A 115,343-nucleotide genomic window follows, 5' to 3' on the forward strand; every position below is an offset into this window, starting at 1 on the left:
AGCCACCCACTTGTTGGAAATAGGTAAATTGGGTTACTTCCATACCGTTTAGCCACACTTCCCAGCCTAAACCCCAAGCACCTAAGGTTGGGTTTTCCCAGTTATCTTCCACGAAACGAATATCGTTTTGTGTTGGATCAAAACCGAGCATTTCAAGAGAACCTAAATAGAGTTCTTGAATATTATCTGGGGACGGTTTAATCACCACTTGGAATTGGTAGTAATGTTGTAAACGGTTTGGGTTTTCGCCATAACGACCATCGGTTGGACGACGTGAAGGTTGCACATAAGCAAATGCCATTGGCTCTGGGCCTAATGCGCGTAATGCAGTCATTGGGTGAGAAGTACCTGCGCCCACTTCCATATCAAAAGGTTGAACAACGGTACAGCCTTGATTTGCCCAATATTCTTGCAAGGCCAAAATCATACCTTGGAATGTTTTTACGTTGAATTTTGTACTCATAATTTTTTTAATAACAATGTGATGAAAAATACAGGCATTATACTTGAAACTATAAGGCGGATAAAGGCGAAAAAGTGCGGTCAGAAAAATCCTTAAATTTTTTATTTCTCTTAAATTTCATTCATTTTGATGATGAGTTATTTTCATCATGATAGGTTTGCTTGCCAAGCCTCAAATGTGTAAACTGCTGGCGCTTTTATACAGACTTTTATCCTAGGGATTTTAAAATGAAAAAAAATGTGATTACTTCAGCGATTTTATTAGCGATTCCGGCATTAGCGGCGGCTGAGGAAAAAGAAATTCAACTTGAACCCATTCATGTTTATTCAGCTTACGCCACCCCAGTAAACCAAGATCAAACCGCTTCATCTGTTACTGTTTTAACTGAGAAAGATTTTTCAGAACGTAATGCGACTTATGTGAGTGATGTATTAAAAACCGTACCTGGCGTAGCAATGGGAGTTAGCGGAGGGCGAGGTGCAGCAACAAGCCTTTTCTTACGTGGTGCAGATTCCAATCAAACAGCTGTTATTATTGATGGCATAAAAGTTAATCCAGTTAATGGATATGGTTTTGATTTTGGAGGTTTATCATTAAGTAACATTGAACGCATTGAAGTTTTACGAGGTGAACAATCAGCACTTTGGGGAAGTGATGCGATGGGAGGAGTGGTTTATATCACCACTAAAAGTGGTTTATACAAAGATAAGCTATTTAACGTAGATTTTGATTTAGGAACTGGTTCTCACGGTACAGTGGACGGTAGTGCTACTGTCTCAGGTTACAACAATGGTTTCTACTATTCTGTTCATGGAGATAGCCACCATACTCGTGGAATTTCAGCTTATAGTGATCGCAAATTCACTTACACAGGTGAAAATGCTGCAATTTATAATCCAACCTCAATTGCGTCTGAAAGGGATAAATTCCATAGAGATGGTGTATCTGCCAGACTGGGCTATGATGATAGCCAAAAAGGTATAGAGTTCTTGAGTTCTCATTCAACACAAACTGTTCACTATGATAGCAGCTCCAACGATCAGCTCTCCGATGATAGAATCAGAACACGAGAAACTCTATATAAACTAAGTAGTTACGTAGGAAATGAGCAAAGCCTGTTTAAACATAAATTTAATTTCAGCCATCTGAAAACAGATCGTGATGTATTTTCTTCTTATGGAAGCGCTTACGATGCTAAAAAATCTGATGTTAATTATCAATTAGATATTAATTTTGATCGAGAAGGAAGTGTTACTCAAGCTGTCAGTCTTTTGGCTGATTATAATAAAGCCAACTATCGAGGCAGCGAATATTCCTATGATAAATTAAAAATTAGTGATAAAAGCGTTGCAATGGAATATCGCTTATTAAGTAAAGATGACCATAGTTTCGCACTGAGTGGACGATATATTGATAACTCACAATATGGGAATGCATTTAACACTCGTATTTCTGGAGCATATCGCTTGTCACCCAATTTTCGTACTCATGCAAGTTTAGGGACTGCCACACAAACACCAACAGTGGTTGAATATTTTGGCTATACTGGCTACTCACTTCCAAACTTCAATCTTAAACCAGAGAAAAGCCGTGGTGGTGAAATAGGACTATTAATTGAGTCAAATGATAAAAATCATAGCTTAGATGTAACTTATTTTGCACGTAATGTAAAAGATCTTATTTCAGAGCAAGCACTTCCTGGAACTTGCTTTACAACTAGCTGGGGAACATCTTGCACCTATAAATCTATGAACATGCATGGTACGAGTAAAATTCGTGGAATTGAATTAGTTTATAACGGAAAATTAAGTGACAAATTAACTTCTTATGCAAATTACACTTATACAGGAACAAAAGATAGTCAAGATAAGCAACTTATCCGACGCCCGAAACATACAGCAAACGCTGGTTTAAATTATCAAATTACAGAACAACTAGGATCAAGTGTAAATGTTTCATACGTGGGAAAACGTATTGATAATAATAGAGATCGTTATCGTATGCCATCTTATACCTTAGTAAATCTAGGTGTAAATTATCAATTAACTCAAAATCTAAATATTTATGCTAATTTAAACAACGTATTCAATAAAAAATACGAAAACATTGTAGGCTACGGCCAAGACGGACGTAATGTTTACGTTGGGTTGAAAGGCTCGTTCTAATTATTACCCACTAATAAGGGCGTGCTTAGCACGCCTTTTTACATTCTTGATGGCGTAGCGTATCATTATCTATATGCAAAAAACTCGCTTAATTTTAACCGCACTTTTCCTTCCGTTTACCGCTCAGGCTTCGGAACAATTTGTCTCGCTCACGCTTTGCAGTGACAGGCTGCTTATCGAACTGGCTGAGCCTTCACAAATTGCTGCACAGTCGCCTTATTCGAAAAATCCGTTGATGATGTTGGATAAAATCAATACCGATAAACCTGTATTGGAACCGCAATTAACGGAATTATTGCCCTATTTGGATAAAACCATTCTGATTAACGAAACCTTTTATCCCCAATTAGTCACAGAGCTGAAAAAACTCGGTGTGAAAATTATCCCTATTAACGACAGCCCACAAACGCCTGATGAATTATTTGCGCTGATTCTAGAATTAGGAAAACAATTAGGTAACGAGCAAAAGGCGGCTGATTTAGTAACAAAACTCAAATCGCAAAACTTTCACTTAAATCGACCGCTTACCGACACGCTGATTTTATCGGAAACAGGTGTGGTAGAGAGTTATTATCCGCAATATCCCGTACTGTTAAATTTACTCGGATTAACACCATTAAAAACACCACTTACCGCACAAAATTTCTCATTAGAAAAAGTGATTTTAAGCCAACCGAATATGCTGATTTCACTGACTGATAAACAAGGTTACAATGCACAAGCTGAATTACTGCACCACCCTATGTTGCAAGATTTTTTCAAAAACCAACCGCTTGTCAGCATCCCGATGAAATATACCTATTGTTTCGATCATGGCGTGTGGCAAGGGGCGGAGAAGATTTATCAACAGTTAAAATAACCTATGACCAAAACACTAAAATTAAATACCGCACTTTTCTTCGCGTTGCTGTTGATTAGCGGCTTTGCGATTTATCATCAGCTCGGCGATTTCGCCCATCTCAAAAATGCGGATGGCGTGCTCACTGATATGCGTTCGATGGTGCTGTGGGATATTCGTTTTCCGCGCATTGGTTTAGCTTTATTGACTGGCGCTAGCCTAGCCATAGCGGGCAATGCGATGCAAGGTATTTTCCAAAATCCATTAGCGAGTCCAGGCTTACTTGGTAGTAGTTCTGGAGCAACAGCGGCTAGTGTATTTATCCTCTATTATTTTGCCGTGCCATTTTCACTGCTCTTAGCCGGTGGTGTGATTGGTGCGCTTTTAAGTTTTTTAATCGTGTATTTGATCGCTAAAAACTATGGCACCACGATGATGATTCTGAGCGGCTTAGCGGTCAATATGTTGCTTGGGTCAGCAATCGCATTACTGCTTTCCAACGCGGAAAGCCCATGGGCATTAGCCGAACTTTATCGTTGGTTACAAGGCTCATTAATGTGGGCGAAATTAGATACCTTGCTTATTTCACTCCCGATTGTTCTGGCGGGAATTTTCTGTTTATACCATACTCGCCGATACTTAGATTTACTCACCTTTGGTGAAGAGACAGCGAGCACCATGGGTGTGGATCCCAAACGTAGCTTTTTCATCAGCACCTTTGGTGTGGCTTTATTAGTTGGGGCGACCATTCCTCAAACCGGTACCATTGGTTTTATCGGTTTAATCGCACCACACTTCGCCCGTATTTTATTAAAAGCTCGACCGTCAAAACTTTACCTTACCAGTGCGTTAATCGGAGCATTATTGCTGTTACTGGCCGATTTAGCGATTTTATATATTCCACTGTTTTCACATATTTACATCGGAACATTGACTGCGCTTATCGGTGCCCCTTGTTTGATTTGGATGTTATTAACGCAACAGAGAAAAATCTATGATTAGAATTGAAAAACTCACCCAAGCCTATTGCTTAAATGACATCAACTGTGCGCTTCAATCAGGTAAATTGATCGGCATTATGGGTGCCAATGGTGCGGGAAAATCCACTTTATTGAAAACCATTGCAGGTATCTTACCCCTCAAACAAGGGGAAATTTGGTTTGATGATCAGCCATTAAGTAAAATGAATGCAACTGAAAAAAGCCAACACATTGCTTACCTTGCACAAAATACGCAAATTCATTGGGATTTATCCGTTTATGATGTGATTGCGTTAGGCTTGGCAGCTCCGTTGCCAAAAGAAAAAGAGCGGTTAAAAATTCAAGCGTTTTCAGAAAAATTTGCGGTAACTCATTTGCTCGGTAAGCCATTCCAACAACTTTCAGGCGGTGAGAAAGCACGTGTACAACTCGCACGTTGCTGTATTAAAGAATCCCCTGTTTTATTGGTAGATGAGCCGATTGCGCCACTCGACCCTTATTATCAAATTGATATGATGGAACAGCTTAAATCACTCACACCGCAACATACGTGTGTCGTCGCCATTCATCACCTGTCGTTGGCTTATCAATTTTGTGATGAAATTGTTCTATTAGATAGAGGAAAATTGCTAGCTGTCGGTGAAACGAAAGCTGTATTAAATGCGGAGAATTTGGCGAAAGCCTTTCATATTCGTGCTGAGATTGATCCTCTGGAAAAAACTATCTCAAAAATTGAAAAGCAATAAAATAAAAGCACTTAGCGATTCACTAAGTGCTTTTTTATAGAAATGAATTACGGCTGGATTTCTGAATCTACAAAGAAATAAGCAATTTCTCGTTTTGCGCTGTCAACGCTATCAGAACCATGAACAGAATTTTCACGCTGACTTAACGCGAAGTCTTTACGGATAGTTCCTTCTGCCGCCTCAGCTGGATTCGTTGAACCAATCAAAGTACGGTAATCTTTTACGGCATTTTCTTTTTCCAATACAGAAACCACTATCGGACCAGAGAGCATATACTCCACCAACGGCTCAAAAAACGGTTTGCCTTGGTGTTCCGCATAGAAACCTTCCGCTTGTTCCTTGGTTAATTTCACCATTTTAAGTGCAACAACACGAAATCCTTGTGATTCAAAACGCCCTAAAATAGCACCAATTAAATGACGCTTTACTGCATCGGGTTTGATAATCGAAAAAGTACGTTCTACCATAAAATCCTACTTAACTTGCTTTCGTTACTAATAAATTTGCTAAAGTTTTCACACCAATTCCGGTTGCACCTACCGCCCATAAATCACTACCTGATTTACGATAAGTAGCCGAACAGTCAATATGCAACCAACGTTGTTGATAGTTCTTCACAAAATACGATAAAAATGCCGTTGCAGTACTTGCCCCTGCCACAACTGGTGCTGTACCCGTATTTGCAATATCCGCAAAAGAAGAAGTGATTTGGCTACGATGGAACGCTTCAAAAGGTAAACGCCAGAACGGTTCATTTTCTTCTTTCGCGGCTTGGAATAAGCTATTTACCAACGAATCATCCATAGAAAGCACGCTGTGGTAATCATTACCCACTGCCACTTTCGCCGCACCAGTTAAGGTTGCACAATCGACAATAAATTGTGGATTTTGGCTATCGGCCTCAATTAAACCGTCTGCTAACACTAAACGCCCTTCCGCATCAGTATTTAAAATCTCAGCAGTTACACCATTTTTATAGGTAATGATATCACCCAATTTAAACGCATTACCGCTCACCAAGTTTTCTGCACAGCATAGATAGAGTTTTACACGTTGATTTAAACCGTGCGCAATTGCAAACCCTAACGCTCCTGTTAATAACGCAGCACCACCCATATCGGTACGCATGGTGCTCATGCCATCACTTGGTTTGATGCTATAACCGCCACTATCAAAAGTAATACCTTTACCGACCAAACACGCTAATACCGGCGCATTAGGATCATTGGTCGGGTTAAAATCTAATTGCAACATAGCTGGTGGATTAATAGAACCACGACCCACCGTAAAGATCCCGTGATAACCTTGCTCTTTTAATGCTTCACCAGAAATGATTTGAAAACTGACCGCACTTTTATCGGCATAACTTTCGGCTTGTTTAGAAATAAACTCAGCCGCGCGTTCAGCTAATTTAACCGGCGTAAGGGTTTGTGCCGGCTCATTAATAATTCCACGCACAAAATCACCGCACTCGATACGAGCTAATAATTCATCTTGTGGCTCATCCTCTAAATGAGGAAACTCAATCGAATAATCTTGCTTCGCCGTGTAAAAACCTTGATAAAATGCCCAGCAATTTTCTAATTCCCATGCATCACCCATAAGTTCAACGTCTTTAATGCCTTGTCCACGTAACTTGCGTGCGGCTTTTTGCACTAAAACAAGGTTCGATTTTTCATCATCTTTAAGGTGAATAATAGCTTGATCTTGCTTAAAACTTAAAATGGCATTTTTGCCCCAACTCTCCGAAGCGGGAGCCGTTGATAATGTAATTTGCATGTGGTTCTTCTCCTTTATTTATCTATTATTCTCTAAGTACCATTTTACCGTCTGACGAAGTCCTTGTTCAAAGGTTATTTGCGGTTGCCAACCTAATTCTGCATGAATTTTAGAACAATCCAATGAATATCGTACATCGTGACCAGGTCGGTCTTTTACAAAAGTAATTAAATCTTCGTAATACTTAATGTGAATAGGCTTATTTGGTGCAAGTTCTTCGAGTAATTGGCAAATTGTTTTAACCACTTCAAGGTTTGTTTTTTCACAATTTCCACCGATATTATAGCTTTCCCCGACTCGACCTTTTGTTAAAACTAAATATAAGGCTTGAACATGATCTTCCACAAATAACCAATCACGAATCTGCTGCCCATCACCATAAATTGGCAAAGGCTTTCCCATCACAGCATTTGAAATCATTAAAGGGATAAGCTTTTCAGCGTGTTGATAAGCCCCATAGTTATTGGAACTGTTTGTGATAATCACCGGCAAACCATACGTGCGATGCCAAGCACGCACCAAATGATCACTCGCCGCTTTTGAGGCTGAATAAGGACTACTCGGATGATAAGGGGAATGTTCGGTAAAGGCTGATTCGGAAAGGGATAAATCCCCATACACTTCATCTGTAGAAATATGGTGGAATCGAAAGGCAGATTTTTTAGCTTCGTCTAAGGTGTGCCAATAATTCTTAGCAACCTCTAACAATGTATAAGTACCCACAATATTGGTTTGAATAAAATCAGCCGCTCCTGTAATAGAACGATCAACATGACTTTCTGCCGCCAAATGCATCACCGCATCCGGCTGATATTTCTCGAAAACGCTTTCTATCTCTTTAAGATCACAGATATCAACTTTTTCAAAAGCATAACGAGGATTATTTTCCACCTCTTTCAAAGCTGATTGATTTGCAGCATAGGTCAGCTTATCAACATTGATAACAGAATCTTGAGTCTGATTAATGATATATCGAATAAGGGCGGAACCGATGAAGCCGGAACCGCCGGTGATGAGGATGCGTTTCACTAATAAGCTCCAGTTTTCTTCCAAACAACTTTCACTGTTTTAAGTAAAATCACAATATCATTCCATAAAGACCAGTTTTTAGCATACCAGGTATCAAAATAAACTCGTGTATCATAGCTCACGTTATTTCGCCCACTCACTTGCCACAAGCCTGTCATCCCTGGTTTAGCCATAAGGTAATAATCTACATCTTCTTGATAGTAAGGTAATTCCTCTTTTACAATTGGACGGGGGCCAACTAAACTCATCTCACCTTTTAGTACATTCCAAAGTTGCGGTAGTTCATCTAGGCTTCTCGCTCTTAACCATCTGCCTATTGGTGTAATGCGTGGATCATCTTTAAGTTTGAAATCTTTTTCCCATTCCAATCTTGCACTTTCATCCGTGGCTAAAATCTTTTCTAACACCTCATCTGAATTATTTACCATTGTTCTAAACTTCAAGCATTTGAATTCCTTTTTATACTGCCCAATTCTTGGATGTCCATAAATAAAACTTCCACCATCTCTTTTAATTATAAAATAGAGAGGAATGCAGAATGGTAAGAGCAAAAGCAGAAGAAAAGATGCTGCGAATATATCAAAGAGCCGCTTCATTATTTTAGATGAGCGTTTGGCTAAATTATTATTCACCCTAAAAAGTACCATTTCTTGGCTGAATAAAAAGGACATATCTGTACCATAGAGCGGAATACCGCGAAAGTCAGGAATGACAGAGATCGATCGACAACCTTTACGAATTAAATAACGCAGCCAAAAATCTTGCTTAACCTTATTTTCTTCATCAATCGCTAAAATAAACTGAGTAAATTCTGGTGAGACTAATTTCATGAGTAATTCAGGGTTGTGTCGCATAACGGGAATACCTTCGATGAACTCTGAATCATAATCCTCTGTTGTCACAAATAATTTAATATCAAACCCTAAATAAGACTCATTATTTAATGCATCAAAAACTTCTTTTGCATTACGCCCATTACCAATAATAATAGTTTCTTTCAGATACATACCTGTTTTGATTAATAGCTTCTTCACCATAACTCGAGCAAATGGCAGCAAGATAAAAATACAACACCAAGTAACAGACCAGAAATATCGAGAAACATAAAGGCGAGAAAATGCCACGATAGCAAGCTCAATAATAAACAGAATAACTAATGTTCTAAAAATCTCTTTTAACTCAAACCAAAATGGTTTTCGATATGTGTAATGACGCAACCGTATCCAAAACCATAACACGCCAACGATGGATATGCAGGCATGAATCAACACATAAATATCAAATTCTTCTAACGGGAAATAAAAATGACCGTTTCGTGCAATATCTAACACGTCATAAGCAATAAATAACGAGCTAAATAACACTAACAAATCCGTCATTAAAAGGATAAATTTACACCATGTAATTCTATTCATGATTACCCCTTACCTTAAAAATTTCCGTTTTAACAGATTAAGCCCTTTTTTAATCAAATTCTCACCATCTAAATTTACAACAGGAAGATATTTCACATTTAGTTGATTATACAGAATCCAAACATTAAACAAACGTTCTGCAATAAACCCAAAGACTCTTTTTTGATAATTATCATACTGAGTAATATCTATGCGCTGCTCTAATTCAAACAATATAGAGAAAAGCCAGTGACAGTATTCTGATGCTTTTTCTGATGACATCACAAACATATTATAGAGATGTAGTTTACGGCCTTGCATCACGGCATCAAAACTCTCTAAATATTCAGGTTGCAATTCAGTGATGACGTCTCTTGTGAGATCAAGATCTTTGATATGATGTGCATGTTGGTAATGAGAGTAAATTGATTCGATAAAATAATTCCGTTTTCGCGGTAAAATCACATCGTATTTATCTAAAATGGTTAACAGTTCTGACTCTGAAGCAATTCTTTTTTTCTTCAAATGTAATCCTTTACCCGCGAAATAACGACGATAATGTACTAAGCCAATATATTGATTATTTTCAAACACACTGTTTTTCCAAGCCCAATAAAGCCCAGTTAACTCACAAAAACTACTGTTTTTCTCAGCGATACTTACACCTGAATTATCTTGGTAAAAGTCCTTAGTTTTTAGACCATTTGTAATCTTGCCCCCTACAAACAGCGGACGATAACATGCTGAATGAGGGAATTCATAGTCTTTATGCGTAATCACTAATACAGTAAGTTTTTGCATGTTATTTTAAGTAATCCTTGTGATGTGAGAAGTCCCCCATTATGCCATGAAAGATTCCTCTGATAGCAATGCTTAATTTGGAAAAACTCGGTTTGGTCAATGAATAAAACCATAAGGTTTTAAATATAAATGCAAAAACATGTAAATAACCACTGTACTTTTTGTGATTAGAAATAGCATTTCTACACATGCAATAAAGCTTCAACTTTGATGGAGTATCATTAAAATGTAATTTATTGAAAAACATTGGCATACCTAATGATTCATCCTTAGGATGATAGAAGTAAGCATCCACGATAGACGCAATTTCTACCCCATACTTTTTCATTCTTGCCGTGTATTCCATGTCATCCCCCCAAATAAAATACTCTTTTAAAGGGAAGCCAACTTTTTCAACCACTTTCGATGAAAGCAGAATACCGTTAAATGGAATAACAATACCGTCTATTTTTTCTTTGATTTCTAAAGCTTTCAGATCAGCTAACGTATCTAATCTTTTCAAGGTTGAAGGTAATCGCATTGGAAAACAAAATTTATTTGGTTGTTTAATATCAAGGACCAATGGGCCTAAATAATTATTTTCTGTCGCGAATGGGAATAAACTCGCTAAACAATCATTCGCAGGCATCCCATCATCATCCATCAACCAAATATAATCAAAACCTTGTTCAAACGCATACTTGATCCCTTCATGAAATCCACCTGCACCGCCCATATTTTCGGGCAAAGTGATCAAAGTAAAAGTATCATTATTTGTCCAACCATGTTCACCTAAAAAATCAGCAGTGCCATCAGTACTGGCATTATCAATCACTACAATATGAGATAACGAATGTGTTTGGGCTTTTAGTGCATTTAAACAATTTAATAATAATGCTTTGCGGTTAAACGTCACAACCACTGCACAAATTGATTTTTCAGTATGCATAATTGACTCAATTTTATTTAAACAAAAGCCATACACGAAATCGTATATGGCTTGATGATAGACTCGCTATACTTAATCCATATTCACATAGAATGGTTTAAGTGCGGTCTGTTTTTCTAACGATTCTTTCACAACATCAGCTGTTTCTAAGGCCTCTTTAATCGTCACATCCATATCTAAATAACGATAAGTACCTAAACGACCAACGAAAGTCACTTGTGTCTCTTTATTTGCCTTTTCTACATATTGTTGTAAAAGTGCTTTATCTTTCACTAAACGAATCGGGTAATACGGAATATCATTTTCACCACACAGACGACTAAATTCACGATAACAAATTGTTTTCTCGTGTTGTTCCCATGGTGCAAAGTGTTTATGTTCTGAAATACGAGTATATGGTACCTCTTCATCACCATAGTTCATTACCGCATTACCTTGGAAATCGCCTTCATCACGGAATGCCTCGAAATCTAAGGTGCGATAACCTAGGCGACCTAATTCAAATCCGAAGTACGCATCTAAAGGACCAGACCAGAAAATGTGATCAAATTCTGCTTTCATTGATTCAGCAAATGGCGTATTTAAACGCACTTCAATATTTTCATGATCTAAAATCGCTTCTACAATTTGTGTATAACCGTTTTTCGGCATACCTTGGAATTTATGTGCGAAGTAGTTATCGTCATAGTTAAAACGCACAGGTAAGCGTTTTAAAATGCTTGCCGGTAACTCTTTTGGCTCAACACCCCATTGTTTTTTAGTGTAACCATAGAAGAAAGCTTTATACAAATCCTTACCTACAAAACGCATTGCTTGCTCTTCAAAGGTTTGTGGATCAGTAATAGACAAATCTGCTTGTGCTTCAATTAACGCTTTTGCTTCTTTCGGTGAACACGTTTTGCCAAAGAATTGGTTAATCGTATGCAAATTAATTGGGAGAGAATAAACCGCACCTTGGCTAATCGTTTTTACGCGATTAACAAATGGCATAAACTCACCAAAGTTGTTCACATAATTCCATACTCGCTCATTATCAGTATGGAAAATATGTGGGCCATAAACATGCACCATTACATTTGTTTCAGCATCACGTTCAGAGTGACAGTTACCTGCCACATGGCTACGAGAATCGATAACAACCGTTTTATAACCTTTCTCTGCTAATTCGCGAGCGATAACGGCGTTGGAGAAACCTGCGCCTACTAGTAAGAATTTTTTCATAAATACCAATCCTATATTATTCTTTAAAATATTTAGTTCTTAGACTCATAAAAGGTTTTTCGATAGAGTAAAATGATAAGGCCGCCATCACAATAATAAATGGTAATCTAATTAAATTATTCCCTATACTTTCCGCTAAGTTAGTTGGTTCTGACAAACCTAACAGATCCGATATAATCATAGCTACAGGAAGGTGCAAAAGATAAATAGAAAAGCTCAAACCACCTAACCAAGCAAAAAACTTACTTACTCCTGCCCCTAATTTATTTGAAGGAATCTCAATCATTAAATAGGAAACAATTATAATTCCGTAAAAAACAGCCTCCAGAGGAAAATCAATAACTGAAGATAAAAATTTATTCTGCTCTGCAGGAATATTATACTTTAGAATAAATGTCAAACTTACTATAGATAAAATAATTAGAGAAAGAAGAATTAGTCTATTTTTGGTAAATACTTTCTCTATATATAACACACCAAACAATATACCAATAATAAATTGGTCAATCCTCCCTACTATTGAATGATACAAATTATAATAAATCCATCTATCATTAAGAAAAACAATCATTCCTCTAAACATCATCATCATTAAAATAAGTAAAAAGAGATATTTCTTACCATATTTGGTATAAAAAGAAATTAAAAATGGAAATAACAAGTAAAATTGAAATTCAACAGCTATAGTCCAAATAGGGCCTGAAGGAAAATATTCCTGCCCCCACCCTGTATCAGGATTCCCTGTATTCAACTGAAGAGTAAATACTCTTAAAATATCTAAAGGGGATGAGTTAGCTCTATTTACAGTTATCACAGCAAAAATAACCAAAGTAAGTAAAGGAAAAATCCTTAACACTCTATTATAAATAAATTTCCAATAAACTATTTGCTTCTCTCCTGCTGCACAAATTAAGGTAAATAGAAAAGCACTTAAAACTAGAAAAAGACTAACACCTGTATGCCCATGTTCAACCCAAACTCTAGCAAACTTCTCAAATATATTTGAAGAAGTAAAGCTAGAGAAGTTAATTCCTTTGAAATGAAAAAAAACAACCAATATGGCTGCAAAAAATCTTAGATGATCCAATCTTGATAGGTATATAAAATTCTTAGATTTCATATTAATCTCACATCAATAAAAATCTTTTAATAAAACCATATTTATTTGATAACAATTTGGCGTAATAACTAAGCTTAATTCCACTCAACTTATATTTTTTCCATAGCATGATCACTAACTTATCAACTTTAGAGAAACAAACATCTTTATTACAATCATATACTTCATCAATAAAGGATGAGTTAAGGATTTCATTTAGAATATTGTCCCTTAGTTTAATATTTTTTTCATGCCATAGATAATAAAATAGACAACCTCTTATTTTAATATAAAGCCAATGAGATAAAAAAGCCTGCTCAAACTCGTTAAGTGGATAGGTAGAAAACATTTTCAATTGAGTTGATATAACAGACTTTTCATAATCCCAATATTTTTCATCATATTTATTAGTTGCTGAAGATGCATGAGGAATATAATGATACAATCTTTGTCTAATTGTTCTTATCCATCTACAATGCTTTAAGTAATCAGAAATAAATAAAGCATCCTCCCCTAGTTTTAAGGTTGTATCAAATTTAATATTATTATCAATTAAAATTTCTCTTTTAAAGAGTTTATTTACAGAAAAATTAGTATATTGAACATAATTATACATACTTGGCTTAGATAAAAAGGATCTAATATCCATGTAACCATCTGATACTGGGAACCACTGTTCATCAATGCTACAAACAACAAGATCAGAGTTTCTTATATTTTTTATCAAAGAATAGAGAAAATTATTTTCAACAAAGTCATCAGCATCGTGAAAAACAATATATTTTCCACAAGCAATCTCAATTCCTTTATTTCTAGCTGCTGACACCCCAAGATTTTCCTGGGTGAAGAACTTTATTCTTTTATCTTGAGAGTATTCTTTTTCTAAATGAGAATAATCTTTTTTACTTCCATCATTAATAAGCAGCACTTCAAAATTTATAAAGCTTTGCTCTAGAATAGAATCTAGAGCCTTTCTTAGCATAAGATGAGGTGTATTGTAAAACGGTATTATAATAGATACATCAACTAACATATAATTACACTCCCTCAAAAATATTAATTTTTCTCTTTTTATCTCTAAGCGTTTGGATTTTACCCACTATGCCATACCCAAAGAAACTAACTTTTCTTAAAAACTTAACTGCCCCATTTTCTATACTATTATAATAATCAGGATAATTCTCTTTTAATTCTCTATCAAAGGCAATTAGCGCATCTTTATGCTCTTTAGTACCATTTAAGGCAAAAAAGAATATATATTGCCACTCACATACCCAATGTAATCTTTCTTTAAAAATCTTTTTAGTTCTCTCTGAAGTTATATTTTTCTTTTCATAATCTAACATTACCGATAACATTTTGAGATGATCTCGCCAATTTTTTCGAACGCCCTCTATGCTCATACTTTGACCATTTCTAGCTAATCGATAGTAGTAAATAGGTAATTCGTAATAGGAGAAGGTCTTGCAAAACCCCATCACTTTCAACACAAATTCAACATCAGTATAGAAACATTTCTCCGTGATAGTAACATGATTATTTTTTAAAATATCTAATTTCACAGTTACAGTATGCATCGCAGGACAAAATAAAGGTATTTCAGAGATTAAAATATCTTTTCTCCAAGGGATATCCCACCCTGAGGATAGTGTTCTTAAAATAGCCCCATTCTTATCGGAAAAAGTTGTGAAAGGAGAATGAATCAGATCTGCATTTGTATTTTTGAGATAGAGAATAAAATCATCTAAATTTTCATGAGAGAAATAATCATCACCATCTAATTGTTTAAAATACTTACCCGTGCCAATCTCAATTCCTTTATTTAATGTTGATCCCCAACCACCATTTTCCTTTTTAACTAATTTAAAAGTATTAGGGTATCTTTCTTCATATTGTTTAGCTATCTCAGCAGTATCATCTTTAGAACCATCATCAACTATTAAGACTTCAAGCTCATCCTTATACATAGAATTAGTAAATGGTTCTAATGCCTCATCTAAATATTTAGAAACGTTATATGCAGCAATAGATACAGTTAAAATTTTTTGGTTCATTACGTCCTCACTTTAAATAGTTTTCAATATACCTATACGAAACTTTAAAAAATAGCCATTATTATAATACTCAATATATTAATTGCCTTAAACTTAGCTAACTAATATTAGCTATTCTGAATATAACGGAATAACATCTTCTGCCTTCCCCATTGCCTTTACGATACCTCTATCAATCCAAATAACATTCTGACAAAGCTCTTTTACCTGTTCAATAGAATGCGAAACAAATAAAAGTGTTGTTCCATCTGAAAGCATTTTCTCCATACGAAGCTTACATTTTTCTTGGAATGCAGCATCACCTACAGCCAATACTTCATCCACAATTAAGATTTCAGGCTTCACTATCGTTGCAACAGCAAAACCTAATCGAGCCGCCATCCCTGATGAAAAGTTTTTAAGCGGCACATCCACAAAATCTTGCAATTCAGCGAACTCAATAATTTCATCAAAATGTTGCTCCATAAAAGCTTTCTTATGTCCTAGCAATGCACCATTTAGATAAATATTTTCTCTTGCAGTGAGCTCACCATCAAACCCGGCTCCTAGCTCAATCAATGGTGCAATATTACCATGCACTTCTACTGTACCTTTATAGGGTTTTAGAATGCCGCAGATCAATTTTAAAAGGGTCGACTTGCCAGAACCATTGGTACCAATTAAACCCCAAGACTCACCTCTCTTCACTTCAAGATTAACGTCTTTTAATGCTAAAAACTCTTGGAACATAAGTTCCCCCTTTAGCATCTTAATCACATACTCTTTTAAGCCATTATATTGTTCGGTTGCTTTATTAAAACGCACCGTAGCATTAGTGACTTTAATTACTGTTTCTTTATTCATTAGATATATAAAATAAATTCGTCTTGTTTTTTATTAAAATACCAAGCCCCAAGGACAAGAACCAAAATAGCCGTACCAAAACCGATTAGAATCGAATCAGTCTGTGGAAATTTTGCATGTAAGACAATATCTCTGAATTGCTCAATATAGCCATACATTGGATTTGCATTTTTGTATAAGTCTTGGTATTCCTCCGGAATGATCGATACGGGGTAGAATAATGGAGTGAGGTACATCCACATTGAAATAAATACGCCCCATAAATATTGAATATCACGGAAAAAAACTGTAATTGCAGAAAGCCATAAACCAAGTCCTAAACTAAAAATAAATACTTCCAGAATAATGACAGGGAAAAATAAAAGATTCCAAGAAAACTCCGCATCTGTAAAAATCATTACTAACAGCAATGCACCAAGAGAAAAGAGTAAGTTAACTAGAGAGCTTCCTACCTTAGAAACTGTAAAAATATACTTTGGTACATATGTCTTCTTTATTAATGCTGAATTTCCGGTAATGGAACCAACAGACATATTGGTTGCTTCAGTCATAAAGCTAAAAAGAAATTGCCCCGAGATCATATAAAGCGGGAAATTAGGAATATCAAAGCGGAAAAGATTAGAAAAAATAACAACAAGAACCATCATTAACATTAAGGGGTTCAAAATACTCCACAGATACCCTAAATAACTACGACGATACTTAAGTTTTACGTCTCTTATAATTAGCTGTTTTAAAAGCTCATCAAAAGCAAAAAATCGACGAAACTTTCCTACAAATTTACTTAGCATAATCTAGCCCTATCTATAATCGGATTTCGATTATACACGAATTAAATACAATATACACATACAAAAAGTGCGGTCAAAAATGACCGCACTTTTCTTGTTCAACAACTTGAATTCTGTTGTTTATCATTATGCATAATACATCTCAAACTCAACCGGATGTGGTGTCATATTTAAACGTTCTACCTCTTTACGTTTAATATTAATAAATGCTTCGATAAAGTCTTTAGCAAACACACCACCCTGCGTTAAGAACTCATAGTCTTTTTCTAATGAATTCAATGCTTCTTCTAGTGAGCTCGCTACCGCTGGAATATCTTTTAATTCTTCAGGTGGAAGATCGTAAAGATTTTTATCCATTGCATCGCCTGGGTGGATTTTGTTCACTACGCCATCAAGACCTGCCATTAATAATGCCGCGAATGCAAGATATGGGTTTGCCAGTGGATCTGGGAAGCGCGCTTCAATACGGATCGCTTTCGGACTAGTTACTGCCGGAATACGAATTGACGCAGAACGGTTACTTGCAGAGTAAGCCAATAATACAGGTGCTTCAAAACCAGGCACTAAACGTTTGTATGAGTTAGTACTTGGGTTGGTGAAAGCATTTAATGCTTTAGCATGCTTAATGATACCGCCGATGTAATAAAGTGCGGTTTCAGAAAGACCGGCATATTTATCACCTTGGAAAATGTTTTTACCATCTTTGCTTAATGACATATTGCAGTGCATACCTGAACCATTATCACCTGTGATTGGTTTTGGCATAAAGCAAGCGGTTTTACCGTGTTCTAATGCAACGTTTTGTACCACGTATTTATAGATTTGCGTTTCATCTGCTTTTAAAGTTAAGCTATTGAATTTCGTTGCAATTTCGTTTTGGCCCGCGGTTGCCACTTCATGGTGGTGAGCTTCGATGACTAAGCCCATTTCTTCTAAAATCAAACACATTTCAGAACGAATATCGTGTGCCGTATCAATTGGTGCCACCGCACAATAACCACCTTTTTTCAATGGACGATAAGCATTGTTACCACCTTCATATTTTTTGTTGGTGTTCCAAGCAGCTTCAATATCATCAATGGCGAAAGAACCGCGGTTCATTGATACATCAAAACGTACATCATCAAATAAGAAGAACTCAGGTTCTGGACCAAAGAATGCCTGATCTGCAACGCCTGTTGAACGCATATAGTTTTCTGCTCGAATAGCAATTGAACGCGGATCACGATCATAGCTTTGCATGGTTGTTGGCTCATAAACACTACAACGAATTGAAAGTGTTGGGATCTGCGCAAATGGATCGACTACCGCAGTCTCAGCGATTGGCATTAAAAGCATATCGGCTTTGTTAATGGTTTTCCAACCTTCAACAGAAGAGCCATCGAACATTTTGCCATCTTCAAACATATCTTCATCGACAAGGCTAACCGGGATAGAAACACCGTGTTCTTTACCTTTAATGTCAGTGAAACGAAGTAGTGCGAATTTAATATCGTTCTCTTCGATCAGTTTGAATACGTTGGCAATTGCATTTGCATTTGGCATAAGGAGTCCTCTATTTTGCTATGTGTATAATCTTTAATAAAATTAAAAGAGCATTATAACGCAATCGCTTGCCTTTTTCATAAGATTTATTTTATGTCTTGGCATAGCAGAGCAGCGAAATATCGTGTATAATTTTTGCCCTTTCGAGATTCTTGTAGAGTGGGTTTACTCACTAATTCAAACTACTTGGACTATTCGGTGGCATAAAAATTCCACCCTACAAAACTTAAACTTTAAGAACGTAATAAATGAAAAACGACATTGATATTAATAAATTGCGCAATATCGCAATTATCGCTCACGTTGACCATGGTAAAACCACCCTCGTTGACAAACTCCTTCAACAATCCGGTACATTTGAATCAACTCGTGGTGATGTTGATGAACGCGTAATGGACTCAAACGATCTTGAAAAAGAACGTGGTATTACCATTCTTGCAAAAAATACCGCAATTAACTGGAATGGTTATCGCATTAACATCGTAGATACCCCAGGACACGCCGACTTCGGTGGTGAAGTAGAACGTGTACTTTCTATGGTGGATTCTGTACTTTTAGTGGTAGATGCCTTTGACGGTCCAATGCCACAAACACGTTTCGTGACACAAAAAGCCTTTGCTCATGGTTTAAAGCCAATCGTAGTTATCAACAAAGTTGACCGTCCAGGCGCACGTCCTGATTGGGTGGTGGATCAAGTTTTCGATTTATTCGTTAACCTTGGCGCAACCGATGAGCAATTAGACTTCCCTATTATCTATGCTTCTGCATTAAATGGCGTCGCAGGTCTTGAACACGAAGATTTAGCGGAAGATATGACCCCATTATTTGAAGCGATCGTTCAACACGTTGAACCACCAAAAGTGGAACTTGATGCGCCATTCCAAATGCAAATTTCCCAATTAGACTATAACAGCTATGTGGGTGTTATTGGTATCGGGCGTATCAAACGTGGCTCAATCAAACCAAATCAACCTGTAACGATCATTGATGGTGAAGGTAAAACTCGCCAAGGCCGTGTCGGTCAAGTATTAGGCCACCTTGGTTTACAACGTTATGAAGAAGATGTTGCTTACGCAGGCGACATCATTGCGATTACCGGTTTAGGTGAATTAAATATCTCGGATACTATTTGTGATATCAACGCCGTTGAAGCCTTACCTTCATTAACCGTTGATGAACCAACTGTCACCATGTTCTTCTGTGTAAATACTTCTCCTTTTGCGGGGCAAGAAGGTAAATATGTGACTTCTCGTCAAATTCTTGAACGTTTAAACAAAGAATTAGTTCACAACGTGGCATTACGCGTAGAAGAAACACCAAACCCAGATGAATTCCGTGTTTCTGGCCGTGGTGAATTACACCTTTCTGTATTAATTGAAAATATGCGTCGTGAAGGTTATGAGCTTGCGGTTTCTCGCCCTAAAGTAATCTATCGCGAAATCAACGGTAAAAAACAAGAGCCGTATGAGCAAGTGACTATCGACGTAGAAGAACAGCACCAAGGTTCTGTTATGGAAGCATTAGGTATCCGTAAAGGTGAAGTTCGTGACATGATGCCAGATGGCAAAGGTCGTGTACGTTTAGAATACATCATTCCAAGCCGTGGCTTGATCGGTTTCCGTGGTGAATTCATGACGATGACATCCGGTACAGGTTTACTTTACTCCAGTTTCGATCACTACGATGACATCAAACCAGGTGAAATCGGTCAACGTAAAAACGGTGTATTAATTTCTAATGCAACTGGTAAAGCATTAGCTTATGCGCTATTTGGTTTACAAGAGCGTGGTAAATTAATGATTGAAGCTAACGTAGAAGTTTACGAAGGCCAAATCATCGGTATTCACAGCCGTACAAATGACTTAACTGTTAACTGTTTACAAGGTAAAAAACTCACCAATATGCGTGCATCAGGTAAAGATGATGCTATCGTCTTAACTACGCCGGTGAAATTTACACTTGAACAAGCCATCGAGTTTATCGATGATGACGAGTTAGTGGAAGTGACACCAGAGTCGATCCGTATCCGTAAAAAACTCTTAACGGAAAACGATCGTAAACGTGCAAACCGTACGACAACTAGTACGAGTACTCACTAATTAAAAACGTGCGGAAATTTGACCGCACTTTTAAACAAACAAAAGGCGAACATCATGTTCGCCTTTTTATTTCATGATTAAAACTAGCCTAATCTAACTTTCTCGCCACCGAATTCATCAAGTAAGTTTTCTGTCAGTTTAGATAAAATACCCGTCATTAATACAAAATCAGCATCAAAGCGTTGCACATAATCTTCTTTTAAAATATCCGCATTTTTCTCACGCACGGCATCAGCAAATTTCAAACGTTTGAGCGTGCAATCTTCATTAAACACAAAAGTCAGCGTATCTTCCCATTCCAATGCGAGCTTACTCACCACTTTTTTGCCATCTTGTAAAAGCGCGAGAATCTCTTCATTTTCTAATGGCTGTTTCTTACAACGGATTACACTGTCTTCTTGGCTTCCACGCAATTCAGCCTCTTCTAATGCCACCAACCAATGCGGGATTTTTTCCTGCACAATCCAATCTGTTAAAATGGTCGAAGGTTCATTGGCAAAAGCCAACGGCACAACGGGTAACGAACCAAGTGATTTACGCAATAATGCTAAGGCATCTTCTGCACGTTTACTGGATGCAGCATCGACATGAACAAGGTTGTTCTCCGTATCAATCCATACGGCAGTTTGCTGATTTTTAGTGAATGCACGTGGTAATAAATTCATCACCACATCATCTTTTAACGTTTGTTTTTCCGTTTTCTTCAATTTGCGGTTTTCTTTTTGCTCTAGGCTTTCAATACGTTCATCTAATTCACGTTTCACCACATTCGCCGGCAATATTTTTTCTTCTTTTTTCGCGACCAACAAAATGTGTTTACCGACTGAAAAATGCAATAACTCGCTGCCTCTCAAGGGACTCGCCCAACCGAATTTACTTTGATCTTGTGAGCCACAAGGATAAAATTCACAATCTGACAACTGACGTTGTAATTCATTAAGATCCCAATCTAGGGGCTTAGTCAGCCTATATGACATTAAATTTTTAAACCACATCGTAACACTTCCTTCATAATAGGGTAAAATACGCGACATTGTAGCCCATAAACTCACGGGAAAAAATGATGCAACAGAAATTAATTGCCTTCATTGGTGGTGGCAATATGGCACAAGCCATTGTGCTCGGCCTATTAAAACAAGGTTATCCTGCCGATAAAATTATCGTTAATGATCCTAATGAAGAAAAACGAGCCTTTTTTGCTCAATATGGCGTCGCCGTTTCGACAGATAACGATCAATCCATCACACAATCCCAAGTTGTGTTATTTGCCGTTAAGCCACAAGTTCTTGCCGATGTTTGCAAGCCATTAAGTGCGGTTGATTTCTCTGATAAATTAATCATTTCTATTGCAGCAGGTATTTCTACGGCCCGATTAGCTGAACTCCTTCCAACAGCAAAATCCATTGTTCGCGTGATGCCAAACACACCTGCATTAGTGGGTGAAGGTATGGCTGGCTTATTTGCTGATAAAAACACACCTGAAATTGACCGCACTTTTGCGGAAGATTTACTTTCAGCTGTAGGGAAAACAACTTGGGTGACAAATGAAGCTCAGATGCATGCGGTCACCGCGGCATCTGGTAGTAGCCCGGCCTACTTCTTCCAATTTTTAGAAGCCATGCAACAAGGCCTAATGGAAATGGGCTTAGATGAAAGTCAATCTCGTGAGTTGGTACAACAAGCTATCTTAGGCTCAGCGAAGTTGGTGATTGAAAATCCACAGACTGCGCTTTCCAAGTTACGAGAAAATGTCACCTCAAAAGGCGGCACCACCGCAGCCGCATTAAATGTGTTCAATCAACATCAATTTAACAACATCATTAAACAAGCGATGCAAGCCTGTGTGGCACGCTCACAAGAAATGGAAAAATTATTCTAATGCAAGTTCGTCCTTTTACTTGGCTCGCCTTGAGCTTTTTTGGCTACTACTGTGCCTACGGTGTGTTTCTTCCCCTTTTCCCGGCATGGTTGAAAACGCAATCTTATAGCGAAGAAAGCATCGGCTTATTGCTCGCCTGTGCCTATATTTTCCGCTTCAGCGGCGGTATTTTATTTTCCGGCTTAATCAAACGCGTTTCCCTCTTAGTAAATGGCTTACGTTATTTAGGCGTGGCCAGTGCTATAACAATGGCCTTAATTGGACTAATGTCGCATAATTTCTGGCTCTTGTTTATTGGACTTGCGTTGTATTCCATGGTGAATGCGGCCGGTATGCCGATTGGCGATAGCCTCGCCAGCACGTGGCAACAACAAATTCATTTAGATTACGGCAAAGCACGCTTAATTGGTTCCTTTGCGTTTGTTGTTGGTGTGATGGTATTTGGGTATTTTGTTGGACTCGTGGGTGAGCAATATATTACTTGGATGATCACGGGCATACTCGTTTTTTACTGTATTGTGCAATTACTTCATCCGAACCCAATGCCTCAGGATGAACCCCAAAGTGCGGTCGAAAATTCCGTTGGATTTCTAGACTTACTGAAAAATAAAACCACCCTTCGTTTGTTTATTGCGATTGCACTGATTCAAGGATCGCACGCAGCTTATTACTCATATAGCACCATTTTTTGGACAAATCATGGCCACTCTGTTTCCGATGCAGGCTTATTTTGGGGAATCAGTGTATTAGCTGAAATCGTGGTCTTTTTCTTCTCTACTAGATTATTTAAAAACTGGACCATTACAGCCCTTTTCTATCTCACCGGTATTGCGGCTATCGTGCGTTGGCTCGCTTTCGGTTATGCCGATACCTTTGTTGAAATCGTCCTATTGCAATGTTTTCACAGTCTTACTTATGTCGTTGGCCATTACGCAACCGTGCGTTACATCACCACTCAACCACAAACCCATATTGCGAAATTACAAGGCTTATACAATGCCTTGGCGGGATGTGCAGCCATTGCGATTTTCACTGCACTTTCTGGCGTACTTTATCCAATTTCGCCAGTTTATGCCTTTAGTTTAATGGCTGCCTTTGCCTTCATTGGCTTATTTATCACTCCGCGTGGTGTGAAAGCATTTTTGGTACATAGAGTGTAAACATGAATAATCTCACGCTAGTCGATTTATTCTTGAATGAATATTGGATCGAAAAAGGATTGTCTGAAAACACCGTGCAGTCTTATCGTCTCGATTTGACCGCACTTTGTGATTGGTTGGATAAACAAAATTTATCTCTCGAAACGCTCGAACCCTTAGATCTTCAACAATTTTTAGGCAGCCGTTTAGAGCAAGGTTACAAAGCCACGAGCACTGCACGAATGTTAAGTGCGATGCGGAAATTATTCCAATATTTATATCGTGAAAAGTATCGTACAGATGATCCGAGCGCCGTACTGAGCTCACCTAAATTGCCAAGCCGCTTACCTAAATATTTAACCGAGCAACAAGTCACGGATTTATTAAATACACCTGATGTCGAAATTCCGCTCGAGTTACGCGACAAAGCTATGTTGGAATTGTTGTATGCTACAGGATTACGTGTCACGGAATTGGTCACGCTCACTATTGAGAATATGAATTTACAACAAGGTGTCGTGCGTGTGATTGGTAAAGGTAATAAAGAGCGTATTGTACCAATGGGAGAAGAAGCCGCGTTTTGGGTGCGACAATTCGTACTTTACGGTCGCCCTATTTTGCTCAACGGACAAAGTTCTGATGTTGTCTTTCCAAGTCAACGGGCTCAGCAAATGACTCGCCAAACCTTTTGGCATCGTATAAAGCATTATGCCGTGTTAGCAGGAATCGATACAGATGCACTTTCTCCACACGTTCTCCGTCATGCCTTTGCGACACATTTGGTGAATCACGGTGCGGATCTCCGTGTTGTGCAAATGCTCCTCGGACATAGCGATCTCTCCACCACGCAAATCTATACTCACGTGGCTAAAGAACGCTTGAAACACCTTCATGAAAGATTTCATCCGAGAGGATAAGATCAAAAAGTACGGTCATAATTCATTACGTTTTATGACCGCACTTTAGTCTGAAAACATTACTTCAGTGACAACAATCTCGCCACATTTTGAGCTGTTGAGATTAAATTCTGCTCGCCTTGCTTGAGAATTGTCGGTAAATCACTCAGGCTACGAATAATAGGGAATACCGCGTCAATTCCATGTTCATACACCACTTCATAATCCTCACGTAAACAACCTACGATCTCGATGACTGGCTTATTAAATTGTTTTGCCGTGCGTGCCACACCAATTGGAGTCTTACCTAAGATACTTTGCGCATCCATACGACCTTCGCCAGTAATCACTAAATCAGCATCTTTAACTTGCTCAGCGAGTCTCAAATTATCCAACACAATCTGCACACCCGCTTTGAGTTGCACATTAGGTAAGAGTAATAAACCACCGCCCATACCACCTGCAGCACCTGCACCTAGTTGTTCTTTAATTTGTTTACCACAATCCCGCTCAGCGATTTCGGCAAAATGGGCTAATGCAGCATCGAGTTCCTTCACCATCTCAGGTGTCGCACCTTTTTGAGGGCCAAAAATTGCAGAGGCACCTCGTTCACCACAAAGAGGATTATTCACATCACAAGCCACTTCGATTTGTACGTGTTGCAATCGAGGATCTAAATCAACCAGTTGAATTTCAGCAAGATTAGATAATGCTGCACCACCAAAGCCAATGGAGTGACCTTTTTTATCCAATAAACGTAAGCCTAATGCTTGCAGCATACCCGCACCACCGTCATTTGTGGCACTCCCACCAATTCCTAAAATGATATGTTGTACGCCAAGATCTAGGGCTTGCTTAATCAGCTCACCCGTGCCAAAACTGGTGGTTTGACAAGGATTGCGTTTATCCATCGGGACAAGATGCAATCCCGACGCTGCAGCCATTTCGATGATTGCTGTTTTACCATCACCCGATAAACCAAAAAAGCTTTTTACTTGGTTGCCTAACGGTGCAGTGACTTCTGTCTCAATTAAGCGCCCCTGAGTGGCATCTACCAAAGATTGTACGGTTCCCTCTCCCCCATCTGCCATTGGTAATTTCACATATTCAGCGTTTGGGAAAATACGTTTAAAACCAGTTTCAATCGCATTAGCCACTTCAAGCGCGGTTAAACTTTCTTTAAATGAATCAGGCGCAATGACAATTTTCATATTCTCTCCTTAAACTAACTAAATACACCAAAAATTAAGGTGGACGCAATGGTCATAATTAACCCCACTGCACTTTCATAAGGAATCAATTTTAAGCGTTCTTTCATGTCCATATTTACGCTACCACCAGTTGCATGGAAGAAAGAACCATGTGGCATATGATCGAAAACTGTCGCCCCAGCATGAATCATCGCGGCACCTGCCAGACTACTCACCCCCAACTCTAATAGCGTTGAACTAAACACATTCGAAGCAACAGCAGTACCTGCAGTTGTTGATGCCGTGGCAAGCGACATAAGTGCACCTGAAATTGGTGCCAGGATATAAGAAGGTAAGCCCGAATGTTTTAAGCCTTCAATGAGCACATCTTTCATACCGGAATTGGCAATAATACCGGCTAAAGCTCCTGTACCAAGTAGCATAATCGCCACCGGAGCCATTTTCCCTAAACCGCTAATCGCATAGTTATTGGCTTGGCGAAGCTTGCCCATACATAATGCGCCAATCAGACCACCAAGTGGTAAAGCGATTAAAGGATCGACTTTAATATCGGCTAACGGACGAAGTGCCAGTAAGAAGATGGCAACCAAAGGCGCCACTAGTGCGGTCAAAAATGAGGGTAGATTCTGTGTTTCTACTGCGACAACCTCTTGGGATGAAACGCGCGAACCTTTGTTTCTTAAACGTTTTGCTAAGAAATACGTCAATATTAAGCCAAAAATAGCAGGGATAATCCCAGCCATCATCACTGACGTTAAAGGAAGATGGAATGTGTCTGCCGCCGCGATTGCATTGGGATTAGGTGACATTAAGTTTCCCGCTTTTCCCCCACCAATCATCGCTAAGAGAATCGCGGGTTTTGATAAGTCAGTACGACGAGCAAGTGCTAAGGCGATTGGAGAGACCGTAATCACAGCAACATCAATAAACACACCAACGGCAGTTAAAATTAATGTAGCCAACGCTAACGCTAATAATGCTCTTGTTTCGCCTAACTTGTTTGTAATGGTTTCAGCAATGGTATTAGCCGCACCGGATTCAATCAGTACTCCCGCCAATACCCCTGCTGCGAGAATTCGCATGACTGCGGTAGTGATACCTTGAGCGCCTCCGATCATGAGACTCACGGTTTGAGATAAATCAGCACCGCCAACTAATCCCCCTACTAAAGCCCCGACTAACATACCATAGGCTGGTGAGACTTTTTTCAAAATAAGGAAAATAGCGACGATGAGTGCAATGAGCGCACCTAAGGCTGAAACTGTTGGCATAGCGTCCTCCTGTGGATATGAATATGCAAAAATCTTTCTTATTTATATCAGCAAAAGTAGAGGAATAAAATCTTGTCCGACTTCCACCTACAAAAACGGCTTATGTAAAACACATAAGCCGAAATTGTTACTGAAAATTGACCGCACTTTAGAAAAATAAAATACTTCCCCAAACCACGACAACAATGCAAAGTGCAATGAATACCGCTGCCGAACCTTGGTCTTTGGCTCTCCCAGAAAGCTCATGGCGTTCTGTGCCAATACGATCCACCACCGCTTCAACTGCACTATTTAACAGTTCAACTGCCATCACAAGTAAAACCGATGAAATCATCAAAGCAATTTCAATTTTAGTGTCACCTAGCCAAAATGCGAGCGGAATCAGAATGCACGCAAGAAAACATTCGTGGCGGAATGCAGTTTCATTTTTGAATGCACTCTTTAAGCCTTGTAAAGAATATTTTGTAGAGTTAATTAAATGGGTTAATCCCGTGGTTTTATACATAAAAGTTCCTATGTTGTAATCTATAAACGTTTTGCTTCGATAACGTCGTCTAACTTCGCTAATCTGGCCAGTATTTTACTTAAACTTTCGACATTTTTCAGTTCAATTTCCATATCCATCGTTGCCACTTGTTTTTTGGTGTCCGCACGGCTTGAAACCCCTAACACGCTGATTTTTTCATTTGCAAGCACGGTTGTAATATCGCGTAATAAACCGTTGCGATCACTGGCCACAATGCGAATATTAATATGGAAACCAACCGCATAATTATCTCCCCAAAGGGCTTCCACTACACGTTCCGGATGGGCAGCTTGTAATTCAATAAACTGTTCACAATCGCAACGATGAATTGAAATACCTCGTCCCATCGTAATGTAGCCTGCAATGGCATCACCTGGAATAGGCTGACAACAACGCGCCATATGGTGCATTAAATTACCGACCCCTTCAACGATCACATAACCTTTATTCTGTTGTTGCTCGGCTTTCTGTTGCGCCTTTTGCTGTGCAGTATTCGCGCTTTTACTCGCCACATGGCGGAGAATTTCTTGATCTGCTTCTTCAGCCGTCACTTTGATCAATCGGCTTTGCAAGAAATTCATCAACTGATTTAAGCGAATATCTCCGCTACCAATGCCCGCGTATAAATCTTCGAGATTTCTTAAGTTATAACGAGGCAAGGCAAGCTGCTCAACCTGTTTCAAACTGATATTCAAACGAGCAAGTTCATTATCTAACTGCTCTTTACCAGCTGGAACGTTTTTATCACGATCTTGTTTCTTAAACCACGCTTGGATTTTTGCACGCGCTTTTGAGGTATGGGTAAAGCCTAAGTTCGGATTGACCCAATCTCGGCTTGGGTTAGGATTTTTCTGCGTGATGATATCCACTTGCTCACCCATTTGCAGGTGATAAGTGAATGGCACAATACGTCCCCCAACTTTCGCCCCGATACAACGGTGGCCAATCTCACTGTGAATCGCATAAGCAAAATCGAGAGGGGTTGATCCCGCGGGTAAATCAACCACTTCACCTTTCGGGGTAAACACATATACGCGATCATCAAAGACTTGGCTACGTAATTCAGCCATCACTTCGCCAGAATCTGTAATATCATCTTGCCATGCAAGTAATTTACGTAACCAAGTGATTTTTTCTTCGTAAGCGGAAAGGCTACCTGTCGTGCCCTCTTTGTATTTCCAGTGAGCCGCTACACCAAGCTCCGCATCATCATGCATTTGCTGAGTACGAATTTGCACTTCAATGGGCTTACCACCTTTGCCTAACACCACAGTATGAATGGATTGATAGCCATTTGGTTTCGGGTTGGCGACATAATCATCAAATTCTTTTGGCAAGTGTTTGAAATGCGTGTGGACGATACCGAGCGCCGTATAACAATCTTGCAATTTCTGCACGATCACCCTAACCGCTCTGACATCATATAAGCCACTGAACTCCAAATGTTTCTTCTGCATTTTTCGCCAGATGCTATAAATATGTTTAGGACGTCCGTAAACCTCAACCTGGTCGATATTTTCTTTTAAATAACCGGTTAACTCTGTGACAAAATCTGCAATATACTGCTCACGATCTAAGCGGCGCTCATGTAATAATTTGGCAATATTTCGATATTGTTCTGGATGCAAATAACGGAAGCAGTAATCTTCAAGCTCCCATTTCAATTGACCGATCCCTAAACGGTTGGCTAATGGGGCATAAATATTGGAACATTCTTTGGCAGCCAATACCTTTTCTTCTTCACAAAAGTGATTTTCCGCATTACGAAGAAACGTAATACGTTCAGCAAGTTTAATGATCACGCAACGGAAATCGTCCACCATCGCAAGGAGCATACGGCGCACATTATCCACTTGAGACGCATTGGCAGAATGGCTGGCGTTGAGCTGACGGATATTATCCATCTCCTCCACACCTTTAAGCAGTTTGGTGATTTTAGGACCAAAATATTCCTGAATTTGCTCCCAATCGACAATTTTATTTGCTACTAAGGGGAATAGCATAGCGGTGAGTAAGCTTTCGCTGTCCATATTCATTTCATGCAGAATTTCCACCATTTCCACGCCGGATTGCAATGTGAGGATTGCATTCTCCATTTGATCGGCATGTTCAGCTATTTTGGCTTGGGCATAATACCATGCATCAATCAGAGACTTTTCTACGGGGGCAGCAAGTTTAAGGCTCGAACACCATTGTTCGATCTCAAAATCATGTGGATTTGATAAGTGAGAACCACGAACTGCAACCATAATACCCCCTTGTTGATGAATATGGCTCGGCAACATCCTGTCAGCCGAGTTGTCTTTTTAAGACAACAAAAAAGTCTGACTATTCTATCAGAATTTACACCTTATTTGATAAATAATGTCACCGACTCCAAATGACTGGTATGTGGGAACATATCAATCATGGCGGTTTTTATAATGCGGTAGCCAAAAGCGCGAAGAATCTCAGCATCCCGTACTAAGGTTGCGGGATTGCAAGATACATAAAGAATGCTTTCTGCACCCAGCTCACATAACGCATTCAGTGCAAAAGCGGCGCCACTGCGAGGCGGATCGAGAAGAATTTTATTGAAATGTTGTTTTGCCCAAAGTTGTTCTAAAAAAGCTTGGTCTAAATCGGCTTGATAAAATTCAACATTCTCAAGATGGTTAAACTGCGCATTCGCTTGGGCTTTTTTCACCATATCAAAAACCCCTTCAATTCCAACCGCACTTTTCACGCGTTTGGCTAAAGGCAATGTGAAATTGCCCATGCCGCAGAATAAATCTAAGACATGATCATTCTGACTCAAATCAAGCCAATCTAAAGCAGTCTCAACCATTTGCTGATTTAGGCGGGTATTCACTTGAATAAAATCGCGGATATCAAAAGATAAACGAATATCGTCCAGAGAATAATAAGGCATTTCACCATGCACAAGTTGGATATTTTGATCATCTTGCAGGAATAAATTCACAGCATTTACGCGTGCAAACTCGAGCAACAAAGTGCGGTCAGTTTCGGCTAAATTTCCTTTATAGCGTAACAACATGGCTACGCCATTATCCGCTGAAACTAATTCAATATGCCCTAATTGTTTCGGGGTTGAATATTGAGCCCAAAGTACGCTCAATTTGGGGATAAGATGATTAATCGCAGGCTCTGCGACTAAGCATTGCTGAATACTCACTAACTGATTGGAGTTTTTCTGACGAAATCCCATTTCAACAGTTTTATTTTTAGCACTCCACAGCAAACTTAATCGTACACGACGACGATAGCCCCATTGTTCGCCACAAATCATTGGCATTAATTGAATAGGCTCTGCTTGCAGTTTACTTAATCGAGAAAAAAGGGCTTTTTCTTTGGCTTTACGCTGCATTTCCACAGGAATATGTTGGCCTTGACAACCACCACAACGTCCATAATAACGACATTGAGGCTCAACACGCTGACTACTCTTTTGTAGCCACTTTTGTGCAGTGGCTAAACCATATTGACGCTTTTCATCAGTCACTACCGCTTCCACTTTTTCCGTTGGCAAGGCATTTTCAATAAACCAGGTTTTACCTTGAATTTTTGCAACACCCAACCCTTGATAATCTAAATCCTGAATTTCAGCGACAACTTTTTGGGTGGTTTTCTGTTTTTTTAGTGGAGCGTAAAGTAAAGCCATGATGGTGTATTAATCTGTTTGTATTAAAGAAAGGGACTATTTTAAATAAAGTACGTTTTGCGTAAATAACTCTCGACTTTTCAGCGGCTTATCGCCTAAATAAGGTTTAAGTGCAATTCGAGTAAAGCGCTTTGCTGCTTGCAAGATGGACTCATCGGTGAATTCCAAACGGTCAAAAGCAAGCAAATCTCGGCCATAAAAGGTCAAGTTATCTTTCACTAACGAGGCGATAAACCCCTTTTCCGCACGATATTGGTAAGTCATCGATTCATCTACTGGTAAACCTGATCCTGCACAATGCAGAAAATCAATGCCATAACCTAAGATTTTAAGTAAATGAAATTCAAATAGACGTAATGTGGGCTCAACCTGCGGTTGAGTAGCTAAGCCTGTTAAGCACTGTAGATAATGCTGAAAAAGTTGTGGATTGGCCGTTTCGGGCTCGATCACTCGAATAATCAGCTCATTTACATAAAACCCACTATATAAAGCTGTTTGCTGCAAAGGCAACGTAATTGCTGCGGGCTCTGCTTTCGTGAGTGTTTTTAATGCGCCTTTTCCTGACCAACGAAGAAGTAATGGCGTAAAAGGCTGTAAGACAGATTTCCATGCCGAACGTTTCGCACGTGCACCTTTTGCAATAACCGTCAAACGTCCCGTTTCTTCAGTGAATAAATCCACCAAAAGGCTAGTTTCACTATAAGGACGACGATGTAACACAAAGCCGCGTTGGAGATCCATACAAGAATTATTTGCCTGATTTTAATTCACTTGGTTGTTTAACACAGCGTTCAGCAAGCACTTCACCTACGCTAGTTTGTAATTGACTGAAGTCATCACGCTCCTGCCAATACCAACGAATATTCGCATAATTTCTCCCACGCTCAGAAATCACTCGTGTCAATTTTTCAGTTACATCATTAAAAGTAACGGTCACCTGACTGAGTGTTTTTTTACTTTTCTGCTTTTGCTTGGTATGAACCACACTCACTTCTTTATTGCCTTTACACAAATAAACCGTCGCTGAACCCTTTTGGGATTTTTTATCAACGGTTTGCACTTTCATTTTCTGTGGTGCTGGTTTGCTTAATTCAACATTTTGTGAACAAGCAGAAAGACAAAGTGCGGTCAAAATTACGCTTAATTTTTTTAACATGAATTCTATTTCCATCAAGGGTTGTTTATGATTGCTCACTTTGCGAAATGAGCAAGGATAAACAATCTTATCTAGAAAAATGGGCGATTACTCGCCCACTAAAAATTATTTTTTATACTGATATGAACCATCGGCTTGACGAATGAACTTGCCGCCATTTGATAAACGAAGCTCACTCACTCGACCTTGACTATTCACTGATACCTGTACTTTATCACCAGGTTTGAAACTGCTTAATGCATTACCTGCACCGCTTGCTTTTGTCATGGCATTCACATCTGAAATATTCAATTTATTATCACGGAATACTTGCATCAGTGAAACACCTTGAGGCACAGTTAATGTTTTTGTTGAACCGGTTGAAGCGGTTTGTGCTACTGGTTCAGCTGCTTTCACCGCATTGTGGGTTGCTGATTTCGCTTCCACAATTTGAACCTTACTGTCTTTAGTTGCAACAGGTTTCGCCTCTTGAATTTTGCCTAACTCTTTTTTCACGGTTTGAGTCGGCTGAACTGTTGCTTTTTCAGCTACAGGTTTAGGTTGTTTTTTCTCTTGAACCGCTGGTGTCTGTTCACGACGAGGTTCTGCTTTATGCTCAACTGTTGCGGTATGTTTTTCTACAGCCGGTTGTACTGTTTTCACAGGTTCTTTAACTGGTGCAGGAGCAACAGCTGGTTGAACCGATGCAGGTTGAGTTGCTGTTTGTTGAGCAACAGTTTGTTGTGCAGGCTCTGCAGGTTGTGATTTCGCCGCATCTGCTTTATCACCTACATACTCCATGGCTGGAGGTGTATCTGATTTAGCGTCATTTGCAGCTTGTTCTGTCGTTGCCGGTGTTGCATTGTTATTATTATCTAATACAGTGGTTTCAACTGGTTGAGACTGATCCAATGATTGGAATTGAACCGGAATTTCATTACTATTTTGTTGTTCAAAAGACTCTACCGTATCTGAATTTGGTTTTAGGGTGAAGAAAATGATCAGTAATACCACTAACCCTAAAATAGCAATAAATAAACGGCGATGTTTTTCTGGTAACATTTGTAGAACCTTCCATTTTTCAGGTGATTTCAAGCTTGCTGTTGCAGCGGCTGCCGGTGCAACGGTTTCTGCTTGAGTTGTCACTTCTTCCACAATCTCTTCTGCAGGTGAATTTTCAAAAATCACTTTTTCTTCCGCTGCCTTTTCTACTTGAACATTTTCAACAGGTTCTTGAGCGCCGAAAGCACTTGATTGCACTGACTGTTCAGTATTTTCACTTTGGTATGCTTGAGAAGGTGAAAAAGGTTGGCTTGCCGCCGCACCAAAAGTTGGTTCGCGACGAACATGGAATTGTGTATCTGGCTGTTCTTTTTTACCAAATAAACCTTTGGCTTTATCAAAAATTGAGCCACTTTGTTGAACCGGTTTTCTTGGTGTCACAGAGTCAGAGTGATTAAATCCTAAATCTAATTCATTTTGAGATGAATTGTCGTTAGGTTGATTTTTATTATCCACGGTATTACCTCGATTTGCTAAACTAAAGATCGCACAAAAGTGCGGTGAAAAATTGAATCGTATTTTATCGGATCTTAAGCGGTGTATAAAGTCTTATTTGGCTCTCCACCGATTTCTCGTGCTAATTTGGGCACTAAATAGCCAGAAGTGAGCGTCTGCAATTCTTTATAAATTTGTAAGGCACGCTCATCCGAGATATAGAAATGGCTCGCCCCCTGCACTTTATCCAATAAATGCAAGTAATAAGGCAGAATACCCGATTGAAACAACTTATCGCTCAATACTTTTAATGTATATGGGTTATCATTCACATCTTTTAAAAGGACTGATTGATTGAGTAAGGTAACTTTAGCGCCTACCAGTTTTTGCATAGCCAAAGAGAGCGCCTCATCAATTTCATTTGGGTGATTGATATGCGTTACAAACACCGCTTGTAATCGGCTTTTTAGCAATAAATCACAAAATTCATTCGTAATGCGATCTGGAATCACGACTGGCAAACGAGAGTGAATACGTAAGCGCTGTAAGTGCGGTATTTTTTCAAGGCGTTCTAATAGCCATGCCCATTCACTATCCTTTGCCATCATCGGATCGCCACCCGAAAAAATCACTTCTTCAATTTCTGAATGGGCCGCAATATAGTCTATTGCTTGTTGCCAACTCGTTTTATTGCCTGGGTTTTGATCATAAGGAAAATGGCGACGGAAACAATAGCGGCAGTTAACTGCACAGCCCCCTTTTGCCATGAACAGCAAGCGATTTTGGTATTTATGCAGAATATTAGGCACGGCATTTTTTTGCTGTTCATCTAAAGGATCTTGGCTAAACCCTTCGGCCTCAATAAATTCTTGTTGAGCCGTCATCACTTGTAAAAAAAGTGGATCTTTAGGATTCCCTTTTTCCATTTTTTCAACAAAAGGCAAAGGCACTCGCATAGCAAAAAGTTTACGAGCGGCGATATCCTCGGCAAAATCGTCAACGGGCAGATTTAAGGTTTTTAATAAGATTTTCGGATCAGAAATCGCATTTTTTAGGGTTTCTAACCAATTTTGTTCTTCTCTAATCGCAATATTTCGGGTTAAAATACGCACTTTCAAACAATCTCTATTTTTTAGGATATTTTTAATATGGCTACATATACTACCAGTGATTTCAAACCAGGTCTAAAATTTATGCAAGACGGTGAGCCTTGTGTGATCGTTGAAAACGAATTCGTTAAACCAGGTAAAGGCCAAGCTTTTACTCGTACTCGTATTCGTAAATTAATTTCAGGCAAAGTATTAGATGTAAACTTCAAATCTGGTACTTCGGTTGAAGCTGCTGATGTTATGGATCTTAACCTGACTTATTCATACAAAGATGATGCATTCTGGTACTTCATGCACCCAGAAACATTTGAACAATACTCTGCTGATGCAAAAGCAGTGGGTGATGCAGAAAAATGGTTATTAGACCAAGCAGATTGTATCGTGACTTTATGGAACGGTGCGCCAATTACTGTCACTCCACCAAACTTCGTAGAATTAGAAATCATCGATACTGACCCAGGTCTTAAAGGTGATACTGCGGGTACAGGCGGTAAACCAGCAACATTAAGTACTGGTGCTGTGGTGAAAGTACCTCTTTTCGTTCAAATCGGTGAAGTAATTAAAGTCGATACTCGTTCAGGCGAATACGTTTCTCGTGTGAAATAATCTTTCATAGTGAGATGAAAAGAGCGGTCAATATTTAATGAATATTGGCCGTTTTTGTTATACACTTGAACATAGTTTATCTAGCTTATTGCTTATCTTATTATGCATCTAAAAGAATCAACTATTGAACAAAAATTTATTCAAAAACTTATTGATTTAAAATATACCCACCGACCTGATATTCACGATCGTGAGTCACTCGAACAAAATTTCCGTCAAAAATTCGAGCAGTTGAATCGCGTCCGTTTAACTGATAGCGAATTTGAGCGCCTAAAACTGGAAATTATCAAGTCTGACGTATTTTCTGCCGCGAAACTACTGCGTGAGATCAATACTTTCATTCGCGAAGATGAGACTCCACTTCACTATACTCTAGTTAATATCAAAGACTGGTGTAAGAACGACTACGAAGTCATCAGTCAACTGCGCATCAATACTGATAATAGTCATCACCGTTACGACGTAATTTTGTTAATTAACGGGCTTCCGTTGGTACAAATCGAGCTAAAAACCCTGCAAATTCCGCCGATCAAAGCCATTGAGCAAATTATCGACTATAAGAACGATACTGGAAATGGTTACGGGAACAGTCTGTTATGTTTTATGCAGCTTTTTATCGTCAGTAATGAAAGTAGTACCTATTATTTTGCTAATAACTCAAACACACATTTTAGCTTCACCGCAGACGAACGCTTTCTGCCCGTTTACCATTTTGCTGATGAAGCCAACAACAAAATCAACCATCTCTACGACTTTGCCGATAAATTCTTAGAAAAATGTACCTTAGGCAGAATGATCAGTCGTTATATGGTATTGGTTGCCAGTGAGCAAAAATTGTTAATGATGCGTCCTTACCAAATTTATGCCGTCAAAGCGATTGTGGATTGCATTCATCAGAGTCGCGGTAATGGCTATATCTGGCACACTACCGGTTCAGGTAAAACACTGACTTCCTTTAAAGCCTCAACCCTTCTCAAAGACAATCCTGACATCGATAAATGTCTGTTTGTTGTAGATAGAAAAGACCTTGATCGCCAAACACGTGAGGAATTCAACCGTTTCCAAGAAGGCTGCGTTGAAGAAAATACCAATACCCAAACTTTGGTAAACCGTCTGCTGTCCGACGATTACGCTGACAAAGTCATCGTAACTACTATTCAAAAACTCGGCTTGGCACTCAAAGAAAACAGCAAATACCACAACCAATTAAGCACACTCAAAGACAAACGCATGGTCTTTATCTTTGACGAATGCCACCGCAGCCAATTCGGTGATAACCATCGGGCGATCAAAAACTTCTTCCCTAATGCGCAACTGTTTGGTTTTACTGGCACACCGATTTTTGAAGAAAATGCCAGTTATAAACGTATTGATGGTACTGATGCTACACTTCAGACGACCTTAGACATCTTTGAACAGCAACTGCATGCCTACACCATCACCAATGCTATTGATGATGGTAACGTCTTGAAATTCCATATTGATTATTACAAAGCCGAAGGCGATAAACCTGTTTCTGCCGCTCACTCAGCCACCAAGCAGGCGATTGTTGATTCCATTTTGAGTAAACACGATGCAGCAACGGCTGAACGTCGTTTTAATGCTATTTTTGCCACTGCATCCATCAACGATGCTATCGAATACTACAACTTATTCAAGTCTGCCCAAGCCAAGTTGCAAGCAGACAATCCCGAATTTGAGCCGTTGAACATCGCCTGCGTTTTCTCGCCGCCTGCACAGGCAATGCAGAAAGATGACCACAAAAACCAATCCGACATCGTTCAAATGCAGGAAGATTTGCAACAGGAAAAATTCGATAATCAAACTGATCCAGAAGGAAAAAAAGCAGCCTTAAAAACTATTATTGAAGATTACAACCGTCAATACAGTACTAACCACAGCATTGGTGAATTCGACGTGTACTATCAGGATATTCAAAAACGCATCAAAGACCACCAATATCCCGACAAAGACTATGCGCACAAAAACAAGATCGACATTACCATTGTCGTCGATATGCTGTTGACCGGATTCGACAGCAAATATCTAAACACGCTCTATGTCGATAAAAACCTCAAGTACCACGGCTTAATCCAAGCCTTTTCCCGTACCAACCGCGTTTTGAACGCCAGCAAGCCCTACGGCAATATCCTCGATTTTCGCGGACAAGAGGCGCAGGTAGATGAAGCCATCAAACGCTTTTCAGGGCAGGATGCAGAGCGCGCCAAAGAAATCTGGATAGTCGATCCCGCAGAAATCGTCATGACCAAACTGCAAAACGCCATGACTCAACTTGAAGACTTCATGTCATCGCAAGGCGTAGCATGCGAACCATCCGAGGTTTATAACCTTAAAGGCGACAACGCCCGCGCAGGCTTTCTTAACCTATTTAAAGAAGTCCAACGTTACAAAACCCAGCTTGGGCAATACACCGATTTAAGCGAAGAACAAAAGCAAGAAATAGAAGCCATTCTACCCGCCGATACTCAGCGTGCTTTCAAAGGCGTATATCTGGATATGGCGCAACGCTATAAAGAACAAACCAGTAAGAAAGACACTGTTTTACCCCAAGAAATCGAACAACTGGATTTTGAATTTGTCCTCTTTTCATCTGCCATCATCGATTACGACTACATCATGCGCTTGATTGCTGAAAACACATCCAAACCGAAGAAACAGCAGATGAGCCGCAAGCAATTGGTCGAACTGATTGCCTCCAGCAGCGATCTGATGGACGAAAAAGACGACATCATCGCCTATATCGACAGCCTGAAAGCAGGCGAAGCCCTAAGCGAGCAAGATGTTAAAGCAGGCTATCAGGCATTCCGCCAAGAAAAAACAGACAAAAAACTGACCGCACTTTCCGAAAAACACGGCATCTCAGGCGCAACCCTGTCCGCTTTTGTCAACGAAATTATGGATAGAATGATTTTCGACGGTGAAAAACTGACCGACCTGCTTGAGCCGCTGGATTTAAGCTGGAAAGAACGCCGTCTGAAAGAGCTTGCCCTGATGGAAGACCTTGTCCCTTTGCTGAAAGGTTTGGCAAAAGGCAAAGAGATTTCAGGGTTGAAGGCTTACGAATAGGCTGCCTGTTTTTTCAGGTAGCCCGACAAGACAAAAGAGAACAAACATGGACAAACAAGACGATAAACAAGAACGTGTTACCCCAAAACTGCGGTTTCCGGAGTTTCAGACGACGTTGGGGTGGAGTAATAAACCTTTAAGTAAGCTAGCGAATCGTATTACATCAAAGAACAAATCAGGAGAAATCACTCGTGTATTTACTAACTCTGCGAATGATGGTGTAGTAGATCAAAGTGATTATTTTGATAGAGAGATTGCAAATAAAGATAATCTAAACGGCTACTACATTATTGAGCTGGGTGATTATGTATATAACCCTAGAATTTCAACTGCCGCCCCAGTAGGACCGATTTCCAAAAACAAAATAGCCAAAGGGGTAATGTCGCCGTTATACACAGTATTTAGATTTCATCAGACTGACAACGACTTCTATGAGCACTATTTCAAAACCAATTGCTGGCATAAATACCTGCAACACGTTTCTAATAGTGGGGCCAGGCATGATCGTATGAATATTACGAATGATGATTTTATGGCAATGCCAGTGCCAATATTATCACCAGAAGAGCAACAAAAAATCGCCGACTGCCTGTCTTCCATCGACGAATTGATAGAACTGGAAGAACAGGCAATTGCAGGCTTGAAGCAGCATAAAAAAGGTCTGATGCAGCAATTGTTTCCGGTAGTCGGATAAATACAGGATAGAAACAAACGATGAATAAGCAAGACGACAAAAAACGAGTAACGCCCAAACTGCGGTTTCCGGAGTTTCAGGCGACGTTGGGGTGGGATACATTTAAATTGAAAGATGTATCAACCAGAATATTAGATAAAGTAGGCGATAAGAAATTAATGCCCATAAGTATTACTGCTGGTGTAGGTATTGTTTCTCAAGAAGAAAAATTCGGGAAAAATATTTCAGGAAAACAATACAAAAATTATTTAATTCTAAATAAAGGAGATTTTGTCTATAACAAAGGAAACTCAAAAAAATATCCTCAAGGAGCTATATATTATTTAGATAAATGGGAAAAAGTAGCTGCTCCGAATGTTTTTTTATGTTTCAGACTGAAATCAGATCAAGTCCATGGATTTTATCAAGGATATTTTGATAACAATGCTCATGGTGTTCAATTACAAAAATATATTACCAGTGGTGCAAGAAGTGATGGGCTACTAAATATTAGCGCAGATACTTTTTTTAATTTAAGCTTTGCCATCCCTGATCCAAAAGAACAACAAAAAATCGCCGACTGCCTTTCATCAATCGACGAACTGATTAATTTAAGAGAACAAAGACTTACAGCTTTAAAACAGCATAAAAAAGGCTTGATGCAGCAGTTATTCCCAAGCCACAATGACCTGCAAGCAAGCAAGCAAGCAAGCAAGCAAGCAAGCAAGCAATAGTTTATCCGAAACTTAGATTCCCGCAATTTAAAGATTGTAAAGGTTGGGAGGTTTTGGAATTAGGTGATGTATTTGAAAGAATAACCTCAAAAAATGAAGAAAATAATCAAAATGTATTAACTATTTCTGCACAATACGGATTAATTAGTCAACTGGACTTTTTTAATAAATCTGTTGCTGCAAAAAATATTACAGGATATTACTTATTGCACAAAGGAGATTTTGCATATAACAAAAGTTATTCTAATGGCTATCCTTGGGGAGCAGTTAAACCACTAAAACTATACGATAAAGGTGTTGTTTCTACGCTTTATATTTGCTTTAGACTTCAAGAACTTTACTCAGAATATGGTTCATTTTTCGAACACTATTTTGAAACTGGATTACAAAACACTGAAATCAGCCAAATAGCTCAGGAAGGAGCAAGAAATCATGGTTTGCTAAATGTTTCAGTTCAAGACTTTTTTGAAAACATAAGCATTTGCCTTCCTTCTCCCAAAGAACAAGAAGCTATCGCAGATTGCCTATCATCATTAGACAGACTAATCGACGAAGAAAAAGAACATATAGGCCGTCTGAAAAGACATAAGAAGGGATTGATGCAGCAGTTATTCCCTAAAATACAATAAGGACACATCATTTTGTGATACCCCGAAAATGATCGATTTAATCAATTAATAACCAAGAGACATAATGACAAATAGAAACACGCAACAAAACGAAGATCCGTTTAAAGACCTAGTTGATTTAAACGACTTAGCGGAGCGACTAAGAAGACAAAACAACAAATGCCACTTGATTTTTGCCCATAATGGTACAGGGAAAACGCGCTTATCAATGGCATTTAAAGATTTGGGGAAACAGGACTATAGCCGTGATACGTTGTATTTTAATGCCTTTACCGAAGATTTGTTCTTTTGGGACAACGATTTGGACAATGATACTGACCGAGTATTGGTATTGAATGACTATTCTCACTTTTTCGATGGTATCGAGAAATTGGAAATGGAAACCCGGATCCGTCCTTTTGTGCAGAAATATGTAGATTTTGATTTTCGGATAACCAAAGAGAAGCATAGAAAAGAGGCTGATAAAGAAGAAATTGAAAGATGGGAGGTTTCTTTTTTCCTGCCCGAAAATCCGGATGAAAATATTAAAGTATCCAGAGGAGAAGAGCATATTTTTATATGGTGTTTTTTCCTTGCCATTCTGCAACTTAGTTTGGATAAAGAGGACGGTTCGCCTTATGAATGGGTGAAATATGTCTATATTGATGACCCGATTTCTTCATTAGATGATAATTATGCCGTTTCTGTTGCTCATAATTTAGCAACATTGCTTAAATCCTATAATAAAGACGGCAGACTTAGAGAGCCTACTCAGTTTATTATATCGACTCATCACGGGTTATTCTTTAACGTATTGTGCAACGAATTACAACGAGCACCGAGGTATCTACTCTCTAAAAATACTTCTGATAAATACTACTTCATTAAATTAGAAGAAGATACTGCTAGTTTGTATCATGTGGCTATGCTGAAAGTGCTGAAAGATACGTTGGATAATAATGAACCGCTATATCCTTATCACTTCAATATTCTACGAAATATTATGGAGAAAACAGCAAATTTTCATGGGTTGGCAGGTTTTAAAAAATGCATTGAGCTGGAAGATGCCGAATTTTATGAACGCCTAATTCCAGTACTCAATCATGGCGGCTATTCTGTTTTTGAACCAAAAGAAATGCTACCTGAAAATAAAGCAAACTTCGCAATGGTTTTGAAAAAATTACTGGACACATATCCGTTCCATTCAGACTTATTACCCAATTCATTTAAAGAGAGTCAATCATGACCCAAGAACAATTAAACCAACTCGGCAAAACACTATGGGCAATCGCCGACCAACTGCGCGGGTCGATGAATGCCGACGATTTCCGTGATTATATGCTGTCGTTTCTATTTTTACGTTATCTGTCCGATAACTACGAGCTTGCCGCACAAAAGGAATTGGGGCGAGATTATCCACAATTGAGCGATGAAGACAAGCGCACACCGCTTGCCGTGTGGTATGAAGAAAATGCTCACTTCGTCGCTGATTTTGAAAAACAGATGCGCCGTAAAGTACATTATGTGATTAAGCCCGATTTTCTTTGGAGCAGCATTGCTGAGCTTGCACGTATTCAAAGCAGTAAATTATTAAATACTTTGCAAGAGGGTTTTAAATATATTGAAAACGAGTCTTTTGAAAGTACGTTTGGCGGCTTATTTTCCGAAATTAATTTAAATTCGGAAAAACTTGGCAAAAATTACGAAGAACGAAATAACCGATTAAGTGAGGTCATCAAAAAAATTGCTGAAGGCATCAATGAGTTTTCTACCGATAGCGATGCTTTGGGCGATGCCTATGAATACTTAATTGCCCAGTTTGCGTCCGGCTCTGGTAAGAAGGCCGGCGAGTTTTATACTCCCCAACAGGTTTCCACGATTTTGTCACGGATTGTCACGCTTGACAGCCAAAACCCCGCCAGCGGTAAAAAGAAAAAGCTGGACAATGTGCTGGACTTTGCTTGCGGTTCGGGATCTTTATTGCTGAATGTGCGTCATCAGATGGCAGAAGAAGGTGGGCATATTGGCAAAATCTACGGACAGGAAAAGAATATTACCACCTACAACCTGGCGCGGATGAATATGCTGCTGCACGGTGTAAAGGATACAGAATTTACCATTCATCACGGTGATTCCCTGCTCAACGATTGGGATATTTTGAATGAAATGAATCCTGCGAAGAAGCTGGAATTCGACGCCGTTGTTGCCAATCCGCCGTTCAGTTACCGCTGGGAGCCGAAGGAGGATTTGGCAAACGATTTCCGCTTCAAAAACTATGGGCTCGCCCCTAAATCAGCAGCAGATTTTGCCTTTTTGCTACACGGTTTCCATTTTTTAAGCGATAGCGGCACGATGGCTATCATTCTGCCGCACGGCGTATTGTTCCGAGGCGGTGCGGAAGAAAAAATCCGCACCAAACTACTCAAAGACGGCAATATTGATGCCGTGATCGGTCTGCCTGCCAATCTGTTTTATTCAACAGGTATTCCAGTCTGCATTTTGGTGTTGAAAAAATGTAAAAAAGAAGACGACGTTTTGTTTATCAACGCCGCCGATTATTTTGAAAAAGGTAAACGTCAAAACCGCCTGACAGGCGAACATATTAATAAAATCGTGGACTGCTATCAATACCGCAAAGAAGAACAGGGCTACTCCCGCCGTGTATCTATGCAGGAAATTGAGGATAACGGCTACAATCTAAATATTGCCCGTTATGTCAACAATACACCTGTTGAGGAAGAGATTGATTTAGTCGCTAATCATAGTATTTTGATGGATTTGGATTTAAAAATTAAAGAGGCTACAGCGAAACATAATAAATTTTTGAAAGAGTTGGGGTTGCCATTATTGCCATAAATGAACAAATTAAATATATTGAGATTTTTTATAAAAAATGCGGTTATTTCTAACCGCACTTTAATTGATTATTTCGCTTTTGAGCCTTCTAAATCTAAAGAAGGTTTTCTATCTGAGTTCACACAAATAACTTGTGCAGCCGCATAGAGCGTTGTATTAGGTTTTAAGCTAATTGTGTATTTCTCTTGTTTTTTCGGTGCGGCACGTAAACCTTCGCCCCAGAAATCATCATAAAAATCAGTACGAACTTGGGTTAAATGGTAGTTCTTACAGTTTAAAATTTTATATTGGCGAACAGAACGTGCATAACGTCTTTTCTCATTTGGATACACATATAAACCTCTATCCAAATTCACCACGGCATCAAAATGCACTTGGTTTAAATCTTGGTTGTCCACCCAAATTGAATCGGTATCAATGTAGTAATTTTTATCTTTTACTAATCGAACATACCCTACCCTATCTTTTGAAGGGGGCGTCAATGTCACCTCTTCTTGTGTAACTGGCGATTGAACAGCTGAACAGCCTGCTAAAAGGGCTACACCTAAAAACGTTAATACTAATTTTTTCATTTTTCCTCCTTAAAGCTTTCTAAAGCCTGCTGTTAATCTTTTTGCACCTTAGTTTAATATTTTACCGTATGTCCATATCCTTCAAGGATTGTTTTAATATGCTCAAGTGATTCTTTCGTCGGTGGTAAAACATCTGCGAGCTCATATTCAAAGCCAAGGGTTTTCCATTTATGAGCGCCTAATCGATGATAAGGGAGAAGTTCGACTTTTTCAATATTGGTCATACCTTCAATAAACTGTCCGAGCAGATGAACATCATGATCATTATCGGTATAGCCAGGAACCACTACATAACGAATCCAGGTACGCTGATTACGTTTTTGCAGATATTTCGCAAATTCCAGCGTCCGTTTATTTGGTACACCAATAAGGTTTTGGTGCACTTGATCGTTCAGCTCTTTTAAATCAAGCAAAACAAGATCGGTTACATCGATCAGTTCATCAATAATATGGTCATAATGACGTACAAAGCCATTAGTATCTAAACAAGTATTAATCCCTTCTGCTTTACAAGCACGGAACCAATCACGAACGAACTCAGCTTGAAGAATGGCTTCACCACCTGATGCTGTTACACCACCACCGGTTGCATTCATAAAATGGCGATAGCTCACGACTTCTTTCATGAGTTCTTCCACACTGATTTCGCGACCACCATCAAGATCCCAAGTATCACGATTGTGGCAATATTTGCAACGCATTAAACAGCCTTGCATAAATAAAATAAAACGAATGCCGGGACCATCCACGGTTCCACAGGATTCAAAGGAGTGAATTCTTCCTAGAACAGACATACATAAATTTCCAAAAAATAAATCTAGCTAAATTTTACCAAAAATATCGTCTATAAAAAATGAGCCTGACTTAAAATCAGGCTCATAATTTTTATGTTCCCGCTAAAGTGCGGTTAAATTTTATCGTGTTTTAGAACGATTCTGTGAATGTACGAGTGACGACGTCTTGTTGTTGCTCTTTAGTTAAAGAGTTAAAACGTACTGCGTAACCAGATACACGAATAGTTAATTGCGGATATTTATCCGGATTTTCCATCGCATCTAATAACATTTCACGGTTTAATACGTTCACATTTAAGTGTTGACCACCTTCTACTGCTGCTTCGTGGTGGAAGTAACCATCCATTAAGCCAGCAAGGTTGCGACGTTGTGCTTCTGGATCTTTACCTAACGCATTTGGTACGATTGAGAAGGTATAAGAAATACCATCTTTCGCGTAAGCAAATGGAAGTTTAGCTACAGAAGTTAATGATGCGACCGCACCTTTTTGGTCACGACCGTGCATTGGGTTAGCACCTGGTCCAAATGGTGCACCTGCGCGACGACCATCTGGGGTGTTACCTGTTTTCTTACCATAAACTACGTTAGAAGTAATGGTTAATACAGATTGTGTAGGCACAGCGTTGCGGTAAGTTTTAAGTTTTTGAATTTTCTTCATGAAACGTTCAACTAAATCACAAGCGATGTCATCAACACGGTTGTCGTTGTTACCATATTGTGGATATTCACCTTCGATTTCGAAGTCGATCGCTACGTTGCTTGCTACAACATTGCCATCTTTATCTTTGATGTCGCCACGAACTGGTTTAACTTTCGCATATTTAATTGCTGAAAGTGAGTCTGCTGCAACAGAAAGACCTGCGATACCACAAGCCATAGTACGGTATACATCACGGTCATGTAATGCCATTAATGCGGCTTCGTATGAATATTTATCGTGCATGTAGTGGATGATGTTTAAGGCAGTCACATATTGTTTTGCCAACCAATCCATAAAGCTATCCATACGAGTCATGACTGTGTCGAAATCTAACACTTCATCAGTAATTGGTGCAGTTTTCGGGCCTACTTGCATACCTAATTTTTCATCGATACCGCCGTTGATTGCGTATAACAATGTTTTCGCTAAGTTCGCACGCGCACCGAAGAATTGCATTTGTTTACCAACAACCATTGGTGATACACAACATGCAATTGCGTAGTCATCATTGTTGAAGTCTGGACGCATTAAATCATCGTTTTCGTATTGAACTGATGAGGTATCAATCGATACTTTCGCACAGAAACGTTTGAAGTTCTCAGGTAATTGTTCAGACCAAAGAATGGTTAAGTTTGGTTCTGGAGAAGTACCCATGTTGTAAAGGGTGTGTAAAATACGGAATGTATTTTTGGTTACTAATGTGCGGCCATCTAAACCCATACCTGCGATGGTTTCAGTTGCCCACATTGGGTCACCAGAGAACAATTGATCGTATTCAGGTGTACGTAAGAAACGAACCATACGAAGTTTCATGACTAAGTGGTCAACTAATTCTTGCGCTTCAGTTTCAGTAATTTTACCCGCTTTTAAATCACGTTCGATATAGATATCGATGAAGGTTGCAGTACGACCGAATGACATCGCTGCACCGTTTTGTGATTTGATTGCTGCTAAGTAAGCAAAGTACATCCATTGAATTGCTTCTTTAGCGTTAGTTGCAGGGTTAGAAATATCGTAACCGTAGCTTGCTGCCATTTGTTTCATTTGGCCTAATGCACGGTGTTGTTCTGCGATTTCTTCACGTAAACGGATAGTTGCTTCAAGATTTACGCCATCTTCTAAGTCTTTTTGTAAAGAAGAGAACTGTGCGTATTTATCTTTCATTAAGAAGTCTACACCGTAAAGTGCTACACGACGGTAGTCACCAATGATACGACCACGGCCGTAAGCATCTGGAAGACCAGTTAATACACCTGATTTACGACAACGTAAAATGTCTGGCGTATAAACATCGAATACACCTTGGTTGTGGGTTTTACGATATTCAGTGAAGATTTTTTTCACTTCAGGATCTAATTCACGACCGTAAATTTTGCATGAACCTTCCACCATTTTAATACCACCAAATGGCATAATAGCACGTTTTAATGGAGCATCGGTTTGAAGACCTACGATTTTCTCTAAGTCTTTATTGATATAACCTGGTGCGTGAGAAGTAATCGTTGAAGGCGTATGTTCGTCAAAGTCTAATGGCGCATGTGTGCGGTTTTCAACTTTAATTCCTTCCATTACAGTTTCCCAAAGTTTTGTTGTCGCTTCGGTTGGACCTGCTAAGAAAGAATCATCACCTTCATACGGGGTGTAGTTCTTTTGAATAAAATCACGCACGTTGACGTTTTCTTGCCAATCACCGGCAACGAATCCTGCCCACGCAACTTTTTGTGCTTCATTAAGTTCTGACATAGTCATTTCCTTTTTTAATTGATAAAAAATAAGTCTTGTTTAGTTCGTTAGTACATTAGTGAGCTTTGGTTAAATAACGTTGGAATAAACCGATACAAACCGCACCACCCACAATGTTTCCTAACGTTACTGGAATCAAATTCTTCACAATGAAATGATAGAGATCTAAATCTGCATATTTCATTGGATCTACACCAATTTGTTGCCAAAATTCTGGCGTACTAGAATGAGCTGTGATAATGCCTAGTGGAATCATAAACATATTTGCCACACAGTGTTCAAAACCTGATGCGACAAATAAACCAATCGGCATGATCATAATAAATGCTTTGTCTGTAACAGTTTTACCGGAATAAGACATCCATACCGCTACACACACCATAATGTTACATAAAATACCAAGGTTAAATGCTTCAAACCAAGTATGATGAATCTTATGTTGAGCGGTTGCCAAAATGGTTAAACCCCATTGACCATTTGCTGCCATGGTTTGTCCCCCAAACCAAATCACTGCAGCAATAAATAAACCGCCCACAAAGTTGCCCAAATACACCACAATCCAATTTCGGATCATTTGAGCTGTAGTTATCTTACCGCCTACGCGGGCAACTAAGGTTAAAGTAGAAGAGGTGAATAATTCAGATCCTAAAATTACCACCATAATTACGCCTAAAGAGAAGACTAACCCACCGACTAACTTGGTTAATCCCCAAGGCGCTCCTGCGCTTGCTGTTTGTGTCGTCGTATAGAATACAAAGGCTAAAGCAATACAAGCCCCAGCACTAATACCAGACAGAAATGATAAAAATGGGCGTTTTTGCGCTTTATACGCAGCGACGCTTTCAGCATAATCCGTTGCTTCAACTGGTGTGAGAGCAACAGAAGATTGATTTAAATTTTCTGATGCCATATCTAACTCCAAATAGTTGGTTTATTATTTCTTATACTACAACATAGGTATTCCTATACCCATTTGGTATTCTACTCTCTTATAAAACCATTGCAAGAAATCCCCGACTTATTCCAAAAAAATTTGATATTTTGCAAGTTTTGGTAAATTTTCTGCTCGAAAAATAAAAAAAGCGGAATATCACTATTCCGCTTTTCATATAAAAATAACAACATTAAAACACGATACGATCTCGGTTTTTTTCTAGTGTGGCTTTGCCAATGCCTTGTACTTCAAGTAGTTGTTCTGCTACAGTGAAATTACCGTGTTTTTCACGATACTGCACAATGGCTTCTGCTTTTTTTGCCCCAATACCAATCAGTGCTTTTTGAATTTCTGATGCGCTAGCGGTATTGATATTTAATTTATCACTCACCGTTTGTTGTACAGTTTGTGATGGTGCTTGCACAGCAGTTTGTTGCTGCACTTGCGTTTGCGGTTGAGCCTGCTCTGCTGTCTTTTCTTCTGCAATTGCTTGTGTACTCAACATCGCGCCTGCAATAAATAATGAACTAAATAAATGTTTCATCAATTTCATAAAAATGCCCTTTATTAACAAATAAGTACCGTTGATTCATATCAACAGTGACATTTTTAAGAAACATGGAAAACACGCAAGAAATCGACCGCACTTTTGCGATCTTGATCGCAAAAATTACATTTAAGCAAATAAAAAAACGACCTTAGCGCACCACTACAGCTGTGCCACTCGCAATCACCATAAACATACTTTTATTGCTTACTGTTGCGTAATTAATCTCTACGCCAACCACAGCATTTGCCCCTAAAGCAATTGCTTTTTCTTCCAACTCTTTCAAGGCATCTTGGCGTGCACGACTAATACGACGCTCATAAACACTCGAACGACCACCAATCACATCGGTAATAGCCGCAAAAAAATCACGTATAAAGTTTGCACCCGCAATCACTTCCCCAAAGACGACTTGTTTATATTCTACGATTTGTTTACCTTCAATATTAGGCGTAGTGGTAATAATCATTTTGTATCCTTTAATTCTCGTTAAAAATCAACCGCACTTTAGGCCGTTAATTTTGATTTCAAAACAGCTAATGCCTTCGCTCGATGAGAAATTTTCTTTTTCTCTACGGTTTCTAATTCGGCAAAAGTACAGCCTTTTTCAGGGCTAAAAAAGAGCGAGTCGTAACCGAAGCCATTTTCACCTTTTTCTTCATAAATAATCTGCCCGTCACATTCACCTTGAGCAATGATAGGAGAAGGATCACTTGGGTGTTGTAATAACACAATCGTACTCACAAATTTTGCTTGGCGACGTTCAGTCGGTACATCGGCTAATTCTGCCAATAATTTTTCTCGGTTTTTCGCATCAGCTTCGTCACCATCCACACCGGCATAACGTGCAGAATACAATCCTGGCGCACCATTTAACGCATCCACCACAAGACCGGAATCATCTGCAATGGCCGGTAAACCTGATTTTTCAGATGCATAACGAGCTTTTAAAATCGCATTTTCAACAAACGTTAAGCCAGTTTCCTCTGGGCTTTCAATGCCTAAATCTGTCTGAGCAATGACTTCAAAACCGAAATCGGCTAATACGTCTGCCATTTCTTTTACTTTGCCTTTATTGCCCGTGGCAAGCACAATTTTTTGCTTCATGATTCTGTCCCTCATATCAAATATTGTCTTATTTTAGCACCTCACCAAAAATTTTCGGAATAAATATTGACTTTAACCTTAGGTCAAAGTTTATGATTGGTGCTCATTCAGTTATCACATAGGAGAAAAACATGAAAAAACTTATGACTTTTATCACACTTAGCGCTGCTGCAGTTTCAATTTATGCCCAAGCTAATGAACAACCGCATCAAGCACACATGAATATGCCAATGTCGACAGATTCTGCAATGCAACAAGAATTAATGCAAGGTATGAGTCAAATGCATCAAGATATGATGGCAGCTGCGCAATATAAAGATCCTGATGTTGCTTTTGCAGCAGGTATGTTGCCACACCATATTGGCGCAGTAAAAATGGCGGAAGTTGAATTAAAATACGGAAAAGATCCTGAGATGCGTAAGCTTGCTGAGAATATTATTAACGCTCAACAAGCAGAAATTGAACAAATGCAAAAATGGCTTAAAGTACACAATAAAAAATAAAATAACACAAAAAAAGTGCGGTAAATTAACCGCACTTTTTTAATAGAATTAGTTCACTTCTTTTATTCTTAACTCTTTTGGCACTTCAAAGAACATATTCTCTTCTAAGCCTTGAAGCTCTTCGATACTATCCGCACCAAATTCTTTTAATCGAGCAATCACAGATTGCACCAACTCTTCTGGTGCAGAGGCCCCCGCTGTTACGCCAATTGTTTCAACCCCTTCAAACCAATCTGCCGCCACATCATTTGGATCATCAATCAATTTTGATTTTACCCCCATACGCGATGCCAACTCAGCTAAGCGGTTAGAATTCGATGAGTTTTTAGAGCCTACAACCACGACTAGATCACATTGTTTTGCTAATTCACGCACTGCTTCTTGACGGTTGGTTGTGGCATAGCAAATATCGTTTTTATGTGGGCCTTGAATAGCAGGATATTTGTCTTTCAATGCACTAATAGTTTCTGCTGTATCATCAAGAGAAAGTGTGGTTTGCGTCATAAAGGTTAAATCATCATTTTCTTGAACCGGTAAACGAGCAATATCTTCCACGCTTTCAATTAAGAAAATACCACCTTCGGCATTATTGTACTGCCCCATTGTGCCTTCTACTTCAGGATGGCCTTTGTGCCCGATCAAAATCGCTTTCGTCCCTTTACGGCTTGCACGAGCCACTTGCATATGTACTTTGGTTACCAACGGACAAGTTGCATCGAATACTTTTAACTGACGATCTTTCGCTTCTTGACGAACGGCTTGTGACACACCATGAGCGGAGAAAATCACAATGGCGCCATCTGGCACTTCGCTCAGTTCTTCCACAAAAATTGCTCCACGCTCACGCAAACCATTTACCACAAAACGATTATGCACCACTTCATGACGCACATAAATCGGTGCACCATGAATTTCAAGCGCTAATTCAACAATGCTAATGGCTCGATCGACACCTGCGCAAAATCCGCGAGGATTGGCTAAAATTATCTTCATTTTTGACCGCTCTTTTTATCACCTTTAAAGGCATCTAATGCTAATAAACCCGCACCAATACAAATCGCAATATCTGCTACATTGAATACCGGATAATGATAAATATCCCAATAAAAATCTAAGAAATCCACCACAAAACCGTTGTACGCACGGTCCACCATATTGGCTAACGCACCGCCAATAATCAGCGCATAAGCTGAGTTTTGTAATTTTTGTTCTGCAGAATTCTTTTTCATAAAGTAAGCCAGCATTAAAGAAATCCCAATCGCAAGCACGATGAAGAAATATTTCTGCCAGCCATCATGCTCAGCGAGGAAGCTAAACGCTGCGCCATAGTTACGCACATAGGTTAAATTAAAAATGGGTAATAGGTTCACACTTTCATATAAATCAAAGCGCTGTACCACAATATATTTGGTCAGTAAATCAAGGATAAATGCAACCACACTTAGCCAAAGGAATGAAAGTCCTGTTTTATTTTTTGTCATAGGAAATTATCTGTCTTTATAAATGGACGATGATTTTAGCAACTCGAACAACCTTTATAAAGTAAAAGGCATCAAATTATAAAAGGCGAACACATTGGTTCGCCCTTCAATGTTAATTACTTTTTCTTCACTGGTCTTTGCCAACCTTGAATATGACGTTGCGGCACGCGAGTAATCACAAGCTCATCTTTCTCAATATTTTGAGTAATCGTTGAGCCCGCACCGATCGTTGCGCCATCAGCTACAGTAACTGGTGCAACTAACTGCGTATCTGAGCCCACGAATACATTGTTACCAATGATTGTTTTAAATTTATTCGCACCGTCATAGTTACAAGTAATGACACCCGCACCGATGTTACAGTTTTCACCGATTTCAGTATCACCCACATAAGTGAGGTGGTTTACCTTAGAGCCTTTACCCACTGTGGATTTTTTAATTTCCACGAAGTTACCCACATGGGTTTCAGCCGCTAATTCAGCACCTGGACGTAAACGAGAGAATGGACCAATCGCCGCCTTCTCACCAATTGTCGCATCTTCTAAAACAGAATAAGGCTTGATTTCAACATCATCACCAATCGTCACGTTTTTCAATACACAACCCGCACCGATTTTTACACGATCACCTAAACGCACATTGCCTTCCACAATCACGTTCACATCAATTTCAACATCTTTACCATGTTCTAATGTGCCGCGTAAATCAAAACGCTCTGGGTCAATTAACATCACGCCTGCAAGTAAAAGTTTTTCTGCTTGTTTACGTTGATAAAAACGCTCTAATGCAGCAAGTTGTAAACGGTTATTAGCACCTTCGACTTCCATAAATTCAGAGGCTTGAACAGCAGTAACCTGACAACCATCTTGGTTGGCTAAACCAATTACATCAGTTAAATAAAACTCGCCTTGTGCATTGTTATTTTTCACACGGGAAAGCCAGTTTTTGAAATGTGCGCCATCAGCCACTAATACGCCTGTATTCACTTCCTGGATTTTTAATTGCTCTGCGTTGGCATCTTTTTGTTCTACGATCGCCACCACATTACCATTTTCACGAATAATACGGCCGTAACCCGTAGGGTTATCTAAATTCACCGTGAGCAATGCAATCCCATTTTCTGGTTTCGCTGCAATGAGTTTTTCCAATGTTTCTTTGGTCACTAATGGCGCATCACCATATAAAATCACAATATTTTCATCATCTTTGAAGAATGGTGCTGCTTGTTGAACAGCATGCGCAGTACCCAACTGTTCAGCTTGGAACACCCAGTTCACGCTTTCATTTGCCAAACGCTCACGCATTAATTCGCCACCGTGACCATAAATCAAATGTACGTTTTCCGCACCTAATTGATTTGCCGTATCGATCACATGTTTTACCATCGGTTTTCCTGCCACTTTATGCAAGACTTTTGGTAAATCAGAATACATACGAGTGCCTTTACCGGCCGCTAAAATCACCACGCTTAGTGCTTTATTTGTCATAAATTCTTCTCTTCTTTATAAAAAATTGAACGTATTCTATCGTAGAATGGAGAATATGATAAGCCATTTAATTTTCATACATTCCTGACAAGACAAGATTGTATAAAAATCTCAAATCCTGTAAACTATCCTCCCGTCTTGATAGCTAATCATCTTTTTCTTTTATTTTTGACCGCACTTTTCAGCATTCTGCACAAATTTGTATAAAAGATGATTGGCTATAATCATTTTTATCCCAACATTTTAGGTCTCTCACTATGGCTACAAATTATATTTTCGTCACAGGCGGTGTGGTTTCATCGTTAGGTAAAGGTATTGCTGCAGCATCATTAGCAGCCATTTTAGAAGCACGTGGCTTAAACGTGACTATTATGAAATTAGACCCTTATATCAACGTGGATCCGGGTACAATGAGCCCAACCCAACACGGCGAAGTGTTCGTAACACAAGACGGGGCGGAAACCGATTTAGACTTAGGTCACTACGAGCGTTTTATTCGTACCAAAATGACCAAACGCAACAACTTCACCACGGGTAAAATTTATTCTGAAGTATTACGCAAAGAGCGTCGTGGTGATTATTTAGGTGCGACAATTCAAGTTATTCCACACATCACCAATGAAATTAAAGATCGCGTGATTGCCGGTGCACAAGGCCATGATGTGGTAATTGTTGAAGTGGGCGGAACCGTGGGTGATATTGAATCACTTCCATTCTTAGAAGCACTTCGTCAACTTGCCGTACAAGTGGGCCGTGAGAATACTCTCTTTATGCACTTAACGTTAGTGCCATATATCCCAACAGCGGGCGAAGTGAAAACCAAGCCAACTCAACATTCTGTAAAAGAATTACTTTCAATTGGTATTCAACCGGATGTGCTTATCTGCCGCTCAGATCGCATGATTCCACCAAACGAACGTGCAAAAATCGCCTTATTCTGTAACGTACCAGAACGTGCGGTCATCTCATTAAAAGATGTAAATTCAATCTACCAAATTCCTGCGTTATTGAAATCACAAGGTTTGGATGAATTCATCTGCCAACGTTTCCACTTAGACTGTCCAGAAGCGGACCTTTCAGAATGGGAACAAGTGCTTTATCAAGAAGCAAATCCAGTGGGCGATGTGACCATCGGTATGGTAGGTAAATATACTGAATTACCAGACGCTTATAAATCAGTGAATGAAGCCTTAAAACACGCAGGTTTGAAAAACCGTTTAAGCGTGCATATCAAATACATTGATTCTCAAGATGTTGAAACCAAAGGCACTGATGTATTAAAAGGTGTCGATGGTATTTTAGTACCGGGCGGCTTTGGTTATCGTGGTGTAGAAGGCAAAATTTTGACCGCAAAATATGCGCGTGAAAACAATGTTCCTTACCTTGGTATTTGTTTAGGGATGCAAATTGCATTAATCGAATATGCGCGTAATGTTGCGGGTCTTGAAAAAGCGAACTCATCTGAATTTGATCGTCACTGTGAGCAACCTGTTGTGGGTTTAATTACAGAATGGCAAGATGCGGAAGGCCACATTGAAACCCGTGATGATAATTCAGATCTGGGTGGTACGATGCGTTTAGGGGCGCAACAATGTCATTTAATTGAGGGTTCAAAAGCGCGTGCATTATATGGCAAAGAAACCATCGAAGAACGTCATCGTCACCGTTATGAAGTGAATAATAACCTGCTTCCACAAATTGAAAAAGCGGGCCTTAAAGTAACTGGTTTATCGGCGGATCGTAAATTAGTGGAAATCATTGAAGTACCAAACCACCCATGGTTTGTGGCATGTCAATTCCACCCTGAATTTACATCAACACCACGTGATGGTCACCCATTATTCGAAGGTTTTGTCAAAGCAGCCAGAGAAAATCAGTTAAAAACTGAAAAGTAATTTACTGATAATTCAATAAACAAGTGCGGTCAAAAATTCTTGTGTTTTTGACCGCACTTTGTATTTTTAAGCATTTTAATTTGATTGATTCGATTACCGTTTCACCAAACGATAAGGCAAGATCTGCATTTTACATTTATCAGAAATATCACCTGAATCGAAATCATCAATAAAATGCCAATGTGCGGTATCTTTTGTTAAATCAGTGAGATAAATTTGAGTGTTACCTACTTTATAACGACACTCACCAATAACAAAATTCCTTTCACTACTTGCTTAATCCATATAATCACCGTGAACAACTTGGATAAGCTTCGCATGATTGGTTAAATCAGTGTAATACCACCAAATATCAAATTTATCTTTGTCATTAGCTAACTGAACTTGCAAACTCGGCTCTATAAAGTTCGTATTATAACTATGAGCTTGCTTTATTTGTGAACTGGCAATAGATTAGAGGAGCAACTTTCATATATCGCTCATGCAATCGTTAGGAATGGCGTATTAGCCGAAAGATTCCTTACTACTATTGCAGAATTTAATCAGATTCCTAATGATTTTGCTATTCGCATTGCTCAAGGGATTAGACTATCAGATGAAGAAAAGAAAGAATTAAAAAGATTATTTATTAATATGGATTTTAAGCAAAAGAAACCATAAAGCCCCGAAGTGGTATATAAAAAATCGGAGCCGTAGGCGACTTCATTCAACTGTGCCAACTGACCAATGCGCATCAGCCTCCTCCCCAACGGATTCTTTACTCTATTGACCTTATAGTAGCTTTATAGTTTAAAATGGTACCACAACATTGTTCAAGTGGAGTCGTATTATGAGCAAATCCTGTGGTGGCGCCTGTGGCTGTGATGCAACGTCCGCAGCGGATACCGATATACAGGCCTCCTCCGAGGCGCCAGGGAGATGGGTCAGTGTTTATGCAGTGCCGAAGATGGACTGTCCATCAGAAGAACGAATGATTCGCCTAGCCCTGAACGGCTTTGAGGAGATTCGGGCGCTGTCCTTCGACTTGTCGAACCGCCGGCTGAAGGTCGTGCATGACGGCGAGGTCGAGCCCGTCACCTCGAAACTGAAGACCTTGGGGCTAGGCGCCTCGCTTCAGGAAACCGTCGCTGCAAATCCAGAGACCATCAAGGCCGCCGAGTTTTCGGCAGCTTCTGCTAAGCAAGAATCCGGGACCCTGCGCTGGTTGCTCGGCATCAATGCACTTCTGTTCGTGGTGGAAATGACTGCCGGTCTGATCGCCCAGTCCACCGGCCTGATTGGAGAATCCCTGGACAATTTTTCCGATGCGGCGGTGTACGGGCTTGCCCTTTATGCGGTTGGACATAGCGTGAAAATGCAGGTACGTGCCGCGCATCTTGCTGGTGTACTGCAACTGATCTTGGCTGTGGGCGTGCTCGTAGAGGTGGTGAGACGCTTTGTATTCGGTAGTGAGCCTGAATCTCTGGTGATGATGGCTATCGCATTCGTCGCATTGATTGCCAATACCAGTTGTCTGCTGCTCATATCCAAACATCGGGAAGGCGGGGCGCACATGAAGGCAAGCTGGATATTCTCGGCCAACGACGTGGTGATCAACCTGGGGGGCATCACCGCCGGCGCCCTGGTCGCGTGGACCGGTTCCAATTATCCAGATCTGATTATCGGCACCATCGCGGGGGGGATTGTACTTAACGGTGCCAGACGCATTTTGGCGTTGAAGGGTTAAATAATGCTCATTATTGGCAAAAAGCTCTCGCCGTATGCCCTGTTTTATCTGCTTATACCCCTGCTTTGTTTTTTGCGTTGAGATATTACCGTTTCAAGCTGTTTATTAAACTCTGTAATGTCGTTAATTGCTCGCTGATTTCGTGGTATTGTTGAATGATTAAGGCGTTTTCTTCTCGCAAACTCCGCAAGCCTTGCTTTCGTTTTTCGTTCAAGCAAGGCATTGTATTCATCTTCTGACAATGCTATTTCTAGGCGTTTGGTTCGCTTTTTCATTAGGTGTCCGTTCTTCAAATTAGCGGTGAAACCGCAGGGGGTCAAGGGGGATTTATCCCTCTTGCAAGGGCATAGACTTAGTATCACAGATACGGGGCTATGTGTCCTTGCTTTAACTATTAGACAATAGTACGCCAAAAGCCCCGAGAGTGATATTAAAAAATCAGCGGAGCCGAAGGCGACTTCATTATACCAATTGTCCACAAAAATATTTCTAATGGTGTCTTTAAACGCTGCATATTTCCTAATATCTCTCTTAATCAATATATTTGTGTATTATGCTTTTCTTATCAATACAGAAAAATACTACTTTCCGGAATACTTTCATCATTTTCTTACCCTATAAAAAAGCAAATTTATTTAACTACACTTCAAAAAACATTTGAATTAATATAACATTTTAGTCAACTATTTATATAACTTAAACAAGCAGTTATTTTTCAGCGTTTTTTACAAAACATTTATTAAATCCGACCGCTTGTGATAAAAGGAACAACTATGCATAAATTTTTAATGACAGCCCTTCTCGCCAGTCTTTCTACCTCGGCTTTCGCACTTTTCCCAGTTCAAACCGATTGGCAAGCGAATCACTTACAAGGCAAAGTGAAATCTGTTATTTCACATTCGGAAGATAATCCTGAAGCGGCAGAAGGAGAGGTGGTCACGAACGATGTTCGTCAATTTTATAACGAGCAAGGTTTTTTAATTAAAACTGAAGATGTTACTGGCGAGTCTGAACATTTCGATAAAACGACGGCGAATTATCGATATGATCAAAACAATCGATTAGAAGAAATTCGTTACGATATCTATAAAGAGACTCATGGAAGACTCTACCACTATCAAGAAAATGCCGATGGTTCGGGTGCCATTTTAGAAATCACTTATGTAGGCAAAAAGCCCAAAAAGCCGAACTTCCAAGAAGATTACATCAAAAGAGTTTACGACAAAGATGGGAAACTCATCTCTGAAGCTGTTTATTATGCAAAACTTATTGACGGCCATGCGAAAAAATTCCATTACAAGGACGATAAACTCATCAAAGCTTGTGACTTTGATGACAATGGAAAAGAAAGTAATTGCGAAACTTATCGTTATCTCGAAAATGGCGACTTTGTACATAACACGTCTTTTAATGAGGGGCGAGCAGATTTTACTTATGACAAAAATCACAATGAATTAAAACGCCAAATTTTTGATCAACATGGGAAATTAGAAGAAACCCTCACGACGCGTCATAAATTTGATCAACACGGTAATGTGATTGAAAGCATTATGTATGATGAAAAAGGTATATGGTTAGATAAAACCACTAAGAAATATGAATATTACGAGTAATCTCTTTTAAACTGAGCATTTTTATTATGTTTTTTAAATCTAAACAACACGCTGATAAATTAGACAAAACATTAATCACCAAACTGGACAAAATCTTTCAATATTTTAAGGCGGCTAAAGTAGAAGCAGAAAGTGATTATACTTTGCTTTATGTTGATACGGGTTCCGACAATTTCTATTGCTTAGTTTGCCCAAAATCAGCAGCGCCTCGCATAATAGAAATTGCAGATATATTAAATTTACCTATCAACCATTAAATTTTAGATAAGAAAACTGCCTAGCAGTAATAAAGAGCGGTCAGTTTTGTTGCATTTTTGCAAAATATCTCAGTGATTGAATAGCGGAATTTGTAATGTGAGTGAAAAGTAACACAGCCCCGCGCTATAAAAATATTTTAGATAACTAACAAAGTTAAACTTCTGACTATCGCTGCGGTCGTAATTTAAATAGAATACGCTTTTATCTACACGGAAATGAAAGAATGAAACTTGCTGTTATTTTACCCGCATATAATGCAGAAAATTTTCTCACTGAATGTTTAGATTCATTGTTGAATCAAACCTTTAGTGATTTTTGTATTCTGGCGGTTAATGATGCTTCTACCGATAACACTGGTGACATTCTCGAAAGCTATGCGACAAAAGATGCTCGCTTACGTGTTTACCATTTACCTCAAAACCAAGGTGAACCTGCTGTCATGCAATTTGTCATGGATATGCTTAACTATATGAATGTGGAGTATGTTGCACGTATGGATGCTGATGATATTTGTGTGCCACACCGTTTTGAAAAGCAGATTCAATATTTAGACGGGCATCCTGAAATTGATATTTTAGGAAGTAATGCACTGCTCTTTAATGATGGGCAAACTGATAAAATGACTAAAATAAGTACACTTCCTCTTTTAGATAAAGATATAAAAGCACATTTTTCTTTAGCTCGTGACAATATCATTAATCCCTCTTCAATGTGGCGACATTCTAGTATCAAAGCGCTCGAAATTAATTATGCACAAACAGCTACTGCGCCCGATTTTCATATGTGGGTACAATGTGCATTACATCAAAAGAAATTTGCGAATTTACCAGAGCCATTATTGTTTTATCGGATACACCAAGGCCAAGCGAGTAAAATACATGACAAAATTAGCGAGTCTATTCAATACTCTATGGAGCTATGGATAAGTCATTTATTTCCAGAATTAACACCTAAAGAAGTCAGCTTACTGAGCCTTATACTGCACGGGAAAAGCATTAAATTACGCACTGAAGAGTTTGAAATCGCCTTTTCAGCTTATGACAAAGTGCGTTCAAATAATGAAATCTCACTATTTGGTGAAGATCGGGAAACGATGTTTAGTATTTTAGATGCACATACACAATTCTTGAAAAAGCTTTTGTATCAAAGAACCCAATAAAGCTTTTACTTCATCAGACTACTTCCCCAATCTAAATAGAATTGGGGAAATTTTTATCCGTTTTAATATCAAAGTGCGGTCATTTTTAGCCAATTTTTTGTAATAACATCACCGCACTTTACATATCTAGCCTATTTTTCAAAAATGGCTTCGACGGTTAATTCCTTGTAGTGATAGCCCTTTTCTTGACTAAATTGCATTTCAAGTGAACCTAAATAGATAGCAAAACTTGATGCATCAATTTTTAGTAAGTCTTTGATGATTAGTTTAAGATCTGATTCCGCCAGTTTTTTCATTGAATCTAAATGATGTTGTTGAAAGACCTGTTTAATATGCTGATCCATATCGGTACAATATCTATCATGCTCTTCAACAAAACAAACTTCGGCTCGTTCTTTTGGCTCATTCTCTTCTTTTTTCGAGCTGTTATCGTCCACACGATAGAATTGATGGACTGGCACATGGATCCATTTTTTATACGAACTCACATCAATTGATGACCATTCAAACTCAGCTTCTCTAACCGGGCTATTTTGCAGAGCCATAATGTCGCTATCATTGATACGGAAAGAATGCTCATAAACATCCAATGAAATCAGTTCATTCGCTTTTTCACCATATCTTTGTACAAAGGCTTTTCGTTTCTCTTCATAATTAGAGCTGTCATAAGGCCCTAAGTCCAAACGATGGACTAAATAATCAGATACATCATCTAATTCATTCCAATCTTGGCGTTCGTTTTCTGGCATATCTTCTAAGCGACTTAAAAAATCCACATCATCACGAATTTTTCCTTGCCCATCAGATAAATTAAGCTTTGTGAGTAAATGCTCAAAACGTTCCGTTTGGCTTTGATAAGCGATTTCTTTTGGTTTCACCACCCAAGTCATGGCAAAAATTGCGGCTATTACAACGACAGAAATCAAACGATATTGACGAATTTTAGGGATGATTAAAATAGCATAAGCAATCGTAATCGCCGAGGCTAATGCCACTAAATAAATCCGTTGTTCAGTCCAAGCATAGGCACTAATTCGACGGTCAATTGCCAACCATAGCAGTACAATGGGAACAGTGGAAAGGTATGGAAAAAACTTAAAGAAACTGTCCCAATTTGCTTTAACACTAATACTACGTAAAGCGTAAACACCTAAGCCTACGACTAAGTAAGGCAACGCAATATTCGACACCATTCCTTTTGGCAACGCCCCTGCTAAGATAATTTTGCCCACATAAGCATAAAGTAGAACAGTAAAAATCATTAAGGCTGGCGCTAAGATAAAATTTACTAAAATTTCAACGCTACGATTTAGTGTCATCCCTATATTTTCTTGGCGCTGTTGAAAGACCAAAAAGAACAAAGGAAGACAAAATACGGTAATTGAAGAATAAAGATGCTTTTGAAACCATTCACTAAAATCAATGTTAAATAATGCACTGATTGAAGCCAAAATTGCAGCGACCAAACCAGAGACGAGCCCCCAGCCAGCAATGGATGACGTGATGTAATATAGCGTCGTAAAATTACGATAAGTAAAGGCTTGATTGTTTCTGACAAATGGAAAGCCACATAATATCAATAATACAATAAATTGAGCGCCCCAAAACTTAGGGCTATAAGCATAAAAATCAGCATTATCATTCACTTGCCAAATGGTGAAAACGGCAATAAGCGGCACAATCCACGAAAAACTATACCAGACATAAGGGCGAGATAAATAAATAAAGGCAAACAGCATCGGCTCAAATAGCCAATAAGCTAAATGATCTTTTTCTGAATTCATATCCACAAACCAAATCCCAAGAGCAAACGTAGCAATCATGAAGATTTCAATCGGATGAGTTGATATCGCTGATTTTATTCGTGTTTTGGTTTGGTGAAAAAAAGTCGAAAGAGACATAATGATTCCTTTTTCAATGCAAGAAAATCTCAATTAAGAATAAATAATTCGTCGTAAAATAATACGAAATTTCGTGCAACTGTAACCAACTTTTGAAGGCAATTCCACTGAAATAAAAGAAATAATTGGCGAAAAAGAGACAAAATCTCACCGCACTTTATTGAAAAACAAGATGCAGATCAAAGTGCGGTCATTTTTCCAAGACAAATTTCTAAATTTGCTTTATTATATTCCCGTTTTAGGTTCGCCTAACTAATTTTAATTAACTTTAAACAGAGGAAAACAAAATGGCAAAAATCGTTAAAGTCATTGGTCGTGAAATCATCGACTCTCGTGGTAACCCAACTGTAGAAGCTGAAGTTCATCTTGAAGGTGGTTTCGTCGGTTTGGCAGCTGCTCCATCAGGTGCATCTACCGGTTCTCGTGAAGCATTAGAATTACGTGACGGCGACAAATCTCGTTTCTTAGGTAAAGGTGTATTAAAAGCGGTTGCGGCTGTAAACGGCCCTATCGCAGATGCATTAGTGGGTAAAGAAGCGTCTAATCAAGCTGAAATCGACCAAATCATGATCGATTTAGACGGTACTGAAAACAAATCTAACTTCGGTGCAAACGCAATCTTAGCGGTATCTTTAGCAAACGCAAAAGCAGCAGCTGCGTCTAAAGGTTTACCTCTTTACGCTTACATCGCAGAACTTAACGGCACGCCAGGCGTTTACTCTATGCCATTACCAATGATGAACATCATCAACGGTGGTGAGCACGCAGATAACAACGTTGATATCCAAGAATTCATGATTCAACCAGTTGGTGCAAAAACATTACGTGAAGCACTTCGTATCGGTGCTGAAGTATTCCACAACCTTGCGAAAGTATTAAAATCTAAAGGCATGAGCACTGCTGTAGGTGATGAAGGTGGTTTCGCACCTAACTTAGCATCTAACGCAGACGCTTTAGCATGTATCAAAGAAGCAGTAGAAAAAGCAGGTTATGTATTAGGTAAAGACGTCACTTTAGCAATGGACTGCGCATCTTCTGAGTTCTATAACAAAGAAACTGGCAAATACGAAATGAAAGGCGAAGGCCGTTCATTCACTTCTCAAGAATTCACACACTATCTTGAAGAATTAACCAAACAATACCCAATCGTGTCTATCGAAGATGGTCAAGATGAATCTGACTGGGAAGGTTTCGCATACCAAACTAAAGTGTTAGGCGACCGCGTTCAATTAGTGGGCGACGACTTATTCGTAACCAACACCAAAATCTTAAAAGAAGGTATCGAAAAAGGTATCGCAAACTCTATCTTAATCAAATTCAACCAAATCGGTTCTTTAACTGAAACTTTAGCAGCAATTAAAATGGCTAAAGATGCAGGTTACACAGCAGTTATCTCTCACCGTTCAGGTGAAACCGAAGATGCGACTATCGCTGATTTAGCGGTTGGTACAGCAGCAGGTCAAATCAAAACTGGTTCTATGAGCCGTTCTGACCGTATTGCGAAATACAACCAATTAATCCGTATCGAAGAAGCATTAGAACGTGCTGGCACACCAGCTCCGTTCTTAGGTTTAAAAGCGGTTAAAGGTCAAGCGTAACTCACGCTGAATTTACTATAAAATATCACCGCACTTTGCACAAAAGTGCGGTGTTTTTTTAAGGTGTTTTTATGAAGACACAATCTGATTCACTTCTTACTGAACCTTGGTTATCTTGGGCAATCGAAATTCAAAGCATTGCACAAAACGGGCTAACTTATTGCAAAAATATCTATGATATTGAACGCTATGAACGCTTGAGGGATTTGTCTGCTGAAATGCTCGCTTATAAAACAGCAATACCAAAAGAAACCGTCAAATCGTTTTTCTGCAATGGGGCTGGTTATCAAACCCCTAAAATCGATTCGCGCGCAGCTATTTTCAAAGATGATAAAATTTTATTAGTACAAGAAAATGATGGACTTTGGTCACTGCCTGGCGGCTGGATAGATGTGCTAGAAACCATTCATAGTAATACGATTAAAGAAGTACGCGAAGAAGCGGGACTTAATGTTAAACCGACGTTCATTATTGCCATTCACGAACAACATAAACGCAATTTTCCGCCTTTTGCACATCCTGTACTCAAAACCTTCGTCATGTGCGAACCATTAAGTGGCGAATTTCAACCAAATAGTGAAACCGTTCAATCTGCCTATTTTGCATTAAATGAACTGCCACCAATGAATGAAGAAAAAAATACGCCCGCACAGGTTGAACTTTGCTTTCAGGCACACCATAGTAGTCACTGGACTACACAATTTGATTAGGAAATACCATGTTACATTTAACCCTCGAAGACCAACTTTTTCTCGGTCAACCAAAGCAAGTCGGTACACACTCGACTGTACATGACCATCTGGCGGTGATGTTTGAAGATGATGGCGAAACCGGCTATTTTTATGCGTTAGATATGCGTCAAAATGCACAACCGATTGTCGACTCCTTACATGTTTATAACGTCGATAACACTCGCAATCACCACGAAGCACGTAAATTAGAAATCTGCTGGGATGAAAGCGGTTATTTAGCCTTATTGCTTATTAACGGCTATCCCCATGCCGTATTTGATTTTGCTCATTTGATCGGCTATAACACCAACAAGCATCCTCAGCCTGACTTAATGAGCATGTGGACACACGAAGAAATCACCAATGAACGTGCAACAGCATGGCTTGGTGTGAATACCATTAAATAGGATTAACTATGCGATTTTACCGCGGTCTTCAGCCTTTCAAGATCATGAGTTTTGATCTTGATGATACCCTTTACGATAACAGTGATGTCATTCGTTTAGCCGAAGAACGCTTTCTTCAATGTGTGCAAAAACACTCACAACTGACCAATCTTACCTCAGAATATTGGCGAGAATGGAAATGGCAACTGGTGGAGAAAGATCCCTTGATTGCTGAAGATGTGATTGCCTGGCGTGTCGAAACGTTACGGCACTTACTGGCGCATCATGGTAAGAGTGCGGTTGAAATTGACCGCACTTTAGCGCTTGCCATGGAAGAGTTTATTAAATGGCGACATAAAATTGATGTACCCGCAGAAAGTATTGAAGTGCTGAATCAACTGAAAGATCGCTACCTATTGAGCGTGATTACCAATGGTAATGTGGTTGCAACACGCATTGGATTTGAACATTTTCAGCTGAGTTTACGTGGTGGAGAACAAGGCAGAGCGAAACCTCATCAAGATTTGTTCCACCAAACCGCCCATTATTTTGGCGTAAAACCGAGTGAAATTTTACATATTGGTGATAACTTAACCACGGATGTTCAAGGCGCCATTCAAGCTGGCTGCCAAGCTGTATGGATTAATTTATCGGGTAAAAACCTCAATTCATTTACTGAAGCAAGTGTTTTGCCTACATTAGAAATCAATCATTTAACTGAATTATTAACACTTTAACCCTATGATGAAAAAGAAAAATCAAGTTCTCGTCAGCCTTTCCATTGTGGCTTTATTAGGAGGTTGCTCAGAAGAACAAGTTCAACGAGATGTTTATAACAGCCTTGAGGATTGTTTAGCCGATTGGCAAAAAATTGAATTATGCGAAGCTGACCAATCTAATGAAAATAACAGCGGTACAACTGCACATGCTGGCTCAGGCTCCTCTCTCTCGGGCAATTTAAATACACGTCCAAGCAATAATAGTGAATGGTCAGAAGACAATCAAACCGTCAAACAAACCTTAAATCCAGATGGCGCAACTCACTCTGGCAACTCAAGCGGCTCTGAGGGAACAAGCCACACCAGCTCTGCAACAGGAGAAGGACACGGTAGTATGGGCAGTGCGATTGCTGGTGCTGCAATGGGTTATATGATCGCGCGTACGATGGGCTCATTTTTAGGTCCAAGCTACAATCCAAGTAACCGTGCCGTTTCAACACCAACGGGCCAAGTTATCCAACCACAAACTAATCGTTCTGTCGGTAAACCTGTATTAGTGAAAGGTAATGCAGGCAGCACTTACAGCAAACCAGTTTCACGCGGTGGCTTTAAAAGCTCAAATTCAAGCAGCAGCCATAGCTCAGGCGGTTAAATATGAAACGAATCACAGGCTTTCCTACTCGCCCCGATATGGTGCAACAATTATTAGATGTAGGCTTTGATTACTATAACCTGCCTTCCTCTGATGGCTCCCATTATTGGTCGGACAATGTGGCATATGAATTTACCCTAGCGGAAATTGATCGTATTGAAGACGCCACCAACGAATTGCACTCAATGTGTATGGACTTTGTTGCCGATGAAGTGAAACAAGGTGATTATGCCTATTATCGCTTCACCGATTTACAGAAAAATCTGATTGAACAAACATGGTCTAAAAACGTACCGCACTTATATGGTCGTTTTGATTTTGGTTATGATGGCGAAAACCTCAAAATGTTTGAATACAATGCCGATACGCCAACTTCCCTGCTTGAAGCTGCTGTGGTGCAATGGCAATGGTTAGAGCAAATTGAAGGCTTAGCGCATCGTGACCAATTCAATTGGATTCACGAAGAATTGCTTAATCGCTTTCAGTTTATTCAACAGCAAACTGGATTAAAAGATTTCCATTTTAGTGCCATGCAAGAAGCAGGCCGTGAAGATTGGGGCAATATTGATTACTTGGCGGATGTGGCTTACAACGCGGGTTGGCATATTCATCAGCTTGCCATTGAAGATGTAGGCTACGATAAAGACAGTCAGCAATTCCTCGATCTGAATAATCAACCTATTGATTGTTTATTTAAGCTCTATCCGCTTGAATGGATGACCACGACAGAATATGCACCACACATGCTTAATTCATCCACCACTTTTATTGAACCGGCGTGGAAATTACTATTAAGCAATAAAGTGCTATTAGCGAAATTATGGCAAAAACATCCAAATCATCCATTATTACTACCTGCTTACTTTAGCAAACATGATATTACCGATCGCCAATCAATATGGGTGAAAAAACCGACGTTAGGTCGTGAAGGTGCCAATGTTTCTTACTATGAAAAACGTAATGGCCTAGAATTTGCTGCCAAAGGCAGTGAGCATTCTGCCTTTTACGATCAAGCAGGTTACATCTATCAACAAAAATTTGAACTGCCAAATTTTGATGGCATGTACCCTATGATTGGTTCTTGGGTAGTGGGTGATATAGCTTGTGGCATCGGATTGAGAGAAGATTTTACCCCTGTTACCGGCAATGATAGCCACTTCATTCCGCATTACTTTGTAGAATAAAAACAACGCAAAACTGACCGCACTTAACAGATAATAAGGAGATAAATATGTATCCATTTAGTTTTCAAAACCCTACTCGCATTGAATTTGGTCTCGATAAAGAAAAAGAGATGGGTAAATATATGCACGAATACGGTGCAAAAAAGGCCTTAATTATCTATGGTAGTGAGCGTGTCAAACAATCCGGTTTATTTGAAGATGTGGCAAAAAGCTTGCGTGACCATGGCATTGAATACATTGAATGTGGCGGGGTGAAAAGCAACCCGACAATCAGCAAAGTTCGTGAAGCCGTTGCAATGGCAAAAGCCTTTAGTGCAGATAGTGTGCTGAGTATCGGTGGCGGCTCTTGCCTTGATAGTGCGAAAGCGATCGCAGCTGGTGCATGCTATGACGGCGATACCTGGGACTTCTTTAAAGGCACACCGGTGCAAAAAGCATTGATGATTTTTGATGTGATCACCCTTGCGGCAACAGGCAGTGAAATGAACTGGGGCTCAGTCATTACTAATGAAGAAACACAGCAAAAATATTCAATTCACAGCAATCATTTATTCCCCAAAGTGTCAGTGATTAATCCGAAATTGCAAGCGACCGTCAGCCGTGATTATTTAGTGTATTCAGCTGCAGATATTATTGCTCATTCTATTGAAGCCTACTTCACGGCGGAATATCGTCCTGAAATTATTGATTTCTTAGTAGAAAGCAATATTAAGACCGTGATTCGTACGACTGAAATCCTGCTCAATGATCCACAAGATCTCAATGCGCGTGGTGAGTTTGCCTGGGCGGCTACACTTGCGTTGAACGGTTTAACTCATTTAGGTATCTCACCTTACGGTTTCCCAAATCATATGATTGAGCATTCTATGAGTGCGATTTCAGATGTGCCACATGGTGCTGGGCTTTCCGTGATTATGCCTGCGTGGATGCAATGGTATCAATCTCAAAGACCTGCTCAATTCAAACGCTTTGCTAAAGAAATATTTGGCTTAGATAATGCTGACGATGGTATTCAAGCCTTAAAAGCTTGGTTTGATAAAATCGGTACACCAACAAGTCTTGAACAACTTGGTATTGATGATGAAACCTTAGCTGAAATTATTGAAAATGCGGCTCAAACTGCAATCAGAGCGAAAGTGGAAAAAACGTATACTAAAGAAGCTATTGAAGCCATTTTCGCTTTAGCGAAGTAATCTCTCATAAGAAAGAGCGGTTAAATTTAAAATATAATGAAATTTGAGCGCTCTTTTTATATTCTCAACATTTCACTTATTGAAAAGCATGTAAAAAATAACCGCACTTTAGTTACCCAAAGTGCGGTTAATTTGAATTAAGTTTTAACGCTTAATTATAGTGAAGCTTGATCAACAGCCACACCAGCACCCATAGTTGTAGAGATGCTTACTTTCTTGATAAAGATACCTTTTGCAGTAGTTGGTTTTGCTTTGTTTAAAGCAGCCAATAATGCTTGAAGGTTTTCTTTTAATTGAACTTCAGAGAAGTTTGCTTTACCAATTGTTGTGTGGATGATACCGTTTTTATCGTTACGATAACGGATCTGACCAGATTTAGCATTTTTAACTGCTTCAGCAACGTTTGGTGTTACGGTACCAACTTTAGGGTTTGGCATTAAACCACGTGGGCCTAATACTTGACCTAATTGACCAACAACACGCATTGCATCAGGAGAAGCGATAACAACGTCAAAGTTCATTTCGCCTTTTTTGATTTGCTCTGCTAAATCTTCCATACCGACTAAATCAGCGCCAGCTTCTTTAGCTGCATCTGCGTTAGCACCTTGGGTGAACACAGCTACGCGTACTTCACGACCTGTACCGTGTGGTAATACAGTTGCACCACGAACGTTTTGGTCTGATTTACGAGGATCGATACCTAAGTTTACTGCAACGTCAACACTTTCAACGAATTTAGCTGTTGCGAATTGTTTTAATAACGCGATTGCTTCGTTGATTTCATATGCTTTAGTAGAATCTACGCCAGCTTTGATTGCTTTCATTTTTTTAGTCAATTTAGCCATCGTATTATTCCTCCACCACTAAGCCCATTGAGCGAGCAGTACCAGCAATTGATTTCATTTTAGTTTCGATAGTCGCGCCAGTCATATCTGCTGCTTTAGTTTCAGCGATTTGACGAACTTGATCTAAAGTTACTTTACCCACTTTATCTTTGTTCGGTTTACCAGAACCAGATTTGATACCTGCAGCTTTTTTCAATAATACTGCTGCTGGTGGAGTTTTAGTAATGAAAGTGAATGAACGGTCTGCATATACAGTGATAACAACTGGAATTGGTAAACCTTTTTCAATGCTCTCAGTACGAGCGTTGAATGCTTTACAGAATTCCATGATGTTCACACCTTGTTGACCTAATGCAGGACCAACTGGTGGTGATGGGTTTGCCATACCAGCTGCAACTTGCAACTTAACGTATGCTTGGACTTTTTTTGCCATTTTTTAGTTTCCTCTAAATGGGTGATAACGCCGAAATCGGCTCCCCTGTTAATGAAAGGCTGTATTTTAATTAATCAGCCTCGAAATTTCAAGTAGAAAAACTACTCGAAAAACAACCGCACTTTATTGTTTAAGTGCGGTCATTAAATCTCTTACTTTAGAAAAGGGAAATTAACGTGTTTTTTCCACTTGACCAAATTCAAGCTCAACTGGTGTTGCACGACCGAAGATAGATACTGACACTTTTAAGCGGCCTTTTTCGTAATCTACTTCTTCAACCGTACCATTAAAGTCTGCGAATGGACCTTCTGTCACACGCACCTCTTCACCTGGTTGATATTCTTTACGATGACGCGGTTTTTCAGCACTTTGCTCTAAACGATTTAAAATTAAATCTGCTTCACGTTTAGAAATTGGTGCTGGCTTATCTGGAGTACCACCGATAAAGCCCATTACACGTGGTACACTTTTCACTAAGTGCCATGTGTCATCGTTCATTGCCATTTCAACTAATACATAGCCAGGGAAGAATTTACGTTCACTTTTACGACGTTTACCTGCTACGTTTTCAACGACTTCTTCAGTCGGCACTAACACTTCGCCAAACTGATCTTCCATTTGTTGTTGTTTGATATATTCACGCAATGTGATTGCAACACGACTCTCAAAGCCTGAGAATGCTTGCAATACATACCAACGTTTTTTGGATATGTTTTCAGTTTCGCTCATTTTAGAATCTCAAATCAGTTAAGAAGTTAATCAATGCAATGATAATTGAATCAATTGCCCAGAAGAATAAAGAGGTAAGCACGGTTACCGCAATCACGATTAAAGTGGTTTGACGTGTTTCTGCACGAGTTGGCCATACCACTTTACGACCTTCAACTTTTGCTTCGCTAAAGAATGTACGTGCTTTTGTACCTTGGTTGGTAATTGCAGCGAAACCAAAGGCAATTAATAAGGCGACAACTACGCCAACTACACGTACAGGTAAAGAGAAGGCGTCTTTAAAATAAACGTTACCAATTGCTGCAGCGGTAAAAAATGCCACAGAAAGAATCCAAAGAAGCGTGTTTAAGCCTTTTGATTTTCCTTCTACGACTTGTTCTTGGTCGTGTTTCTTTTTCTCAACAATTTCAGTTGCCATAATTGAATCCGTATAAAATAAGGGATAAATAATTTTTAGATTAATTTCAGAACGTGCGATTGTAGCATTTTCTTTCGGGATTGCCTATGAAAAATGTCAGAAAAAACAACCGCACTTTCTGTTAATTTTTATATTCGAGCTTCGGTGGTTTGTTATCGACGATGGTTTCTTCATCCACAATCACTTTTTGCAAGTTTTCGATTGAAGGTAAATCATACATCGTATCTAACAATACAGCCTCAACGATTGAGCGTAAACCACGCGCACCGGTTTTACGTTCAAGGGCTTTTTTTGCCATCGCTTTTAATGCTTCTGGGGTGAATTCAAGCTCTACATCTTCTAAACCAAATAATGCTTGATATTGTTTGGTCAATGCGTTTTTCGGTTGAGTAAGGATCTGAATCAACGCTTCTTCATCTAATTCGCTTAATGGCGCAATCATTGGAAGACGACCAATAAATTCTGGAATCAAACCAAATTTCATTAAATCATCTGGCTCAACTTGACGGAATAATTCAGAAAGATTTTCTTTCTCTTCTTCCTTCTCTACTTTCGCATCAAAACCAATTCCGGTATCAGTTTGTGTACGCTTACCGATAATTTTATCTAAGCCGGCAAATGCCCCACCACAAATAAAGAGAATTTTCGAAGTATCCACTTTCAACATTTCTTGTTGTGGGTGTTTACGTCCACCTTGTGGCGGCACAGACGCAATAGTGCCTTCAATTAATTTCAACAAGGCTTGTTGCACACCTTCACCAGATACATCACGAGTAATAGACGCACCTTCTGATTTGCGGCTAATTTTATCAATTTCATCAATGTAGATAATGCCCTGCTCTGCTTTTTCCGTATCGTAATCGCAGTTTTGTAATAATTTTTGCAGAACATTTTCCACATCTTCGCCCACATAACCGGCTTCGGTTAATGTCGTCGCATCGGCCATAGCAAAAGGCACATTTAAACGACGTGCCAAGGTTTGTGCTAATAAGGTTTTACCGCTACCTGTTGGACCAATTAACAAAATGTTACTTTTACCTAATTCGACATCATTGCTTTGGTGGTTCGTACGTAAGCGTTTATAGTGATTGTAAACCGCCACTGACAAGACTTTTTTCGCATAATCTTGCCCAATCACATAATCATCTAAGTGAGCGCGAATTTCATGCGGTGTCGGTAATTTTTCTTCAACTGCCAGTTCGCTAGGTGTTTCGATTTCACCACTGTCTTCTAACATACTGTGGCAAAGCTCGATACACTCGTTACAAATATAACCATCTGTACCCGCAATTAATTTACCTACTTCACTTTTTTCTCTTCCGCAGAAAGAACAGTGAAGATCGTTATCATTTGTTGTCATGTGAAATCCTTAACGTTTAATCAACACATCGTCCACTAAGCCGTAAGCTTTTGCTTCTTCTGCCGACATAAAGTTATCACGATCTGTGTCTTTTTCGATACGCTCGATGCTTTGACCAGTATGGAAAGCAAGACGCTCGTTTAAGGTTTGTTTAATTTTTAAAATTTCTTGTGCGTGGATCTGAATATCTGATGCTTGTCCACGGAAACCACCTAACGGTTGGTGAATCATTACGCGTGCATTCGGTAATGCAGCACGTTTTCCTGCTGTACCACCCGCAAGTAAGAATGCGCCCATTGAGCAAGCTTGACCAATACAAAGGGTACGCACATCCGGTTTAATAAATTGCATGGTATCGTAAATTGCCATACCCGCAGTCACAGAGCCACCCGGTGAGTTAATATAAATATTGATGTCTTTTTTCGGATCTTCTGATTCTAAGAAAAGTAACTGTGCCACGATCAAATTTGCCATACGATCTTCTACTTCACCACTCAAGAAGATCACGCGCTCTTTTAATAGGCGAGAATAAATGTCGTACGAACGTTCACCACGAGAGGTTTGTTCGACAACCATAGGAATTACACTCATTTTTGCCCCTAAATATGTGCTAAAAAATCGGGCAATATTCTACCCGAAAATCAGTAAAAACAAAAATGCGGTCGCTTTTCATTGAAAAAAACAACCGCACTTTTCGATGATATGCTTGTGAATTTAATTCACGTTCTATCAATTATTATGCTTGTGGATTCATGATCTCATCAAATGAAGACGCTTTTTCAGTCACTTGAGCTTTAGCAAGAACGGCATCAACTGCTTGTTCTTCTAATACTACGTTGCGAATGTTGTTCATTAACTCTTCATTTTTGCTGTAATATTCAACTACTTCAGCTGGTTGTTCGTAAGCAGAAGCGATATCCGCAATCATTGCTTTCGCACGTTCTTCATCCGCTTTCAATTCGTTTGATTTGATCACTTCAGAGAATAATAAACCGACTTGAACACGACGTTTTGCATCAGCTTCAAATAATTCGCGTGGTAATTGTGCAGCTTGTTGTGCATTACCACCGAAACGTTGTGCAGCTTGGTTACGTAATACATTGATTTCTTCTTCTACTGCAGAAGCTGGAACATCAATTGGGTTTTGTTCGATTAAACCATTGATGACTTGTTGTTTAACACGTGAAACTAATGCGTTTTTCAATTCACGTTCCATGTTTTTACGGATTTCTGCACGTAAATCTGCCACAGTTTTGGTGTTTGGACCAAATTTAGCAACGAATTCATCTGTTAATTCTGGTAATTCCATTTCTTCTACTTTTTTCAAGGTGATCGCAAATTTTGCATCTTTACCTTTTAAGTTTTCAGAATGGTATTCCGCTGGGAAAGTCACATTGATATCGAATTGTTCGCCTGCTTTGTGACCTACGATACCCTCTTCAAAACCTGGGATCATACGACCTTGGCCCATGAATAGAACGAAATCAGTTGCTTTACCGCCTTCGAATTCTTCGCCATCTACTGAACCAACGAAGTCGATTTTTACGCGAGAATCTGCTTTAGCTGCTGCTTTACTTTCAACCCAAGTTGCTTGTTGTTTACGTAATACATCGATCATTTTATCGATATCAGCTTCAGTGATTTCAACAGTTGGTTTCTCAACCTTGATGTTTTCTAAGCCTTTTAATTCAACTTCTGGGTATACTTCGAAAGTTGCAGTGAATGATAAATCTTTACCAGGTTCGAACGTTTCGATAGCGAAAGTTGGACGACCTGCGATGTTGATTTTCTCAGCGATTACTGCGTCAAAGAAATGACGTGGTAATAAATCGTTTAATACATCTTGACGGATTGATGCGCCAAAACGTTGTTCAATGATGTGAGCTGGCACGTGACCTTTACGGAAACCATCAACACGTACATTTTTTGCTGCACGTTTGAATTCTTCACGAGTTGCTTTTTCTACAGCTTCAGCTGGAACGGTGATCGTCACACGACGCTCTAAACCTTGAGTTGTTTCAATATTTAATGACATTTGTAACCTCAATTAATGTTGCACTCGGTAAAAACCACACCGAACACGTTATTGTTTGTAAAAATAAAAAACCGCCAAATTATAGCGAAAGAAAATCAAACAGTCGATAGAAACCGGAAAATTCAATAGAAAACCAGCTAAAATTGCACAATTTATCAACAATTTTTGATAAAGAAAAAAGTGCGGTCAAAAATAACCGCACTTTTTATCGAATTATAAACCTTTTGGTAAACGAATTTTTTGACCAGGGAAAATCTTATCCGCGTCTTTAATCACTTCTTTGTTAGCTTCAACGATAGCGGTATATTTCGCGCCATTTCCGTAAGCTTTCTCAGCGATTTTCCACAAGGTGTCACCTTTTTGGATTACATAAAATGTTTCATCACTGCCTAAGGTTTCACCGTTATTGATGCTTGCATCGCTTTTTACTGAGTGGATACCTTGAATGTTACCCGCCATTAATACTGCTTTTTCTAATGCCGCCGCGTTTGCCGCCACACCTTGGATATTTGCTACACCATTTTCAACGGTAACAGATAAGTTTTCTACACCTGGATTGTCTTCCGCGATGTGTTGAGTCACTGCTTTAGATGCATCTTCTTCTTTAGAGAAAACTTTCTTACCAATGTCACTGACAAAATCAAATAAACCCATTTTAAAGTTCCTTTTGTATGTTTGTTTAAGGGAGTATTACGATACTGAAATTCCCTTAAGAAGTCTATAAATCAGAGTGTAAAGCTATGTAAATATTTCAAGAAAACTGATCTAAAATTGACCGCACTTTGATAGAATACGCCGATTTTTAATTTACTCACTGAAAAAGGACAAATTATGCGTTGGGAAGGTCGTAGAGAAAGCTCAAATATTGAAGATAGACGTGGCTCTGGCGGCGGTAACTTCGGTGGCGGAAAAGGCACTGGTGTGCTCGGTATTATCATTCTTTTAGTCGGCGCTTATTATGGCGTGGATCTTTCAGGCTTAGTGGGTACGCCTGATTTTTCAGGACAAAGCTCTCAACAGTTAGAAACTAAAGAAGAACAACAACTTGCGAGTCTTTCTAAAGTTGTATTAGCAGACACTGAAACCGTTTGGGGACAATATTTCAGACAAATGGGTAAAACTTATAGCGAGCCAACCATGGTGCTTTACAATGGTGTAACGCCAACCGCTTGTGGTACGGGTCAATCTGCAATGGGTCCATTCTACTGCCCGAGCGATCGCAAAGTTTACCTTGATTTATCATTCTATAATGAAATGAAAAATAAACTGGGTGCAGCAGGTGATTCAGCCTTTGCTTATGTGATTGCGCACGAAGTCGGTCACCACGTACAAAATATGCTCGGCATTCTGCCGCAAGTGAATCGCGCACAACAAAGCAGTGATCGTAAAACGGCAAATCAACTTTCCGTTCAATTAGAACTTCAAGCTGACTGTTTCGCTGGTGTTTGGGCGAGCCAAGCGGTAAAAAGTGGTTTATTTGAACGCGGTGATGAAGAAAAAGCGTTTAATGCAGCAGAAGCTGTGGGCGATGACCGTTTACAAAAACGCAGCCAAGGTTATGTGGTACCGGATAGTTTCACTCACGGTACATCTGCACAGCGTCTAGAATGGTTCAGAAAAGGCTTACAAAGCGCTAATCCTTCTGTGTGTAATACTTTTAACCAATAAAATCTTTAAGGCTGATTCATGTCAGCCTTTTTTATTTCTGTGCATTTTAGCATAAAAAAAGAGCGGTCAATTTTGACCGCTCTTTTTCTTTATGGTGTTAAGCTTACGCGAACTGACGTACTTCGCCGTTACCCGCTACGTTTTCCACACAACGTGGACAAAGTGTCGGATGTTCAGGATTCACGCCGATTTTGTCAGAATAATGCCAGCAACGTGGACATTTTTCACCGTTAGAACGTGCAACGCTTACCGCAATTCCCTCTAACTCTCCCGTAGCTACATCTGCAGGTTTGTCAGCTAATGGTTTCACTTCCGCTTTTGAGGTAATTAACACGAAACGTAATTCATTGCCTAATTGTTCTAACAATGCTCGATATTCATCGTTAGCATAAACTGTTACTTCTGCTTCTAAACCACCACCGATCACTTTGTCGTTACGGGCGATTTCTAATACACGGTTCACTTCAGAACGAACTTTAATCAGTTGTTGCCAGTAAGCATCATCTAATTTTTCATTCTCGCCTAAACCAAATAAGCCTTCGTAGAATTCTTCAGTAAAGACAAATTCAGCACGTGGCATTGCTGTTTGTGGTAAGTAGCCCCAAATTTCATCTGCCGTGAATGACAAGATTGGTGCCATCCAACGTACTAAAGCTTCCGCAATGTGCCATAACGCTGTTTGGCAGCTACGACGAGCAAGACTATCCGCTTTGGTGGTGTATTGACGGTCTTTGATAATATCAAGGTAGAACGAACCCATTTCCACAGAACAAAAACGCATTAAACGTTGTACTACTGTGTGGAATTGATAGTTATCGTACGCGTCTTTGATTTCTTTTTGTGCATCTAACGCACAAGCTACCGCCCAACGATCTAAGCTAATCATGTCTTCCGGTTTAACCGCATCACGTTGCGGATCAAAACCGTTTAAATTCGCTAATAAGAAACGCGCAGTGTTACGAATACGACGATAGCTATCCGCGGCACGTTTTAAGATCTCATCAGAAACAGTCATTTCACCGGTATAGTCGGTAGATGCAACCCATAAACGTAAAATATCACCACCGAATTTATCCATGACTTCTTGTGGGGTCACGATGTTACCGATAGATTTTGACATCTTACGGCCTTGACCATCCACGGTGAAACCATGGGTTAATACTTGTTTGTATGGCGCTTTGCTGTCTGTTGCCGTAGAAAGCATTAAAGAAGACATAAACCAACCACGGTGTTGGTCAGAACCTTCTAAATACATATCGATATCTTGACCGTTAAACTCCGGACGATTCGCGACAACAGAAGAATAGGTTGATCCTGAGTCAAACCATACGTCAAGGGTATCAGGCACTTTGCGATAGGTTTCGGCATCAGCCCCTAATAATTCTTTTTCGTCTAAATCCCACCATGCTTGAATACCGGCTTTCTCTACACGTTTCGCTACTTCTTCAAGTAACTCTAAGGTACGCGGATGAAGCTCTTCGGTTTCTTTGTGCACGAATAAGGTCATCGGTACACCCCAAGTACGTTGACGAGAAATACACCAGTCTGGGCGGTTTTCAACCATTTTCTCGATACGTGCTTGACCCCAATCTGGAATCCAACGTACGCCTTTGATTTCGCCTAATGCTTGTTGGCGTAAACCCTGTGTTTCCATACCGATAAACCATTGTGGTGTTGCACGGAAAATAATCGGGGTTTTGTGACGCCAGCAGTGTGGGTAGCTGTGTTTGATTTTCTCAACTTTTAATAAGTTGCCCACTTCTTGTAATTTTTCAACAACCAATGGATTGGCTTCAAATACGCCTTTGCCTGCAAAGAATTCAGTCGTTGAAATAAATTTACCGTCATTCGATACAAGACCCGCCATTGGTAAATTATATTTTTGTCCTACAATAAAGTCGTCTAAACCGTGGTCTGGTGCGGTGTGAACTAAACCTGTACCGCCATCAGTGGTCACGTGATCACCTAAAATTACTGGTACAGTGAAATCATAGAACGGATGGTTAAAGCGTACTAACTCAAGTGCTTGACCTTTTACTGAACCTAACACTTCAACTTGTTCTACGCCCACCGCTTTCGCAACAGACTCAACTAATTCAGCAGCTAAGATCACACGCTCATCACCAAGTTGTACTAAGTTGTATTCTAAGTCTGCATTTACTGCAATCGCACGGTTAGATGGCATTGTCCAAGGTGTAGTGGTCCAAATCACGGCAGATAATTTGCCATAGCCTTTGCCTACTGCGTTAAATTTCTCTTCAATTTCGGCTACATTTACTGCAGGAAAACGCACATAGATAGACGGAGAAACTTTGTCTTCGTATTCCACTTCTGCTTCTGCTAAAGAAGAACCACAATCCAAACACCAGTGCACTGGTTTTGAACCTTTGTATAAGTGACCATTCGCAATCACTTTACCGAGTGTACGGATGATGTTTGCTTCGGTGTTGAAGTTCATCGTTAAATAAGGATTATCCCAATCACCCAACACACCTAAACGGATAAAATCTTTTTTCTGACCTTCTACTTGTTCTGCAGCGTATTCACGGCATTTTTGACGGAATTCAGCAGCGGTCACTTTCTCATTTGGTTTACCCACCAAACCTTCTACTTTTAATTCAATTGGTAAACCGTGACAGTCCCAACCCGGGATATAAGGCGAATCAAAACCTAACGCTGTTTTAGATTTAATAATAATATCTTTCAGAATTTTATTAACGGCGTGACCGATATGAATATTGCCGTTCGCATACGGAGGGCCATCATGCAAAATAAAGGATTTTTTACCTTTCGTGGCTTGGCGGATTTTTTGATACAACTGTTTGTCATACCAATTTTTTAACATTACAGGTTCGCGTTTGGCTAAATCGCCACGCATTGGGAAACCTGTTTCAGGTAAATTTAACGTGTTTTTGTAATCAACTGTCATGTTATTTTCCAATTTTATATTTCAATATAATTCTATTTTGCAAAAAATGCTTTCGCTGTTTTTACGTCTTGTTCAATTTGAGCTTTCAACGCCTCAAAAGACGGAAATTTTATCTCATCTCGAATCTTATGGCAGAATTCTACCTCTACCATTTGTCCATAAATATTCTGAGAAAAATCAAATAAATGAACTTCTAATAATTGTATCGTACCGTTAATAGTTGGGCGTTTTCCCATGTTGGCGACGCCATTAAAAATCTCACCTGATTTCAACCGCACTTTCACCGCATAAACCCCTTTTACTGGGTTCACTTGACGATGTAAACGAACATTCGCGGTAGGAAAACCAATGGTGCGGCCTAATTTATTGCCGTGGATCACACGACCGAAAATACGATAAGGCTTACCGAGTAAATTTTGCGCATGCTGTAAATCATCTTTAGCCAGCGCTTCACGAATAGCGGTGCTACTGATACGCAACTCATCTAAACAGAAGGTGTGGCTGTCTTCTACTTCAAAACCAAACTGCTTTCCAGCTTGCTGCAACATCGCAAAATTGCCTAAACGTTTCGCACCAAATTTGAAATCATCCCCAATACTGAGAAACTTCACATTTAATTTGCGCACAAGCCAATCTTCAATAAATTGTTCTGCAGGAAGATCAGCAAAAGTGCGGTCAAATTTCGCGACGATCACCACATCCACCCCCGCCTTAGCTAAATAATGTAATTTATCTCTTAACCGCATTAAGCGAGCAGGGGCTTTGTCACCCATAAAATATTCGCGCGGTTGCGGCTCGAAAAGCATCACTGCCATGGGTAAATTCAGTGCATTTGCTTTCTGACGAAGATGACGCAAAATCGCCTGATGCCCCAAATGCACGCCATCAAAATTGCCAATGGTTAATGCGCACCCTGACAAATATGGCTGTGTATTATAAAGCCCACGAATTAATTGCATTACATCTTATCCAAAAAAACAAAAAATAATCGGTGCATTATAGCGGTAACTTAATGTTTTGTCAGTAAATGGTGTTTACGAACACCCAATAGCACCAATACACCTAAATAAACGACCGCAGCCAGTCCGATTAACCAAGCTAGCCAATAGATACGCATTAAAAATGTCATGGCTGCCCATTCTTCAATTGATGGGCAGTTATACCAAAGCAAGCCGCCCATGGCTAAGGCTGCACCTAAAACTTTCAGAAAAAAGACCGCACTTTTACGTGAAAAATGATACACATCCGCTTTCGCTAAACCACGATAAAGTAAATAAGCATTTAAGGTTGCCGACATCGCAGAAGCAATCGCCAACCCCACATAACTAAATGGAATCGCCAATACGTTAAAGCCCATATTGCTTACCATAGCGATGATCCCGATTTTCACGGGGGTTTTGGTGTCTTGGCGTGCGTAATAACCGTTAGCCAAGATCTTAATCAGCATAAAGCTAAGTAAACCCGCATTGAATGCCCATAAGGAATAAGAAGCTGAGTGCACATCTGTTAAGGTAAAACTGCCACGCATAAATAACACCAATAACATTGGTTGGGCTAACACGGCAATACCAATTGCAGCCGGCACACCAAGTAATAAAATCATTCGTACGCCCCAGTCCATGGTGTTGCGAAAATTAGCCGCACTTTGGGAAGAATTGTCTTCTCGATTCACATGATGGCGAGCAAGCGTCGGTAAAATCACGGTGGAAATGGCGATACCAAATAGCCCAAGTGGAAACTCTAATAGACGATCAGAATAATAAAGCCAACTAATAGACCCCGTCATTAAGAAACTGGCAATGACCGTATCAAGCAGCAAGTTGATTTGACTTACAGAAACCCCGAATAAAGCCGGAATCATCAATCGACGAATTTTGGCTACCCCTTCATCATGCCATGCCCATTTTGGTTTTACGAGCAAGCCGGCTTTTTTCAAGAAAGGGATTTGGAATAAAAATTGTAATAAACCGCCTAAGAAGATCCCGATAGCAAGGGCAAGATCAGGATTATCTAATCTTGGTGCGAGGAAAAGTGCGGTCGCTATCATGGCGATATTGAGCAAAACAGGCGAGAACGACATCACACCGAATTTACCTATCGTATTTAAAATCGCCCCAGAAAGTGCCACAAAGGTGACAAACCATAAATAAGGAAACGTAATTTTTAAGAGTAAAGACGCTTGTTCAAATTTGTGTGCATCGGGCCCGTCATTTAGCCAATCGGTAAACCAGCCCATCCCGAAGATCGCTGCAACGACAGGCGATCCCACCATGGCAAGTAAAGTGACAATACTGACTAATCCGCCTAGCGTACCCGATACCTTCCCGATAAATTCTCGGGTTTTAGAAAGATCGCCCGATTTTTGATATTCGGCTAATACGGGTACGAAAGCCTGAGAAAATGCGCCTTCCGCAAATAAACGACGTAAAAAGTTTGGGATACGGTTAGCGAATAGAAACACGTCTGCCGCTGCGCCTGCACCGATCAAATGTGCTATTACCACATCGCGGACTAAACCTAACACACGGGACACTAATGTCATCCCACTCACGATAATGCCGGATTTTAAAAGTCGTTTACTCAAAATAGGGGTCTCTTCAAAAAAATTTGCCTTAATTGTATAGAATTTTTGTTTTTACGCTATATTCCAACGAAAAAAACTGATAAAATCCTGCCCACATCGTTTGTGTGAGCCAATAGAAAGCGCTTTTTTTAAATAACGATGCTTACTTTCGGTTGTGTCTCACCGAAATCAACACAAATTATTCATTGACAAAAGTATAAAAAATCGGCATATTCTACGCCCTTATTTTGTCATAATCATCTAACAGAAATTTTAGGAGTTTGACCTTGGCTAATATCAAGTCAGCAAAAAAACGCGCGGTTCAATCTGAAAAACGCCGCCAACACAACGCAAGCCAACGCTCTATGATGCGTACTTACATCAAAAAAGTATATGCTCAAGTAGCAGCAGGTGAAAAAGCAGCAGCTGAAGCAGCATTCGTTGAAATGCAAAAAGTTGTTGACCGTATGGCTTCTAAAGGCTTAATCCACGCTAACAAAGCAGCAAACCACAAAGCTAAATTAGCTGCTCAAATCAAAAAATTAGCGTAATTAAAGCACTAAAACAGCTTAAAAATAAAACCGCACTTTAGTGCGGTTTTTGTTTGCCGTAAACCGTCCTGCCACAAACGCCCCATAACGAGCTTGCATTCCCCCCTTTAACCTGTAAACTACCCCACAACTTAAAAATTAATCATAAAATAAATAATAAATGACCAAAAAATCTTTTAAAAAAGCGGATCCAAATTATCAAAAAGAATTAGCCAAATACGGTAATCCGATCCCAAGCAGAGACTACATTCTGCAAATTATTCGTGAAAATAATGCCCCGATGAGTCGGGAAGAAATTCTGACCGCACTTTCAATTAAAAGTGACGAACAACAAGAAGCTATGCGTCGCCGCTTGCGCGCCATGGAAAATGATGGACAGTTAGTTTTCACTAAACGTAAACGCTATGCCTTGCCTGAAAAATTGGATTTATTCAAAGGCATGGTCATTGGCCATCGCGAAGGCTATGGCTTTTTACAAGTCGAAGGCAAAAAAGAAGATCTCTTTATTCCTAATCACCAAATGCAACGTGTAATGCATGGTGATTTTGTGTTAGCACAGCCTGCTGGCTTGGATCGTCGTGGTCGTCGTGAAGTCCGTATTGTTCGTGTACTTGAAAGTCGCAAAAAACAAATTGTCGGCCGTTTCTTCTTAGAAAATGGTTTTAGCTATGTTGTGCCTGATGATAGTCGTATCGGACGAGATATTTTAGTCCCTAATGAGCACCGCAATGGCGCTCGAATGGGACAAGTTGTCGTGGTTGAATTGCAAGAACGATCTGCCTCCTTCACTCAGCCAGTTGGCATCATCACCGAAATTCTGGGTGACAATATGGCAAAAGGGATGGAAGTGGAGATCGCCCTTCGTAATCATGACATCCCTCACCAATTCCCAAGTGCGGTCGAAAAATACGTTAAAAAATTCACGGAAGAAGTGCCTGAAGAAGCGAAAAAAGGCCGTGTGGATTTACGCAATCTGCCACTGGTTACCATTGATGGCGAAGACGCACGTGATTTTGATGATGCCGTATATTGCGAAAAAAGTGGTAAAGGCTGGAAGCTTTGGGTGGCAATTGCCGATGTCAGCTACTATGTGCGTTTACGTTCTGCATTAGATACAGAAGCTTATAACCGTGGTAACTCCGTTTACTTCCCAAATCGTGTTGTACCAATGTTGCCGGAGATTTTATCCAACGGATTGTGTTCACTGAATCCACAAGTTGATCGCTTGTGTATGGTGTGTGAAATGCACATTTCTGCCAAAGGTAAACTCACAGACTATCGTTTTTATGAAGCAGTAATGAATTCTCATGCTCGTTTAACCTATACGAAAGTCGCTGAAATTTTAGATGGTGATGATGAACTTCGCACGCGTTATCAAGGGCTAGTGCCGCATTTAGAAGAATTGCATCACCTCTATCAAGCATTACTCAATGCACGCAAACAACGTGGTGCTATTGATTTTGAAACCATTGAAACCAAATTTATTTTCAATGCCATGGGACGAATTGATCGCATTGAGCCTGTTGTGCGAAATGATGCTCACAAAATCATTGAAGAATGCATGATTCTTGCGAATATTGCAGCGGCAAACTTTATGGAAAAACATAAAGAGCCTGCACTCTATCGTATTCATGCCACACCGAGTGAAGAGAAACTGACGTCTTTCCGTGCATTCTTAAGTGAATGTGGTTTAAGCCTTGAAGGTGGCATGAAACCGACCACAAAAGATTATGCAAAATTGTTAGAACAAGTGAAAGATCGCCCGGATCACGAACTCATTCAAACCATGTTACTGCGTTCATTAAGCCAAGCGGTTTATCATGCGGATAATATCGGTCACTTTGGTTTGGCTTTAGAGGAATATGCCCACTTTACTTCCCCGATTCGTCGTTATCCGGATTTAACTCTTCACCGTGGAATTAAGTATTTATTAGCAAAAGAAAAAGGCGCTAAACGTAAAACGACGGATACTGGCGGCTATCATTATTCCTTTGATGAAATGGATTTATTAGGTGATCACTGCTCAATGACTGAACGCCGTGCCGATGATGCCACTCGTGAAGTAGCAGATTGGCTGAAATGTGAATATATGCAAGATCACGTGGGCGCTGAATTTAGCGGAGTGATCTCATCTGTAACAGGCTTTGGCTTATTTGTACGTTTAGATGATTTATTCATTGACGGCTTAGTCCATATTTCCACTTTAGATAACGACTACTATCAATTTGATGCAGCTAAACAACGTTTAATCGGTGAAAATAGTGGTATGATTTATCGCCTTGGCGATAAAGTCAAAATTCGCGTGGTCGCCGTTCATTTAGAACAAAAAATGGTAGATTTTAGTTTAGTCGAAAGTGCCAGAAAACCACGTCGTGTTGGCAAAACGGCAAAACAAAAAGCAAAAAAAGTCTTTAAGGAACTACCACCTAAAGCATCTAAAAAACGTAAAAGTGCGGTTAAAAATAAAGATGTTTCTAAGAAACCGACTAGAAAACGGAAGAAATAATATTTTTACTGAATATCCCCTTCCCCCTCTTTGCTAAAGAGGGAGGATAATGACAAAAAGAATAAACAAGAGAACCCTATGTCAGAAAATATCTATGGTATCCATGCTGTAAACAGCATTTTAGCAAATAGCCCTGAACGTTTAATTGAAGTTTTTGTGCTGAAAGGCCGTGAAGATAAACGCCTGCAACCGTTACTTAATGAGCTCTATGCTTTAGGCATTGCGGTGCAATTTGTAAACCGTCAAACATTAGATAAAAAATCCAATGGTGAAGTGCATCAAGGAGTGATTGCGCGTGTGCAAGAAGCGAAAGAGCTGAATGAACATGATCTGGATGAACTTCTTACTCGTAAACAAAATCCTCTTTTATTGGTGCTTGATGGTGTGACGGATCCCCATAACCTAGGAGCCTGTTTACGTACTGCGGATGCAGCTGGTGTGAGTGCTGTTATCGTACCAAAAGATAAATCCGCTCAGCTCACTTCTATTGCACGTAAAGTGGCTTGCGGTGCTGCGGAGACTGTGCCATTAATTCGTGTTACTAACTTAGCGCGTACTTTGCGAGATCTACAACAAAACCATAATATTTGGGTGGTGGGTACAGCTGGCGAAGCAACAGAAACCATTTACCAAAGTAAACTCACAGGTTCTCTTGCCCTAGTAATGGGAGCCGAAGGTGAAGGCATGCGTCGCCTTACTCGTGAGCATTGTGATCAACTCATTAGTATTCCAATGGCGGGATCAGTTTCATCCCTCAACGTTTCCGTTGCGACGGGCGTATGTTTATTTGAAATTGTGAGACAACGTCTTGCCGCCTAAAAATGCGTGAAAAAATAACCGCACTTGATATAAAAAATGCCGATAAATCATTATCGGCATTTTTATTATTTTGAAATGGTTTTCCCAAATATCATGGAGATCACTAAGGTACATAATGCAGGCACCAGCCAAGCTAATCCTTGTGAGTAAAGCGGGAAATGAATCATGACTTGATGCAACCCTTCAGGCAAGACATCTAAGTTTTTCAAACTATCAACCAAACTAAAACAAACTGTCACAAAGATGGTTACGTAATAGCTCAATCGAATAGAAGGCAATTTATTACGCACAAGCTGTAAAACCACTAACATGATCGCCATTGGGTAAATCAACAACAAGGCTGGAATTGTCACTCGGAGTAATTTTGTTAAGCCATATTGTGAAATAATTGTCGTCATTGCGGTGAAGAAGACAATCCAAAATGGATAAGAAAAACGTGTCGAAAACTTAGAGAAATAATCACCACACGCACTGGTTACGCCCACTAACGTGGTTAAACTAGCTAAAGTGATAATACCCGCCATAATCCAGGTTCCCGCCGTGCCAAATAAACTGTTCACATAACGAGAGAAAATTTGTCCACCATTTGTTGCACCTTGTGCCACAGCATCAGAAGTTGCCCCTAAATAGAATAAGGCAAAATATAGACAACCTAATAAAATGACAGAGACAAAACCCGCTGAAATGGTATATTGCACAATCTTTTGGGGATTAGTCACATTTTTTGCAGATAACGCCCGTGCAACAATGCCACCAAAGGCAATCGCTGCCAGCACATCCATCGTTTGATAGCCACTAATTAACCCAGTAGTTAATGCCGAATTCTCGGCATACGCCTGCGACGGAGCAACAATGTCAGAAAGCGGTGAAACAAAAACCGTGATCCCAACAACGAGTAATAAGACCAACAATGCCGGTGTCATCACTTCACCCACCGTTGAAATAATGGTACTTGGGCGAATCATGAATCCCATGGCGATAATATTAAAAATCACAGAGAAAATAAGGCGTGTTGTCGCACTATCTTCAATGAGCCCCAATGGTAGCCATGCCATTTCATAAGCGACATTGGTAATTCGAGGCATTGCAAAGGTTGAACCGATGACTAAATAAAGAATGGTTAAAAAGGATACGCCTGCCCACTTGGGTAAGTCCTTAGTCAGTTCTTCGCCACGTCCTAACACTGACACCACAACCAATGTAATAAATGGCATGAGTACGCCTGTTATCACAAACCCTAGCGAAGCCGTTGCCCAATGGTTGCCTGCGGAGTAACCTTCCATCGGAGGAAAAATAATATTTCCCGCGCCTAAAAATAAAGCAAAAATCATCATACCTAGTACGATGATGTCTTTTTTTGAAAACATAAGTATTCTCGAATAAATAAACTTTAAGGATTTTACTATTAAATTGTTTTTTATTCCAAAAATGAAAATAAATTCTGTGAAATAGATCACGAAATCTATCACATCCCGATTAAATCACACATTATCCATAGCCTATTTTCCCTAAATTAGTAAATTTGTGATAATATCCAGCCTTTATTATTACTTTTTTAGGAGAGAATGAATGAATAAACTGAGTTTGATTCAACAAATTCAGCGTTTTTTCAAATTGGAATCAGCTGGCGGAATTTTATTACTTTTTTCAGCAGTAGTCGCAATGCTATTAGCCAATTCACCGCTCAATCAAAACTATAACGACTTTTTAAACTTACCAGTCAGAATTCAAGTAGGGACTTTTTCTATCGATAAAACCTTAATTCACTGGATCAACGATGGTTTTATGGCGGTATTCTTTGTTTTAGTGGGAATGGAAGTCAAAAGAGAATTATTTGAGGGCTCCCTTTCAAGCTATCAACAAGCGATTTTCCCTGCTATTGCAGCGGTGGGGGGAATGATCATTCCTGCCTTAGTTTATGTATTTATCGCCCAACACGATCCCGCTTTAGCCGATGGCTGGGCTATCCCAATGGCAACAGACATTGCCTTTGCTCTTGGTATCATGGCGTTATTAAGTAAACAAGTGCCACTCCCACTAAAAATCTTTTTACTTGCTTTAGCGATTATTGATGACTTAGGCGCCATTGTCGTTATTGCACTGTTTTTCTCACACGGATTAAGTGTACAAGCACTTATCTTTGCTGCGGTTGCTATTGTTGTACTTATCGCATTAAACCGCTTTAAAGTGACCGCACTTTGTGCCTATATGGTAGTGGGAACAATCTTATGGGCTTCGGTATTAAAATCAGGCGTACACGCTACCCTTGCTGGCGTTATCATCGGGTTTTGTATTCCATTGAAAGGTAAAAATGGCGAAACACCATTACACGACTTTGAGCATATTCTTGCCCCTTGGTCATCCTTTGTTATCTTGCCATTATTTGCGTTTGGCAATGCGGGTGTAAGCTTCGATGGCATTGATCTCAGCATGCTGACATCACCATTATTGCTCGCAATTTCTCTTGGCTTAATTATCGGAAAACCTCTGGGTGTATTTGGTTTCAGTTATCTTTCCGTAAAACTTGGCATTGCAAAACTTCCACAAGGCATCAACTTCAAACAAATTTTTGCCGTAGCGATTTTATGTGGTATCGGTTTCACCATGTCCATGTTCTTAGCAAGCCTTGCCTTCAATGCTGATGCCGGTGAAAGCATTAACGCCCTTTCTCGATTAGGGATCTTATTAGGCTCCACGGTTTCTGCGATTGTGGGGTATATGGCGTTGAAAGTGACTACCGCGAAAAATAAAGGGTAATCAAAACGATGGAAAAACTAACCTGTTATGTTATTTATGCTTCTGAAAAAATAGAGGGACTGAGTCATTTTTTACATTGCGCCTCTGACTATCATGTTGTTCCTATTCCTGCAGTAACTAAAGAACAGGTTAGCTTACTCGGTCATTCTTCAGCTTTATTTAATTTAAAGAAAGCTGAAGAACTACTTGATCGCACTCCCAATAACAAAGAAATTGCCCACACGCTATCTCATATTCAGTGCTGGAAAGCTATTACTGAAAATGAACAGTTACAAGATGATGATTTTGCTTTAATTGCTGAAAGTGAAATACACCCTGTTGAAAACTTTATTCAGCACGCTATCCATTATGCTAATAAATACTCTTCTTACGGAATTATCAAATTACAGCGCGATGGTGAAACTCCTGCTTGTGAACGGCTATACCAAGCTAGTGATGAACCAGATGCATTAATCTATGGCGATACAAATCAATACAATTATGGTTGTTCACTCTATCTCATCCGCAAAGATGTGGCAAAAAAATTAACCGCACTTTTAAGTGAAATGAAACCCTACTGGCTTGCAGATCAATTTACTGCATTCCATGAACCTCAAAATATTGCTCAAGCACGTTATCTATTGGGGGAGAATCCAGCCAAAAAACAACAAGATAAAGTTGAAAATCCACTATTTAGCATCATTGTGCCAATCTATAATGTTGAACGTTACCTCGAGCAATGTATTGAATCTGTCTTAGCGCAAGATTATCAGAATTATGAACTCATTTTAGTTGATGATGGTTCACCAGATAATTCCATCGATATTTGCATCAAATATGCAAAACAATATTCTAATATTGTTTTTATCCATAAAATTAACGGTGGAGTATCCGACGCAAGAAATGCAGGCATTCAAATTGCTCGAGGAGAGTATTTAATGTTTTTAGATAGTGATGATTATTGGGAAGGAACAACTATTCTCTCTAATTTACAAAAGATAATTACTGAAAATAATCCCGATACTATCTTCAATTATATGAGCAGTGTCTATCCAGACAAAATTGTGAACCATTACATCAACCGAGATAAGCTAATAGGCTCTTTTAGGGAAGACTTTCAAAGCCTTTATCAAGATGGAATTTATCTTGGGTTCCCCTTTACAAAAACAATAAAAAGAGAATTAATTTTAAAAAACCACCTCTTTTTTATAAAAGGGCGATCTTTTGAAGATGTTGCATGGAGTTTTTTTCTTACTAAATATATTAGTAGTTATGCGATTTATAAAAACTGCTTTTATATGTATAGAAGAGAAAGAAAAGGTTCAATTAGTTCTGTTGCGACCTCTAAAAATCAAGCAAGTCTATTTCAAAATCTATCTGATGTAATAACTGAAATAGAAAATATGAAACTCAACAATGAGTTGTTGCCTGGATTTAAAAAATATGTAGATGATATTTATGGGTATGTAATGACATGCTATGAACTGCTGCCAGAGAATGAAAAAGTAGATTTTCTTAATTTGAAAGAAAAATACGAAAAAGAATTTAATGCTTTGTGGTAAATATTATAGATAAACATACTATTAATACTAATCAAGATTTATAAGTTGAATAAAAAATCCCTTAGCGCTCACTGAGGGATTTTTACAAGTCTTATTCAGAAAACAACCGCTTGATCTCTTTCTCATACAAATAAATATTCACAGGATTAGTTGGTAATTGCGAATCTAAATATTCATTTGCTCTTTTCACATATTCTTCATGATGCTTATCATGGTTATCAATCACATCAAGTAATACTTTTGCACCTTCAAATGCATCGAACTGATCGTAATAATACCCTACACCTTTTGGAATTAGTTTTGAATTATGAATAAATGGATAACCGCCATACAAAGCATCATTGTAAGCATAATTCAAGCCATTTTCCCACTGATGACTTAGCACAATATCTACATAGCGAGTAAGAAAATCAGGCATTTGATAACGCCCTTCTACCGTCATCACCCCATTTTTAACAAGATTAGTTCGACCTATGAAATTGAAAAAGGTTGGATTATCTTTTTTATCGTAGGTGTTGCACATATAGACGTTTTTAATTTTCTCAGGCGCTTCACGATAGGCTTGTTCAGCAATTAACACTGGCGTAAAACAGGTTTTTACAATGTTAATATTGGCTTCAAAAGAAGCTATACGCTTAGCTTTTTTCTCAGTATCTGGTTTATACCCAAAAGTAAGATTATGCTTCTCTTTGATTCGCTTAATTACTTGATCACAGAATACTGGCGACCAAATTGCTGGTACAACATAAGCAGGGCAACGATACATAATAGAAAAATAAGATTTACAGGTATTCTCATGCTGTGGAATCATCCATACAGAATCAAATAACGTACCATTAAACACTCTTCCTGCTTTCTTATCAAAAAGGAAATTTTCCATATCCATAATAAAGTCATTACCCATTTTATAGCAAACAACTTTACCACCATGTTGATGCATTCGAGTAACTTGATGAGGTTCAATCACCAATGTTCCCTCAATCAATACGTCTAATTGATCAATTACATCCTCAATATAAGCGTATTTCAAATTTAATCCATCAAGCATAAACCCTTCTGGAGGTGTAGTGCGTTTCTCAGGCCCCCAAGAAACCAGAATAACATCTTCTACAATTGACGAATGTTGAAATAAATGAAAAAGATGAATGACATTTTGATTTGCACCGTTTGCCCAAATATCTGTCACTTTTGCTTCTAAATTAAAAGTAATCCCAATTTTATATTTACGCATGCTTTCTTCCTTCTTCTATTACTTAAATTATCTAAAAGTGCGGTCAAAAATAAAACTGTTTTTTAAATAACTTAAATAATAAAAATCACTCGGATATTCCTATCCGAGTGATTTATCTAGTTTAGTGAATGACTACCATTGATAACCTACACCGGCACCAACATTGTAATCACCTTGAGTGGTTGCAGCCCCGCTCACTTTGAAGATAACTTTATTGTTATCGCTCGCACGAGAGTAACCTACTGCAACAGCACTTTCACCTTTGTAGTTACCTACACCAAGGCCAACCATTGAACCACCTGCTTTCGTTACTTGTGGGATGTTAGCTGCTGCTGTTGCACCAGCAATACCACCACGAAGTTTCTTATCAGTTTTTCTCAAGTCACTACGTACGGAACCAATTTTGCTATCAACATATTGTTTATTAGCCGCATCAGTACCACGAACAGGATCTGCGACATTTGTGATTCGACGTTCATTACCGACTGAACCAACTGAAACAGTATTTGCTTCATTTGCTACAGAGCCTTGACCTAGAGCTACTGAGTTAGCTGCAGTTGCTTTCGCACCTTGACCAACAGCAGTTGAGTTTTTACCTGAAGCTTGTGAGTTATTGCCTAATGCAGTGCCATTTTCGCCACTTGCATTTGATCCATAACCAACCGCAGTTGCATCTTTACCTTTCGCTTTCGCACTATCACGTTTGCTGGTGTTATCCGCTGCAAATGCTGTTTTACCATCTTTGCTGATCAAACCAGAATCTTCAATACGTTTTGCTGTGCTTTCAGCCGCTGAAGCTGAAGAGCTTGCCGCTGTTGCAGAGCTGTCTGCTGCTGAAGCTGAAGAGCTTGCTGCGGTTGCTGAAGAATCTGCTGCTGATGCTGAAGAACTTGCTGCGGTTGCAGAGCTGTCTGCTGCTGAAGCTGATGAGCTTGCGGCGGTTGCAGAGCTGTCTGCCGCTGATGCTGAAGAGCTTGCTGCGGTTGCAGAGCTATCTGCTGCTGAAGCTGAAGAGCTTGCCGCTGTTGCAGAGCTGTCTGCCGCTGATGCTGAAGAGCTTGCTGCGGTTGCAGAGCTATCTGCTGCTGAAGCTGAAGAGCTTGCCGCTGTTGCAGAGCTGTCTGCTGCTGAAGCTGAAGAGCTTGCTGCGGTTGCTGAAGAATCTGCTGCTGATGCTGAAGAACTTGCTGCGGTTGCAGAGCTATCCGCTGCTGATGCTGAAGAGCTTGCTGCGGTTGCTGAGCTGTCCGCTGCTGATGCTGAAGAGCTTGCTGCAGTCGCTGAGCTATCTGCTGCTGAAGCTGAAGAGCTTGCCGCTGTTGCAGAGCTGTCTGCTGCTGAAGCTGAAGAGCTTGCTGCGGTTGCTGAAGAATCTGCTGCTGATGCTGAAGAACTTGCTGCGGTTGCAGAGCTGTCTGCTGCTGAAGCTGATGAGCTTGCGGCGGTTGCAGAGCTGTCTGCCGCTGATGCTGAAGAGCTTGCTGCGGTTGCAGAGCTATCTGCTGCTGAAGCTGAAGAGCTTGCCGCTGTTGCAGAGCTGTCTGCCGCTGATGCTGAAGAGCTTGCTGCGGTTGCAGAGCTATCTGCTGCTGAAGCTGAAGAGCTTGCCGCTGTTGCAGAGCTGTCTGCTGCTGAAGCTGAAGAGCTTGCTGCGGTTGCTGAAGAATCTGCTGCTGATGCTGAAGAACTTGCTGCGGTTGCAGAAGAATCTGCCGCTGATGCTGATGAACTTGCTGCTTTTGCAGAAGAATCTGCCGCTGATGCTGAAGAGCTTGCTGCAGTCGCAGAAGAATCTGCCGCTGAAGCTGAAGAGCTTGCTGCGGTTGCTGAGCTGTCCGCTGCTGACGCTGAAGAGCTTGCTGCGGTTGCTGAGCTATCTGCTGCTGACGCTGATGAGCTTGCGGCTTTCGCTGAGCTATCTGCTGCTGACGCTGAAGAGCTTGCCGCTGTTGCAGAGCTGTCTGCTGCTGAAGCTGAAGAGCTTGCTGCGGTTGCTGAAGAATCTGCTGCTGATGCTGAAGAACTTGCTGCGGTTGCAGAAGAATCTGCCGCTGATGCTGATGAACTTGCTGCTTTTGCAGAAGAATCTGCCGCTGATGCTGAAGAGCTTGCTGCAGTCGCAGAAGAATCTGCCGCTGAAGCTGAAGAGCTTGCTGCGGTTGCTGAGCTGTCCGCTGCTGACGCTGAAGAGCTTGCTGCTGTCGCTGAGCTATCTGCTGCTGACGCTGATGAGCTTGCGGCTTTCGCTGAGCTATCTGCTGCTGACGCTGAAGAGCTTGCTGCAGTCGCAGAAGAATCTGCCGCTGACGCTGAAGAGTTTGCTGCTGTTGCAGAAGAATCTGCTGCTGATGCTGAAGAACTTGCTGCGGTTGCAGAGCTGTCTGCTGCTGACGCTGATGAGCTTGCTGCGGTTGCTGAGTTATTTGCTGCTGACGCTGAAGAGCTTGCTGCAGTCGCAGAAGAATCTGCTGCTGATGCTGATGAGCTTGCGGCGGTTGCAGAGCTGTCTGCCGCTGATGCTGAAGAGCTTGCTGCGGTTGCAGAGCTATCTGCTGCTGACGCTGATGAACTTGCAGCTTTTGCAGAACTGTCTGCTGCTGACGCTGATGAGCTTGCTGCAGTCGCAGAAGAATCTGCTGCTGATGCTGAAGAGCTTGCGGCTTTCGCTGAGCTATCTGCTGCTGAAGCGGATGAACTTGCTGCAGTCGCTGAAGAATCTGCTGCTGATGCTGATGAGCTTGCGGCTGTCGCAGAGCTGTCTGCTGCTGAAGCTGAAGAACTTGCTGCGGTTGCAGAAGAATCTGCCGCTGATGCAGAAGAGCTTGCTGCTTTTGCAGAGCTGTCCGCTGCTGATGCTGAAGAGCTTGCTGCTGTCGCTGAGCTGTCCGCTGCTGAAGCTGAAGAGCTTGCGGCTGTCGCTGAGCTATCTGCTGCTGACGCTGATGAGCTTGCTGCAGTTGCAGAAGAATCTGCCGCTGATGCTGAAGAACTTGCAGCTTTTGCAGAACTGTCTGCTGCTGACGCTGATGAGCTTGCTGCTGTTGCAGAAGAATCTGCTGCTGATGCTGAAGAACTTGCTGCTTTTGCAGAGCTGTCTGCTGCTGACGCTGATGAGCTTGCGGCGGTTGCTGAGCTATTTGCTGATGAAGCGGCACTTACAGCTGCTGAAGCTGCACTTTCAATTTTACTTAAGTTGCTGGTAACCACTTCCGCCGCTGATGTTGCCGCTGAAGCTGCTGTAGAGGCTAAAGAAACTGCATTACTTGCACTTGAAGCCGCTGTCTTAGCTGTTTCATTTGTCTGATCTAGCTGTGAAGTTACTGCATAAAGTTGTGAACCATTGATCGCTTCTGTTGAAGTCGCAGAAATATTACCTGCTGCCACATTGATCAATTTACGCTCATTATCTACTGCACCGACGCTTACGAAGCTACCAGCACCTGCAACGGTTCCTTTGAAGCCACTATAGGTTAAATTACCTACAGTTGCAGAAGTTACGTTTGCAATTGTGTGAGAGCCAGTTGTAGTTGAATGATTGCCTAATACCACTGCTTCATCTAAACCAGCAGCGATATTTAAGTTATTACCCAATACAGTTGTACCGTTTGATGCAATCGTATTGCCGTGACCAATAACGGTGTTATTTTTAGTACCATCTGCGACGTTATTTGCGACACCAACAGCAATGGTATTTTGAGTATTATTACCAACAAGGTTATATACACCTAACGCGGTGCCATTATTCACGTTTTCACCAACCCAAGTGCGAGCACCAACTGATGTACCATTTGTTGTGCGGTTATCCACGCCAGCATAATGACCTAGAGCAGTGCCGTCATTCGTATTCGGGCGAACATAGCTGCGAGACCCCATAACTGTTGCATTAGTAGAGTTTTCCCCCGCGGCTGAATATTGTCCCACTACAGTCGCATTCACTGAATTTGCTTCGGCCACAGAATTAGCACCTAATACGGTTGCATTTACTGTCCCTGTGCGAGCTGCACTATTAGAACCAATTACCACTGCATCTTCAGATGCTGCTGAGGCACCATCCCCCATAGCAATCGCCTTATATGCATCCGCAGTTGTTTTTGCTCGCATACCTGCTGTAATAGAAAAATTAGCTCGTGCAGCAGCAGCTGAACGAACTGAGCCGCCATTAGTTCTTAAACTATCCTCTGAAGGAAGTCTATCTATATCTTCTGTTCCATCATTTACATGGAAATAAATATTAGCGGCTTGATTAGCTAACTCCAATGCATTGTTTGCGGTATTTACTGCAGTTGATGCATTCATGCTTGCGTTTGTGGCAATAGTCTGACTGAGATCTGCAACACTTTTTGCCGCTGTTGCTGTAGTCTGAGCATTATCTGCAGTAGTTTGTGCACTATCTGCAGCCGTTTTTGCAGCTGTTGCCGTACTTGCTGTTGAATTTACGACTGTAATCACGTTGTAAAGCTGTGAACCATTAATTGCATCGGTAGAAGTTGCACTAATTAAGCCTGCTGAAACATATTGAACCTGTCTAGCTGAAGTACTATTACCTACGGCTAAAACTGCTGTTCCACTCGACTCACCATTATTACCAACTTCAGTTCCATTAATTGTAATTGAAGTTAATGCATTGCGACTTCCCGTAACCGAACCCGCACCTAACGCAACATCATTAGCATTTTTGGCATTTGCACCATCACCCGCTGCAACTGAACTTGCACCACTTGCTGTCGCTTGGTTACCCAATGCCGTAGCGCTATTACCCGCATTTGCTAAACGCCCCAGAGCTACCCCCTGAGTTACTGACTGAGAGTTAGAACCAATAGCTACTGCATCTTGACCATTTGCCACAACAGTATGACCAATAGCAATACCTTTAACGCCTCCTGTTGCTTTTGATGAGGCTCCAACAACAACGGCTCCTGGTGCATCAGTCCAACTTCCGCTGCCAATAGCAACAGCTTGACCAGCGGTTCTAGTCACAGTGCCTTCAGGAATTGCGGCATATGCAATACCCGTTACATCTAAAAGTAATAAAGATAATGCTGATAATTTAAAAATTCTTCCAAATGAGGCTTTACTTTCTACAGCCTTATTCTCACATGACGCCTTAGCCGCGCCTTTCGCTAATTCGGACGTTACTACCAACGATTGTGTAGTACGATTCCAAATTACTTTAAAAATCTTATTCATAAAAAATGAAACTCCTTTGTATAAATTTAACTTATATAAAACAATGAGCCTGCCTCAAAACGCCCAAGCAGAGACCAATCCCCATTATCTAACACACACTTAATAAAATCTAGGCATTTTCGAGACAATTTGTGTAAAAGTATGTAAATTAATTATCCTAGAAAAAACAAATACATATTTATTTTACTTCTGTACTCAAAAACTATAACAAAATCCCACTCTCTGCTTTAGCAATACCGACACCTTTTTGTTATGAAAAAACATCATTAAAATTGACCGCACTTTTATCTCAACAAGAGCGGTCATTCTTGAAATAATTCTAATTCACGTTCATAATGAACGGACATTCATATTTTATAGACTGAAGCTTTTTTTACTTCAGTATTTTCTCATAAGGCTCGCATTATGTCCGATCAACAAACAGATACACAAACTTCCTCAAATAATAAATCTCAACAACGTAAAAAAGGGCTTTCCATTTTTATTCTTTTGCTTCTTCTGATTGCAATCGGTTCTGCGGCTTATTGGTTTTTCTTTATTAAAGGCTTTGAAGAAACCGAAGATGCCTATGTGAGCGGCAATCAGGTGATGGTCTCATCACAAGTTGCGGGAAATATTTCAAAAATTAATGTTGATAATATGGATCCCGTACAAGCTGGCGATGTGTTATTAGAGTTAGATGACACCAATGCCAAATTAAGTTTTGAACAGGCTAAAAGCAATTTAGCCAATGCCGTTCGCCAAATTTCCCAACTAAATTACACCGTAAAACAATTGAAATCTGCTGTTCGAGCGAATGAAATTACCCTTGCTCAAGCACAAGGAAATTTAAACCGTCGCGTTCAATTGGTGAAAGATGGCGCAATTGATAAAGAATCGTTTCAACACGCCAAAGAAGCGGTTGAACTCGCCAAAGCAAACTTAACTACCTCACAAAACCAACTTGAAGCCAATCAAGCCTTATTGTTAGACGGTCCTTTAAGTGAACAACCGCAAATTCAAAATGCGGTCAGTAATTTAAAACAAGCTTGGTTGAATTTAGAACGAACAAAAATCCGCAGCCCAATTAAAGGCTATGTGGCTCGTCGCAATGCGCAAGTAGGACAGGCGGTTTCTGTTGGTGGCGCATTAATGGCAGTAGTCACTACTGATCAAATGTGGTTAGACGCCAACTTTAAAGAAACACAATTAACCCATATGCGAATTGGTCAACCCGTTAAAATTCACTTCGATCTCTACGGAAAAGATAAAACTTTTGATGGCAAAGTGGTGGGAATCGAAATGGGTACGGGCAGTGCATTCTCATTATTGCCAACCCAAAATGCGACAGGTAACTGGATCAAAGTGGTGCAACGTGTGCCTGTACGAATTCAATTGGATCCACAACAGCTGGCTGAAAATCCATTACGTATCGGTCTTTCTGCGACTGTGAAAGTAAATGTCAGTGATCGTCAAGGCGAAACCTTGCGTAACCAAGCACCAAGGACAACACTTTATTCCACCAATGTGCTGCAATATGATGAAAGTGCGGTCAATAATTTGATCGAATCTATTATTCGCGACAATAGCTATTAGGTTTCACGATGTCGCAATCTCATTTTACGCCGGTACAAGGCGGTGCACTGGTTATTCTCACGTTAGCGCTCTCACTTGCGACTTTTATGCAGGTGTTAGATTCCACCATCGCTAACGTTGCCATTCCTACTATTGCAGGTGATTTAGGGGCTTCATCCAGCCAAGGCACATGGGTCATCACCTCGTTCGGTGTGGCCAATGCGATCTCAATTCCTATCACCGGCTGGCTGGCAAAACGTTTCGGCGAAGTGCGGTTATTTTTAATCTCAACCTTACTTTTCGTCCTTGCTTCTTGGCTTTGTGGCATTTCACACAGTTTGGAAATGTTGATTATTTGCCGTGTCATCCAAGGTGCAGTAGCCGGTCCAATCATTCCTCTTTCGCAAAGTTTATTACTCAATAACTATCCGCCTAAAAAACGAGGCATGGCGCTGGCTTTTTGGTCAATGACCGTGGTAGTCGCTCCTATTTTTGGGCCCATTTTAGGCGGCTGGATCAGCGATAACATTCATTGGGGTTGGATCTTTTTCATCAATGTTCCCATTGGATTGGCCGTCGTCTTAATGAGTTGGAAAATTCTAGGCGATAGAGAAAGCCAAATATCTCATCAACCTATTGATACAGTTGGGCTTGTTTTATTAGTTCTTGGCGTAGGCTGCTTGCAATTAATGCTGGACCAAGGAAGAGAGCAAGATTGGTTTAATTCAACGGAGATTATTGTTCTCACCGTGATTGCGGTTGTGTGTTTGATCGCGCTCACTATTTGGGAACTGACGGATGACAATCCCGTTGTAGATATTTCACTTTTCAAATCACGCAACTTTAGCGTAGGCTGCCTTTCAACTAGTCTCGCTTTTTTAGTGTATTTGGGATCGGTTGTACTTATCCCACTTCTACTCCAACAAGTTTATGGTTACACCGCAACTTGGGCAGGGCTCGCAGCCGCCCCAGTGGGATTATTCCCGATTTTACTTTCGCCAATCATCGGTAAATTAGGGCATAAAATTGATATGCGAATTTTAGTCACAATCAGCTTTATGGTTTATGCCCTGACCTTTTATTGGCGAGCTGTGACCTTTGAGCCTGAAATGACCTTTGCCGATGTTGCCTTGCCACAATTTGTGCAAGGTTTAGCGGTTGCTTGCTTCTTTATGCCGCTGACCACAATTACGCTCTCGGGTTTACCACCCGAAAAAATGGCTTCGGCATCGAGTTTATTTAATTTCCTTCGAACCCTTGCTGGTTCGGTAGGAACATCCCTCACGACATTTATGTGGTATAACCGTGAAGCTGTGCATCATACTCAACTCACGGAAGCGATTACTCCATATAATCCAATTTCCCAACAGTTCTTCCAGACGATGGCAAGTTTTGGTTTAAACGAACAACAAACGGCATCATATCTTGCCAGACAAATCACCGCTCAGGGCTTTATTATTGGCGCTAATGAGATTTTCTGGCTATCGGCAATTACTTTCCTCGCATTATTCATAATCGTCTGGTTCGCCAAACCGCCTTTTGGAAATCGCCATTAAAAAACCTCAAAAAATAACCGCACTTTGATAATATTCAAAAGTGCGGTTGGTTTTTCTAGCCTTTTGCTAAGATGTCTTTCAGGAATCTCGCGGTGTGCGAACCTTTGACTTTGGCGACCTCTTCCGGTGTGCCTGTCGCGATGATTTGACCACCACCGCTACCGCCTTCTGGACCAAGATCCACAATCCAGTCTGCGGTTTTGATCACATCTAAATTGTGTTCGATCACCACGATAGTATTGCCTTGATCGCGCAAGCGATGTAACACTTCGAGAAGTTGTTTAATATCGGCGAAATGCAGACCAGTTGTCGGTTCATCCAAAATATAAAGGGTTTTACCGGTATCGCGTTTTGAAAGCTCCGTTGCTAACTTAACGCGTTGTGCCTCACCACCTGAAAGTGTGGTAGAAGACTGACCTAAACGAATATAAGACAAGCCGACATCCATTAGGGTTTGCAATTTACGCGCAATCATTGGGATGGCATCAAAAAACTCGCGAGCTTCTTCCACCGTCATATCTAACACTTGGTGAATAGTTTTACCTTTGTATCGGATCTCCAAGGTTTCACGGTTATAGCGTTTACCCTTACATTGATCACAAGGTACATACACATCCGGCAAGAAATGCATCTCAACTTTCAGCACTCCATCACCTTGGCATGCTTCACAACGACCACCGCGTACATTAAAGCTAAAGCGTCCTGGATTATAACCACGCGCACGCGCTTCTGGTACGCCCGCAAATAATTCACGAATTGGGGTAAATAACCCCGTGTAAGTCGCTGGGTTAGAACGCGGTGTACGACCGATCGGACTTTGGTTAATATCGATCACTTTGTCAAAATATTCCAAGCCATCAATGGATTTATAAGGCGCAAAATCCGTTTTTTCCGCACGATTTAAGGCGTTTTGAGCCAATGGGAATAACGTATCATTAATTAGCGTTGATTTACCTGAACCTGATACCCCCGTAATACAAGTAAATAAGCCCACTGGGATCTCTAAATTCACACCTTTCAGATTATTCCCTGTCGCCCCTTTTAATTTTAGAAGTTTGCTTTTATCAAGTGCGGTTCGTTTTTTCGGAATTTCGATTTTTTCTTCACCCGATAAGAACTTACCCGTAATTGAATTTGGGTTCGCCATAATTTCTTTGGCTGTCCCCTGAGCAATCACTTGACCACCATGCACACCCGCACCAGGGCCAATATCAATAATATGATCGGCTTCTCGAATAGCATCTTCATCATGTTCCACCACAATTACGGTGTTGCCCAAATTACGTAAATGAATCAACGTATTTAACAGACGCTCATTATCACGTTGATGTAAACCGATAGAAGGCTCATCCAACACATACATGACACCCACTAAGCCCGCACCAATCTGACTCGCAAGACGAATACGTTGTGCTTCACCGCCCGAAAGGGTCTCGGCTGAGCGAGAGAGGGAAAGATAATTCAACCCAACATTCACTAAAAACTCTAACCGCTCTTTGATCTCTTTCAGGATTTTTTCCGCAATTTGTGCTTTTTGACCGGTTAAAGTAAGCCCTTGGAAAAACTCAAGGGTTTCACCAATGCTTTTCTCTGAAATTTGTGGCAAGTTAATGTTGCCAATATACACGTTGCGAGCTTCAGGACGAAGACGTGAACCACCACAATCTGCACAAGGGCGGTTACTGATGTTTTTCGCCAATTCTTCACGCACAGACATGGATTCCGTTTCTTTATAACGGCGTGCCATGTTATTCAAAATCCCTTCAAAAGGATGCTTGCGGATCACTACATCGCCACGATCGTTCATATACTGGAATTCAATTTCTTCCTTGCCTGAACCGTGCATCACAATATCTTTAATTTTTTGTGGCAAATCTTCGTATGGCGTTTCAATATCAAATTTATAATGTTTCGCTAACGAGGTAAGCATTTGATAGTAATAGAAATTGCGACGATCCCAACCTTTTACCGCACCGCCTGCAAGAGAAATACTTTCATTTTGTACCACACGGCTTTCATCGAAGAACTGCTGAACACCTAAGCCATCACAAGTCGGACACGCCCCTGCCGGGTTATTAAATGAGAATAAGCGGGGCTCTAATTCCGGTACAGAATAACCACAATGCGGACAAGCAAAGTTTGCTGAGAAAACCAATTCTTCAGCCTTAGGATTATCCATATCCGCCACAACCGCTGTACCACCAGAAAGCTCCAAAGCCGTTTCAAAAGATTCTGCCAAACGTGTAGCTAAATCTGACCGCACTTTAAAGCGATCCACCACCACTTCAATGGTATGTTTTTTCTGTAAAGCAAGTTCTGGCGGATCAGATAAATCACAGATTTCACCATCAATTCTTGCGCGAATATAACCTTGTGCCGCCAGGCTGTCTAACAGCTTAACGTGCTCACCTTTACGATTTTTCACCACGGGCGCAAGCAACATCATTTTGCTTTCTTCTGGCAGACTTAAAACTTTATCCACCATTTGGCTGATGGTTTGTGCCGTTAATGGCACATCATGATCAGGACAACGTGGTTCTCCTACGCGAGCAAACAGCAAACGCAAATAATCATAAATTTCGGTGATAGTGCCAACGGTTGAACGTGGGTTATGAGAAGTGGATTTTTGCTCAATAGAAATCGCCGGCGACAAGCCCTCAATCGAATCCACATCCGGTTTTTCCATCAAAGAAAGGAACTGACGCGCATAAGCAGAAAGCGATTCCACATAACGGCGCTGACCTTCCGCATAAAGCGTATCAAATGCTAAAGAAGATTTGCCCGAACCGGACAAGCCTGTAATCACAATTAATTTATCGCGCGGAATGGTTAAATTGATGTTTTTAAGGTTGTGAGTTCTAGCCCCACGAATGTCGATAGTATCCATAAAAAAAGCGATTGCCTTAAGAAAATAAATTCAAAAATTGCGACCATTATCGCATATTTCAATATCTGTGCAAATATCCAGTTAATTTTTATGGATCTTTTGTTTCTTTTAAGGCAAAATAGCCAAAATTTTTCACCTTATTTCTAAAATATAGAGGATTCTATGGCAGGTATTAATAAAGTAATTATCGTGGGTAATTTAGGTAATGATCCTGAAATCCGCACGATGCCAAATGGCGAAGCAGTAGCAAATATCAGCGTGGCAACAAGTGAAAGCTGGACAGATAAAAACACAGGCGAACGTCGTGAAGTCACCGAATGGCACCGTATCGTGTTATATCGTCGTTTAGCGGAAATTGCGGGGCAATACTTACGCAAAGGCTCACAAGTTTATGTTGAAGGTCGTTTAAAAACCCGTAAATGGCAAGATAACAACGGCCAAGATCGTTACACCACTGAAATCCAAGGCGATAACTTACAAATGTTAGGTGGTCGCAATCAAGAGATGGGCGGTTATGCACCTGCACAATCAGCACCACAACCAAGCTATCAATCTCGTCCAGCTCAATCTGCGCCAGCACCACAAGCTGAGCCACCAATGGATGCATTTGATGACAACATTCCATTCTAAGTTACATATAATTTAAAAAATAAAAAACAAAAGCGTTGTTCTATACCACTAGAGCAACGCTTTTTCTATACATGCAAGCGGTCAGATTTTTATAACTTTTTACAAAAATACCCTAAAATTTGACCGCTCTTTTTCTCCTCCACAAAAAAGCTAATTTTAGGTTCGGATTATTATTCAATTTCGTTATAACTAAAAATCAGCATATATAGTTAACAGTTCTTTCGGTTTTGCTATGTGCTTTGCTACATTTTTACCGTCTTATTTTCATTAGAGGTACAACTATGCAGCATCGCGATCTTTATCCCCACGAAATCTTACAAGATGTTATTGATAAAAGTTATGCTAAGTCGGAAGGACACCTAAAAACACTGGCTATTTTAAGTTTCTTAGGTGGCGGCTATGTGAGTTTTGGTTACATGGCCTATTTAAAAGTCGTGAGCGGTATTCCTCCAGAGTGGAGTGGGCTATCAACATTACTTGGTGCAGCCGTGTTTCCTATTTGTTTGATTTGTATTCTAATCGGTGGTGGTGAATTGGCCACGGGAAATATGATGATGATGGCATTAGGCCGTTTAACAAAACGAGTAAGCCTTAAAAAATTATTTCGTAACTGGATTGTCGTGAGTTTGGGCAACCTGCTCGGTGCACTGTTTATGGCATATTTCTTAGGGCATTATGTTGGTTTATCAGAAGGTACTGCCTCTGCTAAAACCATTGCTATTGCCGAGGCTAAAGTGCAAATGGATTTTGGTCGCGCCTTTGTTTCTGCCATTGCTTGTAACTGGATGGTCTGCATGGGGATTTGGTTCTATTTTGGCGCCAAACAAACCTCTGGTCGTATCATCGCCATATGGTTCCCAGTGATGATTTTTGTGCTTATCGGATTACAACACTTTGTCGCCAATATGTTTATTATTCCTGCCGGGATTTTTGCTGGTGCTAATGTGACTTGGAGCCAATTCTTCTTTAATATGATTCCTGTTTTTTTAGGCAATGTTACTGGTGGTGCAGCATTTGTCGGCGCATCTTATCTTTATGCTTATCGTCACTTATTAAAAGAAGATTATTGTATTTAGCAAACGAAAATCTGCCTGCTCTTTATAATAAAAATCCCCTAAGTGCTTATCTAGGGGATTTTTGCTTTAAATAATATGTTATCTATTTCAAACCTTTTTTTACCAAATCTTCATAACCACCATGATTGGTTACATTGGTATAGCCTGCATTTTTCAGCTCAGTGAGTGCAGCTTCGGCACGGCGACCACTACGGCAGTAAAGGTTGATCGGTGCATCTTTATCTGAATCAATTGCTTTAACACCTTCCACTATTTTATCGTGTGGAATATTCACCGCACCTTGTAAATGACCAGCATTAAACTCCTCAGCAGAACGCACATCAATCCAAACGCCTTTTGCTTTTTCTGGTTGTACTGCGCTTTGTTCCGTTTGTGGGGCAGTATTTGCATAAGCAACAAAAGAGGTGCTAATGGCAACCGCTGAAATTGCTACAGCGAGTAATTTTTTCATCGTTTAATCTCCATTAAATAGAAATAATAGGTTTGCTTAATAATTTAGTTATCATTGTTCATACTACTCCTAAATAGAATGACAATAAACGGTAAATTAAGCAAAACGCCTGAAAATTTAACCACACTAAAAAAATAAAAAAGACCATCTAAAATCTAACATTCAGACGGCCTTTTTTAATTGATTCAATTATTTCTTCGCAGGATCAACTTCGCTCACGGCTTTTTGCGATTTTTCATCCATTTCCACTTTAATATTGTGGTCAACCACCACATTCATATTAATAGTGATGCCTTCCTTTGGCGTATCCAATTGAATGGTTGGAGTGCAAGCTGTGAGTGTAAACATCGCCGCCCAAATAAAAAAGTACGGTTGAAATTTAAGGTGTTTTATCATTTGTCTTTGTCTAATTGCTTATAAAGTTTATATTGAAGATTTTGTTCAAATTGTGAGCCGTAGTCAATCATATTCCACAATTCAAACATATTTTCTTGGTGCGTATAATTCAACGTTATCGGATTATGAGTTTGCTTGGTTGGATTAAATCCGCTAATACTCGCACGCAACGTCATTTGCCCTTTAGGATCGAGCGTCACCGCCGCATGGGAATTTTGCAGTTCCATTTCTTTTAATAAATCTACCAAAATATTCTCTGTCCAACCGCCTTTTTTCAGCCCTTTCACCATTTCATCCGTTAATTTGATGGACACATTTCCCACTTGTTCTAACGTGCCATTACAAATCAAACATTCCTTATGTCCGAGCCAAAATGGCAGGGTCGCATTCGCGCGGCCGGTTAAGGTTACTTGATTATATTGTGCCAAAGCTAACACTTGGGCTAAATCGATATTGGTAAAAGAAAGTGTCGCCATTTTACTTTGTGGGAAAGTGAGCTGAGGTACTGTCAATTCACCATCAAATAAGGAAAGTTTCACATTTTTTAAGATAAGTGGATTTTTCATGGTATTCGGATAGCGCCCGAATAAATCCAATTCCCCATTTGCAACAGAAAGCGCGCCATAGCGAATATTTTTAGTCGAAATATGAATAGGTTTGCCCGCAGCCACTTGTAATGCATCGTTTTCATAATTCATTGGGAAACGAATATTCAAGCCATACACTTCACCATCTGGCATGGTGATTTTGCCGCCTTTCAGATTCAGCTCTCCGCCCATTTTCACGCCATTGGTATTAATCACGAATTTACTCTGTCCTTTGATGCTTCCCTCATGGATTAACCAGTTCCATTTTTGTGGGAAGAGTGATTGGAATACTTTTGCGGATTGTTCTTTCCAGCTTATTTCACCTGAAAGTGCACTATTCTGATATACACCCAAAACATCTAAAGGCCCAAGCGAGCCCGCCTTTAAATCACCTGCAAAATTGAAGTTACCGATACTCTTACCATCAATGCCTAAGCCAAAAACAGGCGAAACAAAACGACCGCCATAAGCCAGCTCAATCCAATCAGTTTTCGCTTGTAACAAGCCTCGAATATGTTCTTCTTCATAATCCCAGCGGAGTCGATCTTTAAGTTCCAATGAAAGTGGCGCCATTTTTACCTCTTTCATTTTGACTTCTTTGGAATGAGCAGAAAGTTGATTTAATTCAATATGATCGGCTTCCCAAAATCCTTTACCTTCCATTTTGACTGGCGTATTTAAGGATTTCCAGTTTGCACTTCCATTAATAATCCAATCCCAACGGTTTGTCGCTTGTTTTTCCACCGACTGTAACTTATGTTCTTCATCTCGGAAGTCAAACACGGTTTTAATACCGGCAATAAACTCGTGGGCGTTTCCGTCTAATTTTAAATTGAGATTTTCAAACTGCGGGGTTGTGCCATTCAACGTTGCTTGCAAACGCCCTTCTAAGCCGTAACGACCGATAATAATGTCATCTAACGGTAAACGAACATGTAATTTGGTATCGGGTTGTACAGTATCCATTTTAAAGACCGACCCCGGATAAAAATACACCACGAGATGCGTAAAAATCCCACCTAGATGATAAGTTAAATTGGTGAGTGCCACAGTCGAGTTATAACGCAAATCCCCACGTGTTTTCAGCTCAAAATCCAATTCATTATTATCATCGCCACCACCGATTTCGCCATTTTTACCTGAAATCACGATCTCCCCTTTGCCCATTTCGCCAAAGGTTTGCAAGATCACGTTCATATCAATGCTTAACGGCAATAAGCCTTCTGCCGCACGGTGAATAGATAACCCAAGGAAACCTTTAATCGGTTGATAGCTGTCGAAGGTCCAATAAAATTTCCCCCATGAAATATCCAAACCGTCTTTGGTAAACACAAAAGGCACATCCAACAACGGTGAATTTGCTGTTAAATCTTGAACATTTAACTGACCATCCGCCCCTTGCCATGACACTTTTGCCTCGCCTTTGGTTACAGCAAGTTCTGGGTTATTCCAATTGAATAAAACATTTCCTTGTTGAGGGAGTTGAGAAAGATCGGGCTCAAAATTTGCAGTGAACTGAAGATCATAGGTTTTATCGCCTGCTTGTTTGATATCGGTATTGCCCGTCCATTGGAAGATCCCATCTCGTGGCGTGACAGTGGATTGATGATGCAGCTCAAGGCCATCATTATTCGCTTGAGCTTCAAGGGCTAATTGGTTGCCATTATAGTTGGCATCTAACGCCCAATCAGCCGATAAAAAAGGCTGCAATGCGGCTTGTTTCAGTGCATCGGTATTTGTTAATTGAAAGTGTTTAACTTTGACATCAGAAATAGGTAATGCCGCCCAAAGTGCGGTCAAATTTGGTGGTGTTTTTTCAGCATTATCACTGGGTAAATGGGTTAAACAATCGTAATCTAAGCTAGCCTTTTCAACGTCAAGACTATGCGTATTCCACCAAGTGAGTTGCGTATTATTGAGGTTTACGAGGGTACATTGTTCTGTTTTCACTTTTAGCTCGGGCAGCGTTAAACCTGTCGCTTTCCATTGCCAGTCATCAGCTAATTCAATGTGATAATGGGGTGCTAAAAAATGATTTGCAAGTTGTTCCACACGTTTCGGGGTCGCAAAAACGCGCACTAAGCCAACGCTTACTACGAGCAAGAACAACAAAATAATCAAAGCCCACAGGCAACGCTTTCGCATAGTTTCCCCAATTACGCGATAAATAAATGAACAGAGGCGTATTCTATCTTATCTCGTCCCAAATAGCTCAACTAACTTATCCCCAAAGAAATAAAATACTAATCCAAAGGCGACAATAATTAAGCCGATAAATTTCGTGATATTGACTTCTCGAATCGGCATACCGATAAGACCAAAATGATCGATAGTAGCTGCAGTAATTAATTGTCCGACGATGATAAAAAATAACATCGCGGTAATGCCTAGCTTAGGTGCAAGCAAAACCGTTGTGAACACGACAACTGCACCGAGTATCCCACCAATTAATTTCCACCAAGGTTGTGAAGGGACGGTTGATAAATTGCCCCATAAATCGGTTTTTACCCAAGCAATAAAAAAGAGAACGATTGTTCCCACTGCAAAAGAAATGAAGGTCGCGATCACCGCTTCACCACTCATGGCTTTCGCGAGTTGTGTATTAATTGCTGATTGCGAGGCAAGTGCAACACCTGCCGCTAAGGCGATAATGAGATAAACAAAAAACATCGAAACTCCCAACAGAAAATTTGGCTTATTTTAACCTTTTCCTATTTGTCTTGTCGCGAAATGCTTTCCATTCGATAAAAATCGTCCAAAAATCAACCGCACTTTGCATTTCATTCATAAATACCTCAAAAGTTGTAAGTCATCTTACCTGTTTATTTGATCTCGATCACTATTTGACTATTCTTTATTTGACGGTAATCTTCAAATCCATACACTAAACTCCATTCAGAGCAATCGTTTGCGTAATGCGTATTGAAAGCAAAATAGACTGATTTTATCAACTCAATGGGAGGAATATCCATGACCCACATTATCGTTGCAACGCACGGTAAGTTTTCTGAAGAAATCGTCAATTCCGCCGCTATGGTGTATGGCGAAGATGAAAACTGCCATGTCGTGACTTTCTTACCGGGTGAAGGCGGTGAGCATTTAATCAAGAAATACAATGCGATTATTGCCACACTGCCTGAAAATGAACCGGTGCTCTTTTTGGTCGATTTATTTGGTGGTAGCCCTTATAACGCGGCAAGCCGAGTTGCCAGTGAAAGGGATAATACCGATATCGTCACCGGCATTAATCTACCGATGTTGCTAGAAGTACTTGATGCTAAAGATGGCGCTAGCTTAGATGAATTGGTAGAAACCGCGAAAGAAGTCGGGGTCGCTGCCGTGAAATCCTTCCGTCAACCTAAAGAAAGCAAGCCTGCTCCAACGCCAGCCTCTAAACCAGCTGAAGCACCAAAAACCTCTCCAAATCCAACCGCACTTTCTGGCAATATGAACATTTCCTTGTTGCGTATTGATAGTCGTTTAATCCACGGTCAAGTGGCAACCTCTTGGGCGAAAGCAGTGAAATGTGAAGCGATTTTTGCGATAAATGATGATGTGGCGAATGATGCGCTTCGTCGTGATTTATTACTCCAAATCGCGCCTGAACATTTGAAAGCTTATGTGATTCCTGTGGAAAAAGCCATTAAGGTGTATCACAACCCGAAATATGCAGGTAAAAATATTCTTTGGTTAGTGACCAACCCAACGGACATCCTGCGTTTAATTGAGGGTGGCGTGAAAATTGATAAGGTCAATGTGGGCGGTATGACCTATCGCGAAGGCGATAAACTTATTTCTCAAGCCGTTGCCGTCAACCCAACAGATGTAGCGGCATTTAAACAGCTTTTAGATAAAGGCGTGGAATTAAGCTTACAACAAGTGGCGAGCAGCCCGAAATCAATGCTCACACACAAAGAGCTTGATGCGATTCAATTTTAATTACGAGGACAATTCATTATGACAACAATGGAAATTATTTTAGTCACGCTCGTTGCCGCCATTTGCGGAATGGGGAGTGTATTGGACGAACGTCAAACCCATCGTCCTTTAGTTGCTTGTACCCTAATAGGCTTAGTATTAGGTGATTTAGAAACCGGTATTATTGTCGGTGGTACCCTTGAATTAGTGGCATTAGGCTGGATGAACGTGGGTGCAGCAATGGCACCAGATGCGGCATTAGCCAGTGTGATTGCGACTATCCTTGTCATCAAAGGCGGACAAGATAAAGGGAGCGCATTAGCGATTGCGATTCCGGTAGCGGCGGCAGGTCAAGTATTAACCATCTTCGTTCGTACTTTAACTATCTTCCTTCAACACAAAGCCGATGATTTTGCCGCAAAAGCGAACTTCCGAGGTATTGAATTCTGTCACTTTAGCGGCCTTGCATTACAAGCGTTACGCGTGGCAATTCCAACCTTCTTCGTTGCGTTAGTAGCAGGTACGGATACGGTAACCGAAGCATTGAACGCGATTCCAGAAGTGGTTACTCGCGGTTTACAAATCGCTGGTGGTTTTATCGTGGTCGTCGGTTATGCGATGGTCATCAATATGATGCGTGCAGGCGCATTAATGCCATTCTTCTTCCTAGGCTTCGTGATCGCCTCTTTCACCAATTACAACCTTGTAGGTCTCGGTATTTTAGGCACATGCTTAGCGATGATTTACATTCAATTAAACCCACGTTTCCATCAATCTACTGCACCACAAGCAGTTGCAAAACGTGAATTAGCTGACGATGAACTTGAAGGACTATAAGGAAGAAATTATGACTGAACAAACTAAAAAATCATTAACAAAAGGCGATATTCGTAGCACTTACTGGCGTTCAACTTTCTTGCTAGGTTCCTTCAACTTTGAACGTATGCAAGCAATGGGTTTCTGTGTATCCATGATCCCAGCCATTAAACGTCTTTACAGCAAAAAAGAAGATCAAGCAGCGGCGTTAAAACGCCACTTAGAATTCTTCAACACTCAACCTTGGGTAGCATCATCTATCATTGGTGTTACTGCGGCGATGGAACAAGAACGTGCGAACGGTAACGATATTGATGACTCAGCAATCAGCGGGGTGAAAGTCGGTTTAATGGGACCATTAGCCGGTGTGGGTGACCCAATTTTCTGGGGAACATTACGTCCTGTATTGGCCGCACTGGGGGCAGGTTTAGCCATTACTGGCAGCCTTTTAGGGCCATTACTTTTCTTCATCGGTATCAATCTTTGCCGTGCAGTAACTCGTTGGTATGGTTTCAAATACGGCTATGAAAAAGGTACCACAATCGTTAACGATATGGGTGGCGGTCGCTTACAAAAATTGACGCAGGGGGCGTCTATCCTCGGTCTCTTTGTCATGGGCTCACTGGTATCGAAATGGACAAGTATCAACATTCCATTAGAACTTTCCCGCTATAAAAACCAAATGGGCGAAGAAGTGGTGACCACTGTGCAAAGCGTGTTAAATGACCTTCTCCCAGGTCTTGCAGCGTTAGGTTTAACCTTCTTATGTATGTATTTATTACGTAAAAAAATCAACGCCATGTACATCATCTTCGCCTTATTCGGCGTAGGTATTTTAGGCTATCATTTTGGTGTGTTAGCGTAATATATTATGATATTGCCTTCCCTCTTTCGCTTGAGGGAAGGCAAATTTTTTAGCATGACATATAAATCCTATGAACTGGAAAGATCTCATCAAGCCACCACCGGCTGAAGGCTATATTAAAAATTCATCCAATTTAGTGACCGCACTTTTTGTTCTGGCGGGCATTCTTTATTACCCCACTAATGGCTATGGCGCCGTCATCGCTTTAATTGCCGCATTAATTGTATTAATCGGACAAAAAATGCTGATTGCTCAAACCAATAAAGATTTCACTGAAATGCAATTAGCCGAGAAGCAATTCCAAGAAACCCAAAACAGTGATTACCTTCGCTTTATTGAAGCTCGTGCCACCCAAATGTTGCGCGACAACAAAGTCCTTTCCGAAAAAGGCAAAAAAGAGCTGGAAAGATTGCTGTCTGTCGTTAAAACGCATTTAGCATAGCTGCTCCAAAATAATCATAACTTTTGGCTATATGAAATAAGCTTTTCTTCTTTTTCTTATTTAAGTTAGAAAGGTATTATCAAGCGGAAATTTATGATTTATCCCTTAGGAGTAGTTTATGTCTCAATTTAAAATTCACACCATTGAATCAGCACCTGAAGCAGCACAAGAAGCCTTAAAAGCCGTACAAAATGCCAATGGTTTTATTCCAAATTTAATTGGTGTTCTCGCAAACGCCCCTACTGCACTTGAAACTTATCGCACAGTGGGCGGCATTAATGGTCGTAACAGCTTAACGGCAACAGAACGCGAAGTGGTGCAAATTACTGCGGCTGTAGTCAATGGCTGTGGTTTCTGTGTAGCTGGCCACACAAAGATCGCTTTAAAAGTATTAAAACTTGAAGAAGAGCTTGTAAACCAAATTCGTGCAACTGCTCGTATTGAAAGTGAGAAAAAACTCGATACTTTAGCGCGTTTTACTCTTGCTGTTATTTTACAAAAAGCAAAATTAACGGAAGCGCAGCTTAAAGCGTTCTTTGATGCGGGTTATACCCAAGAAAATGCCATTGATGTGATTTTAGGTGTCAGCCTCGCCACATTATGCAACTATGTGAACAATATCGCTGAAACGCCAATCAACCCTGAATTACAGGCATTTGCATAATCAAGCCAATATAAAAAGTGCGGTCCAAAATGACCGCACTTTTTTATTCCTTCACAAATTGTTTAATTTGATCTGAATTCAAATGTCCTGGTTGTGCTTTGATAAGGTTTAAATCTTTATCCAATAGCAAATTAAACGGGTAGCCTAATACATTGGCTCGTTTAATGATTTCACCCTTTTCATCCAATAATACCGTGATATTTTTGTAATCCAGACCTTTATACCAATTGATAAATTTTTGGCTATTTTGTTCGTTCTTTTGTCCAGGTGAGGCAATTGTAATCACATTAAAATTAAGATTTTTTTCAGCACTAAGATCATCAATTTCCGCTAAACCAGCCAAGCAAATTGGACACCAAGATGCCCACATTTTGATATAAAGCGGTTTGCCTTGATATTGTGATAAAGAGACGGTTTGATTATCCAACGTTTTCAACGGAACATCAGCCAAAGACACCTTCTCTTGTGCAAAACTCAATGGACTCAAAAACAATAAAAGTGCGGTCAATATTTTTCTCATTTTTTCCTCTTATTTCACAAAGGGAATCAAATCGCCATAGCCTTGTTTTTCCATTTCATCTAATGGAATAAACTTAATCGATGCGCTGTTGATGCAATAACGTAAACCACCTTTATCACGAGGGCCATCATCAAACACATGACCTAAATGGGCATGGCCACTGCGACTCAACACCTCAATGCGAGTCATATTAAAGCTATTGTCTTTTTGATACTCCGCCACTTCAGCGGCAATCGGTTTGGTAAAACTTGGCCAACCACAACCGGATTCAAATTTATCTTTAGAAGAAAATAATGGTTCTCCCGTGGTGATATCCACATAAATACCCGGCGCGAAATTATCCCAATATTCGTTACTAAAAGAGCGTTCAGTATGTTTACCTTGCGTCACATCATATTGAAGTGCGGTCAATTTTTGCTTTAATTCTGCATCACTTGGTTTTGGATATTTTTTATCATCAATTAATGGCTCATCGGCTTTTTTGATGTCAATATGGCAATAACCATTCGGGTTTTTCTTGAGATAATCCTGATGATACTCTTCCGCCTCCACATAATTTTTCAGCGGTTCTACTTCAATTTGAATCGGCACTTGATATTTACTTTGTAAGGTTTTTAATGCCGCTTCAATAACGGCTTTATCTTGCTCATTTTGATAATAAATGCCGGTGCGATATTGTCTGCCTCGATCATTGCCTTGCTTGTTAATACTGGTTGGATCGATAACGCGGAAATAATATTGCAGTAATTTATCTAACGAAATTTTATTTGGATCGTAAGTGACTTTCACCGTTTCCGCATGATCTGTCGCATGCAATAATTGGTAGTTAGTGGTATCACCTTTTCCATTGGCATAACCAGAAACAGCATCAGTCACGCCTTGAATTCTTTCCATATAAGCTTCTAGTCCCCAAAAACAACCACCGGCAAGATAAATAATTTGTTGTTCTTGTTTACTTTCCATTGTCATTTTTTGCTCCTTTGATGATTCTGTGTGATCAGCATACGTTAAACTACTTTGCAAACCGCCAAAAAGTGCGGTCAATATGAGAAATGTTTTTGTATATTTCATTTTCTTTCCTTATTATAGAAAAATCTTCAGCTTGCATTTCATTAGACGAAGACAAGCCCATTTTCTTACAAAATAAGGCAATTTTTTACCGCACTTTGTGCAAGGAACCTTTATGCCAAACATACATCTCCGCAATAATTATCAAAAAGCTGTTGTTTGTATGGTGTTAGCTTACATCAGCATTGCCTTAATGGGTGTATTTGTAAAATACGCCTCTGATGAATTACCGTCCAGTGAAATTTTATTTTCCCGCTTCTTTATTGGTTTTGTTTTTCTCTTGCCCTTTTTAATTAAAGATGGCGATTTCAAAGTCGATATGTCGCAATGGAAGTTTCTCATTTTGCGTAATCTCGCTGGCATTGCCAGTATGTTGCTAACCTTCTACGCCATTAAATATTTGCCGATTTCTATTGCGATTTTATTGATGAATACGTCCGCACTTTTTGTGCCTTTATTGCTGTTTTTCTTTAAAGTCAGAACGCCATTAAAAGTATTAGCTTGCAGTTTTATGGGGTTTATCGGTGTATCCATCATTATGCTGACCAACGGTTCAATGAATATCAACCCTATCCATGTAGGCTATGCGTTAGGTGCTGCAGTATTGGCGGCCATGGCATTTATCAGCTTACAAGAGCTCAATAAACACAACTCACCTAAAAATATCGTGTTTTACTTCCACTTATTAGGCTCGATTTTATTGCCACTCTTTTTCATCACGCAGTGGAAAATGCCAACATTACATGGATTTACTCTGCTACTTTTAGTGGGCGGATTCGGTCTTATTTTCCAATTATTACTCACTCGCGCCTTTAAATACGCCCCTGCCAATGTCATCACGCCTTTTGCTTTTACTGGCGTGATTTTCTCCAGCATCTGTGACTGGTTCTTCTGGGATAACGTACCAAGCCTAAATTTCTGGATTGGTTCATTAGTCATTATTATTGCCGTCAGTTTACTTGCCAGAATGCGGGCAAAATAGAGAAATCCGACCAAATAGCTAGAATATAACTATTCTCAATAACATTGTTTGAGTGTATAATCCAAATGCTTTTTATTATTGAGGACACAACATGAAAAAATTATTCAAAACTACTTTAGCTTCCGCATTATTAATGGTATCCGCATTCGCTAGCGCCGTGACGGTTAAAGATGCGAAAGGTGAATTTACCCTTGATAAAACCCCAAGCCGTGTTGTGGTATTGGAATATTCTTTTGTGGATGCTTTAGCCCAAGTCGGTGTAAGCCCAGTAGGTGTGGCTGACGACAACAAAATCGATCGTATTTTGCCGCAAGTGCGCGAAAAAATTGCTGCATGGCAATCCGTTGGCACGCGTTCTCAACCGAGTCTTGAAGTGATTGCTTCTCTCAAACCCGATTTAATTATTGCTGATCCATCTCGCCATACTGCAGTATTTGAAGAATTGAAAAAAATTGCGCCAACGGTGATGTTTGATTCCCGTCATGAAAGCTACCAAGAAAATCTTGAAACTGCGCAGAAAATTGGTGATTTAGTCGGTAAAAGCGCTGAAATGAAAGCGAAGATCAATGAACATAATGATTACATTGCCAACATCGCAAAAAATTTAGGTGTACAAGGCAAAAAAGCCTCATTTGGTACTTCCCGAGAAGATAAATTTAATATCCAAAATGACAATGGCTATGTGGGTAGTTTCTTAACGACATTAGGTTTTGCGCCAACTAAACTCAATAGCGATCAAGCTTTCGTAGAAATCAACCTTGAACAATTAGTAATGGAAAAACCGGAATACTTGTTCATTGCCCATTATCGTGA

Annotated in this window: 102 protein-coding genes (2 of these 102 only partly in view); 45 read left to right on the forward strand and 57 right to left on the reverse strand. The window is 40.0% G+C overall.

The annotated features are described in order from the left end of the window. Positions 1-463: the 5' portion of a glycine--tRNA ligase subunit alpha gene (gene glyQ, locus INP93_RS01170; protein WP_005695296.1), read on the reverse strand. It extends 446 nt beyond the left edge of the window; 463 of the gene's 909 nt are visible here — the first part of the coding sequence; the start codon lies at positions 461-463; the stop codon falls past the left edge of the window. Between the two features lie 227 nt (positions 464-690). Here glyQ and INP93_RS01175 point away from each other — a divergent pair, with 227 nt between their 5' ends. The 4 genes from INP93_RS01175 (at position 691) to INP93_RS01190 (ending at position 5,192) form a co-directional block, all read left to right on the forward strand. Beyond that, positions 691-2,628, forward strand: a complete 1,938-nt coding sequence (locus INP93_RS01175; RefSeq protein WP_197544910.1) for a TonB-dependent receptor plug domain-containing protein — start codon at positions 691-693, stop codon at positions 2,626-2,628. 73 nt (positions 2,629-2,701) lie between these two features. Beyond that, positions 2,702-3,487 carry a substrate-binding domain-containing protein gene (locus INP93_RS01180; protein ID WP_197544911.1) on the forward strand — a complete coding sequence of 262 codons (786 nt, stop codon included), beginning with the start codon at positions 2,702-2,704 and terminating at the stop codon, positions 3,485-3,487. A gap of 3 nt (positions 3,488-3,490) precedes the next feature. Next, on the forward strand, positions 3,491-4,468 hold the full coding sequence (locus INP93_RS01185) for a FecCD family ABC transporter permease (protein WP_197544912.1): 978 nt from the start codon (positions 3,491-3,493) through the stop codon (positions 4,466-4,468). Further along, complete coding sequence (locus INP93_RS01190) at positions 4,461-5,192, forward strand: ABC transporter ATP-binding protein (protein ID WP_197544913.1); 732 nt, start codon at positions 4,461-4,463, stop codon at positions 5,190-5,192. Before INP93_RS01185 ends, INP93_RS01190 begins: the two co-directional genes overlap by 8 nt. A gap of 47 nt (positions 5,193-5,239) precedes the next feature. On the opposite strand, the gene ndk is transcribed toward INP93_RS01190, so the two are convergent. The 13 genes from ndk to glnA all read right to left on the reverse strand — a co-directional run bounded on the left by ndk (position 5,240) and on the right by glnA (position 18,676). Further along, complete coding sequence (gene ndk, locus INP93_RS01195) at positions 5,240-5,659, reverse strand: nucleoside-diphosphate kinase (RefSeq protein WP_197544914.1); 420 nt, start codon at positions 5,657-5,659, stop codon at positions 5,240-5,242. 10 nt (positions 5,660-5,669) lie between these two features. After that, a complete protein-coding gene (gene pepB / locus INP93_RS01200) occupies positions 5,670-6,971 on the reverse strand; it encodes an aminopeptidase PepB (RefSeq protein WP_197544915.1) in 1,302 nt (433 codons plus the stop codon). An 18-nt stretch (positions 6,972-6,989) separates the two neighbouring features. Beyond that, positions 6,990-8,000, reverse strand: coding sequence for a dTDP-glucose 4,6-dehydratase (gene rfbB / locus INP93_RS01205; RefSeq protein ID WP_197545306.1), 1,011 nt, complete (start codon positions 7,998-8,000; stop codon positions 6,990-6,992). Further along, on the reverse strand, positions 8,000-9,415 hold the full coding sequence (wbaP, locus tag INP93_RS01210; protein WP_197544916.1) for an undecaprenyl-phosphate galactose phosphotransferase WbaP: 1,416 nt from the start codon (positions 9,413-9,415) through the stop codon (positions 8,000-8,002). Before wbaP ends, rfbB begins: the two co-directional genes overlap by 1 nt. A 9-nt stretch (positions 9,416-9,424) precedes the next feature. Continuing rightward, positions 9,425-10,195, reverse strand: a complete 771-nt coding sequence (locus tag INP93_RS01215) for a DUF4422 domain-containing protein (RefSeq protein ID WP_197544917.1) — start codon at positions 10,193-10,195, stop codon at positions 9,425-9,427. A gap of 1 nt (position 10,196) precedes the next feature. Beyond that, entirely contained in the window at positions 10,197-11,123 is a 927-nt protein-coding gene (locus INP93_RS01220; protein ID WP_197544918.1) for a glycosyltransferase family 2 protein, read from the reverse strand. A 72-nt stretch (positions 11,124-11,195) separates the two neighbouring features. After that, positions 11,196-12,344 carry a UDP-galactopyranose mutase gene (gene glf, locus INP93_RS01225; RefSeq protein WP_197544919.1) on the reverse strand — a complete coding sequence of 383 codons (1,149 nt, stop codon included), beginning with the start codon at positions 12,342-12,344 and terminating at the stop codon, positions 11,196-11,198. 16 nt (positions 12,345-12,360) lie between these two features. Continuing rightward, entirely contained in the window at positions 12,361-13,464 is a 1,104-nt protein-coding gene (locus INP93_RS01230; protein WP_197544920.1) for an acyltransferase family protein, read from the reverse strand. 7 nt (positions 13,465-13,471) lie between these two features. Then, entirely contained in the window at positions 13,472-14,476 is a 1,005-nt protein-coding gene (locus INP93_RS01235) for a glycosyltransferase family 2 protein (protein WP_197544921.1), read from the reverse strand. A 4-nt stretch (positions 14,477-14,480) separates the two neighbouring features. Beyond that, the gene (locus tag INP93_RS01240; RefSeq protein ID WP_197544922.1) at positions 14,481-15,497 is read right to left on the reverse strand and encodes a glycosyltransferase family 2 protein; all 1,017 of its coding nucleotides are present in this window, start codon (positions 15,495-15,497) and stop codon (positions 14,481-14,483) included. 111 nt (positions 15,498-15,608) lie between these two features. Further along, positions 15,609-16,340: an ABC transporter ATP-binding protein gene (locus tag INP93_RS01245; RefSeq protein ID WP_197544923.1), complete on the reverse strand. Its 732-nt coding sequence runs from the start codon at positions 16,338-16,340 to the stop codon at positions 15,609-15,611. After that, positions 16,340-17,131 carry an ABC transporter permease gene (locus tag INP93_RS01250; protein WP_197544924.1) on the reverse strand — a complete coding sequence of 264 codons (792 nt, stop codon included), beginning with the start codon at positions 17,129-17,131 and terminating at the stop codon, positions 16,340-16,342. The genes INP93_RS01245 and INP93_RS01250 overlap by 1 nt, the downstream gene beginning before the upstream one ends. Before the next feature lie 126 nt (positions 17,132-17,257). Next, positions 17,258-18,676, reverse strand: coding sequence for a type I glutamate--ammonia ligase (gene glnA, locus INP93_RS01255; protein WP_197544925.1), 1,419 nt, complete (start codon positions 18,674-18,676; stop codon positions 17,258-17,260). Positions 18,677-18,924: 248 nt separating this feature from the next. Here glnA and typA point away from each other — a divergent pair, with 248 nt between their 5' ends. Beyond that, on the forward strand, positions 18,925-20,775 hold the full coding sequence (typA, locus tag INP93_RS01260; protein ID WP_005695275.1) for a translational GTPase TypA: 1,851 nt from the start codon (positions 18,925-18,927) through the stop codon (positions 20,773-20,775). Between the two features lie 83 nt (positions 20,776-20,858). On the opposite strand, the gene rdgC is transcribed toward typA, so the two are convergent. Then, complete coding sequence (gene rdgC / locus INP93_RS01265; protein ID WP_197544926.1) at positions 20,859-21,770, reverse strand: recombination-associated protein RdgC; 912 nt, start codon at positions 21,768-21,770, stop codon at positions 20,859-20,861. A gap of 68 nt (positions 21,771-21,838) precedes the next feature. Between rdgC and proC the strand changes: the two genes are divergently transcribed. The 3 genes from proC to xerD are packed head-to-tail and all read left to right on the forward strand — an operon-like array spanning position 21,839 to position 24,710. Further along, entirely contained in the window at positions 21,839-22,654 is an 816-nt protein-coding gene (proC, locus tag INP93_RS01270) for a pyrroline-5-carboxylate reductase (RefSeq protein ID WP_197545307.1), read from the forward strand. Next, entirely contained in the window at positions 22,654-23,814 is a 1,161-nt protein-coding gene (locus INP93_RS01275) for a 3-phenylpropionate MFS transporter (protein WP_197544927.1), read from the forward strand. The genes proC and INP93_RS01275 overlap by 1 nt, the downstream gene beginning before the upstream one ends. Before the next feature lie 2 nt (positions 23,815-23,816). After that, positions 23,817-24,710: a site-specific tyrosine recombinase XerD gene (gene xerD, locus INP93_RS01280; protein WP_005698164.1), complete on the forward strand. Its 894-nt coding sequence runs from the start codon at positions 23,817-23,819 to the stop codon at positions 24,708-24,710. Between the two features lie 59 nt (positions 24,711-24,769). On the opposite strand, the gene INP93_RS01285 is transcribed toward xerD, so the two are convergent. The 9 genes from INP93_RS01285 to epmB all read right to left on the reverse strand — a co-directional run bounded on the left by INP93_RS01285 (position 24,770) and on the right by epmB (position 35,102). Continuing rightward, positions 24,770-25,900: a glycerate kinase gene (locus INP93_RS01285; protein ID WP_197544928.1), complete on the reverse strand. Its 1,131-nt coding sequence runs from the start codon at positions 25,898-25,900 to the stop codon at positions 24,770-24,772. Positions 25,901-25,914: 14 nt separating this feature from the next. After that, entirely contained in the window at positions 25,915-27,171 is a 1,257-nt protein-coding gene (locus tag INP93_RS01290) for a GntP family permease (protein WP_197544929.1), read from the reverse strand. 148 nt (positions 27,172-27,319) lie between these two features. Beyond that, entirely contained in the window at positions 27,320-27,676 is a 357-nt protein-coding gene (locus INP93_RS01295) for a diacylglycerol kinase (protein WP_049364783.1), read from the reverse strand. A gap of 20 nt (positions 27,677-27,696) precedes the next feature. After that, on the reverse strand, positions 27,697-29,946 hold the full coding sequence (gene relA, locus INP93_RS01300; protein ID WP_197544930.1) for a GTP diphosphokinase: 2,250 nt from the start codon (positions 29,944-29,946) through the stop codon (positions 27,697-27,699). 101 nt (positions 29,947-30,047) lie between these two features. Continuing rightward, on the reverse strand, positions 30,048-31,358 hold the full coding sequence (gene rlmD, locus INP93_RS01305; protein ID WP_197544931.1) for a 23S rRNA (uracil(1939)-C(5))-methyltransferase RlmD: 1,311 nt from the start codon (positions 31,356-31,358) through the stop codon (positions 30,048-30,050). A 36-nt stretch (positions 31,359-31,394) separates the two neighbouring features. Next, complete coding sequence (gene recO, locus INP93_RS01310; protein WP_197544932.1) at positions 31,395-32,099, reverse strand: DNA repair protein RecO; 705 nt, start codon at positions 32,097-32,099, stop codon at positions 31,395-31,397. Positions 32,100-32,106: 7 nt separating this feature from the next. Further along, positions 32,107-32,514, reverse strand: coding sequence for an MliC family protein (locus INP93_RS01315; RefSeq protein WP_049364780.1), 408 nt, complete (start codon positions 32,512-32,514; stop codon positions 32,107-32,109). Between the two features lie 105 nt (positions 32,515-32,619). After that, positions 32,620-34,011 (reverse strand): opacity-associated protein OapA, encoded by a 1,392-nt coding sequence (gene oapA, locus INP93_RS01320; protein ID WP_197544933.1) that lies wholly within the window; start codon positions 34,009-34,011, stop codon positions 32,620-32,622. A 74-nt stretch (positions 34,012-34,085) separates the two neighbouring features. Further along, complete coding sequence (epmB, locus tag INP93_RS01325; protein ID WP_197545308.1) at positions 34,086-35,102, reverse strand: EF-P beta-lysylation protein EpmB; 1,017 nt, start codon at positions 35,100-35,102, stop codon at positions 34,086-34,088. Positions 35,103-35,138: 36 nt separating this feature from the next. Between epmB and efp the strand changes: the two genes are divergently transcribed. The 7 genes from efp to INP93_RS01360 all read left to right on the forward strand — a co-directional run bounded on the left by efp (position 35,139) and on the right by INP93_RS01360 (position 43,663). Continuing rightward, a complete protein-coding gene (gene efp, locus INP93_RS01330; protein ID WP_005695259.1) occupies positions 35,139-35,705 on the forward strand; it encodes an elongation factor P in 567 nt (188 codons plus the stop codon). Between the two features lie 102 nt (positions 35,706-35,807). Beyond that, complete coding sequence (locus INP93_RS01335; RefSeq protein ID WP_197544934.1) at positions 35,808-38,792, forward strand: type I restriction endonuclease subunit R; 2,985 nt, start codon at positions 35,808-35,810, stop codon at positions 38,790-38,792. A 46-nt stretch (positions 38,793-38,838) separates the two neighbouring features. Continuing rightward, a complete protein-coding gene (locus tag INP93_RS01340) occupies positions 38,839-39,486 on the forward strand; it encodes a restriction endonuclease subunit S (protein WP_197544935.1) in 648 nt (215 codons plus the stop codon). 20 nt (positions 39,487-39,506) lie between these two features. Continuing rightward, a complete protein-coding gene (locus INP93_RS01345) occupies positions 39,507-40,199 on the forward strand; it encodes a restriction endonuclease subunit S (RefSeq protein ID WP_197544936.1) in 693 nt (230 codons plus the stop codon). A gap of 53 nt (positions 40,200-40,252) precedes the next feature. After that, positions 40,253-40,828: a restriction endonuclease subunit S gene (locus INP93_RS01350; RefSeq protein ID WP_197544937.1), complete on the forward strand. Its 576-nt coding sequence runs from the start codon at positions 40,253-40,255 to the stop codon at positions 40,826-40,828. 64 nt (positions 40,829-40,892) lie between these two features. After that, complete coding sequence (locus INP93_RS01355; protein WP_197544938.1) at positions 40,893-42,053, forward strand: AAA family ATPase; 1,161 nt, start codon at positions 40,893-40,895, stop codon at positions 42,051-42,053. Then, entirely contained in the window at positions 42,050-43,663 is a 1,614-nt protein-coding gene (locus tag INP93_RS01360; RefSeq protein WP_197544939.1) for a type I restriction-modification system subunit M, read from the forward strand. The genes INP93_RS01355 and INP93_RS01360 overlap by 4 nt, the downstream gene beginning before the upstream one ends. A gap of 68 nt (positions 43,664-43,731) precedes the next feature. Here the strand turns inward: INP93_RS01360 and INP93_RS01365 are convergent, their stop codons facing one another. From INP93_RS01365 to rdgB, 7 genes are all read right to left on the reverse strand, one after another. After that, positions 43,732-44,235, reverse strand: coding sequence for a surface-adhesin E family protein (locus tag INP93_RS01365; RefSeq protein ID WP_197544940.1), 504 nt, complete (start codon positions 44,233-44,235; stop codon positions 43,732-43,734). A 53-nt stretch (positions 44,236-44,288) separates the two neighbouring features. Next, positions 44,289-45,029: a pyruvate formate lyase 1-activating protein gene (gene pflA / locus INP93_RS01370; RefSeq protein ID WP_049364777.1), complete on the reverse strand. Its 741-nt coding sequence runs from the start codon at positions 45,027-45,029 to the stop codon at positions 44,289-44,291. A gap of 130 nt (positions 45,030-45,159) precedes the next feature. Next, a complete protein-coding gene (pflB, locus tag INP93_RS01375; RefSeq protein ID WP_197544941.1) occupies positions 45,160-47,472 on the reverse strand; it encodes a formate C-acetyltransferase in 2,313 nt (770 codons plus the stop codon). A 55-nt stretch (positions 47,473-47,527) separates the two neighbouring features. Next, positions 47,528-48,382 carry a formate transporter FocA gene (focA, locus tag INP93_RS01380; RefSeq protein WP_049364775.1) on the reverse strand — a complete coding sequence of 285 codons (855 nt, stop codon included), beginning with the start codon at positions 48,380-48,382 and terminating at the stop codon, positions 47,528-47,530. Between the two features lie 214 nt (positions 48,383-48,596). Next, positions 48,597-48,959 carry a helix-hairpin-helix domain-containing protein gene (locus tag INP93_RS01385; RefSeq protein WP_049372704.1) on the reverse strand — a complete coding sequence of 121 codons (363 nt, stop codon included), beginning with the start codon at positions 48,957-48,959 and terminating at the stop codon, positions 48,597-48,599. A 145-nt stretch (positions 48,960-49,104) separates the two neighbouring features. Further along, positions 49,105-49,422, reverse strand: coding sequence for a heavy metal-binding domain-containing protein (locus INP93_RS01390; protein ID WP_005695251.1), 318 nt, complete (start codon positions 49,420-49,422; stop codon positions 49,105-49,107). A gap of 38 nt (positions 49,423-49,460) precedes the next feature. Continuing rightward, positions 49,461-50,060 carry an RdgB/HAM1 family non-canonical purine NTP pyrophosphatase gene (rdgB, locus tag INP93_RS01395; protein WP_049364773.1) on the reverse strand — a complete coding sequence of 200 codons (600 nt, stop codon included), beginning with the start codon at positions 50,058-50,060 and terminating at the stop codon, positions 49,461-49,463. 131 nt (positions 50,061-50,191) lie between these two features. Between rdgB and copM the strand changes: the two genes are divergently transcribed. Beyond that, positions 50,192-50,563, forward strand: coding sequence for a CopM family metallochaperone (gene copM, locus INP93_RS01400; protein ID WP_049357924.1), 372 nt, complete (start codon positions 50,192-50,194; stop codon positions 50,561-50,563). Between the two features lie 48 nt (positions 50,564-50,611). On the opposite strand, the gene ispH is transcribed toward copM, so the two are convergent. The 3 genes from ispH to glmU all read right to left on the reverse strand — a co-directional run bounded on the left by ispH (position 50,612) and on the right by glmU (position 53,531). Continuing rightward, on the reverse strand, positions 50,612-51,556 hold the full coding sequence (ispH, locus tag INP93_RS01405; protein WP_049376185.1) for a 4-hydroxy-3-methylbut-2-enyl diphosphate reductase: 945 nt from the start codon (positions 51,554-51,556) through the stop codon (positions 50,612-50,614). Continuing rightward, the gene (gene lspA / locus INP93_RS01410; RefSeq protein ID WP_049376184.1) at positions 51,553-52,044 is read right to left on the reverse strand and encodes a signal peptidase II; all 492 of its coding nucleotides are present in this window, start codon (positions 52,042-52,044) and stop codon (positions 51,553-51,555) included. Before lspA ends, ispH begins: the two co-directional genes overlap by 4 nt. 116 nt (positions 52,045-52,160) lie before the next feature. Then, on the reverse strand, positions 52,161-53,531 hold the full coding sequence (gene glmU, locus INP93_RS01415) for a bifunctional UDP-N-acetylglucosamine diphosphorylase/glucosamine-1-phosphate N-acetyltransferase GlmU (protein WP_070582688.1): 1,371 nt from the start codon (positions 53,529-53,531) through the stop codon (positions 52,161-52,163). Positions 53,532-53,788: 257 nt separating this feature from the next. On the opposite strand from glmU, the gene pyrG reads away from it, so the two are divergent. Next, positions 53,789-55,426 (forward strand): glutamine hydrolyzing CTP synthase, encoded by a 1,638-nt coding sequence (gene pyrG / locus INP93_RS01420; RefSeq protein ID WP_197544942.1) that lies wholly within the window; start codon positions 53,789-53,791, stop codon positions 55,424-55,426. A gap of 829 nt (positions 55,427-56,255) precedes the next feature. Continuing rightward, positions 56,256-57,152 carry a cation efflux transmembrane domain-containing protein gene (locus tag INP93_RS01430; protein WP_005709709.1) on the forward strand — a complete coding sequence of 299 codons (897 nt, stop codon included), beginning with the start codon at positions 56,256-56,258 and terminating at the stop codon, positions 57,150-57,152. A gap of 44 nt (positions 57,153-57,196) precedes the next feature. On the opposite strand, the gene INP93_RS01435 is transcribed toward INP93_RS01430, so the two are convergent. Continuing rightward, on the reverse strand, positions 57,197-57,427 hold the full coding sequence (locus tag INP93_RS01435) for a hypothetical protein (RefSeq protein ID WP_197544943.1): 231 nt from the start codon (positions 57,425-57,427) through the stop codon (positions 57,197-57,199). A 498-nt stretch (positions 57,428-57,925) separates the two neighbouring features. Here INP93_RS01435 and INP93_RS01440 point away from each other — a divergent pair, with 498 nt between their 5' ends. From INP93_RS01440 to INP93_RS01450, 3 genes are all read left to right on the forward strand, one after another. Continuing rightward, complete coding sequence (locus INP93_RS01440) at positions 57,926-58,765, forward strand: hypothetical protein (RefSeq protein WP_197544944.1); 840 nt, start codon at positions 57,926-57,928, stop codon at positions 58,763-58,765. 26 nt (positions 58,766-58,791) lie between these two features. Further along, the gene (locus tag INP93_RS01445) at positions 58,792-59,022 is read left to right on the forward strand and encodes a DUF6630 family protein (RefSeq protein WP_197545343.1); all 231 of its coding nucleotides are present in this window, start codon (positions 58,792-58,794) and stop codon (positions 59,020-59,022) included. Between the two features lie 224 nt (positions 59,023-59,246). Next, positions 59,247-60,182 carry a glycosyltransferase family 2 protein gene (locus tag INP93_RS01450; protein ID WP_197544945.1) on the forward strand — a complete coding sequence of 312 codons (936 nt, stop codon included), beginning with the start codon at positions 59,247-59,249 and terminating at the stop codon, positions 60,180-60,182. Between the two features lie 131 nt (positions 60,183-60,313). On the opposite strand, the gene INP93_RS01455 is transcribed toward INP93_RS01450, so the two are convergent. Next, positions 60,314-62,005: a DUF4153 domain-containing protein gene (locus INP93_RS01455; protein WP_232087612.1), complete on the reverse strand. Its 1,692-nt coding sequence runs from the start codon at positions 62,003-62,005 to the stop codon at positions 60,314-60,316. 365 nt (positions 62,006-62,370) lie between these two features. Here INP93_RS01455 and eno point away from each other — a divergent pair, with 365 nt between their 5' ends. The 7 genes from eno (at position 62,371) to INP93_RS01490 (ending at position 68,546) form a co-directional block, all read left to right on the forward strand. Then, positions 62,371-63,681: a phosphopyruvate hydratase gene (eno, locus tag INP93_RS01460; protein WP_054420251.1), complete on the forward strand. Its 1,311-nt coding sequence runs from the start codon at positions 62,371-62,373 to the stop codon at positions 63,679-63,681. A 71-nt stretch (positions 63,682-63,752) separates the two neighbouring features. Next, entirely contained in the window at positions 63,753-64,391 is a 639-nt protein-coding gene (locus tag INP93_RS01465) for an NUDIX hydrolase N-terminal domain-containing protein (RefSeq protein WP_005698089.1), read from the forward strand. 8 nt (positions 64,392-64,399) lie between these two features. Then, a complete protein-coding gene (locus INP93_RS01470; protein ID WP_197544947.1) occupies positions 64,400-64,819 on the forward strand; it encodes a DUF2251 domain-containing protein in 420 nt (139 codons plus the stop codon). Positions 64,820-64,827: 8 nt separating this feature from the next. Next, positions 64,828-65,535, forward strand: a complete 708-nt coding sequence (locus INP93_RS01475; protein ID WP_197544948.1) for an HAD-IA family hydrolase — start codon at positions 64,828-64,830, stop codon at positions 65,533-65,535. A gap of 7 nt (positions 65,536-65,542) precedes the next feature. Beyond that, on the forward strand, positions 65,543-66,169 hold the full coding sequence (locus tag INP93_RS01480; RefSeq protein WP_197545309.1) for a hypothetical protein: 627 nt from the start codon (positions 65,543-65,545) through the stop codon (positions 66,167-66,169). A 2-nt stretch (positions 66,170-66,171) separates the two neighbouring features. Continuing rightward, positions 66,172-67,353 carry a glutathionylspermidine synthase family protein gene (locus INP93_RS01485; protein ID WP_197544949.1) on the forward strand — a complete coding sequence of 394 codons (1,182 nt, stop codon included), beginning with the start codon at positions 66,172-66,174 and terminating at the stop codon, positions 67,351-67,353. Between the two features lie 47 nt (positions 67,354-67,400). Next, positions 67,401-68,546 carry an iron-containing alcohol dehydrogenase gene (locus INP93_RS01490; protein WP_197544950.1) on the forward strand — a complete coding sequence of 382 codons (1,146 nt, stop codon included), beginning with the start codon at positions 67,401-67,403 and terminating at the stop codon, positions 68,544-68,546. A gap of 155 nt (positions 68,547-68,701) precedes the next feature. On the opposite strand, the gene rplA is transcribed toward INP93_RS01490, so the two are convergent. From rplA to lysM, 8 genes are all read right to left on the reverse strand, one after another. Continuing rightward, positions 68,702-69,391 carry a 50S ribosomal protein L1 gene (gene rplA, locus INP93_RS01495; protein WP_005695230.1) on the reverse strand — a complete coding sequence of 230 codons (690 nt, stop codon included), beginning with the start codon at positions 69,389-69,391 and terminating at the stop codon, positions 68,702-68,704. A 4-nt stretch (positions 69,392-69,395) separates the two neighbouring features. Next, positions 69,396-69,824 carry a 50S ribosomal protein L11 gene (rplK, locus tag INP93_RS01500; protein ID WP_005695228.1) on the reverse strand — a complete coding sequence of 143 codons (429 nt, stop codon included), beginning with the start codon at positions 69,822-69,824 and terminating at the stop codon, positions 69,396-69,398. A 171-nt stretch (positions 69,825-69,995) separates the two neighbouring features. Next, positions 69,996-70,553, reverse strand: coding sequence for a transcription termination/antitermination protein NusG (gene nusG / locus INP93_RS01505; RefSeq protein ID WP_049367260.1), 558 nt, complete (start codon positions 70,551-70,553; stop codon positions 69,996-69,998). A gap of 1 nt (position 70,554) precedes the next feature. Continuing rightward, positions 70,555-70,971 (reverse strand): preprotein translocase subunit SecE, encoded by a 417-nt coding sequence (gene secE / locus INP93_RS01510; RefSeq protein WP_049372690.1) that lies wholly within the window; start codon positions 70,969-70,971, stop codon positions 70,555-70,557. Positions 70,972-71,092: 121 nt separating this feature from the next. Then, positions 71,093-72,331: an ATP-dependent protease ATP-binding subunit ClpX gene (gene clpX / locus INP93_RS01515; RefSeq protein WP_005698128.1), complete on the reverse strand. Its 1,239-nt coding sequence runs from the start codon at positions 72,329-72,331 to the stop codon at positions 71,093-71,095. A 9-nt stretch (positions 72,332-72,340) separates the two neighbouring features. Continuing rightward, on the reverse strand, positions 72,341-72,922 hold the full coding sequence (gene clpP / locus INP93_RS01520) for an ATP-dependent Clp endopeptidase proteolytic subunit ClpP (RefSeq protein WP_005695224.1): 582 nt from the start codon (positions 72,920-72,922) through the stop codon (positions 72,341-72,343). Positions 72,923-73,067: 145 nt separating this feature from the next. Then, a complete protein-coding gene (gene tig / locus INP93_RS01525) occupies positions 73,068-74,366 on the reverse strand; it encodes a trigger factor (RefSeq protein WP_197544951.1) in 1,299 nt (432 codons plus the stop codon). A gap of 213 nt (positions 74,367-74,579) precedes the next feature. After that, entirely contained in the window at positions 74,580-75,020 is a 441-nt protein-coding gene (gene lysM / locus INP93_RS01530; protein WP_197544952.1) for a peptidoglycan-binding protein LysM, read from the reverse strand. Between the two features lie 177 nt (positions 75,021-75,197). On the opposite strand from lysM, the gene ypfJ reads away from it, so the two are divergent. Next, entirely contained in the window at positions 75,198-76,034 is an 837-nt protein-coding gene (gene ypfJ, locus INP93_RS01535; protein WP_197544953.1) for a KPN_02809 family neutral zinc metallopeptidase, read from the forward strand. Between the two features lie 103 nt (positions 76,035-76,137). Here the strand turns inward: ypfJ and ileS are convergent, their stop codons facing one another. From ileS to murJ, 3 genes are read right to left on the reverse strand one after another with little or no spacing between them, the layout of a single operon-like run. Beyond that, positions 76,138-78,963 carry an isoleucine--tRNA ligase gene (gene ileS / locus INP93_RS01540; RefSeq protein ID WP_197544954.1) on the reverse strand — a complete coding sequence of 942 codons (2,826 nt, stop codon included), beginning with the start codon at positions 78,961-78,963 and terminating at the stop codon, positions 76,138-76,140. 32 nt (positions 78,964-78,995) lie between these two features. After that, positions 78,996-79,922, reverse strand: a complete 927-nt coding sequence (ribF, locus tag INP93_RS01545) for a bifunctional riboflavin kinase/FAD synthetase (RefSeq protein ID WP_197544955.1) — start codon at positions 79,920-79,922, stop codon at positions 78,996-78,998. 50 nt (positions 79,923-79,972) lie between these two features. Next, positions 79,973-81,547: a murein biosynthesis integral membrane protein MurJ gene (murJ, locus tag INP93_RS01550; protein WP_197544956.1), complete on the reverse strand. Its 1,575-nt coding sequence runs from the start codon at positions 81,545-81,547 to the stop codon at positions 79,973-79,975. A gap of 266 nt (positions 81,548-81,813) precedes the next feature. On the opposite strand from murJ, the gene rpsT reads away from it, so the two are divergent. From rpsT to rlmB, 3 genes are all read left to right on the forward strand, one after another. Further along, complete coding sequence (rpsT, locus tag INP93_RS01555; RefSeq protein WP_005695217.1) at positions 81,814-82,077, forward strand: 30S ribosomal protein S20; 264 nt, start codon at positions 81,814-81,816, stop codon at positions 82,075-82,077. A 160-nt stretch (positions 82,078-82,237) separates the two neighbouring features. Continuing rightward, positions 82,238-84,583: a ribonuclease R gene (gene rnr, locus INP93_RS01560; RefSeq protein WP_197544957.1), complete on the forward strand. Its 2,346-nt coding sequence runs from the start codon at positions 82,238-82,240 to the stop codon at positions 84,581-84,583. A 78-nt stretch (positions 84,584-84,661) separates the two neighbouring features. Continuing rightward, the gene (gene rlmB / locus INP93_RS01565) at positions 84,662-85,402 is read left to right on the forward strand and encodes a 23S rRNA (guanosine(2251)-2'-O)-methyltransferase RlmB (protein ID WP_005698098.1); all 741 of its coding nucleotides are present in this window, start codon (positions 84,662-84,664) and stop codon (positions 85,400-85,402) included. Positions 85,403-85,467: 65 nt separating this feature from the next. On the opposite strand, the gene brnQ is transcribed toward rlmB, so the two are convergent. Beyond that, positions 85,468-86,769, reverse strand: a complete 1,302-nt coding sequence (gene brnQ / locus INP93_RS01570) for a branched-chain amino acid transport system II carrier protein (RefSeq protein ID WP_197544958.1) — start codon at positions 86,767-86,769, stop codon at positions 85,468-85,470. Positions 86,770-86,971: 202 nt separating this feature from the next. Between brnQ and nhaA the strand changes: the two genes are divergently transcribed. Both nhaA and INP93_RS01580 read left to right on the forward strand, forming a co-directional pair. After that, positions 86,972-88,159, forward strand: a complete 1,188-nt coding sequence (gene nhaA, locus INP93_RS01575) for a Na+/H+ antiporter NhaA (RefSeq protein ID WP_197544959.1) — start codon at positions 86,972-86,974, stop codon at positions 88,157-88,159. Between the two features lie 8 nt (positions 88,160-88,167). Further along, positions 88,168-89,700 carry a glycosyltransferase gene (locus tag INP93_RS01580; RefSeq protein ID WP_197544960.1) on the forward strand — a complete coding sequence of 511 codons (1,533 nt, stop codon included), beginning with the start codon at positions 88,168-88,170 and terminating at the stop codon, positions 89,698-89,700. 91 nt (positions 89,701-89,791) lie between these two features. Here the strand turns inward: INP93_RS01580 and INP93_RS01585 are convergent, their stop codons facing one another. Further along, positions 89,792-90,931 (reverse strand): DUF2827 family protein, encoded by a 1,140-nt coding sequence (locus tag INP93_RS01585; RefSeq protein ID WP_111327541.1) that lies wholly within the window; start codon positions 90,929-90,931, stop codon positions 89,792-89,794. Between the two features lie 132 nt (positions 90,932-91,063). Next, a complete protein-coding gene (locus tag INP93_RS01590) occupies positions 91,064-96,118 on the reverse strand; it encodes an ESPR-type extended signal peptide-containing protein (RefSeq protein WP_197544961.1) in 5,055 nt (1,684 codons plus the stop codon). 405 nt (positions 96,119-96,523) lie between these two features. Between INP93_RS01590 and INP93_RS01595 the strand changes: the two genes are divergently transcribed. Both INP93_RS01595 and INP93_RS01600 read left to right on the forward strand, forming a co-directional pair. After that, a complete protein-coding gene (locus tag INP93_RS01595) occupies positions 96,524-97,693 on the forward strand; it encodes an EmrA/EmrK family multidrug efflux transporter periplasmic adaptor subunit (RefSeq protein ID WP_197544962.1) in 1,170 nt (389 codons plus the stop codon). Positions 97,694-97,701: 8 nt separating this feature from the next. Next, positions 97,702-99,228 (forward strand): DHA2 family efflux MFS transporter permease subunit, encoded by a 1,527-nt coding sequence (locus tag INP93_RS01600; RefSeq protein ID WP_197544963.1) that lies wholly within the window; start codon positions 97,702-97,704, stop codon positions 99,226-99,228. A 55-nt stretch (positions 99,229-99,283) separates the two neighbouring features. Here INP93_RS01600 and uvrA read toward each other — a convergent pair whose 3' ends face one another. After that, positions 99,284-102,115, reverse strand: a complete 2,832-nt coding sequence (uvrA, locus tag INP93_RS01605; RefSeq protein ID WP_197544964.1) for an excinuclease ABC subunit UvrA — start codon at positions 102,113-102,115, stop codon at positions 99,284-99,286. Between the two features lie 162 nt (positions 102,116-102,277). Here uvrA and INP93_RS01610 point away from each other — a divergent pair, with 162 nt between their 5' ends. Together INP93_RS01610 and INP93_RS01615 are read left to right on the forward strand one after the other, a co-directional pair. Next, positions 102,278-102,745, forward strand: a complete 468-nt coding sequence (locus INP93_RS01610) for a single-stranded DNA-binding protein (protein ID WP_005698907.1) — start codon at positions 102,278-102,280, stop codon at positions 102,743-102,745. A gap of 281 nt (positions 102,746-103,026) precedes the next feature. Then, positions 103,027-103,821 (forward strand): formate/nitrite transporter family protein, encoded by a 795-nt coding sequence (locus INP93_RS01615; RefSeq protein ID WP_197544965.1) that lies wholly within the window; start codon positions 103,027-103,029, stop codon positions 103,819-103,821. 82 nt (positions 103,822-103,903) lie between these two features. Here the strand turns inward: INP93_RS01615 and INP93_RS01620 are convergent, their stop codons facing one another. From INP93_RS01620 to INP93_RS01635, 4 genes are all read right to left on the reverse strand, one after another. Then, positions 103,904-104,272 carry a rhodanese-like domain-containing protein gene (locus tag INP93_RS01620; RefSeq protein ID WP_197544966.1) on the reverse strand — a complete coding sequence of 123 codons (369 nt, stop codon included), beginning with the start codon at positions 104,270-104,272 and terminating at the stop codon, positions 103,904-103,906. Positions 104,273-104,461: 189 nt separating this feature from the next. After that, positions 104,462-104,668 carry a YnbE family lipoprotein gene (locus tag INP93_RS01625; RefSeq protein WP_197544967.1) on the reverse strand — a complete coding sequence of 69 codons (207 nt, stop codon included), beginning with the start codon at positions 104,666-104,668 and terminating at the stop codon, positions 104,462-104,464. Beyond that, positions 104,665-107,400: a YdbH family protein gene (locus INP93_RS01630; protein ID WP_197544968.1), complete on the reverse strand. Its 2,736-nt coding sequence runs from the start codon at positions 107,398-107,400 to the stop codon at positions 104,665-104,667. Before INP93_RS01630 ends, INP93_RS01625 begins: the two co-directional genes overlap by 4 nt. Positions 107,401-107,448: 48 nt before the next feature. Further along, the gene (locus INP93_RS01635; protein WP_197544969.1) at positions 107,449-107,925 is read right to left on the reverse strand and encodes a DMT family transporter; all 477 of its coding nucleotides are present in this window, start codon (positions 107,923-107,925) and stop codon (positions 107,449-107,451) included. 300 nt (positions 107,926-108,225) lie between these two features. Between INP93_RS01635 and INP93_RS01640 the strand changes: the two genes are divergently transcribed. The 5 genes from INP93_RS01640 to INP93_RS01660 all read left to right on the forward strand — a co-directional run bounded on the left by INP93_RS01640 (position 108,226) and on the right by INP93_RS01660 (position 111,960). Then, positions 108,226-109,194 carry a mannose/fructose/sorbose PTS transporter subunit IIB gene (locus INP93_RS01640; RefSeq protein WP_197544970.1) on the forward strand — a complete coding sequence of 323 codons (969 nt, stop codon included), beginning with the start codon at positions 108,226-108,228 and terminating at the stop codon, positions 109,192-109,194. 18 nt (positions 109,195-109,212) lie between these two features. After that, entirely contained in the window at positions 109,213-110,010 is a 798-nt protein-coding gene (locus INP93_RS01645) for a PTS mannose/fructose/sorbose transporter subunit IIC (RefSeq protein WP_005695178.1), read from the forward strand. A 10-nt stretch (positions 110,011-110,020) separates the two neighbouring features. Continuing rightward, on the forward strand, positions 110,021-110,854 hold the full coding sequence (manZ, locus tag INP93_RS01650; protein ID WP_049364739.1) for a PTS mannose transporter subunit IID: 834 nt from the start codon (positions 110,021-110,023) through the stop codon (positions 110,852-110,854). A gap of 70 nt (positions 110,855-110,924) precedes the next feature. Further along, a complete protein-coding gene (locus INP93_RS01655; protein ID WP_197544971.1) occupies positions 110,925-111,296 on the forward strand; it encodes a hypothetical protein in 372 nt (123 codons plus the stop codon). A gap of 118 nt (positions 111,297-111,414) precedes the next feature. After that, a complete protein-coding gene (locus INP93_RS01660; protein ID WP_197544972.1) occupies positions 111,415-111,960 on the forward strand; it encodes a carboxymuconolactone decarboxylase family protein in 546 nt (181 codons plus the stop codon). A 43-nt stretch (positions 111,961-112,003) separates the two neighbouring features. Here the strand turns inward: INP93_RS01660 and INP93_RS01665 are convergent, their stop codons facing one another. After that, entirely contained in the window at positions 112,004-112,480 is a 477-nt protein-coding gene (locus INP93_RS01665) for a redoxin family protein (RefSeq protein ID WP_197544973.1), read from the reverse strand. Positions 112,481-112,489: 9 nt separating this feature from the next. After that, positions 112,490-113,551, reverse strand: coding sequence for a bifunctional peptide-methionine (S)-S-oxide reductase MsrA/peptide-methionine (R)-S-oxide reductase MsrB (gene msrAB, locus INP93_RS01670; RefSeq protein WP_197544974.1), 1,062 nt, complete (start codon positions 113,549-113,551; stop codon positions 112,490-112,492). A gap of 112 nt (positions 113,552-113,663) precedes the next feature. Between msrAB and INP93_RS01675 the strand changes: the two genes are divergently transcribed. Both INP93_RS01675 and INP93_RS01680 read left to right on the forward strand, forming a co-directional pair. After that, on the forward strand, positions 113,664-114,530 hold the full coding sequence (locus INP93_RS01675) for a DMT family transporter (RefSeq protein WP_197544975.1): 867 nt from the start codon (positions 113,664-113,666) through the stop codon (positions 114,528-114,530). Positions 114,531-114,621: 91 nt separating this feature from the next. Continuing rightward, a protein-coding gene (locus INP93_RS01680; protein WP_197544976.1) for a Fe(3+) dicitrate ABC transporter substrate-binding protein crosses the window boundary here: on the forward strand, positions 114,622-115,343 show its 5' portion. It continues 169 nt past the right edge of the window; only the first 722 of its 891 coding nucleotides appear in the window; it begins with the start codon at positions 114,622-114,624; its stop codon lies beyond the right edge, outside the window.

The organism is Haemophilus parainfluenzae (assembly GCF_014931415.1).
GTDB lineage: Bacteria > Pseudomonadota > Gammaproteobacteria > Enterobacterales > Pasteurellaceae > Haemophilus_D > Haemophilus_D parainfluenzae_AF.

What these genes read in the sequence shown, in the direction of transcription:
- glf (WP_197544919.1), bottom strand. Translation starts at nt 12,344, where the DNA reads ATGAAAAAATTCTTACTAGTAGGCGCAGGTTTCTCCAACGCCGTTATC.
- pepB (WP_197544915.1), bottom strand. Translation starts at nt 6,971, where the DNA reads ATGCAAATTACATTATCAACGGCTCCCGCTTCGGAGAGTTGGGGCAAA.
- wbaP (WP_197544916.1), bottom strand. Translation starts at nt 9,415, where the DNA reads ATGAATAGAATTACATGGTGTAAATTTATCCTTTTAATGACGGATTTG.
- secE (WP_049372690.1), bottom strand. Translation starts at nt 70,971, where the DNA reads ATGGCAACTGAAATTGTTGAGAAAAAGAAACACGACCAAGAACAAGTC.
- INP93_RS01635 (WP_197544969.1), bottom strand. Translation starts at nt 107,925, where the DNA reads ATGTTTTTTGTTTATCTCATTATCGCCTTAGCGGCAGGTGTTGCACTT.
- INP93_RS01315 (WP_049364780.1), bottom strand. Translation starts at nt 32,514, where the DNA reads ATGTTAAAAAAATTAAGCGTAATTTTGACCGCACTTTGTCTTTCTGCT.
- INP93_RS01285 (WP_197544928.1), bottom strand. Translation starts at nt 25,900, where the DNA reads ATGAAAATTGTCATTGCGCCTGATTCATTTAAAGAAAGTTTAACCGCG.
- INP93_RS01430 (WP_005709709.1), top strand. Translation starts at nt 56,256, where the DNA reads ATGAGCAAATCCTGTGGTGGCGCCTGTGGCTGTGATGCAACGTCCGCA.
- xerD (WP_005698164.1), top strand. Translation starts at nt 23,817, where the DNA reads ATGAATAATCTCACGCTAGTCGATTTATTCTTGAATGAATATTGGATC.
- INP93_RS01365 (WP_197544940.1), bottom strand. Translation starts at nt 44,235, where the DNA reads ATGAAAAAATTAGTATTAACGTTTTTAGGTGTAGCCCTTTTAGCAGGC.
- clpX (WP_005698128.1), bottom strand. Translation starts at nt 72,331, where the DNA reads ATGACAACAAATGATAACGATCTTCACTGTTCTTTCTGCGGAAGAGAA.
- recO (WP_197544932.1), bottom strand. Translation starts at nt 32,099, where the DNA reads ATGGATCTCCAACGCGGCTTTGTGTTACATCGTCGTCCTTATAGTGAA.
- INP93_RS01220 (WP_197544918.1), bottom strand. Translation starts at nt 11,123, where the DNA reads ATGCATACTGAAAAATCAATTTGTGCAGTGGTTGTGACGTTTAACCGC.
- INP93_RS01230 (WP_197544920.1), bottom strand. Translation starts at nt 13,464, where the DNA reads ATGAAATCTAAGAATTTTATATACCTATCAAGATTGGATCATCTAAGA.
- INP93_RS01180 (WP_197544911.1), top strand. Translation starts at nt 2,702, where the DNA reads ATGCAAAAAACTCGCTTAATTTTAACCGCACTTTTCCTTCCGTTTACC.
- INP93_RS01615 (WP_197544965.1), top strand. Translation starts at nt 103,027, where the DNA reads ATGCAGCATCGCGATCTTTATCCCCACGAAATCTTACAAGATGTTATT.
- msrAB (WP_197544974.1), bottom strand. Translation starts at nt 113,551, where the DNA reads ATGAAATATACAAAAACATTTCTCATATTGACCGCACTTTTTGGCGGT.
- INP93_RS01640 (WP_197544970.1), top strand. Translation starts at nt 108,226, where the DNA reads ATGACCCACATTATCGTTGCAACGCACGGTAAGTTTTCTGAAGAAATC.
- focA (WP_049364775.1), bottom strand. Translation starts at nt 48,382, where the DNA reads ATGGCATCAGAAAATTTAAATCAATCTTCTGTTGCTCTCACACCAGTT.
- rnr (WP_197544957.1), top strand. Translation starts at nt 82,238, where the DNA reads ATGACCAAAAAATCTTTTAAAAAAGCGGATCCAAATTATCAAAAAGAA.
- glmU (WP_070582688.1), bottom strand. Translation starts at nt 53,531, where the DNA reads ATGACAAATAAAGCACTAAGCGTGGTGATTTTAGCGGCCGGTAAAGGC.
- lysM (WP_197544952.1), bottom strand. Translation starts at nt 75,020, where the DNA reads ATGGGTTTATTTGATTTTGTCAGTGACATTGGTAAGAAAGTTTTCTCT.
- INP93_RS01240 (WP_197544922.1), bottom strand. Translation starts at nt 15,497, where the DNA reads ATGAACCAAAAAATTTTAACTGTATCTATTGCTGCATATAACGTTTCT.
- INP93_RS01645 (WP_005695178.1), top strand. Translation starts at nt 109,213, where the DNA reads ATGACAACAATGGAAATTATTTTAGTCACGCTCGTTGCCGCCATTTGC.
- INP93_RS01175 (WP_197544910.1), top strand. Translation starts at nt 691, where the DNA reads ATGAAAAAAAATGTGATTACTTCAGCGATTTTATTAGCGATTCCGGCA.
- INP93_RS01275 (WP_197544927.1), top strand. Translation starts at nt 22,654, where the DNA reads ATGCAAGTTCGTCCTTTTACTTGGCTCGCCTTGAGCTTTTTTGGCTAC.
- INP93_RS01665 (WP_197544973.1), bottom strand. Translation starts at nt 112,480, where the DNA reads ATGAGAAAAATATTGACCGCACTTTTATTGTTTTTGAGTCCATTGAGT.
- INP93_RS01450 (WP_197544945.1), top strand. Translation starts at nt 59,247, where the DNA reads ATGAAACTTGCTGTTATTTTACCCGCATATAATGCAGAAAATTTTCTC.
- INP93_RS01585 (WP_111327541.1), bottom strand. Translation starts at nt 90,931, where the DNA reads ATGCGTAAATATAAAATTGGGATTACTTTTAATTTAGAAGCAAAAGTG.
- ribF (WP_197544955.1), bottom strand. Translation starts at nt 79,922, where the DNA reads ATGCAATTAATTCGTGGGCTTTATAATACACAGCCATATTTGTCAGGG.
- INP93_RS01620 (WP_197544966.1), bottom strand. Translation starts at nt 104,272, where the DNA reads ATGAAAAAATTACTCGCTGTAGCAATTTCAGCGGTTGCCATTAGCACC.
- INP93_RS01340 (WP_197544935.1), top strand. Translation starts at nt 38,839, where the DNA reads ATGGACAAACAAGACGATAAACAAGAACGTGTTACCCCAAAACTGCGG.
- INP93_RS01360 (WP_197544939.1), top strand. Translation starts at nt 42,050, where the DNA reads ATGACCCAAGAACAATTAAACCAACTCGGCAAAACACTATGGGCAATC.
- rplA (WP_005695230.1), bottom strand. Translation starts at nt 69,391, where the DNA reads ATGGCTAAATTGACTAAAAAAATGAAAGCAATCAAAGCTGGCGTAGAT.
- pflA (WP_049364777.1), bottom strand. Translation starts at nt 45,029, where the DNA reads ATGTCTGTTCTAGGAAGAATTCACTCCTTTGAATCCTGTGGAACCGTG.
- pflB (WP_197544941.1), bottom strand. Translation starts at nt 47,472, where the DNA reads ATGTCAGAACTTAATGAAGCACAAAAAGTTGCGTGGGCAGGATTCGTT.
- INP93_RS01385 (WP_049372704.1), bottom strand. Translation starts at nt 48,959, where the DNA reads ATGAAATTGATGAAACATTTATTTAGTTCATTATTTATTGCAGGCGCG.
- INP93_RS01590 (WP_197544961.1), bottom strand. Translation starts at nt 96,118, where the DNA reads ATGAATAAGATTTTTAAAGTAATTTGGAATCGTACTACACAATCGTTG.
- ispH (WP_049376185.1), bottom strand. Translation starts at nt 51,556, where the DNA reads ATGAAGATAATTTTAGCCAATCCTCGCGGATTTTGCGCAGGTGTCGAT.
- rlmD (WP_197544931.1), bottom strand. Translation starts at nt 31,358, where the DNA reads ATGGCTTTACTTTACGCTCCACTAAAAAAACAGAAAACCACCCAAAAA.
- INP93_RS01580 (WP_197544960.1), top strand. Translation starts at nt 88,168, where the DNA reads ATGGAAAAACTAACCTGTTATGTTATTTATGCTTCTGAAAAAATAGAG.
- INP93_RS01630 (WP_197544968.1), bottom strand. Translation starts at nt 107,400, where the DNA reads ATGCGAAAGCGTTGCCTGTGGGCTTTGATTATTTTGTTGTTCTTGCTC.
- INP93_RS01335 (WP_197544934.1), top strand. Translation starts at nt 35,808, where the DNA reads ATGCATCTAAAAGAATCAACTATTGAACAAAAATTTATTCAAAAACTT.
- INP93_RS01235 (WP_197544921.1), bottom strand. Translation starts at nt 14,476, where the DNA reads ATGTTAGTTGATGTATCTATTATAATACCGTTTTACAATACACCTCAT.
- INP93_RS01600 (WP_197544963.1), top strand. Translation starts at nt 97,702, where the DNA reads ATGTCGCAATCTCATTTTACGCCGGTACAAGGCGGTGCACTGGTTATT.
- INP93_RS01295 (WP_049364783.1), bottom strand. Translation starts at nt 27,676, where the DNA reads ATGTATAAAACCACGGGATTAACCCATTTAATTAACTCTACAAAATAT.
- uvrA (WP_197544964.1), bottom strand. Translation starts at nt 102,115, where the DNA reads ATGGATACTATCGACATTCGTGGGGCTAGAACTCACAACCTTAAAAAC.
- copM (WP_049357924.1), top strand. Translation starts at nt 50,192, where the DNA reads ATGAAAAAACTTATGACTTTTATCACACTTAGCGCTGCTGCAGTTTCA.
- pyrG (WP_197544942.1), top strand. Translation starts at nt 53,789, where the DNA reads ATGGCTACAAATTATATTTTCGTCACAGGCGGTGTGGTTTCATCGTTA.
- INP93_RS01445 (WP_197545343.1), top strand. Translation starts at nt 58,792, where the DNA reads ATGTTTTTTAAATCTAAACAACACGCTGATAAATTAGACAAAACATTA.
- typA (WP_005695275.1), top strand. Translation starts at nt 18,925, where the DNA reads ATGAAAAACGACATTGATATTAATAAATTGCGCAATATCGCAATTATC.
- INP93_RS01465 (WP_005698089.1), top strand. Translation starts at nt 63,753, where the DNA reads ATGAAGACACAATCTGATTCACTTCTTACTGAACCTTGGTTATCTTGG.
- INP93_RS01625 (WP_197544967.1), bottom strand. Translation starts at nt 104,668, where the DNA reads ATGATAAAACACCTTAAATTTCAACCGTACTTTTTTATTTGGGCGGCG.
- eno (WP_054420251.1), top strand. Translation starts at nt 62,371, where the DNA reads ATGGCAAAAATCGTTAAAGTCATTGGTCGTGAAATCATCGACTCTCGT.
- INP93_RS01610 (WP_005698907.1), top strand. Translation starts at nt 102,278, where the DNA reads ATGGCAGGTATTAATAAAGTAATTATCGTGGGTAATTTAGGTAATGAT.
- INP93_RS01480 (WP_197545309.1), top strand. Translation starts at nt 65,543, where the DNA reads ATGAAAAAGAAAAATCAAGTTCTCGTCAGCCTTTCCATTGTGGCTTTA.
- rlmB (WP_005698098.1), top strand. Translation starts at nt 84,662, where the DNA reads ATGTCAGAAAATATCTATGGTATCCATGCTGTAAACAGCATTTTAGCA.
- INP93_RS01390 (WP_005695251.1), bottom strand. Translation starts at nt 49,422, where the DNA reads ATGATTATTACCACTACGCCTAATATTGAAGGTAAACAAATCGTAGAA.
- INP93_RS01455 (WP_232087612.1), bottom strand. Translation starts at nt 62,005, where the DNA reads ATGATTGCTACGTTTGCTCTTGGGATTTGGTTTGTGGATATGAATTCA.
- INP93_RS01250 (WP_197544924.1), bottom strand. Translation starts at nt 17,131, where the DNA reads ATGCTAAGTAAATTTGTAGGAAAGTTTCGTCGATTTTTTGCTTTTGAT.
- rplK (WP_005695228.1), bottom strand. Translation starts at nt 69,824, where the DNA reads ATGGCAAAAAAAGTCCAAGCATACGTTAAGTTGCAAGTTGCAGCTGGT.
- INP93_RS01190 (WP_197544913.1), top strand. Translation starts at nt 4,461, where the DNA reads ATGATTAGAATTGAAAAACTCACCCAAGCCTATTGCTTAAATGACATC.
- INP93_RS01470 (WP_197544947.1), top strand. Translation starts at nt 64,400, where the DNA reads ATGTTACATTTAACCCTCGAAGACCAACTTTTTCTCGGTCAACCAAAG.
- INP93_RS01485 (WP_197544949.1), top strand. Translation starts at nt 66,172, where the DNA reads ATGAAACGAATCACAGGCTTTCCTACTCGCCCCGATATGGTGCAACAA.
- rdgC (WP_197544926.1), bottom strand. Translation starts at nt 21,770, where the DNA reads ATGTGGTTTAAAAATTTAATGTCATATAGGCTGACTAAGCCCCTAGAT.
- manZ (WP_049364739.1), top strand. Translation starts at nt 110,021, where the DNA reads ATGACTGAACAAACTAAAAAATCATTAACAAAAGGCGATATTCGTAGC.
- INP93_RS01675 (WP_197544975.1), top strand. Translation starts at nt 113,664, where the DNA reads ATGCCAAACATACATCTCCGCAATAATTATCAAAAAGCTGTTGTTTGT.
- rdgB (WP_049364773.1), bottom strand. Translation starts at nt 50,060, where the DNA reads ATGAAGCAAAAAATTGTGCTTGCCACGGGCAATAAAGGCAAAGTAAAA.
- ndk (WP_197544914.1), bottom strand. Translation starts at nt 5,659, where the DNA reads ATGGTAGAACGTACTTTTTCGATTATCAAACCCGATGCAGTAAAGCGT.
- INP93_RS01660 (WP_197544972.1), top strand. Translation starts at nt 111,415, where the DNA reads ATGTCTCAATTTAAAATTCACACCATTGAATCAGCACCTGAAGCAGCA.
- INP93_RS01655 (WP_197544971.1), top strand. Translation starts at nt 110,925, where the DNA reads ATGAACTGGAAAGATCTCATCAAGCCACCACCGGCTGAAGGCTATATT.
- tig (WP_197544951.1), bottom strand. Translation starts at nt 74,366, where the DNA reads ATGTCATTAAATATTGAAACAACTCAAGGTTTAGAGCGTCGTGTGACG.
- nusG (WP_049367260.1), bottom strand. Translation starts at nt 70,553, where the DNA reads ATGAGCGAAACTGAAAACATATCCAAAAAACGTTGGTATGTATTGCAA.
- nhaA (WP_197544959.1), top strand. Translation starts at nt 86,972, where the DNA reads ATGAATAAACTGAGTTTGATTCAACAAATTCAGCGTTTTTTCAAATTG.
- glnA (WP_197544925.1), bottom strand. Translation starts at nt 18,676, where the DNA reads ATGCCAAATGCAAATGCAATTGCCAACGTATTCAAACTGATCGAAGAG.
- INP93_RS01490 (WP_197544950.1), top strand. Translation starts at nt 67,401, where the DNA reads ATGTATCCATTTAGTTTTCAAAACCCTACTCGCATTGAATTTGGTCTC.
- ypfJ (WP_197544953.1), top strand. Translation starts at nt 75,198, where the DNA reads ATGCGTTGGGAAGGTCGTAGAGAAAGCTCAAATATTGAAGATAGACGT.
- proC (WP_197545307.1), top strand. Translation starts at nt 21,839, where the DNA reads ATGCAACAGAAATTAATTGCCTTCATTGGTGGTGGCAATATGGCACAA.
- relA (WP_197544930.1), bottom strand. Translation starts at nt 29,946, where the DNA reads ATGGTTGCAGTTCGTGGTTCTCACTTATCAAATCCACATGATTTTGAG.
- INP93_RS01215 (WP_197544917.1), bottom strand. Translation starts at nt 10,195, where the DNA reads ATGCAAAAACTTACTGTATTAGTGATTACGCATAAAGACTATGAATTC.
- ileS (WP_197544954.1), bottom strand. Translation starts at nt 78,963, where the DNA reads ATGACAGTTGATTACAAAAACACGTTAAATTTACCTGAAACAGGTTTC.
- INP93_RS01185 (WP_197544912.1), top strand. Translation starts at nt 3,491, where the DNA reads ATGACCAAAACACTAAAATTAAATACCGCACTTTTCTTCGCGTTGCTG.
- INP93_RS01435 (WP_197544943.1), bottom strand. Translation starts at nt 57,427, where the DNA reads ATGAAAAAGCGAACCAAACGCCTAGAAATAGCATTGTCAGAAGATGAA.
- INP93_RS01595 (WP_197544962.1), top strand. Translation starts at nt 96,524, where the DNA reads ATGTCCGATCAACAAACAGATACACAAACTTCCTCAAATAATAAATCT.
- clpP (WP_005695224.1), bottom strand. Translation starts at nt 72,922, where the DNA reads ATGAGTGTAATTCCTATGGTTGTCGAACAAACCTCTCGTGGTGAACGT.
- INP93_RS01440 (WP_197544944.1), top strand. Translation starts at nt 57,926, where the DNA reads ATGCATAAATTTTTAATGACAGCCCTTCTCGCCAGTCTTTCTACCTCG.
- INP93_RS01345 (WP_197544936.1), top strand. Translation starts at nt 39,507, where the DNA reads ATGAATAAGCAAGACGACAAAAAACGAGTAACGCCCAAACTGCGGTTT.
- INP93_RS01475 (WP_197544948.1), top strand. Translation starts at nt 64,828, where the DNA reads ATGCGATTTTACCGCGGTCTTCAGCCTTTCAAGATCATGAGTTTTGAT.
- INP93_RS01245 (WP_197544923.1), bottom strand. Translation starts at nt 16,340, where the DNA reads ATGAATAAAGAAACAGTAATTAAAGTCACTAATGCTACGGTGCGTTTT.
- lspA (WP_049376184.1), bottom strand. Translation starts at nt 52,044, where the DNA reads ATGACAAAAAATAAAACAGGACTTTCATTCCTTTGGCTAAGTGTGGTT.
- efp (WP_005695259.1), top strand. Translation starts at nt 35,139, where the DNA reads ATGGCTACATATACTACCAGTGATTTCAAACCAGGTCTAAAATTTATG.
- INP93_RS01290 (WP_197544929.1), bottom strand. Translation starts at nt 27,171, where the DNA reads ATGCCAACAGTTTCAGCCTTAGGTGCGCTCATTGCACTCATCGTCGCT.
- INP93_RS01355 (WP_197544938.1), top strand. Translation starts at nt 40,893, where the DNA reads ATGACAAATAGAAACACGCAACAAAACGAAGATCCGTTTAAAGACCTA.
- brnQ (WP_197544958.1), bottom strand. Translation starts at nt 86,769, where the DNA reads ATGTTTTCAAAAAAAGACATCATCGTACTAGGTATGATGATTTTTGCT.